Origin of the sequence: Flavobacterium amylolyticum, from assembly GCF_048284335.1 — a bacterium.
Taxonomy (GTDB): Bacteria; Bacteroidota; Bacteroidia; order Flavobacteriales; family Flavobacteriaceae; genus Flavobacterium.
This window is the reverse complement of record NZ_JBLVPG010000002.1, coordinates 173014-288356: the sequence shown is the minus strand read 5'-3', so window position 1 is coordinate 288356 and position 115343 is coordinate 173014. Positions and strand designations below refer to the sequence as shown.

The 115343-nt window shown below is 32.5% G+C and carries 103 protein-coding genes and 1 pseudogene (2 of these 104 only partly in view); 55 read left to right on the top strand and 49 right to left on the bottom strand.

The genetic code is table 11. The annotated features are described in order from the left end of the window. The 5 genes from ACNQF9_RS07465 to ACNQF9_RS07445 form a co-directional block, all read right to left on the bottom strand. Window positions 1-895: the 5' portion of an AAA family ATPase gene (locus ACNQF9_RS07465; protein WP_417960422.1), read on the bottom strand. 569 nt of this gene lie to the left of the window's left edge; only the first 895 of its 1464 coding nucleotides appear in the window; its start codon is at window positions 893-895; the stop codon falls past the left edge of the window. A gap of 72 nt (window positions 896-967) precedes the next feature. After that, window positions 968-2086, bottom strand: coding sequence for a vWA domain-containing protein (locus tag ACNQF9_RS07460; protein ID WP_417960155.1), 1119 nt, complete (start codon window positions 2084-2086; stop codon window positions 968-970). Between the two features lie 106 nt (window positions 2087-2192). Beyond that, the gene (locus tag ACNQF9_RS07455; protein ID WP_417960156.1) at window positions 2193-2576 is read right to left on the bottom strand and encodes a YchJ family protein; all 384 of its coding nucleotides are present in this window, start codon (window positions 2574-2576) and stop codon (window positions 2193-2195) included. Between the two features lie 19 nt (window positions 2577-2595). Then, the gene (locus tag ACNQF9_RS07450) at window positions 2596-2838 is read right to left on the bottom strand and encodes a hypothetical protein (RefSeq protein ID WP_417960157.1); all 243 of its coding nucleotides are present in this window, start codon (window positions 2836-2838) and stop codon (window positions 2596-2598) included. Between the two features lie 16 nt (window positions 2839-2854). Continuing rightward, window positions 2855-3004: a hypothetical protein gene (locus tag ACNQF9_RS07445; protein WP_417960158.1), complete on the bottom strand. Its 150-nt coding sequence runs from the start codon at window positions 3002-3004 to the stop codon at window positions 2855-2857. A 360-nt stretch (window positions 3005-3364) separates the two neighbouring features. Between ACNQF9_RS07445 and ACNQF9_RS07440 the strand changes: the two genes are divergently transcribed. Continuing rightward, window positions 3365-6208 carry a PAS domain S-box protein gene (locus ACNQF9_RS07440; protein WP_417960159.1) on the top strand — a complete coding sequence of 948 codons (2844 nt, stop codon included), beginning with the start codon at window positions 3365-3367 and terminating at the stop codon, window positions 6206-6208. Continuing rightward, a complete protein-coding gene (locus ACNQF9_RS07435; protein WP_417989953.1) occupies window positions 6205-6588 on the top strand; it encodes a response regulator in 384 nt (127 codons plus the stop codon). Before ACNQF9_RS07440 ends, ACNQF9_RS07435 begins: the two co-directional genes overlap by 4 nt. 30 nt (window positions 6589-6618) lie before the next feature. Here ACNQF9_RS07435 and ACNQF9_RS07430 read toward each other — a convergent pair whose 3' ends face one another. Beyond that, a complete protein-coding gene (locus ACNQF9_RS07430; RefSeq protein ID WP_417960161.1) occupies window positions 6619-7164 on the bottom strand; it encodes a hypothetical protein in 546 nt (181 codons plus the stop codon). 91 nt (window positions 7165-7255) lie between these two features. Between ACNQF9_RS07430 and ACNQF9_RS07425 the strand changes: the two genes are divergently transcribed. From ACNQF9_RS07425 to ACNQF9_RS07355, 15 genes are all read left to right on the top strand, one after another. Beyond that, window positions 7256-7501, top strand: a complete 246-nt coding sequence (locus ACNQF9_RS07425) for a hypothetical protein (RefSeq protein ID WP_417960162.1) — start codon at window positions 7256-7258, stop codon at window positions 7499-7501. A gap of 172 nt (window positions 7502-7673) precedes the next feature. Then, window positions 7674-8114, top strand: a complete 441-nt coding sequence (locus ACNQF9_RS07420) for a KTSC domain-containing protein (protein WP_417960163.1) — start codon at window positions 7674-7676, stop codon at window positions 8112-8114. A 575-nt stretch (window positions 8115-8689) separates the two neighbouring features. After that, window positions 8690-8875 (top strand): CsbD family protein, encoded by a 186-nt coding sequence (locus ACNQF9_RS07415; protein WP_417960164.1) that lies wholly within the window; start codon window positions 8690-8692, stop codon window positions 8873-8875. Between the two features lie 145 nt (window positions 8876-9020). Further along, window positions 9021-9482, top strand: coding sequence for a sll1863 family stress response protein (locus ACNQF9_RS07410; RefSeq protein WP_417989952.1), 462 nt, complete (start codon window positions 9021-9023; stop codon window positions 9480-9482). A 197-nt stretch (window positions 9483-9679) separates the two neighbouring features. Further along, on the top strand, window positions 9680-10315 hold the full coding sequence (locus ACNQF9_RS07405) for a porin family protein (RefSeq protein ID WP_417989951.1): 636 nt from the start codon (window positions 9680-9682) through the stop codon (window positions 10313-10315). A 112-nt stretch (window positions 10316-10427) separates the two neighbouring features. Then, entirely contained in the window at window positions 10428-10580 is a 153-nt protein-coding gene (locus ACNQF9_RS07400; RefSeq protein WP_417960167.1) for a lmo0937 family membrane protein, read from the top strand. Between the two features lie 60 nt (window positions 10581-10640). After that, window positions 10641-10793: a lmo0937 family membrane protein gene (locus ACNQF9_RS07395; RefSeq protein WP_113633709.1), complete on the top strand. Its 153-nt coding sequence runs from the start codon at window positions 10641-10643 to the stop codon at window positions 10791-10793. 52 nt (window positions 10794-10845) lie between these two features. Further along, window positions 10846-11178 (top strand): YtxH domain-containing protein, encoded by a 333-nt coding sequence (locus ACNQF9_RS07390; protein ID WP_417960168.1) that lies wholly within the window; start codon window positions 10846-10848, stop codon window positions 11176-11178. A gap of 47 nt (window positions 11179-11225) precedes the next feature. Continuing rightward, on the top strand, window positions 11226-11573 hold the full coding sequence (locus ACNQF9_RS07385; protein ID WP_417960169.1) for a hypothetical protein: 348 nt from the start codon (window positions 11226-11228) through the stop codon (window positions 11571-11573). Between the two features lies 1 nt (window position 11574). Beyond that, entirely contained in the window at window positions 11575-11931 is a 357-nt protein-coding gene (locus ACNQF9_RS07380; protein WP_417989950.1) for a hypothetical protein, read from the top strand. Window positions 11932-12064: 133 nt separating this feature from the next. Then, window positions 12065-12835: a histidine kinase gene (locus tag ACNQF9_RS07375; RefSeq protein ID WP_417989949.1), complete on the top strand. Its 771-nt coding sequence runs from the start codon at window positions 12065-12067 to the stop codon at window positions 12833-12835. 370 nt (window positions 12836-13205) lie between these two features. After that, complete coding sequence (locus ACNQF9_RS07370; RefSeq protein WP_417989948.1) at window positions 13206-14666, top strand: ice-binding family protein; 1461 nt, start codon at window positions 13206-13208, stop codon at window positions 14664-14666. A gap of 83 nt (window positions 14667-14749) precedes the next feature. Then, window positions 14750-16783, top strand: coding sequence for an OmpA family protein (locus tag ACNQF9_RS07365; protein ID WP_417960173.1), 2034 nt, complete (start codon window positions 14750-14752; stop codon window positions 16781-16783). Window positions 16784-17021: 238 nt separating this feature from the next. Next, window positions 17022-17522 carry a nuclear transport factor 2 family protein gene (locus ACNQF9_RS07360; protein ID WP_417960174.1) on the top strand — a complete coding sequence of 167 codons (501 nt, stop codon included), beginning with the start codon at window positions 17022-17024 and terminating at the stop codon, window positions 17520-17522. Window positions 17523-17996: 474 nt separating this feature from the next. Continuing rightward, on the top strand, window positions 17997-19082 hold the full coding sequence (locus tag ACNQF9_RS07355) for an AI-2E family transporter (protein WP_417960175.1): 1086 nt from the start codon (window positions 17997-17999) through the stop codon (window positions 19080-19082). A 6-nt stretch (window positions 19083-19088) separates the two neighbouring features. Here ACNQF9_RS07355 and ACNQF9_RS07350 read toward each other — a convergent pair whose 3' ends face one another. The 15 genes from ACNQF9_RS07350 to lon all read right to left on the bottom strand — a co-directional run bounded on the left by ACNQF9_RS07350 (window position 19089) and on the right by lon (window position 36785). After that, window positions 19089-20132, bottom strand: a complete 1044-nt coding sequence (locus tag ACNQF9_RS07350; protein WP_417990213.1) for an o-succinylbenzoate synthase — start codon at window positions 20130-20132, stop codon at window positions 19089-19091. 41 nt (window positions 20133-20173) lie between these two features. Continuing rightward, complete coding sequence (locus tag ACNQF9_RS07345; protein ID WP_417960176.1) at window positions 20174-20530, bottom strand: helix-turn-helix domain-containing protein; 357 nt, start codon at window positions 20528-20530, stop codon at window positions 20174-20176. A 5-nt stretch (window positions 20531-20535) separates the two neighbouring features. Next, window positions 20536-20829 carry a type II toxin-antitoxin system HigB family toxin gene (locus ACNQF9_RS07340; protein WP_417960177.1) on the bottom strand — a complete coding sequence of 98 codons (294 nt, stop codon included), beginning with the start codon at window positions 20827-20829 and terminating at the stop codon, window positions 20536-20538. Between the two features lie 152 nt (window positions 20830-20981). Then, window positions 20982-22190: a tetratricopeptide repeat protein gene (locus ACNQF9_RS07335; protein ID WP_417960178.1), complete on the bottom strand. Its 1209-nt coding sequence runs from the start codon at window positions 22188-22190 to the stop codon at window positions 20982-20984. Between the two features lie 132 nt (window positions 22191-22322). Continuing rightward, the gene (locus ACNQF9_RS07330) at window positions 22323-23000 is read right to left on the bottom strand and encodes a metal-dependent hydrolase (RefSeq protein WP_417960179.1); all 678 of its coding nucleotides are present in this window, start codon (window positions 22998-23000) and stop codon (window positions 22323-22325) included. A 70-nt stretch (window positions 23001-23070) separates the two neighbouring features. Continuing rightward, entirely contained in the window at window positions 23071-24021 is a 951-nt protein-coding gene (gene menA / locus ACNQF9_RS07325; protein WP_417989947.1) for a 1,4-dihydroxy-2-naphthoate octaprenyltransferase, read from the bottom strand. An 84-nt stretch (window positions 24022-24105) separates the two neighbouring features. Continuing rightward, window positions 24106-25620: a PH domain-containing protein gene (locus ACNQF9_RS07320; RefSeq protein WP_417989946.1), complete on the bottom strand. Its 1515-nt coding sequence runs from the start codon at window positions 25618-25620 to the stop codon at window positions 24106-24108. Continuing rightward, window positions 25620-26141, bottom strand: a complete 522-nt coding sequence (locus tag ACNQF9_RS07315; RefSeq protein ID WP_417989945.1) for a PH domain-containing protein — start codon at window positions 26139-26141, stop codon at window positions 25620-25622. Before ACNQF9_RS07315 ends, ACNQF9_RS07320 begins: the two co-directional genes overlap by 1 nt. 85 nt (window positions 26142-26226) lie before the next feature. Then, window positions 26227-27057: a 1,4-dihydroxy-2-naphthoyl-CoA synthase gene (locus ACNQF9_RS07310; RefSeq protein ID WP_417989944.1), complete on the bottom strand. Its 831-nt coding sequence runs from the start codon at window positions 27055-27057 to the stop codon at window positions 26227-26229. 729 nt (window positions 27058-27786) lie between these two features. Next, window positions 27787-28641 (bottom strand): CvfB family protein, encoded by an 855-nt coding sequence (locus tag ACNQF9_RS07305; protein ID WP_417960183.1) that lies wholly within the window; start codon window positions 28639-28641, stop codon window positions 27787-27789. Between the two features lie 289 nt (window positions 28642-28930). Next, window positions 28931-30709: a 30S ribosomal protein S1 gene (gene rpsA / locus ACNQF9_RS07300; protein ID WP_417960184.1), complete on the bottom strand. Its 1779-nt coding sequence runs from the start codon at window positions 30707-30709 to the stop codon at window positions 28931-28933. A 376-nt stretch (window positions 30710-31085) separates the two neighbouring features. Further along, complete coding sequence (locus ACNQF9_RS07295; RefSeq protein ID WP_417960185.1) at window positions 31086-32342, bottom strand: nucleoside permease; 1257 nt, start codon at window positions 32340-32342, stop codon at window positions 31086-31088. 72 nt (window positions 32343-32414) lie between these two features. Beyond that, window positions 32415-33110 (bottom strand): (d)CMP kinase, encoded by a 696-nt coding sequence (gene cmk / locus ACNQF9_RS07290; RefSeq protein ID WP_417960186.1) that lies wholly within the window; start codon window positions 33108-33110, stop codon window positions 32415-32417. A 37-nt stretch (window positions 33111-33147) separates the two neighbouring features. Further along, window positions 33148-34167 carry a type IX secretion system protein PorQ gene (gene porQ / locus ACNQF9_RS07285; protein WP_417960187.1) on the bottom strand — a complete coding sequence of 340 codons (1020 nt, stop codon included), beginning with the start codon at window positions 34165-34167 and terminating at the stop codon, window positions 33148-33150. A gap of 167 nt (window positions 34168-34334) precedes the next feature. Continuing rightward, entirely contained in the window at window positions 34335-36785 is a 2451-nt protein-coding gene (gene lon, locus ACNQF9_RS07280) for an endopeptidase La (RefSeq protein WP_417960188.1), read from the bottom strand. A 309-nt stretch (window positions 36786-37094) separates the two neighbouring features. On the opposite strand from lon, the gene ACNQF9_RS07275 reads away from it, so the two are divergent. From ACNQF9_RS07275 to ACNQF9_RS07260, 4 genes are read left to right on the top strand one after another with little or no spacing between them, the layout of a single operon-like run. Further along, window positions 37095-37649, top strand: coding sequence for an RNA polymerase sigma factor (locus tag ACNQF9_RS07275; protein ID WP_417960189.1), 555 nt, complete (start codon window positions 37095-37097; stop codon window positions 37647-37649). Beyond that, the gene (locus ACNQF9_RS07270) at window positions 37646-38182 is read left to right on the top strand and encodes an anti-sigma factor (protein ID WP_417960190.1); all 537 of its coding nucleotides are present in this window, start codon (window positions 37646-37648) and stop codon (window positions 38180-38182) included. Before ACNQF9_RS07275 ends, ACNQF9_RS07270 begins: the two co-directional genes overlap by 4 nt. After that, entirely contained in the window at window positions 38166-39230 is a 1065-nt protein-coding gene (locus tag ACNQF9_RS07265; protein WP_417960191.1) for a hypothetical protein, read from the top strand. The genes ACNQF9_RS07270 and ACNQF9_RS07265 overlap by 17 nt, the downstream gene beginning before the upstream one ends. Window positions 39231-39246: 16 nt before the next feature. Further along, window positions 39247-39981 (top strand): head GIN domain-containing protein, encoded by a 735-nt coding sequence (locus ACNQF9_RS07260; RefSeq protein ID WP_417960192.1) that lies wholly within the window; start codon window positions 39247-39249, stop codon window positions 39979-39981. A 30-nt stretch (window positions 39982-40011) separates the two neighbouring features. Here ACNQF9_RS07260 and ACNQF9_RS07255 read toward each other — a convergent pair whose 3' ends face one another. The 6 genes from ACNQF9_RS07255 to ACNQF9_RS07230 form a co-directional block, all read right to left on the bottom strand. Continuing rightward, entirely contained in the window at window positions 40012-41340 is a 1329-nt protein-coding gene (locus ACNQF9_RS07255; RefSeq protein ID WP_417960193.1) for an MFS transporter, read from the bottom strand. A gap of 193 nt (window positions 41341-41533) precedes the next feature. Then, entirely contained in the window at window positions 41534-42349 is an 816-nt protein-coding gene (locus ACNQF9_RS07250; protein WP_417960194.1) for a M48 family metallopeptidase, read from the bottom strand. Between the two features lie 88 nt (window positions 42350-42437). After that, a complete protein-coding gene (locus ACNQF9_RS07245; RefSeq protein WP_417989943.1) occupies window positions 42438-44837 on the bottom strand; it encodes a glycoside hydrolase family 31 protein in 2400 nt (799 codons plus the stop codon). Between the two features lie 172 nt (window positions 44838-45009). Continuing rightward, window positions 45010-46917, bottom strand: a complete 1908-nt coding sequence (gene glgB / locus ACNQF9_RS07240) for a 1,4-alpha-glucan branching protein GlgB (RefSeq protein WP_417989942.1) — start codon at window positions 46915-46917, stop codon at window positions 45010-45012. A gap of 70 nt (window positions 46918-46987) precedes the next feature. After that, window positions 46988-48268, bottom strand: coding sequence for a glucose-1-phosphate adenylyltransferase (locus ACNQF9_RS07235; protein ID WP_417989941.1), 1281 nt, complete (start codon window positions 48266-48268; stop codon window positions 46988-46990). Then, the gene (locus tag ACNQF9_RS07230; RefSeq protein ID WP_417989940.1) at window positions 48265-49686 is read right to left on the bottom strand and encodes a glycogen synthase; all 1422 of its coding nucleotides are present in this window, start codon (window positions 49684-49686) and stop codon (window positions 48265-48267) included. The genes ACNQF9_RS07235 and ACNQF9_RS07230 overlap by 4 nt, the downstream gene beginning before the upstream one ends. Before the next feature lie 165 nt (window positions 49687-49851). On the opposite strand from ACNQF9_RS07230, the gene ACNQF9_RS07225 reads away from it, so the two are divergent. Genes ACNQF9_RS07225 through ACNQF9_RS07215 form a run of 3 tightly spaced genes read left to right on the top strand, consistent with a single transcriptional unit; the run spans window position 49852 to window position 51710 of the window. Further along, the gene (locus ACNQF9_RS07225) at window positions 49852-50718 is read left to right on the top strand and encodes an alpha/beta fold hydrolase (RefSeq protein ID WP_417960199.1); all 867 of its coding nucleotides are present in this window, start codon (window positions 49852-49854) and stop codon (window positions 50716-50718) included. Window positions 50719-50758: 40 nt separating this feature from the next. Next, a complete protein-coding gene (gene msrB / locus ACNQF9_RS07220) occupies window positions 50759-51148 on the top strand; it encodes a peptide-methionine (R)-S-oxide reductase MsrB (protein ID WP_417960200.1) in 390 nt (129 codons plus the stop codon). Between the two features lie 4 nt (window positions 51149-51152). After that, the gene (locus ACNQF9_RS07215) at window positions 51153-51710 is read left to right on the top strand and encodes an endonuclease III domain-containing protein (RefSeq protein WP_417989939.1); all 558 of its coding nucleotides are present in this window, start codon (window positions 51153-51155) and stop codon (window positions 51708-51710) included. A gap of 130 nt (window positions 51711-51840) precedes the next feature. On the opposite strand, the gene ACNQF9_RS07210 is transcribed toward ACNQF9_RS07215, so the two are convergent. Beyond that, window positions 51841-53466, bottom strand: coding sequence for an amidase (locus ACNQF9_RS07210; RefSeq protein ID WP_417960202.1), 1626 nt, complete (start codon window positions 53464-53466; stop codon window positions 51841-51843). Window positions 53467-54315: 849 nt separating this feature from the next. Here ACNQF9_RS07210 and ACNQF9_RS07205 point away from each other — a divergent pair. From ACNQF9_RS07205 to ACNQF9_RS07180, 6 genes are all read left to right on the top strand, one after another. Further along, complete coding sequence (locus tag ACNQF9_RS07205; RefSeq protein ID WP_417960203.1) at window positions 54316-55077, top strand: LytR/AlgR family response regulator transcription factor; 762 nt, start codon at window positions 54316-54318, stop codon at window positions 55075-55077. A gap of 83 nt (window positions 55078-55160) precedes the next feature. Then, the gene (locus ACNQF9_RS07200; RefSeq protein WP_417960204.1) at window positions 55161-55571 is read left to right on the top strand and encodes a response regulator; all 411 of its coding nucleotides are present in this window, start codon (window positions 55161-55163) and stop codon (window positions 55569-55571) included. A 410-nt stretch (window positions 55572-55981) separates the two neighbouring features. Continuing rightward, window positions 55982-56515: a DUF4402 domain-containing protein gene (locus ACNQF9_RS07195; RefSeq protein ID WP_417960205.1), complete on the top strand. Its 534-nt coding sequence runs from the start codon at window positions 55982-55984 to the stop codon at window positions 56513-56515. Window positions 56516-56618: 103 nt separating this feature from the next. Continuing rightward, a complete protein-coding gene (locus tag ACNQF9_RS07190; protein ID WP_417960206.1) occupies window positions 56619-57482 on the top strand; it encodes a fimbrial biogenesis chaperone in 864 nt (287 codons plus the stop codon). 380 nt (window positions 57483-57862) lie between these two features. After that, a complete protein-coding gene (locus ACNQF9_RS07185) occupies window positions 57863-58447 on the top strand; it encodes a hypothetical protein (protein WP_417989938.1) in 585 nt (194 codons plus the stop codon). Window positions 58448-58653: 206 nt separating this feature from the next. Beyond that, a complete protein-coding gene (locus tag ACNQF9_RS07180) occupies window positions 58654-61197 on the top strand; it encodes a hypothetical protein (RefSeq protein ID WP_417960208.1) in 2544 nt (847 codons plus the stop codon). A gap of 18 nt (window positions 61198-61215) precedes the next feature. On the opposite strand, the gene ygiD is transcribed toward ACNQF9_RS07180, so the two are convergent. Together ygiD and ACNQF9_RS07170 are read right to left on the bottom strand one after the other, a co-directional pair. After that, the gene (gene ygiD, locus ACNQF9_RS07175; protein WP_417960209.1) at window positions 61216-62046 is read right to left on the bottom strand and encodes a 4,5-DOPA-extradiol-dioxygenase; all 831 of its coding nucleotides are present in this window, start codon (window positions 62044-62046) and stop codon (window positions 61216-61218) included. 17 nt (window positions 62047-62063) lie between these two features. Beyond that, window positions 62064-63485 carry an ATP-dependent DNA helicase gene (locus ACNQF9_RS07170; protein WP_417989937.1) on the bottom strand — a complete coding sequence of 474 codons (1422 nt, stop codon included), beginning with the start codon at window positions 63483-63485 and terminating at the stop codon, window positions 62064-62066. Between the two features lie 158 nt (window positions 63486-63643). Here ACNQF9_RS07170 and ACNQF9_RS07165 point away from each other — a divergent pair, with 158 nt between their 5' ends. After that, window positions 63644-64450 (top strand): DUF3822 family protein, encoded by an 807-nt coding sequence (locus ACNQF9_RS07165; RefSeq protein ID WP_417960211.1) that lies wholly within the window; start codon window positions 63644-63646, stop codon window positions 64448-64450. Next, a complete protein-coding gene (locus tag ACNQF9_RS07160; protein WP_417960212.1) occupies window positions 64447-65046 on the top strand; it encodes an RsmD family RNA methyltransferase in 600 nt (199 codons plus the stop codon). Before ACNQF9_RS07165 ends, ACNQF9_RS07160 begins: the two co-directional genes overlap by 4 nt. A gap of 13 nt (window positions 65047-65059) precedes the next feature. Here ACNQF9_RS07160 and ACNQF9_RS07155 read toward each other — a convergent pair whose 3' ends face one another. Further along, entirely contained in the window at window positions 65060-65980 is a 921-nt protein-coding gene (locus ACNQF9_RS07155) for a ketopantoate reductase family protein (RefSeq protein WP_417960213.1), read from the bottom strand. A gap of 143 nt (window positions 65981-66123) precedes the next feature. Here ACNQF9_RS07155 and uvrA point away from each other — a divergent pair, with 143 nt between their 5' ends. The 3 genes from uvrA to ACNQF9_RS07140 all read left to right on the top strand — a co-directional run bounded on the left by uvrA (window position 66124) and on the right by ACNQF9_RS07140 (window position 70196). Next, window positions 66124-68955: an excinuclease ABC subunit UvrA gene (uvrA, locus tag ACNQF9_RS07150; protein WP_417960214.1), complete on the top strand. Its 2832-nt coding sequence runs from the start codon at window positions 66124-66126 to the stop codon at window positions 68953-68955. Window positions 68956-68991: 36 nt separating this feature from the next. After that, window positions 68992-69351, top strand: coding sequence for a cupin domain-containing protein (locus ACNQF9_RS07145; RefSeq protein WP_417960215.1), 360 nt, complete (start codon window positions 68992-68994; stop codon window positions 69349-69351). Between the two features lie 116 nt (window positions 69352-69467). Next, window positions 69468-70196 (top strand): LOG family protein, encoded by a 729-nt coding sequence (locus ACNQF9_RS07140; protein ID WP_417960216.1) that lies wholly within the window; start codon window positions 69468-69470, stop codon window positions 70194-70196. Between the two features lie 602 nt (window positions 70197-70798). Here ACNQF9_RS07140 and ACNQF9_RS07130 read toward each other — a convergent pair. After that, window positions 70799-71749, bottom strand: a complete 951-nt coding sequence (locus tag ACNQF9_RS07130) for a PhoH family protein (RefSeq protein ID WP_417960217.1) — start codon at window positions 71747-71749, stop codon at window positions 70799-70801. A gap of 182 nt (window positions 71750-71931) precedes the next feature. On the opposite strand from ACNQF9_RS07130, the gene ACNQF9_RS07125 reads away from it, so the two are divergent. The 5 genes from ACNQF9_RS07125 to dnaN all read left to right on the top strand — a co-directional run bounded on the left by ACNQF9_RS07125 (window position 71932) and on the right by dnaN (window position 76805). After that, window positions 71932-72759, top strand: coding sequence for an SAM hydrolase/SAM-dependent halogenase family protein (locus ACNQF9_RS07125; protein ID WP_417960218.1), 828 nt, complete (start codon window positions 71932-71934; stop codon window positions 72757-72759). A 64-nt stretch (window positions 72760-72823) separates the two neighbouring features. Beyond that, window positions 72824-73120 carry a putative quinol monooxygenase gene (locus tag ACNQF9_RS07120; RefSeq protein ID WP_417960219.1) on the top strand — a complete coding sequence of 99 codons (297 nt, stop codon included), beginning with the start codon at window positions 72824-72826 and terminating at the stop codon, window positions 73118-73120. 52 nt (window positions 73121-73172) lie between these two features. After that, on the top strand, window positions 73173-73898 hold the full coding sequence (gldF, locus tag ACNQF9_RS07115) for a gliding motility-associated ABC transporter permease subunit GldF (RefSeq protein ID WP_417960220.1): 726 nt from the start codon (window positions 73173-73175) through the stop codon (window positions 73896-73898). Then, on the top strand, window positions 73898-75583 hold the full coding sequence (gene gldG / locus ACNQF9_RS07110; RefSeq protein WP_417960221.1) for a gliding motility-associated ABC transporter substrate-binding protein GldG: 1686 nt from the start codon (window positions 73898-73900) through the stop codon (window positions 75581-75583). The genes gldF and gldG overlap by 1 nt, the downstream gene beginning before the upstream one ends. A 103-nt stretch (window positions 75584-75686) precedes the next feature. Further along, window positions 75687-76805, top strand: a complete 1119-nt coding sequence (gene dnaN / locus ACNQF9_RS07105; RefSeq protein ID WP_417960222.1) for a DNA polymerase III subunit beta — start codon at window positions 75687-75689, stop codon at window positions 76803-76805. Between the two features lie 79 nt (window positions 76806-76884). Here dnaN and ACNQF9_RS07100 read toward each other — a convergent pair whose 3' ends face one another. From ACNQF9_RS07100 to ACNQF9_RS07085, 4 genes are all read right to left on the bottom strand, one after another. Continuing rightward, entirely contained in the window at window positions 76885-77775 is an 891-nt protein-coding gene (locus ACNQF9_RS07100) for a hypothetical protein (RefSeq protein WP_417989936.1), read from the bottom strand. A gap of 89 nt (window positions 77776-77864) precedes the next feature. Further along, a complete protein-coding gene (locus tag ACNQF9_RS07095) occupies window positions 77865-79637 on the bottom strand; it encodes a MutS-related protein (protein ID WP_417960224.1) in 1773 nt (590 codons plus the stop codon). A 107-nt stretch (window positions 79638-79744) separates the two neighbouring features. After that, window positions 79745-80578, bottom strand: coding sequence for a universal stress protein (locus ACNQF9_RS07090; protein WP_417960225.1), 834 nt, complete (start codon window positions 80576-80578; stop codon window positions 79745-79747). A 50-nt stretch (window positions 80579-80628) separates the two neighbouring features. Beyond that, window positions 80629-81459 carry a universal stress protein gene (locus ACNQF9_RS07085; RefSeq protein ID WP_417960226.1) on the bottom strand — a complete coding sequence of 277 codons (831 nt, stop codon included), beginning with the start codon at window positions 81457-81459 and terminating at the stop codon, window positions 80629-80631. A gap of 178 nt (window positions 81460-81637) precedes the next feature. On the opposite strand from ACNQF9_RS07085, the gene mnmE reads away from it, so the two are divergent. The 8 genes from mnmE (at window position 81638) to ACNQF9_RS07045 (ending at window position 89198) form a co-directional block, all read left to right on the top strand. Then, entirely contained in the window at window positions 81638-83026 is a 1389-nt protein-coding gene (gene mnmE / locus ACNQF9_RS07080) for a tRNA uridine-5-carboxymethylaminomethyl(34) synthesis GTPase MnmE (RefSeq protein WP_417960227.1), read from the top strand. A 357-nt stretch (window positions 83027-83383) separates the two neighbouring features. After that, window positions 83384-83842 carry a helix-turn-helix domain-containing protein gene (locus ACNQF9_RS07075; RefSeq protein ID WP_417989935.1) on the top strand — a complete coding sequence of 153 codons (459 nt, stop codon included), beginning with the start codon at window positions 83384-83386 and terminating at the stop codon, window positions 83840-83842. An 11-nt stretch (window positions 83843-83853) separates the two neighbouring features. Continuing rightward, a complete protein-coding gene (locus tag ACNQF9_RS07070) occupies window positions 83854-84990 on the top strand; it encodes a site-specific integrase (RefSeq protein WP_417989934.1) in 1137 nt (378 codons plus the stop codon). Next, window positions 84980-85885 carry a hypothetical protein gene (locus ACNQF9_RS07065; RefSeq protein ID WP_417989933.1) on the top strand — a complete coding sequence of 302 codons (906 nt, stop codon included), beginning with the start codon at window positions 84980-84982 and terminating at the stop codon, window positions 85883-85885. The genes ACNQF9_RS07070 and ACNQF9_RS07065 overlap by 11 nt, the downstream gene beginning before the upstream one ends. Window positions 85886-86087: 202 nt before the next feature. Beyond that, the gene (locus ACNQF9_RS07060; RefSeq protein WP_417989932.1) at window positions 86088-86423 is read left to right on the top strand and encodes a helix-turn-helix domain-containing protein; all 336 of its coding nucleotides are present in this window, start codon (window positions 86088-86090) and stop codon (window positions 86421-86423) included. 29 nt (window positions 86424-86452) lie between these two features. Further along, window positions 86453-86857: a SprT family zinc-dependent metalloprotease gene (locus ACNQF9_RS07055; RefSeq protein WP_417989931.1), complete on the top strand. Its 405-nt coding sequence runs from the start codon at window positions 86453-86455 to the stop codon at window positions 86855-86857. 10 nt (window positions 86858-86867) lie between these two features. Further along, window positions 86868-88202 (top strand): DUF3987 domain-containing protein, encoded by a 1335-nt coding sequence (locus tag ACNQF9_RS07050; protein ID WP_417989930.1) that lies wholly within the window; start codon window positions 86868-86870, stop codon window positions 88200-88202. Between the two features lie 54 nt (window positions 88203-88256). Then, the gene (locus tag ACNQF9_RS07045) at window positions 88257-89198 is read left to right on the top strand and encodes a DUF6371 domain-containing protein (protein ID WP_417989929.1); all 942 of its coding nucleotides are present in this window, start codon (window positions 88257-88259) and stop codon (window positions 89196-89198) included. A 122-nt stretch (window positions 89199-89320) separates the two neighbouring features. Here the strand turns inward: ACNQF9_RS07045 and ACNQF9_RS07040 are convergent, their stop codons facing one another. Beyond that, the gene (locus ACNQF9_RS07040) at window positions 89321-89572 is read right to left on the bottom strand and encodes a helix-turn-helix domain-containing protein (protein ID WP_417989928.1); all 252 of its coding nucleotides are present in this window, start codon (window positions 89570-89572) and stop codon (window positions 89321-89323) included. Window positions 89573-89982: 410 nt separating this feature from the next. On the opposite strand from ACNQF9_RS07040, the gene ACNQF9_RS07035 reads away from it, so the two are divergent. The 5 genes from ACNQF9_RS07035 (at window position 89983) to ACNQF9_RS07015 (ending at window position 98822) form a co-directional block, all read left to right on the top strand. Further along, a complete protein-coding gene (locus tag ACNQF9_RS07035; RefSeq protein WP_417989927.1) occupies window positions 89983-94860 on the top strand; it encodes a DEAD/DEAH box helicase in 4878 nt (1625 codons plus the stop codon). Window positions 94861-94909: 49 nt separating this feature from the next. Continuing rightward, window positions 94910-95293, top strand: a complete 384-nt coding sequence (locus ACNQF9_RS07030) for a hypothetical protein (protein ID WP_417989926.1) — start codon at window positions 94910-94912, stop codon at window positions 95291-95293. A 202-nt stretch (window positions 95294-95495) separates the two neighbouring features. Next, a complete protein-coding gene (locus ACNQF9_RS07025; protein WP_417989925.1) occupies window positions 95496-96305 on the top strand; it encodes a hypothetical protein in 810 nt (269 codons plus the stop codon). Between the two features lie 301 nt (window positions 96306-96606). After that, window positions 96607-98112, top strand: coding sequence for an HNH endonuclease domain-containing protein (locus ACNQF9_RS07020; RefSeq protein WP_417989924.1), 1506 nt, complete (start codon window positions 96607-96609; stop codon window positions 98110-98112). A 173-nt stretch (window positions 98113-98285) separates the two neighbouring features. After that, window positions 98286-98822: a hypothetical protein gene (locus ACNQF9_RS07015; protein ID WP_417989923.1), complete on the top strand. Its 537-nt coding sequence runs from the start codon at window positions 98286-98288 to the stop codon at window positions 98820-98822. Window positions 98823-99049: 227 nt separating this feature from the next. On the opposite strand, the gene ACNQF9_RS07010 is transcribed toward ACNQF9_RS07015, so the two are convergent. From ACNQF9_RS07010 to ACNQF9_RS06975, 8 genes are all read right to left on the bottom strand, one after another. Further along, window positions 99050-99298, bottom strand: a complete 249-nt coding sequence (locus ACNQF9_RS07010; RefSeq protein ID WP_417989922.1) for a hypothetical protein — start codon at window positions 99296-99298, stop codon at window positions 99050-99052. Window positions 99299-99458: 160 nt separating this feature from the next. After that, a complete protein-coding gene (locus ACNQF9_RS07005; protein WP_417989921.1) occupies window positions 99459-100334 on the bottom strand; it encodes a YDG/SRA domain-containing protein in 876 nt (291 codons plus the stop codon). A 3-nt stretch (window positions 100335-100337) separates the two neighbouring features. Next, window positions 100338-102167, bottom strand: a complete 1830-nt coding sequence (locus ACNQF9_RS07000; protein ID WP_417989920.1) for a DNA/RNA helicase domain-containing protein — start codon at window positions 102165-102167, stop codon at window positions 100338-100340. Beyond that, entirely contained in the window at window positions 102157-102555 is a 399-nt protein-coding gene (gene mutT, locus ACNQF9_RS06995; RefSeq protein WP_417989919.1) for an 8-oxo-dGTP diphosphatase MutT, read from the bottom strand. The genes ACNQF9_RS07000 and mutT overlap by 11 nt, the downstream gene beginning before the upstream one ends. Before the next feature lie 138 nt (window positions 102556-102693). Next, complete coding sequence (locus tag ACNQF9_RS06990; RefSeq protein WP_417989918.1) at window positions 102694-105783, bottom strand: P-loop NTPase; 3090 nt, start codon at window positions 105781-105783, stop codon at window positions 102694-102696. 1284 nt (window positions 105784-107067) lie between these two features. Next, window positions 107068-107238, bottom strand: a complete 171-nt coding sequence (locus ACNQF9_RS06985; RefSeq protein WP_417960228.1) for an IS3 family transposase — start codon at window positions 107236-107238, stop codon at window positions 107068-107070. Window positions 107239-107360: 122 nt separating this feature from the next. Beyond that, window positions 107361-107819: an IS3 family transposase gene (locus tag ACNQF9_RS06980; RefSeq protein WP_417989917.1), complete on the bottom strand. Its 459-nt coding sequence runs from the start codon at window positions 107817-107819 to the stop codon at window positions 107361-107363. A gap of 65 nt (window positions 107820-107884) precedes the next feature. Then, window positions 107885-108169 carry a transposase gene (locus ACNQF9_RS06975; protein WP_417989916.1) on the bottom strand — a complete coding sequence of 95 codons (285 nt, stop codon included), beginning with the start codon at window positions 108167-108169 and terminating at the stop codon, window positions 107885-107887. A 79-nt stretch (window positions 108170-108248) separates the two neighbouring features. Here ACNQF9_RS06975 and ACNQF9_RS06970 point away from each other — a divergent pair. After that, window positions 108249-108503: pseudogene (locus ACNQF9_RS06970) on the top strand (HAD family hydrolase); the annotation flags it as partial. A 33-nt stretch (window positions 108504-108536) separates the two neighbouring features. Here the strand turns inward: ACNQF9_RS06970 and ACNQF9_RS06965 are convergent. Beyond that, window positions 108537-109004, bottom strand: a complete 468-nt coding sequence (locus tag ACNQF9_RS06965) for an OsmC family protein (protein ID WP_417989915.1) — start codon at window positions 109002-109004, stop codon at window positions 108537-108539. 199 nt (window positions 109005-109203) lie between these two features. Between ACNQF9_RS06965 and ACNQF9_RS06960 the strand changes: the two genes are divergently transcribed. Continuing rightward, entirely contained in the window at window positions 109204-110073 is an 870-nt protein-coding gene (locus ACNQF9_RS06960; RefSeq protein WP_417989914.1) for a DUF808 domain-containing protein, read from the top strand. 1356 nt (window positions 110074-111429) lie between these two features. On the opposite strand, the gene ACNQF9_RS06955 is transcribed toward ACNQF9_RS06960, so the two are convergent. The 3 genes in view from ACNQF9_RS06955 to ACNQF9_RS06945 are tightly spaced (at most 56 nt apart) and all read right to left on the bottom strand, a layout consistent with a single transcriptional unit that may run on beyond the window. Then, window positions 111430-113508, bottom strand: coding sequence for a glycoside hydrolase domain-containing protein (locus ACNQF9_RS06955; protein WP_417989913.1), 2079 nt, complete (start codon window positions 113506-113508; stop codon window positions 111430-111432). A 9-nt stretch (window positions 113509-113517) separates the two neighbouring features. Further along, window positions 113518-114780 (bottom strand): YdcF family protein, encoded by a 1263-nt coding sequence (locus ACNQF9_RS06950; RefSeq protein WP_417989912.1) that lies wholly within the window; start codon window positions 114778-114780, stop codon window positions 113518-113520. 56 nt (window positions 114781-114836) lie between these two features. Further along, window positions 114837-115343, bottom strand: the final stretch of a protein-coding gene (locus ACNQF9_RS06945; RefSeq protein WP_417960425.1) for a RagB/SusD family nutrient uptake outer membrane protein. It continues 1158 nt past the right edge of the window; only the last 507 of its 1665 coding nucleotides appear in the window; the start codon falls outside the window, past its right edge — the gene reads right to left on this strand; the stop codon is at window positions 114837-114839.

The following is a 115343-nucleotide window of genomic DNA, read 5'->3' as shown; positions in this document are numbered from 1 at the left end:
ATTCACTTTCCCTTGCTTCAAAACTAATTTGTTCTAACAAATCCCTAGCTAATGAAGGCACATAAACCATCTCATTTTGCGTTGCATCCAGTTTTGCTTCTTGTTCAGTAATGGTTCTTGCAATTTTAATACTTTCAGGATAATGCGTCAAGATTTGAGAACCAATTCTATCCTTTAAGGGTGTCACAATACTTCCACGATTCGTATAATCCTCCGGGTTTGCCGTAAAAACAAACTGCATATCGAGTGGCATACGCAACTTAAAACCCCGAATTTGAATATCACCTTCTTGTAGAATATTAAACAATGCTACTTGGATTCTTGCCTGTAAATCGGGCAATTCATTAATGACAAAAATACAGCGGTTTGCTCGCGGAATCATACCAAAATGGATCACACGGTCATCTGCATAGGACAATTTTAAATTAGCGGCTTTTATCGGATCCACATCCCCAATTAAATCTGCAACAGTTACATCTGGAGTAGCTAATTTCTCAAAAAAACGATCGCTTCGGTGCAACCATGAGATAGGAGTTTCATCTCCTTTGGCTTCTATTATGTCTTTAGCAAAACGAGAAATAGGCTGCAAAGGATCATCATTAATTTCTGACCCTGTCACAAACGGAATGTATTCGTCTAGTAATTCAATCATTTTACGAGCCAATCGTGTTTTCGCTTGACCTCGAAGTCCTAATAAATTAATATTATGTCGCGATAAAATGGCTCTTTCCAATTCTGGAATTACAGTATTTTCAAAACCATGAACGCCTTCAAAAGTCGGTTTTCCAGATTTTATTTTTTCTCTTAAGTTGAAACGCAACTCCTCTTTGATGCTTTTGCTTTCGTAACCTGATTTTTTTAATTCTCCGAGTGTATTTATATTTTCTATTTTCATATTATTTTTGAAAGTGTTCATGTTATTACTTTTCCATTTGTTCTTGACTGCGCTCTAACTGACAATTGACGACTACTTTATTCTCTTTTTGCGATTGGTTTCATAATCTTCAAAAATCATTTCACCAAGTCCTTTTAAACCAGTGTAAAAAGCTTTCCCTTGATTGGCTTCGGTGAAACGATTGACAAATTGCTGTAAATAAGGATCATTCGCAATCATAAAAGTAGTTATCGGAATATGTAATTTTCGAGCTTGTTGTGCCTGATTGTAACATTTGTCAACAATATATTCATCGAGTCCATTGCTGTTCATATAATAAGAACCGTCTTTTTCGCGAACACAACTAGGTTTTCCATCGGTAATCATGAAAATTTGCTTATTGGTATTTCGTTTTCTACGGAGTAAATCCATAGCAAGTTGTAAACCCGCCACCGTATTGGTGTGAAACGGCCCGACTTTTAAATAAGGTAGATCACGGATTGCAATCGTCCAGGCATCATTCCCAAAAACAAGAATGTCTAAGGTGTCTTTTGGATAACGAGTCGTAATTAACTCAGCAAGAGCCATCGCAACTTTTTTGGCGGGCGTAATTCTATCTTCACCATACAAAATCATGCTGTGACTGATATCAATCATCAGAACCGTACTCATCTGTGATTTGTACTGTGTTTCTTCAACAACCAGATCATTTTCGGTCAACATAAAATCTGCTACACCATTATTTATTTGGGCATTGCGCAAACTCTCGGTCAAAGAAATGCGCTCCAATCCATCACCAAAATGAAATTCTCGAAATTCACCAGTGTGTTCGTCTCCGTTTCCGGAATGTTTCGTTTTATGATTTCCGCTTCCTGAACGCTTTAAGTTACCAAAAATATTGTCTAAAGCCTGTTGTCGGATGGCACGTTCTGTTTTTGCAGTAATCCCAATTCCTGAAGTCCCATCTTCTTTGAGTTCATCTCTAATGTAGCCTTTTTTCTTTAAATCTTCAATAAAATCATCGATGCTGTAGTGTTCATCGGTGAGTTTATATTCTTTGTCCAATTCCCGTAACCAATCGATAGCCTCATCAAAATCTCCAGAAGTGTGTGTGATTAATTCTTTGAAAATACCAAAGAGCTTATCAAACGGAGACTGAAATGGCGCTTCATATTGCTTGAAATAAAAACCTTTTTTAATGTTATTTTTCATAGACTTTAAAATTACATCAATTTAAAATGTACTCTGGACAAACGTTTATTAATTTTTAGTTAAAAACACTCCTCAATAAATCAAGTCCTATTATTAACCTTAAAAACTAATTAAAGAATTTTCCATTAACATAAAACCAACTACCATTTTCAAATTTAAAAGTAGAAAGTTCATGATGAATATGTTTTTGAAGATTAGTGTCTAAAAAATAAGCTTTAAACTCTACTGTATTTTCTGTAGTATTTATAATTTCTAATTGCAACCAATGGTTATTTATTGCCCAATTTAAAATTTCTTCTTGAGTATATTTTTCCCTTTCTGTAATATGAGTTGTAGCCCATAAATAAACTGCTTTATGACTTACATAAGCTGAATATCTGGAACGCATTAAAGTTTCAGCAGTTGATGCATTTGCATCGCCTTTAATAAAAGGTTCACAACAATTGGAGAAAGTTATATCAGAACCACAATAGCATTTATTTTCAGTCATTTGAATATTGAAGAAACTTTTAAACTGAACTTGATGCCTGACCGTTGAGCCCAACTATTTTTTGCTGTAATTGATTCAGCAATACTTGATAACGACTTATTTCCATGAGGTCTTCATCTTCCTCAGCAAAATCTAATAATTCATCTAGATCAGCACTGACCGCTACTAGTTTATTATTAGCTGCATTAGCATTTTTAATCGCTATAAAGTCTATTATTTCCTGAACTGCATTTTTTAATTCAATAAATTTATCGTTTTCCATTTGTCAATATTGTAAACTATTTTTGTAAAGCCTGATCTTCGTTAAATTTTTTAGCTATTTGCTTAAGTTTTTCTTTACGAAGAATTCCAGCCTGTTTCACTTTGTCCTGAGCTTTGTGTAATTTATCGTTATGTTTCTTAATATTCCTTTCGTTATTTCTACTCATCTGTTTTCTTTAAATACCAATTAGTTATTTGATTGAAAATATACTGCAAAGTTCGGCTTAATTATTGAAATTAAAATTGTTTTAGTTTCAAATAATTTATTTCATAGGATAAAATCACGTACACAATTGGATAACAACATTCCATAATTAGATTAAAATTTCAGAAGTATAATTTTCCCATTTGATAATTGCTTTTTTTTAGTAGGTACAAAACGCTAATAAGTCTAATCTCTTCTAGCCATATGTTTATAAAAAAAATAGAGAGAACTATAATCCAAAAAATTAGTGTGCACATCTATTATTTTTTTATATATTTATTTTTTTGAACTATATTGCCCAAAAACCTACTTATTACAATACATGAAGCCTCAAAAAAAGAATACTAAATTCATTAAATGGTTCTTGGACAGACCGAAAACAACTGGTTTATTAACATTTCTCTTTTTAAGTTACATTGCTGGTTTTATTGTTTCTCAACAATACAAACTAATAAAAGAAGACGAACAACGGGAAATGAATAGTATCCTTAATGTTGTCAATCAAAACATTGAACAATCACTAAAGAATTGTTACACCACCACATTAACCCTAGCCCTAACTATTAATGATAAAGGTATTCCTGAAAATTTTGATTACGTTAGTCAAAAACTAATAGAATCAAATACCAATATTAGCGCTGTGCAATTGGTTCCTCAAGGGATAATTAAGTATATATATCCATTGGCGGGTAATGAAGCAGCTTTAAATTTAAATATTCTAACAACGCCTAGTCTTAAAAAAGAAGCCTTAAAATCAATTACTAACCAGAAAATGTATTTCGCAGGACCCTTGAAGTTAAAACAAGGCGGGGTAGGAATTGTAGGTAGGTTTCCTATTTTTAGAAATAATCGTTTTTGGGGATTTTCTGCTGTAATTATTAAATTAGATGCTTTTTTAAAAGCTTCGGGAATAGAAAACGTAGATGATTCAAAATATTATTTTCAGTTTTCAAAATACAATATTGAGGACCAAAAAGAAATTTTTTATTTACCAAATAAAAGAGATTTTTCAAAAAACTACAATATCTCTACCACTATTCCAGATGGAGACTGGAAATTATACCTGATATCAAAACATCAAAATTATCTTTATTTACAAATTTTAATTCCTGGAATTATTGGAATTATTCTGGCTGCACTTTTTGGCGTTTTAATATTTACACTACTAAAAATACCCAAGGAATTACAATCATTAGTTAATATCCAAGCCACTAAACTATTAAATTCAGAAATAAAATTTGAAGCTATTTTTGATCAGGCAGCAGTAGGAATTGCTCATATCGATTCATTTACTGGTAATTTTATTGAAATTAACAACCAATATTGCCAGTTACTGGGGTACACACAACAAGAAATGAAAGAGAGAAATTTTCAGTCCGTAACGCACCCGGAAGATTTGAAAAAAGATCTATTGAATCTTGAAAAACTCAGAGATGGAAAAATCAGAGAGTATTCTATAGAGAAACGATGCTATACTAAATCAGGAGATATTGTTTGGGTAAATCTAACGGTCTCGCCCTTATTAAAAAAGGACAAAAAAGTCACTACACACATCTCAATTGTTGAAGATATATCTGCTAAAAAAGCAGCAGAGAAATTAATTAAAAAAAGTGAAATTCGATTTAAAAGTTTATTTGAAGATTCTCCGATACCTTTGTGGGAAGAAGATTTCTCTAAAGTAAAAAGTTATCTTCAAAAATTAAATCTTCTTAATGAAAGTCCCGAAACAGTTTCGCTTTATTTAAAAATGCATCCTGATGTCATTCATAAATGTGTTTCTTTAGTAAAAATTATTAATGTAAATAAGATGTGTTTAAACCTACATAAGGTTAAAACAAAAAAAGAATTAATTCTAGGGCTTTCACAAATCATCGATAATGATTCAATTTCTGATTTTACCAAACAATTGATTGCTATAACACAAGGAGAAAAACAATTAATTATTGACACTAAAATAAAAAATACTGCAAGTGAATATCGTAATGTAAACTTAAGATGGAATGTAATTCGTGGTTATGAGAAAACATTAGAACGAATCATAGTCTCTACCGAAGATATTACAGATAGAAAATCATCAGAAAAAACAATTCTTAATTCGCAAAGAAGAATTGAATCATTAATAAATACAATTGATGGAATTGTTTGGGAATGTGATGCATCCAGTTTTTCTTTTAATTTTATTAGCCAAAAAGTAGAAAACATATTAGGGTATACTCCAGAGGAATGGTTAGGAAACTCTTCTTTCTGGCGTGACCACATTTATTCAGAAGACAAGGAATGGGTTCAGAATTATTGTAAAGTAAAAACAAATGAAAGTTTAGACCATGATTTTGAATATAGAATGGTGGCTAAAAATGGGTCCATTGTTTGGTTAAGAGATATTGTAAATGTAGTTTTGGAAAATGGTAAAGTCACGAGTTTACGTGGTATTATGATTGATATTACTAAAGCAAAAGAAGCCGAAAAAGATTTAAATACATCCTTTAATCTCGTTACTGAACAAAATAAAAGACTGCTGAATTTTTCCTATATCGTTTCACATAATTTAAGATCACATACGAGCAATATTGCTTCTATTGTTGCTTTGATTGAATCCTCTGAATCTGAAGAAGAAAGAGAACAAATGATGGAACTTTTAAAAACTGTTTCTAGTTCGCTAAACGAAACGATGCTTCATTTGAACGAAGTCATTAACATACGAACAAACATCGGCTTGGTATCAGAGCCTTTGAACTTAGAACGATATATTACAACCGTTAAAAATGTCCTTACGGAACAAATTGTATCCCATGAAGTTACAATTTTTACAGAAATACCTGATGAAACAATGATTAATTATAATCCTGCTTACCTCGAAAGTATCCTTTATAATATTATTTCAAATTCTATTCGCTACAGGCATCCTGCTCGAAAACCTATTATAAAAATTAATTTGGCTATAGAAAACGAGATGAAAGTCCTTCAAATTTCTGATAATGGTATAGGAATTGATCTGGTTAGAAATGCTGACAAAATTTTCGGAATGTACAAGACATTTACAAATAATTCTGACTCAAAAGGAATAGGATTATTTATTACAAAAAATCAAATTGATGCAATGGGAGGTACTATTACCGTGGAAAGCGAACCCAATATAGGAACTACTTTTAAAATCTATATTCAATGATAAAAAAAGCAATCTGGATAGTAGACGATGATGCTATTTACCAAATAATCGTAAATAAAATAATTCATAAATCCGAAATGTTCTCTGCTATTTCCTCTTTCAAGAATGGAAAAGAGGCACTTGATGCCTTAGAAAACAACACAACCCTTCCCGATATAATATTATTAGATATTAACATGCCCGTTATGGACGGTTGGGAATTTATGGAAGCAATGGGATTGTTAAAACCTCAATTTGATAAAGAAATTATTGTATATATTGTTAGTTCATCAATTGCCATTGAAGATAAAAACAGATCCAAATCTTATGAAAATATTTTAGGCTATTTATCAAAACCAGTTACAGTAAACGATTTATTATTAATTGCTTCAAATGATTAAAAGAGTTTAAAAATTATTGCTTGAGTAATATTAAATGATTTCTTTTTTTATTTCTTCTAAAGTTTTATTGGTATAAATAAGTGCATTGATGATTTTTCGTCTCAGAAGCTCAATATCGTCACTCTCAAAATATTTAGCCCATGACGTCAAGTTTAATATGTTTCGAGCTTGCTTAATCCTTTTTGTAGTTTCGCTACTCGTTCTTAATAGTGCTTTTTTATCATACCTTGGAGTATCTCTATGTTGATAATTGATTGTGTTGTTTAGGAAATTAACTTCTAAATAATACAGTTCCTCCAAAGCATTATCCGGGTAGAAACTATCCCAAGAGGCAAAACCCAATTTAATTTTAGACCTCGTTTCAGGTTCTAAAGGCTCTAAACGCCATTTGCTATTGGCTAAGCGGCCCCAATGATTCGACAAACGAAACATTCCTATTTTAGTATAATAATATTTACTACCCGATTTACTGTCATATTGTATTTTTAATTTATTTATGGCTTCAATAGATACCTCATTAAATACACAGAAAGTGTTTTTAAAGGAATTTGGGTTTGGTCGAAAAATATTTTCCATAACACAAAGGTAATCAGAAAGCCCAAATCGTAGCAAGAGAAATTATATTTGATTAACTTTGCACGGTAGAATTATTTTAAATAAATTGATTATGACTAAAGCTTCCGAAGAAAGAATGTTACAAAAAGGTGTTTTCACCGGAGTTATGGAAAAAGACGAAAACAACAACTTTTTCTGTGGCGAATATCTTTTAGATTATAAAATGGCTCAAAAACATAATGTTGGAGATTGGATAACTATAAAATCAATCATAGAAAATCCCAGTGATATAAGCTATAATAAATACCAAAAAAAGTCAAAAAACTTTGATAAAGCAAATAACAAACCGCAGCAATAAAACTATTTAATGTTTTATATTTTAAAGAATTCTTTATAAAAATACTTTTTTCTTAAAATTTTTGGGTCATAATCCAAAAAAATAAAAAAAAGTGTACCTTTGCAAAAAATTTGTCGATTTTGAAATCAAATTATATCGATTCTATAATAAAAGACAAGTAGTTACCATATTTATGAAAAAAATAGTTGAATACCGCAAACTGCTAAATGTAGATAAAACTGCAGAGCTGAAAGATTTAAAAACGATTTATCGTAATGCTATGAAAGAAGCGCATCCTGACAAATTTCAGGGAGATGAAGATGGATTAAAGGCTGCAGAAGAAAACAGTAAAAAAATTATTGAAGCATATCATTTTTTGGTCAGCATCAATCCTGAAACTTTAAAACAAAACTTACCAGAATATACTGAAACAATTGCAACAGCTACAATTTCAGATTACAAATTTGTGGAAGGCAGATTAATTATCAATTTTTCAAATGGTAGCGTTTACGAATACATTAGTGTTCCTAAAGCAACATATGTAAAAATGGTCAACGCTGATTCTCCTGGAAGATTTGCTAAAAGACACATTCTCAATTCATTTACTTGGAGAAAAACGATCAATCAAGATTAATTTCTTATCATTAAATATACTCAAGCATCCCTTACACGGATGCTTTTTTTATTTCAACCCATTCATATAAGAATTCAAATAATGAAATTGATTTTAGGAAAATATATTATTAACAAATTCAAACAAAACCTACAATCCAATATAATTCTTTACTGTATTCCTAGATAGCCATAATTAAGTCCTTATAAGTAACTTACTTTTTACAGTACAATAGAATTTAAATACTTTTCTACTTTTTACTCATGTCCGTTATTATGTCTGTCATACTTCGTATTGGCTCTAACACTATGTAAAAACTAGTAGTTCAAATAATCAATTTATCTCTAAAATGGTGCTAAATTTGAATTGGAAATTGGTAGGCAGTTTACTCCAGAACTGGTGATCAATTAACACTAGAAAGTGGAGATCCGTTTGACCGGTTATTTCACTACGCTATTATTTTTTAAGTCCTAAATATAATTCAATATTTAAATCAGTGAATAAGACAACTAATCCCAAAAGTTATATAACTGATTGCATACATAATAGAGCCAACTTTGTAAAGTGAAAACTATTTCGCATACAATACAAAAAAGATGGATTCGTTACCGCTAGAAGGAAATTGGGAAGAACAGAAAAGCAAATTAAAAGAAAAATTTGTTGCTTTAACTAATAATAAGTCTCTTTTTTCAAAAGAGAAAAAAGAAGAAATGTTAAACAAATATCAAGATAAATTAGGAAAAACAAGAGCCGAATTGCTTAAAATTTTTGAAAGCCTTTAAATAAATTAAAACTTTCAACTGATAATTTTAAACCCCTACAATACTTTAAAAATATTGTGTACTCAAAATAATTTAAGTATCTTTAATTACACTAACCAACTAGTAATAAAACAATTAAATAATATATTTTTTAAAACTATATAAAATGAAAAAAACAATTTTATCCCTTACTATAATGACATTTATAGCAGGAAGTGTACTATTAGGATGTCAGAATTCCTCAAAAAAAGAAGAAGCTGCCAAAGATAATGTGGAAGAGGCAAGAGATAATCTTGATGATGCCAAAGAAGAATTATCTGATGCTAGAGCGGCCGCAACAGAAGAGGAGTGGAAAGCATTTAAGGAAAGTACAAAGGCTACTATAACACAAAATGAAATTCGAATTGCAGAGATGAAATCCAAAATGAAAAAAACTGGCAAATCAATTGATGAGATGTATGCTAAAAAAATTGAAGAGTTAGAGCAAAGAAATAAAGACATTAAATTAAAGGTTGAAACATACAAAAATGAAACCAATAGTGATTGGCAATCTTTTAAAGAAGAATACAATCGAGACATGAATGAATTAGGTGATGCAATCAAAAACTTGACTGTAGATAACAAATAGCAAATCAAAAGGCGAGTTTTTTAACTCGCCTTTTTTTATATAATTATTTAATTATCAAATACTTAAATACGCTAATTAACCATTAAAAAAAATTACAAAGTGTGAATATTATAAATTTAACTAAAAGTATTGTAACAATCCCTTTGTGTAAGATGCAGATATTTGTAGTATAATAATTTAATAAAAAAATAAATAAAATGAAAAATTCAAAAAAAATATTATTTGCTTCTTTGGCAATAGGTTTGATGGCTTTTACACAAGTTCAAGCTCAAGACACCAGTACTAAATTTGGTATAAAAGGAGGCGTTAACTTTTCTAATTTATATACTGACGATGTGGATGATAATAATGTGTTAACAGGATTTAATATTGGTTTTTTTGCAAAATTACCTTTGGCAACAAATATTGCTATACAACCTGAAATATCCTATACAGGTAAAGGAGCTGAATTGGTATACAACAACGCTTTGGTTAGCGGAACAGCACAATTTAAATTAGATTACATAGAGGTCCCACTTTTATTAGTAGTAAATGTTTCAAAAAACTTCAATATTCATGCTGGTCCTTATGCCGCATACTTGGTTAGCGGTAAAACGACAAACAAATCCGATAGCGGTAGCTACAATTTTGAAGACAACATTAATGTTGATGATTTCAACAGGTTTGATGCTGGCCTTGCTGGGGGTATCGGTTTAGATTTAGAACCGGTTAGTTTTGGAGTACGTTATAATTATGGATTAACTAAAATAGGAAAAAATGATTCATCAAATAACTTTACTTCTCCTGATGCTAAAAATAGTGTTTTGAGTGTTTATGCTGCTTTTGGATTTTAATTTTCTTTGTTACAAGTAAAAAATAATTCCATTATTAGTATGAACATATTGCAAACCTATTTATGTTTTAAAAAAAATAGAATAAATAAAACTAATCATAAAAACTAAAATCATGAGCAATCTTCTTTACACCATCGCAGTTATCCTAGTAATTTTCTGGGCAATTGGATTCTTTGCCTATAGTGCAGGATCAATAATTCACATTCTACTTGTCATTGCTGTCATTGCAATTATATTTAGACTTATTCAAGGTAGAAAAATCTAAACAATTGATATCAAAAAAATACATTTAAATTAAATTATTAATTCATTAAAAATTAAAAACATGGGCAATCTTCTTTATACAATAGCGGTAATTTTAGTCATTTTTTGGGCAATTGGATTTTTTGCATTCAGCCTAGGATCAATTATTCATGTTCTTCTTGTCATAGCTGTAATAGCAATACTATTCAGACTGATACAAGGACGAGGTATCTAATCAAAATTTAAATAAATAAACAAATAAATAAATAATACTAAAATAAACAATTATGAAAGCAGATAAAATAATATTAGGAGTTGTAGGCGGAGTTGCTGTAGGGGCATTATTAGGAGTATTGTTTGCACCTGAAAAAGGAGACAAAACAAGAAGAAAAATTATGGATAAGAGCAATGATTACGCTGATGAATTAAAAGGTAAATTAGATACTTTATTGGGAACCATCACTCAAAAATATGAGAAAATTTGGAACGAAGGCGAAACTTTAATGGCAGATGGTAAATCAAAGTTTTATGAAACAAAAAAAGAAGGCGAAACTTTAATTGCTGAAGGAAAATCAAAGTTTTATGATGCAAAAAACGAAATTAAAAATACAAATATCTAATACGATATTAATTATTACATTTCAATAAGCCATTTATAAATTATATCATGGAAAACAACGCAACAACAATAGAAATGCTTTTTGAAAAAGCAGAAGATTACACTAGAACTACAGTAGAATTAGCGAAGTTAAATGTAGTTGATACAACTGCAGATGTAATGTCTTCTCTACTCTCTCGATTAACCGTTTCTATTGTTTTTGTAATGTTTGCCTTTCTGGCAAACATAGGCCTTTCATTATGGATTGGTGAATTGGTCGGAAAAGTATACTATGGCTTTTTTATAGTGTCTAGCTTTTATTTAATTGTAGCAATCATTCTTTATATTTTTAAAGATGAATGGATTAAGATGCCCGTCAGTAATTTCATTATTGTAAAAATGCTTAAAAAAAGTTAATATGAAAAAGATCAACCAGACACAAGTATTAAAAGAGGCTATCCAATTACTAAAATTAAAACAAGCTAATGAACTGTCCCAACTCAAAGATCAGTATCATGATACTTATGAAAGCTTAAAACCTCTAAATATAATCAAAAAGGCATTTGGGCAAATGGCAACCACCTCAGAATTTAAAGGCAATATCCTTAGTAATGTAATCGGAATATCTACAGGTTATTTGACAAAAAAAGTTTTATTAGGATCAACTCATAATCCTATAAAAAGAATACTTGGTACACTTTTGCAATTTGTAATAACAAATGTAGTTACCAAACATTCTGAAAAATTAAAAGAAAACGATTTAGAAAATAACTAATCGTATATTGATTTTTTAAATAAAAGTCGCTCAACCTTTTTTATCTTTAAACAATTTCTTTATTACCATGCAAAAAAAAGCTTGATTAATAATATGAAAGAATCTTTTAATCTAAAATTTAATTTGAAAACTAATGTTTAGAAATATAAAAAAAGAGGATTTAATAAGTACAAATAATCAACTTGTTTTTCAAAATAATGAAAAAGAAAAGCGTGCCGTCGAATTAATTCTTGCTAATAAAAAACTTGTATTTGAGATCCAAGAAAAACAAAGACATGCCTCTGAATTAATTATTGCCAATAAAGAACTTGCTTTTCAAAACTTAGAAAAAGAAAAACGTGCTGCCGAATTAATTATTGCCAATAAAGAACTTGCTTTTCAAAACATAGAAAAAGAAAAACGTGCTGCTGAATTAATTATTGCCAATAAAGAACTTGCTTTTCAAAACTTAGAAAAAGAAAAACGAGCTGCTGAATTAATTATTGCCAATAAAGAACTTGCTTTTCAAAACTTAGAAAAAGAAAAACGAGCCGCCGAATTAATTATTGCCAATAAGGAACTTGCTTTTCAAAACTTAGAAAAAGAAAAGAGAACGGTAGCGTTAATCAAAGCTAATGCTGAACTCTACATCGCTGAAAAGTATCATAAAGAATACATTAATGGTCTCAAAAAAATCATGTTTATAACCTCCCATAGAGTTCGACAACCTCTTACAAATATTCTAGGCTTATCCCTCCAACTTGACCACTGTTCCAATTCTCCAGAAGAAGTGCGACAAACAATAGATTATATAAAAGAATCGATATTAACGCTTGATACTTTCACAAAAGAACTAACCGTTTTTATTTCTGATCTTAAAGAGAAAGGTGAAAATTTAAATATAAACGATTTAAGTGAATTCTAATGGATTAAATAAAACATTCCTTATTTCAAATATTTTTCTTCCATTTTTTTGTAAATAGTACATCAATCCTTTCGATCATAAATTATTCTTGCATTAGAGTACTATTTTTTACTCAGACTTTTTTTAAATAACAGTTGCTTAACTTACTTTCTATCAATATTTCGTATTTGTTTGTTTCTAAAAACATAAATACAAACACTATTTTAACATTTTAAACAATCTAAAATGCTGATTTATAGTGATTTAATTTAAATTTTAACAATTAAAATAAGTGAATTTTACAACTTATAATTTAAATTGTGTAATACTTTTATTAGATAACAAGCTCACCTTTGGTAAACAAAATTCTTAATCCCCTAAATTAAAAAAAATGAAAGCTAAAAATTTACTATTAACATTTGTGATATTATTTATTGCATTGATTTCCAGCTGTGCAACAGATGATTTTCAAGAAACTATAGGTGTTTGTCCTGTTGTACAATCTACAAGTCCTGTGAATGGAGCGACGGGAGTTTCATTCAATCCTATAATTACAGTTACTTTTAATGAAGAGATGGATGCTGCAACTATCAATCAATCCTCTTTTACTATTATAGGAACTGGACCAGTAGCAGGTACCGTATCATATAGTGGTACTACAGCGTCATTTACACCTACGACTGCTTTATCTCCAAACACAACTTACACTGGAAGAGTTTCAACTGCCAGTAAAGATTTGATGGGAAATGCTTTACAAGAAGATTATGTATGGACATTTAAAACTGGTGTTGCACCTACTGTAACGGCAACTGATCCAATAGACGGTGCCATAGGAGTTAATTTAAATAAGATTATCACTGCTAACTTTAGTATAGCAATGGATCCCTTAACTATTAATGCTACTACTTTTACATTGAGACAAGGTACTGTGGTAATTCCAGGTATCGTTGCCTACTCTGGCACAACTGCCTCATTTACTCCAAGTATTCCAATAATTTCAGGAACTACCTACACTGCTACTATTACAACTGGTGCAAGAAACACCGCTGGTATAGCATTAGCTAATAATTTTATATGGAATTTTACTACAGTAAGTCCTGCAATTATTACAACTGCCCCAACAGCTGCAACAGGTTTGTTTTTTGGAGTTTTTGGAGGAAATGCCGGAATAACAAATCAAGGTTTGAATACGGTGATTAATGGAAGTATCGGAACAACCGCTGCATCTACATTAGTAACTGGATTTCATGATGGAAGTACTGGGGATGTTTACACAGAAACACCTTTAAATAAAGGGCTAGTAACTGGCAGAATACATACTGCACCACCAACTCCTGGTTCAGCAGCTTCTGAAGCAATAGCAACTCAAGGATTAGCTGATGCAAATGCAGCATATATTAGTATTTCCCCAGCACAAAAACCGGGAGGAACAGATCCTGGCGCAGGTGAATTAGGAAATTTAGTATTACCTCCAGGAATTTATAAATCAGCAGGTGCAACTTTTAAAATCTCATTAGGAGATTTAACTTTGGATGCCAAAGGTGATCCTAATGCAGTTTGGATTTTTCAAACAGCAGCTGGTTTAACAGTAGGAATTGCTGGACCAACAGGTGCTAAAAGTGTTAATTTAGTTAATGGAGCTCAAGCTAAAAATGTTTTTTGGTACGTAGGTAGTGCGGCTGTAATTAATGGAGCTGGTGGTGGTGTTATGACAGGAACTATCATTGCCTCTGCTGGGGTTACATTTTCAACACCAGGAAATGCAGTTCAAACCGTATTAAATGGTAGAGCAATCTCACTTGTAGCATCCGTAACTATGGTTAATACCACTATTAATGTACCTGCTAACTAAGAATTAGGTATAAGCCGGTTTCAACTAAACAATTTTATCCCGTCTATGGGCGGGATATATTTCAAATCAAACAAAATAAAAACATGGACAATATAAATAATTTAAAAAAGGAATTACGTCAATCTTGGACTCCTAATAATTTACCCATCAAAAGTCTTTTATTAGTATCATTGACGTGGCTAAGTGTTCAAACATCCCTAAAGGCACAAGAAACACTGGAAGTTAAATATGCGAAACCCTCTTGGTATTTTGGAGTTGCTGGTGGAGCTAACTTTAATTTTTACCGTGGCTCAACAAATCAGCTTAATGCTGGTTTTACACCTCCCGCCACATTTCATGATGGTGATGGTACAGGGCTTTTCGTAGCTCCACTTTTAGAATACCGCCCTGCAGATTCTAGATGGGGAGTTATGCTACAAGCGGGTTATGATAGCCGTAAAGGTACTTTTGACCAGGTAAAAACTGCTTGTGACTGTCCTGCTGATTTATCTACTGATCTTAGTTACATTACCGTGGAACCAAGTGTGCGTTTTGCTCCATTCAAATCAAATTTTTATTTATATGGTGGTCCACGCTTGGCTTTCAACCTGGACAAATCATTTACGTATCAATTAGGTATTAATCCTGCGTTTCCCAATCAAGCCCCGACTCCAGCAGTAACAGGTGAGTTTAGTGATATTGAAGAAACTATTTTATCAATGCAAATTGGTGCAGGGTATGATATTCCCCTTTCTTCAGACAGCAACAAAACACAATTTGTCTTGTCTCCTTTTGTATCTTTTCAGCCATATTTTGGTCAAAATCCACGTGCAACAGAAACTTGGAATATTACGACCATCAGAGCAGGTGTTGCCCTTAAATTTGGACAAGGACAAAATATTCAACAGGCTACAGATATGGTTAAAGACCGTGAGGTTGATTTCTCAGTAAATTCTCCTAGTAATGTTCCTGAGAAAAGCAGATTGACTGAAATTTTCCCACTTAGAAACTATATCTTCTTTAATGAAGGATCAACTGAAATACCAAACCGCTACGTTTTATTGAATAAAGATCAAGTAAAAGACTTCAAAGAAGATCAATTAGAGATAGATCCAAATAAAAATTTATCTGACCGTTCTAAACGTCAAATGACTGTGTATTATAATGTATTGAACATCCTTGGAGACCGTATGCAAAAAAATCCAGCTTCTTCAATCACTTTAGTGGGTTCATCAGAAAAAGGAAATACTGATGGCCTTGCAATGGCAGCTTCAGTTAAAACGTATTTAGTAAATGTATTTGCCATAGATCCTTCAAGAATTACTACTAAAGGTCAAACCAAACCAAACATCCCATCAGAACAACCTGGTGGAACGTTAGAGTTAGTATTGTTGCGCGAAGGTGATCGTAGAGTTTCTATTGAAAGTAATTCTCCGGATTTATTAATGGAATTTCAAAGTGGTCCTAACGCTCCATTAAAACCCGTGCAAATCATGGCTTCGCAAGAAGCACCAACTTCAAGTTATATTACCTTTAACAATAAAGGAGCAGGTGAGGCATTATCCTCTTGGTCATTGCAAATAGCGGATGAGCAAGGTAAAATTCAATCTTTTGGCCCTTACACACAAGATGAAGTTAGCATTCCAGGGAAATCCATTTTAGGCAGTCGTCCAGAAGGCGATTACACTGTAAAAATGATTGGACAAACTAAAAGTGGTAAAATTGTAGAAAAAGAAACTCCTGTTCACATGGTACTTTGGACTCCTGCAAAAATGGATGAAGGTATGAGATACAGTATAATCTATGAATTTAATACCTCTAAAGCAATTAGCATGTATGAAAAATACCTCACCGAAGTAGTAACGGCTAAAATTCCGGTTGGAGCAACGGTTATTATCAAAGGTCATACTGATATTATTGGTGAAGAAATTTACAATCAAGGTTTATCCCTTGCTCGTGCTAACAATGCAAAAAGTATTATTGAGAACGCATTAGCTAAAACTGGCAGAAAGGATGTAACATTTGATGTTTCTGGTTATGGTGAAAATGAAAACAATTCTCCTTTTGAAAATAAAACCCCAGAAGAACGTTTTTACAATCGTACCGTGATTATTGATATCATTCCAGCTAGTAAATAAAATGAACTGAAAAGCATATTGTTTATAAATGCATTAAAGGATAGAAACTTAAAAGTCTATCCTTTTTTTTTGTTCATAGATTTAAAGTATAAAATGTATTACAATTATTTAAATACATTTTATAGTACTGATTATTATAAAATAGAATCGTTATCTACTTTGTACTTTTCTATTTACATTCCAAATATTAATTTTTTGGAAAAAATTTAGTATTTTTACTAATCGCTTTAATTAAAATATGACTTCAAACGAGAACACACTAATCCAGTTTTATACCGCTTTTGCAAATGGAGATGCAACAACAATGTGTGCCTGTTATCATCCAATTATTCAGTTTCGTGATCCTGCTTTTGGATTATTAGAAGGAAATGACGTGAACCAAATGTGGAAAATGCTACTAAAAAAAAGTAAAGGGAACATCAAAATTGAATTCTCAAATATCAAAGCCGACGAATATATCGGTTCAGCTCGATGGGTAGCTACTTATAACTTTAGTAAGACTAATAGAAAAGTTATAAATATAATTCAGTCACAATTTCATTTTAAAGATGGACTAATTATTAAACATACGGATGATTTTGATATTTGGAAATGGTCCAAGCAGGCATTAGGAATGACTGGTTTTTTATTTGGATGGACTGGTTATTTTCAACATAAAATACAGCAACAAGCAATACTGTCTTTGAATGCGTTTAAAGAAACTAAACATGCTGATTTAAACATTAAAAATACACTTTAAGAGGGATTTAAATATCCTTAAATCCGAAATTGAATTATATGAAAATGAAATTGATCAATCCAAAATACAAAAAAAAATAACAAATTCAGCAAGGAATCGTTGTTTACATTTAATAGCAAATACAGATTCGTAACCTAGAACAAGGCTAAGAAATACAGGTTATAATCGAAACAGACTCCTGACTTTTTAGCGAAAATATTTCCAGAACTGAACTAACATCAAAAATTAACGAAACGATTTTTTAAAATTGAGAAGGCACTTGACACATATCGGTAGAGCAACTAAAAATAGGATTTCAAATTTTTATTAAAAAATAAAATTTCGTCCGAATTTCTGCTCGTATATTTAACTATCCTCCTTCCTTATCAAATAGGTCAAACCAATTATCACTGGCGATTGTTATAAAATTAAAACCGTTGCAATACATATTTAAAAAAAAAGAAATAAGACACAACCGTTTCAATACACTATTGTATGATACAATCTTCTAAAACATCGGTCCGGTTTCAACCCAACAGAAAATATTCTGTTTTAGAAATACTTCAATTTATTGTATTGACGTCAATAATTCTTTACTTTGGTAAAACACTATTTATTCCGTTAAGTTTTTCGTTACTCATTAGTTTTATCCTCTATCCGATTTGTAAGTGGATGGAAAAAAAAAGAATACATAAAGGAATTGCTATTTTAATTTCCATTTTAGGTGTAACACTCTTGATTGGATCCATAATTTATTTATTATTTCTACAGTTTTCTGAATTTCTTCAAGAATGGTATTTTTTAAGGGAAAAACTAACCGAAACAATAAATGAATTAAGTGTTTTTGTCTCTGAACGCTTTGATATTAGTATGAAAAAGCAAACAGATTTCATTAACAACTCACTCAATAATTCCGGTTCACAAGCTTTTTCAATATTAAAGAACACGGCCTCTTCATTATCTCAATCTGTTTTTTTTCTATTAATGATTCCTGTTTTCTCAACATTAATACTTTTCCATCGCCAAATGTTATCAAATGCCTTATATGAACTTTTCCCACCTGAAAGAAAAAATACAATTCACGAAATCCTTGTTGAAACCATCCATGCCTATTATGATTTTATCAAGGGAATGTTAGTAGTTTATTTAATAGTAGGACTTCTAAATAGTATCGGGCTATTGATTATTGGTGTACCGCATCCATTTCTATTTGGCTTTATCGCCTCAATACTTACTTTCATTCCTTATGTAGGCATCATGATATCCTCGCTGTTGCCCATTGCGGTTTCGTGGATCACGTACAATTCTATTTGGTATCCTTTCGCCGTCATTGTAGTTTTTTCTATTGTTCAGGCACTCGAAGCGTATATTATATTTCCTTATGCCGTAGGAACCCGCTTAAAAATAAATACGCTTGTTATTATTATAGTAGTAATCGTTGGAGGGATTTTATGGGGTGCTGCAGGAATGATTCTCTTTATACCGTTTGTCAGCATCGTAAAACTAATTGCGGATCGTACTCCAAGTTTAAAAACAGTATCGTTGTTATTAGGTGATGGTGAACATAAGAAATGTTCGTGACACTTATTATAAAAAAGCAAAATCAAACGTCCAATCCAACTCTTTTTTATACCATAATTGACCTTGTGAAACTTCCAGCGGACAATCAAAATTATTCGTATAAAGCGCTCCGGTTCCTAATCCTTGTGGCATAGAATTGTGTTGCAAAAAAGTCCATTGTGCAATGGCATTCAATCCAATATTACTCTCTAAAGCAGAGGTAATCCACCACCCTATTTTATACTTTTCAGCCAATGAAATCCATTCTTGTGTACCTCGAAAACCACCGATAAAACTAGGCTTTAAAATGATGTATTGTGGCTTGATTTTCTCTAATAATTGTTCCTTTTCTATCAAAGTAAACACACCAATCAATTCCTCATCCAAAGCAATTGGAAAAGGTGTGGTTTTACACAGCTCTGCCATACTGTCAGTATGATTTTTTGATATCGGCTGTTCGATACTATGTAATTTAAATTCAGATAGTTGTATTAATTTATATAAAGCTAGATTTTCATTAAAACAACCGTTAGCATCAACCCGAATTTCAACTTGTTCCGGCGTAAAATGTTCCCGAATAAACCGTAATAACTGGAGTTCTTTATCGAAATCTATCGCTCCGATTTTCAATTTAATACATCGAAAACCTTCCGCTAATTTTTCCTCGATTTGCTGTTTCATAAACGCCTCCTCACCCATCCAAACCAAGCCGTTTATCAGTATAGATTTTGTGCCATTTGTAAAGTCCGAAGGAAACAATAAAAAAGGGCTTTCACTCTCCAAAGATTGGAACGCCATTTCCACTCCAAATTGTATCGAAGGAAACTCTAATAACGCTTCCCAAAGTTGGTCTTTTCCAAGGTGAATATTATTGCAGGTCCATTGCAATTTTTCTTCATAATCAGGCCGGTCATCAATACTCAATCCGCGAAGAATTCCGCACTCTCCTATTCCTTTTTTATCCTCTTTTTCCAAGACAATAAACCAAGTTTCTTTTTCGGTCATGACGCCGCGGGAAGTTCCTGATGGGCGTTTGAAGTCGAGAATGTATTTGTGGTACGTTGCTTTCAATAAATTATGAATTATGAATTGATATAAACTCAATTACCAATTTAATACGCTTGAATTAAAACGTCTGTAGGAATGTTTAATCGCTCATGCAGTTGACGGATCATTTCCAAGGAAAGTTTTCGTTTGCGATTTAGAATTTCACTTGCTCGGCTTTTTAAACCAACAATATTGGCCAGATCATTTTGATTATACCCCATTTGTTCCATTCTGAATTTTATAGCCTCAATTGGGTCAGGCATACCAATAGGAAAATGGTCATTCTCATATTGGTCAATTAAAATTCCTAGCACTTCCAATTCGTCACCTTCAGGCGAACCATTTTTAGCATCAAAAATAAATTCAAGTCTTTCAAGAGCTTGATTATAATCATTTTGTGTTTTTATAGGTTTAATTTCCATTGTAATTAAATTTCGTTGGCATCAATTTTATCATACTCTGCATGTGTTCCAATAAACCGGATCCAAACCATTTGATAATCAAAATTTATTTTAACTATTAATCGGTAATTATTTCCTTTGATATTGAACACAAATCGATTGTCATTTAAAATACTTGCACTTGGGTATTCCTTTTTTATATCGCTGGGATTTTTCCATTCGGATTTGCTTGTTTCCTGAAACCAAGACTTTAATTGCTGTTCGCAATCAGCATGAGCTACCCAAAAATCTCTCAATATTTTTTTTGCAATTACTCTCAAAGCTTATTTATTTTACAAAGATACTAAAAAGTTCCCGTTTTGGGAAATTATTTTTTAATTGAGACTTAAATGCCCTTATATTTCTTGTATTGTAAAAAAAAATTAAAACCCTATTAGACAATTAAGTAAATTTAAGATTTTAAAATTTCAAGCTATTTATCCATCAACTTCAAAACTCTATCAAAATCATCGGAAGCTATTCCCGCTTTTTTAAAAGCCTCAAAATCAAATTTTATTTTTTGAGTCCAACTTAAACTATCGGTAACGTTTTGTGATTGGTATTCCTTGTAAATAGCTTTGGCCGAGGAATAGTTATCATTTAATAAATAGGCGTGTGCCAAATTCAGCTTTATCAACAACTCCGAATCATCGAGCTTCTCGCCTTCTTTTAAGAATTTAATCGCTTTACCGTATTGCTTAGTCAACACATAACTATTTCCTATAGCATTGTAATCCAATGCAACTGCTTTTCCATCATTGATAATTGTTGTCAGTTTCAGAATTGCTTCACCTTGTTTGCCTTGTTTTGCTGATACAGCAGCTTGTTTGCGCAAATCATCATAAACACTTTTTGAAAGACTGGTTTCCCCAAAACAACTGTTGCCAAAATCCTTAAACGCTTTAGCACGCTCTACAGCTAATAATTTTTGGAATTCCTTGAACTTGTATTTGGATTGTATTTTATCGAGAATACAAACGCAAAAATCATCTGAATTAGTCATTTTTTGCGCCATATTCGAGGTTTTGCATTGATCGATGATCGCTTTTCTATTTTCAAGAGTCCAGCCACGACTCAGTTTATTATCGACCCATGGCACGACTTCGAGTATAATCATTTGATTCATGATCCAGTTTTTACTTTCGAAACCAAACCATAAATTTCCCGAATTGGATTTCATACAATCCGATTTCTCTGTAGAAAGTCTTTTGGCATCTTTACTGACCGGCGTATCCTGAACCAGACAAGCGTCATCAGTTTTTCCGTTTTCTTTGTATTTTGTAGCCAAGTCAGTACTCGAGAAAACGGCATACTTGCATTTGTCATCTCCTGAGATTTTAGACAAGATAAAAACAGCTCCTGCAGAACCTTGACTAATTCCTGTTGGGTCTGGAATGGCTTTTAAAACCGAAACCAAACTACCCGCCATTTGCTGATTTTTATCCAAAAGTGTTATTCTATACACTATTTCCGTGGTGCCTTCAGGGAGATCTTGGGTTTTTATAATGATTCTGTCTCTGGCGGAAACCGTAATTTCTTCGGTTGTAGCACGAGCTTTATCCCAATAACCGTCTTTTTGAGAAAAAACAGATTGAAATGAAATAATTGTTAATACTATAAAAGCTATTTTTTGAATGTTCATTTTCTTGATTAACGTTTTTTAGCCCAGATTGAAATGGCATCCTTTCCTTATCTCGTTTTTTTAAACGAGATAAGGAAAGATACAGTGGAAAGCTGGATTAGCTCCTAATTCTTCTTTTTACAGTAATGAAATTTACAATTCGATGAAACTTCCTATTTCCAGTAGCATCAAATCTTTTCCTTTATCAAAGAATTTACGAATGGCAGCTTCATGATCGATTTCGATATAACCAAAAGTGTCGTAATGATACCCCAGAATTTTATCGCAATCCAAGAAATCAGAAGCAACAATAGCATCTTCGACATCCATAGTGAAATTATCGCCGATGGGCAAAATCGCCAGGTCAAGTTTGGTGCGCATAGGGATGAGTTTCATATCCATGGTAAGGGCCGTATCGCCAGCAATGTAGATGTTTTTATGTTCGCCCTCGATAACAAAACCGCCCGGATTCCCTCCATAGCTGCCGTCAGGAAAAGAACTCGAATGGATTGCATTTACATATTTCAGTTTCCCAAAATCGAAATTCCAGCTACCGCCGTGATTCATCGGATGCGTCTGAAAGCCTTTGGCGCCATAATAACCAGCAATTTCAGCATTAGAAACAATTACTGCATTCGTTCTTTTGGCAATTGCCTCGACATCCAGAATATGATCTCCATGTGCATGCGTTATCAAAATATAATCAGCTTTTAAGGTCTCAATATCAATATGAGCTGCTTTTGGATTCGCAGAAATATAAGGATCTACAATGATGTGTTTGCCGCCAACTTCTATACCCAATGAGGCGTGACCGTAAAATGTTATTTTCATTTTTTTTAATTTAAAGATTGAAATGATTTAAAGTTTTAAATTGATTTTGAAATTGCCAATGATTTTTTTTTCAATAATTATTCACGATCAAATCCGAAAAGAAGAAAATCATACACAACGCCAGCAACACCGAAAGGGCAAAAGTACTGAGCGCCAGTTTTTTTAATTCAGGATCTAATTCCTTAGGGTTCTGATTCTTATAAACGGTAATTAAATGTTTAGTTAAAGGAATATACGCCAATAAAAACAAGTATTGATCAAAGTGAAAATCATCTATAATTGCGAAAATCAACACCAAAATCATCGCCGTTATAATCAGAATATAATGGTATATTTTAGCTTTGGCTCCGCCAATTTTTACAACAATCGTATTTTTATTTGATTTCCTATCCGATGCTTCGTCACGCATATTGTTCAGATTTAAAACGCCGACGCTCAATAATCCAATCGCTATAGCAGGTAAAACCAATTCGAAATCCAGTTGTTTGGAGTATAAAAAATTCACTCCCAATGTACTCACCAATCCGAAAAAAACAAAGACAAAAACATCGCCAAATCCTCGGTAACCATACGCTGTATTTCCAACCGTATACCGAATTGCTGATACTATTGAAAGAATTCCCAACATCAAATAAAACAAGGAAAACCATAAATTTGTATCCCTAAACGCATAATAAATCAATAGCATCGCCGAAAGTAACGTCAATGCAGAAGTGATTATAATAGCGCGTTTCATGGCCTCCGGAGTAATTACACCGCTTTGTATCGCGCGTTTTGGCCCTACTCGATCTTCATTATCCGTTCCTTTCATCCCGTCACCGTAATCATTGGCAAAATTAGAGAGTATCTGCAATCCAAGTGTTGTCAATATGGCAAAGCCAAATAATCGCCAGTTAAAGACTTCTGTTGGCGTTAATATATTATCTGTTGGGTGCGCCAAAGCATACATACTTCCAACTATTATTCCCGATACAGATAAGGGCAAGGTGCGTAAACGTGCGGCTTCAATCCAATGCTTCATATTTTTTTATTTAAAAGTTTGAAGTTTAAAACTTAAGATTTATTGTATAGAAAACTTTAAACCTTAGACTTTAAACCATTTTGTTTACATCCAATTACTATCGGAAGTTTCTATTTCGTACAACCAAAGGTTGACTTGTTGTTTTACTATTGAATAATTCCCTAACTGAAAAATGATATTTCCTCCTGCAGTATGCAATATTATGGAACCAATATCCAACTTTTTATGCCAGAAAAGCTGCGAAGTTGTAATCGCTTGTATTTTACTGGGCTCAATAATATCATTACTGATATCCCAAGCGCCACTTTGTTTTATTATAAAATGCTCATGGATGAATAATCGATTATTTTTAAATTTAAAATATTGGATTAATCCAATAATAACTACATACACCGGCACTACATAACTGTATTCAAAAAATACTGGTTCAAGCCAATACCCAATCGCCAAAAATCCCAACAAAGGTACTCCTATTGAAAGAAAAACAGAAAAAACAAGTTTACGAAAATTAGGCTGAAGCATTAATCCTTTTTCAGGAATTTTATGAAACAATAATTTCAATATCGAATCTCTCTCAGTCTCATTGCATCCTGGAATTTCTATTACTGATTTTCGTTCTTCCTTTTCTCCACCGGTTGCTTGTTTGATTTTTAGTTCCAGAATTCCCATTTTCTTCTGGAAATAATTTCTGGTAACGGTTGTAATCTGAACTTTTTCAGGTTTGATGATGGTGCTTTTCGAATTCAACAACCCAAAAGACAACAACAAAGACCCTTTTTGTCGGGTTATTTTATAATCATAATATTTGAAAACGATTCGTATTATATTTACAACTAATACAATTCCAAACAATAACAGTATCGACATTAAAATAGTTTGCAACACTAGGTTTTTATCGATGTAAGACCCTACTTTTTCTTTGTAAACATTACTTTCGTCTCCAAAATTTTGAAAATTCTCGTAAATCGTACTAAAGAAAATCACCAATAAAGCAATACTTCTACCATAATTAGAAGTTACTCCTACTTTCAGCAAACTCAAAAAACTTATTTTTATGAATGGATGCGCTGCTTCAAATAGTTTTTGCTCGGTTTCCTCCAATGAAGTTTCTTCAGTTCCAATTGTATGCTGCGTTTCTTCATTTTCCAACAAACGGAATTTCAGTTCTAAAGCCAATTCATGCGAAATCGCTTTGATAGCGCCTTCTTTTTTATTGCTACCGGCAGTGTCTACATCCAATTCATAAACACCAATTAACTTTTGAATAAAAGACTGATTGATATTTACCTGTTGGATTTTACGCAGCTGAATCGCAGTTTTGGTTTTATTGAAAACGCCATCCGTAATAATGAATTCTTCATTTTCGGCATCCAAAAAGAAAGTAAAATTCAGGTATTTTAAATAGGAAACAACTCCAATACTTACAAAGACAGTTGTCATCCCAAGGAAAAAATACAATTTATTAACCTCGTCAAACTTGAAAATCCAAATCACAATCATAGGCCACAAGGCTCTTGCATATTGCTGAAGCGTATAAAAAAACATCACTAAAATCCCTATTACAGATTGCCTTTGAGGCTGGCTAAAATCAGCTATCATTACAGTTGCTTTTGTATTTTCCTCATCAACAATTGTTTGATATTTTCGGCTTGTTCTTTCTTGATTCCGGGGATTTCAATATCACTGGAACTTCCGCCGGCAGTAAAAACTTCAATTTTGGCCAGACCAAAATAACGTGAAATTAATCCTTCATGCAACGCTACATGTTGCACTCTATTATAAGGAATTATGATGGTGTTTGTAGCAATAATTCCGTGTCTAAAAAGCACATCGTGTTCCCTAAATGCAAATCCTTTTTTTTGGAATCCAATATAAGAAAATACAATAATCAAAAGTGAAAGTATCGGAATTACGATTCCTAAAATCAACCAGACTCTTCCTGAAAACAGCTCTGGCTTAAAAATAGAAATTAATACCGGAACAAGAATAAGTATTCCTATAATTATGGCAATATTCAGTAAAACCACTCTTAAATATTTAGGATGCAAATTCGTAAAAATGACTTCCTCAAATTTAGGAAGTTGACGCATATCAATCGTTTCGTTTGTGAAATTTTCCATTTGTAAATTTTAGTTTAAAGTTTAAGGATTAAAAAGTTTAAAGTTCTTGATCGAAACAACTTTAAACCTTAAACCTTAAGCTTTTTTATGGCAACCATTTTTTCTCAAAATTCGGCTTTCTTTTCTCGAGGAATGCATTTCGACCTTCTTTGGCTTCTTCAGTCATATATGCAAGTCTTGTGGCTTCACCAGCAAAAACCTGTTGTCCCACCATTCCGTCATCCGTAAGATTCATGGCAAATTTTAGCATTTTAATAGCCATTGGTGATTTATGCAAAATTTCCTGTGCCCATTCATAAGCTGTATCTTCTAATTCTGCATGCGGAATCACAGCATTTACCATTCCCATATCCATAGCATCCTGAGCCGAATAATTACGCCCCAAAAAGAAAATTTCGCGTGCTTTTTTCTGACCAACCATTTTGGCTAAATAAGCCGAACCATAACCACCGTCAAAACTCGTTACATCAGCATCCGTTTGTTTGAAAATGGCGTGTTCTTTACTTGCCAAAGTCAAATCGCACACCACATGCAAACTGTGTCCGCCACCTACAGCCCAACCGGGAACCACAGCAATAACAACTTTTGGCATGAATCGAATTAAACGTTGTACTTCTAAGATGTTCAAACGGTGCTGCCCGTCATCACCCACGTAGCCTTGATGTCCACGTGCGTTTTGATCGCCACCACTGCAAAAAGAATACACGCCATCTTTAGAAGAAGGCCCTTCAGCAGAAAGTAAAACTACTCCTATTGATGTGTCTTCCTGTGCATCATAAAAGGCATTATACAATTCGGCAGTTGTTTTTGGACGAAACGCATTGCGCACATCTGGTCTGTTGAACGCAATTCTGGCAACGCCATTGCATTTCTTATAAGTGATATCTTCGTATTCTTTAGCAGTGATCCAATCCATTACAATTGATTTAAATTATTTTAGTGTAAAAATAAATCATTTTTTACATTTTATCTATTCTATTTAGCCAAGCTTATGGTAATCCTTCTCTGATTAAAGGCTTCAAAACGTTAAAAAATAATTAAAAAACAGCATTTTAACAGTAGCCAATTCAAATTATTTTTAATTTTAGATCAAGCTAATCAGATTAATACAATATTATTTATCTTGATTAATTATTGATTCTTCACTGATTTATTAACCTAAAAAAAGAATGTATTGAATACCATTAAAAATGTTGTCGCTCCTTTTTCTACGGTAATAACTTATAAAAATATTTTCAAAGCCCCGATTAACGAGTTAATGCAACAACCATTTGCCCCAGCAGTAAAAAATAAAAAGTAACACCTACGGTTAACTAAAGAGCTATTTTTCTTGTTCTTGCAAAAGCGAGACATTAATAAACGATTGTTTTAGAAAATTATCTTCCAATATATACAAAACCAACGGCCTTATCGTGAAATTATTTCTTAACTCGTAAGCAAGTGATTGTACATTTAAAGACATACTATACTTTAAAGTACTTTACGCTTAAGTCAATATTTTTAAAATAGTATAGAACATACTATTGTTCTTAAAGGCGGATAAAGCTACTTTAACTTCAAATTTATTTTAGTGCTGCTCGAATTTAATATTCTAAAACAGCATTAAAAAGAGAAAGACTAACCGTTACGATTAGTCTTTCTTTTTTTATTCCTTAATCAAGTAAATTCCGTCCTCCTTGATTTCGATTAATTTCTCTCGATACAAAGCACCAATCGCTTTCTTAAAAGTTTTCTTACTCATTTTCAAAACCGTTTTAATGTCTTCCGGATGCGAATTATCAGTCAAACGCAAGAAACCTCTACTGGCTCTCAACTCATCAAGAATTTTCTCTGCATTCGGTTCGATACTTTGATATCCTTGTACCTGCAATGCCACATCAATTTTATTATCAGGTCGAATCGTTTTGATGTATCCTCGCATGCGGTCTCCCGTACGAATCGCATCATCATAGACTTCATCTTTGTACATCAAGCCTTTGTACTTTTCGTTGATGATCACGTTAATTCCCAATTCAGTAATATGAGAAACGATTAAATCTACCTCTTCGCCTTTTTCAACCGTAAGGTGATCATTTTTTAAAAACTGATTCAATTTACTGGAAGCCACCAAACGATTGGTTTTCTCGTCCATATAAAGGTACACTAAGTAGCGTTTCCCTTTTTCCATAGGACGCGCCTGCTCTTTAAATGGAACCAAAATATCTTTTTCCATTCCCCAATCCATAAAAGCACCAATTTGATTGGTATAATTCACACGCAAAAGTGCAAATTCATTCAATAAAATATAAGGTTCTAATGTCGTGGCAACGGGTCTTTCTTCATGGTCCAAGTACACAAAAACAATCAACTCCTCCCCTATTTCAAATTCGTTTGGCACGTATTTGTTAGGCAACAGAATATCATGTATTCCTTCTGGATCTTGTTCTGGATTTCCCAGAAACAAACCCACTTTGGTATCGCGTAATATGGTAAGCGTATTGTATTTTCCTATTTCAATCATTTTCTTTCAATTTCTAAAACGCAAAGGTACGAAGTTTGAAAATAGTAAATTAAGAAACTGTCCACAAAAAACAAAGCTCAAATGCAATGGGAATTTTCTTTTTTAGGAGCCTGATTTTGCGTTGTTTCATCATATAGATATGTTAATTTAGCCAGCGCAGAAACTTAGCATTTCTATTATGTACTAAAATGATTTTTAAAAACTTAATATTTTACAACTCAATTGTTTTAAACAAACAAAAAAGCTCCGCAATTTGCGGAGCTTTCTATATTCAAAAAATTTGAAGAAATTATTTTTTCTCTGATTTTTCCATTTTAGCTTTCAATGCAGCTAACATATCATTGTTATCTCCTAAAGTTGCAGCTGGTGCATTATTAGATGAGTTCGATGAAGTGTTTTCAGAAACTGCTTTCACATTTTTCTCTTCTTCTTCACGGAAGATAGCAGTGTGAGATGCAACTACTCTTTTGAATTCTTTGTTGAATTCGATTACTTTGAAATCAGCTGAATCACCTTTTTTCAATTTCTTTCCGTCTTCTTTTTCAAGGTGACGAGTAGGAATGAAAGCAACGATATCATCTCCGAATTCTACAGTAGCTCCTTTGTCAACAATTTCAGAAATTTCACCGTTGTGGATCGTTCCTACAGCGAAAGAATCTTCATATTGATCCCAAGGATTAGCAGTAGTTTGTTTGTGACCTAAAGATAATTTACGACCATCAACATCTAATTCTAATACAACTACATCAAGTTTTTCACCAACATTTACAAATTCTGATGGATGCTTGATTTTCTTAGTCCAAGATAAGTCAGAGATGTAAATTAATCCATCAATTCCTTCTTCTAATTCTACGAAAATTCCAAAGTTTGTAAAGTTTCTAACAATACCTGAATGCTTAGAAGCTACAGGGTATTTAGAAGTGATATCAGTCCAAGGATCTTGAGACAATTGTTTGATACCTAATGACATTTTACGATCATCTCTATCTAATGTTAAGATAACAGCTTCAACAACATCACCTACTTTTACGAAATCTTGAGCAGAACGTAAATGAGTAGACCAAGACATTTCAGAAACGTGAATTAAACCTTCAACACCTTCAGCAACTTCGATGAAAGCACCGTAATCAGCGATTACAACTACTTTTCCTTTTACTTTGTCTCCAATTGCTAATTTAGCATCAAGAGCATCCCAAGGGTGTGCGTTTAATTGTTTCAATCCTAATTGTATTCTTGTTTTTTCGTCATCGAAATCAAGGATCACAACATTTAATTTTTGGTCTAATTCTAATACTTCAGATGGGTGGTTGATTCTTGACCAAGAAAGGTCAGTAATGTGAATCAATCCATCAACTCCACCTAAATCAATAAAGACACCATAAGAAGTAATGTTTTTAACAACACCTTCTAATACTTGTCCTTTTTGTAATTGACCGATGATTTCTTTTTTCTGGATTTCAATATCTGCTTCAATAAGCGCTTTATGAGATACAACAACATTTTTGAATTCGTGGTTGATTTTCACTACTTTGAATTCCATCATTTTGTTCACATATACATCATAATCTCTAATTGGCTTAACGTCAATTTGAGATCCTGGTAAGAAAGCTTCAATTCCGAAAACATCAACAATCATACCCCCTTTAGTTCTGCATTTTACAAAACCATTAACGATTTCTCCTGTTTCGTTAGCCGAAATAACTCTATCCCATGATTTGATAGTACGTGCTTTTCTATGAGATAATACTAATTGACCTGTTTTATCCTCACGGATGTCAATCAATACTTCTACAGTATCACCTACTTTTAAGTTTGGGTTGTAACGGAATTCATTCAATGAGATAACACCTTCCGATTTTGCGTTGATATCAACGATAACGTCTCTATCAGTAATTCTAACAACTGTTCCATCAACTACTTCTTCTTGATCTGTAGCGATAAATGTTTTTGAAACTAGTTCTTCGAATTCTTTTAAGTTTTTTTGATCAACTGCATCAATACCTTCTTCGAAATTGTGCCAGTTAAAATTTGCTAAAAACTCTTCTTGTGATTTTACTTGTTCAGACATGCTGATTAAAATTTGTATTCTGTATTCTCTCGAGTTTCTTACTGTGATAGAAAACAACAGAAGTTGTTTGTATAATTAATTGAACCCTGAAGGAAACTCCTATTCACCAAAAGGTCTGCAAAGATACTATATCTTTATTTACTTGTCAAGCTTTTTAAACAAGAAAACAAATAATTAAGAAACAATAAACAATTGAATTCCAGCAACAAAGCTTTACATCACTTTTATAGTATCGCTATCCCTTATGTAATAATCTCCTCACACTACTATGATCACATCTAATTTAAAGGTATTATTCAAATTTTACAATAATTTTTAGCTAAAAAACCCGATAGCTTGGGATTGGTATCGGGTAAGAATTATTTAAAAAAAATGTTTAGTGATTTAATTTTTCAACTATTTTTGGATCGTGTTTGTATTTAAAAACAAAAGGAAAAACTAAAGCCAGCACCAATGCATATCCAGCAAATGTTAGCCATATACTCTGCCATTCTTTACTTCCATCTGCTAAAGTAAAATATTTCTGTATAATATATCCGCTGGCAAAACTGCCTATCAAGGCACCAAAACCATTCACCATCATCATAAATAACCCTTGCGCACTGCCTCTAATTTTCGAATCGGTTTGTGTTTCTACAAATAAAGATCCAGAAATATTAAAGAAATCAAAAGCCATTCCGTAAACAATGCAAGACATTATAATCATCCACAATCCATCTGAAGGGTTCCCAAAAGCAAAGAGTCCAAAACGCAACACCCAAGCCAACATACTGAACAACATCACATATTTAATACCAAATTTTCTAAGAAAAAATGGAATCGCTAATATAAATAAGGTTTCTGAAACTTGTGAAATCGACATGATTATAGCAGGATACTTAACTGCAATAGTATTTTTATACGCATCAACAGTAGCAAAGTCATGAATATAAGTATCTCCATAGGCGTTTGTCAATTGTAAAGCAGCTCCTAATAACATCGAAAAGATAAAGAAAATAGCAAATTTTTGTTGTTTAAACAGTTCAAAAGCATTCAATCCTAAAGCATTTACAAATGATGTTGTTTTCTCCCCTTTGCACATCGGCGGACATTTAGGCAGTGTAAAAGCATAAATTCCTAATAAAAATGAAACTATTCCAGCAATATAAAATTGATTCGCTGAAGTCTCATTGTGGGTCAAACTAACTACCCAAAGTGCAACAATAAAACCTATTGTTCCCCAAATCCGAATTGGTGGATAATCTTTCACCACATCCCTGTCTTTAGCAATTAAGGCATTGTAAGCAACTGTAATAGATAAAGAAATCGTTGGCATATAGAAAAACATATTGACTAACATTACCCAAAAAAAGGTAGTAGGATTATCAACTTGCGGCAAGTAAAACAAAGCACATGCGCCTAGAAAATGAAGCAAACCATACAATTTTTCAGCATTTATAAATCGATCTGAAATAATTCCTGTTAGTGCAGGCATAAAAACAGATGAAATTCCCATAGTTGAAAAAATGATTCCAAACTCAGTTCCTGACCAGTTTTTATTATTAAACCAATAAGCTCCAATAGTGAGTAACCATGATCCCCAAATAAAAAATTGAAGGAAGTTCATTATTATCAATCTATTCTTAATTCCCATGAGATGAATTGTTTTATTTTTTAAAAATTAACAGGGCGTAAATCTACTATTAAAAATGAGATTGGCAACTAATTATATCGTTTTAGTAATTCCGTTTACTAATTCTAAAACGAGCTCAAATTGTTGCTCACGCGACAAATGTGAATTATCTATTTCTACCGCATCTTCTGCCTTTACTAAAGGCGAATCTTCTCGATGGGTATCAATGTAATCACGCTCTACTACATTAGTCAATATTTCTTCAAAAGTGACACAATCTCCTTTTTTTACCAACTCATCATAACGCCTTCTTGCTCTTGTAGTTGCACTAGCCGTCATGAATATTTTAAGTTCCGCCTCGGGAAAAACTACAGTGCCAATATCTCTTCCGTCCATTACAATTCCCTTGTCTTTCCCCATTTGTTTTTGTTGTTCCACCAGTTTGGCTCTAACTTCAGAGACTTCGGCTACTTTACTAACAAAATTAGAAACTTCTATCGTTCTGATTTCAGCTTCAACATTTGTATCATTCAAATACATTTCGGCACAACCCAAATCCATATTGAATTTGAATTGCACTTTTATATTTGAAAGAGTACTAACTAAGGCTTGTTTATCAAAGAATTCAGTACTGATGTATCCGTTTTGCATTGCAAAAAATGTTACGGCACGATACATCGCTCCGGTATCTACAAAGACGTATCCTAAATGATTTGCTAGTTGTTTGGCTAAAGTACTTTTTCCTGTGGATGAAAAACCGTCAATGGCGATAGTAATTTTTTTATTCAAAATATAAAATTTAAAGTTCTGTGTTATATCAAAATCATTATTGAAAATTAACCGTTAATCCAAATAGGCTTGTATTTCCAGCTAATGTATATCTGGAATACGAATAATTGAATTTTAATTTATTTAATTTAAGACCAAATCCCAATGAAACGCCTGAAAAATTGCGTTGTTCCAGTAATCGTAGTTCCTCGGCTCGTCGAAAATTATATCCCACTCGCAAGTTAAATGCTTTTTTAGGAAAGAGTTCTACCCCAACAATTACATGTCGCAACGCATTATTTACAAATGAAACGTTCTCCTCAGTTGATTCTCCATTAAAGGACGATTCTGATCTGGCAGGATTCGAAAAAGCAATATTCCATTCTTGCAAATTCTCTACCGTAAGATGCCAGCGAATGGGTACATTCTCTAATTCCTGAGATACTCCAGCAATAATTTCTAGCGGCAGTTTTTCATTGGTACCATTGTAAGTAGAAAATTGAGTTCCAATATTTCGAATGGCTAATGCCCAGTTTACATCATTTTTTTCATCTATAAATAAAGCTCCTATATCTAAAGCTCCTCCAAATGAATGATAGGTTTCTAAGCTGGAAGATATCAATTTTGCACTGGCACCAATATGAATGTCGGTGTAAGGAATGTTGTAGGCATACCCAACAGAAAGCGCTATTTCGCTCCCGGTAAATGATGCTGTAGGCTGTCCATTTTCATCATATCCTTCAAAATTACCATAGTTAACATAATTTACTCCCGCCTGAAAGGTTTGTAAATGACGATCGTATGTGTAAGCATAGGAGGCGGTACCATATGTGACTTCTTTATAATAACTTCCATAATTTAAAGCCAAATGATTGTCCATTTCTGCATTTATGGTTGCTGGATTAAAATGGGCTTGATTAACGTCATCGTCATAAATCGTAATCACTTTTCCACCCAATGCTGCTTGTCTTGGCGAAGTCACCAAGTTCAAAAACTGATAGGCATACTTCCCTCCTATTTGGCTGTAAGACGCAGCAAAGACTAAAAGAAACGAATATAATAAAAGTTTTTTGAGCATGCTTTGTAGTGCAGTTTACGAATGGTAAAACGCAAAGGCGAAGATAAAATTATAAATAAAATAAATTGCAACTTTGAAACTTATAATTACAAATAAAAAAATCCAAATCCCTTTTCTTGAATATCAAGTTTTGGAAGTTGGATTTTTCAATTCAGAACTTGTTTCTATTACAAATCCTTAGCATTTTTGACTTTCTGATCAGTCAAAGCAAATTTCAAGACTTCACTCATTTCTTTCACATAATGAAAGGAAAGCCCCTCAAGGTATTCTGGTTTTATTTCATCAATATCACTTTTATTCTCCTGACACAGAATAATTTCCTTAATATTAGCTCTTTTAGCTGCCAGAATTTTTTCTTTGATTCCGCCTACTGGCAACACTTTCCCACGCAAGGTGATTTCTCCTGTCATGGCAAGGTTTTTCTTCACTCGTTTTTGTGTAAACAATGATACTAATGAAGTTAACATTGCAATTCCCGCACTTGGCCCGTCTTTAGGAGTAGCTCCTTCTGGAACGTGTAAGTGAATGTTATATTTTGATAATATCTCTGAATCCAACCCTAAAAATTTAGCATTTGCTTTGATATATTCTAAAGCAATAGTTGCAGATTCTTTCATAACCGTACCTAAATTTCCAGTTATGGTCATGGTCCCTTTTCCTGGCGAAAGCAACGATTCTATAAACAGAATGTCACCTCCAACAGAGGTCCAAGCCAAACCAGTTACTACTCCGGCAACATCATTATTCTCGTATTTATCTCTCTCTAACCTTGGGACACCCAATGTTTTTATTATGTCTGCGTCTGTTACTTTTTTGTTATATTCTTCTTCCATCGCAACAGATTTAGCCGCATTACGAATCACTTGAGCAATCTTAGCTTCTAAACCTCGTACCCCAGATTCACGCGTGTATCCTTCAACAATTTTTTCTAGTTGTTTTTTTCCAATAGTCAAATCTTTTGTAGTCATACCATGTTCTTTCAATTGTCTTGGAAACAAATGCTGACGCGCAATTTCTACTTTTTCTTCAATTGTATACCCTGACATTTTGATGATTTCCATTCTGTCTTTCAACGCAGGTTGAATGGCAGCCATATTATTAGACGTAGCAATAAACATCACTTTTGACAAATCATACCCCATTTCAAGGAAATTATCATAAAAAGAATTATTCTGTTCCGGATCTAAAACTTCCAGTAATGCTGATGATGGATCGCCTTGATTACTATTTGATAGTTTATCGATTTCATCCAAAACAAAAACTGGGTTTGAGGTTCCCGCTTTTTTCAAACTTTGAATGATTCGACCCGGCATAGCACCAATGTATGTTTTTCTGTGTCCGCGAATCTCCGCTTCGTCCCGCAAACCACCAAGGGAAATTCTAACATATTTTCGACCCAATGCTTCTGCGATAGATCGACCAATGGAGGTTTTTCCTACTCCCGGAGGTCCTGTCAAACAAATAATGGGAGACTTCATATCATTTCGCAATTTTAAAACCGCTAAATGTTCTATCATTCTTTTCTTAACATCTTCAAGACCAAAATGATCTCTGTCCAGAATTTTTTGTGCTCTCTTTAAATCAAAATTATCTTTGGAGTACTCGTCCCAAGGCAGTTCTAAAAACAACTCTAAATAGTTTCTTTGAATCCCAAAATCAGGTGCTTGTGGATTCATGCGACGCATTTTAGACAGTTCTTTGTCAAAATGTTTCTTGGTTTTCTCGTCCCATTTTTTGGTTAAAGATTTTTGCAACATTTCATCCATTTCCTCTTCCTGAGAAACGCCACCCAATTCTTCCTGGATAGTTTTCATTTGTTGATGAAGGAAATATTCGCGTTGTTGCTGGTCTAAATCGAATCGAACTTTAGATTGAATATCGTTTTTTAATTCGAGCTTTTGCAGCTCAATATTCATATATCGAAGCGTCTCTAGAGCCCTTTCTTTCAACTCATTAATTGCTAATAAGTCTTGTTTTTCTTTAACAGACAAATTCATATTTGATGTCACAAAATTGACCAGAAACGATTGACTTTCAATATTTTTTATTGCAAAAGTTGCTTCGCTAGGAATATTTGGGCTCTCTTTAATAATTTGAATCGCTAATTCTTTAATTGAGTCAAGGATGGCAACAAATTCAGTATCGTTTTTCTTAGGTCTTTTTTCAGGGACTTCCTTAATTTTAGCAGTGATATAAGGTGTTTCTCCAATAACAGAATCAATCTCAAACCGTTTTTTTCCTTGAAGAATTACGGTTACATTTCCATCAGGCATTTTAAGCACACGCAAAATACGGGCTACAGTACCTATTTTATGAATATCATCTTTAGTTGGATCTTCATCTTCCTCATTTATTTGAGCAACAACACCAATAATTTTGCCAGCGGCATTAGCATCATTGATTAATTTGATTGATTTATCCCTTCCTGCAGTAATGGGTATCACAACTCCGGGAAATAAAACCATATTTCGAAGTGGTAAAATAGCTAATAATTCCGGTAATGCTTCATTGTTCATTTCCTCCTCGTCTTCAGGAGTCAAAAGGGGAATTAAATCTGCTTCCGAATCAAATTCTTGAAGTGACAGATTGTCAATAGTAAGTATTTTATGATTTGACATATAATTATTTGAGTCTTTTTGTCATTAAAAATTTCATTATTTAAGCAAATATATGATTTCAAAGTAGTCTTTTTATATAAAATCTATCTTTAATCCTCAATATTTGAATAACCATAAATAAGTCAATCTCTGTGCCAAAATATAATATTTTCATCCTATTTCCCTTTAGAAAGTGATATTTAAGAAACAACAAACAATAGCCTAATAAAACAGTTCAGAACACATCAAAAGAAAAAATATAGTTTAATTTTATAAAAGTGTAACAAACGTAAAAACATAGAGTCTTTGTAATAAACTAAAATCAGCTGTTTGAGTTTAACCAACTATAATATCGAAGAATTAATCTTGCTTTGCAGGCAAAAAAATCAAAAAGCACAGTGTGAAGTTTACAATCGCTATGCAAAAGCGATGTATAATGTGTCCTTTAGGATTGTCAAAGATGTTCATTTTGCTGAAGATGTAATGCAGGAAGGTTTTTTAAAAGCATTCACTAAGATTAATGACTATAAACAAGAAGTTGCTTTTGGGGCTTGGTTAAAAAGAATAGTGGTGAACTGTAGTATCGATTTTTACAAAAAAAACAATCAATTCAAACCAGAAGACTTTAATACTATACTTTATAATATTGAAGAAAAGGAATGCGCTTTAACTGAAATTATAAATTTCAATGAGCTAAAAGTAAAACAAATTTTAGAGGTCATAAACTCGCTAAAATACAATTACAGAATGGTACTGACTCTTTTTTTTATCGAAGGTTATGATCAGGAAGAAATCAGCGAAATACTTAATATCAGTTATGTTAATTGCAGAACTACACTGAGCAGAGCCAGGGATTGTTTAAGAAAAAAACTAGAGGAAATATGAAAAAGGAAAATAAAAAACTAGACAAATTATTTGACAAATTTGAGAATCAATGGGATATCGAGACTCTTGAAAGCAATCATGAGGAACGATTTGTAAAAAAATTAAAATCCGAAAAATCGCATTGGAAAAGTTTCGTTTCTATTGGAATCGCTGCATCTATTGTAGTTATGTTAGGACTTTCAATCTTTAATACTACTCCTGAGAAAACAGAAGAATTGCAATTTGCGTCGAAAGAAACCAAACAAACAGATTCTATTTTTACCGTTTTAATTGAAAATGAATTAGAGAAAATAAGAGCGAAAAAATCTCCTGAAAATGAAAAAATAATTTCAGATGCGCTCATACAAATGAGAAAATTAGATAGTGATTATGAAAAAATAATTAAGGAATTAGAAACAAATGGAGAAAGTAAACAAATTATTTATGCGATGATCAGCAATCTTCAAACACGAATTTCTTTTTTACAAAATGTATTGTTACACATTGAAAACAATGAAAAATTAAAAAACATATTTGATGAAAAAACAGTTTAAACTACTCCTGTTATTAGTTTTAATTCCATTTGTAGGATTTTCAAATGATCCGGATTACATCCATACCCAACAAAAAACCATTAAAAAAACCTATTTCGTAAATTCGGATGCGGGTCTTTATATCGATAACTCATACGGTACTATTTCAGTAACAACTTGGGATGAAGATAAAACCGAATTGGATATTATCATAAAAGTGAGTGGTGACAACGAAAACTGGGTCAACCAACGCATCAACGATATTGATGTTGCTATAATTCCGCTGAAAGGGATGATTACTGCAAAAACTATTTTAGGAAACTCCAGTTATAAGAGTAATGGTAAAAACAATAGTTTTCAGATCAATTACACGCTCAAAATACCAAAAAATGGAAGTGTAAAACTCCATAATAAATATGGAAATATCACTACATCGGATTTGTTCGCTGAAGCAGAAATTAAATGTAAATATGGTAAAATAGCTCTAGGCAGATTAACTGGAAACTCCAGTAACATCCTAGTAGAATATTGTTCTAACTCAAGTATTTCATTTTTAAAAAATGCAACTATTACGGCAAAGTATTCGAATTTAAAAATTGGAGAAGTAACAAAACTCGATTTGGCTTCTGATTATACGGATGTAGACATTCAAGAAAGTGATATTATTAAATACATCAGTAAATATGGAAATATTAAAATTCAGAATGTAAAATCATTAGACGCAACCGGAAATTATCTAACACTCAAAATAGGTGAATTATCCAATACTTTAAAACTGTCCACAAAATATAGCAATGTTACTATTGGAACTATAAATGCAAAAGCCAATACTGTAACTATTGCGGCGGGGTACACCGGATTGAACATTGGATTTGATGCTAATTATGCTTTTGACTTTTATGTGACCGTAAAATATGCCAATTTTAAATATGACAATGATTTAGAATTAAATTCTAAAGAAGACTCAAATAACTTAAAAAAATACAGTGGTTTTTATAAGAAAAAAGGAGTCAATAATGTATCTATACTTTCAGAATACGGAAATGTAATACTACTGAAAAAACAATAATCTTAAATCTTAACTTATGAAAATTTCAATCAAATTATTTGTTAGTTGTTCACTATTACTAACGACAATGACTTATGCGCAAGGGCCGTCTAATCAAAAAATAAAAGGAAATGGTAAAGTAATTTCTGAAAAAAGAACAACGGCTTCTTATGATGGAATTTCAATAATAGGTTTTTTTGATGTCGAATTAGTTTCTGGAAAAGAAGGAAACATTACTATAAAAGGAGAAGATAATTTATTGCCTTACATTAAAGTTGAAGTTGTTGATGAAGTATTAAAAATCTCTACAGAAAAGAACAAATATATCAGTACCAGCAAAGGAAGCCAAATTATCATAACTGTCCCTTTCGAAAACATTAATCAAGTTTCTTTGATTGGCTCAGGTGATGTCATAACTAAAAACAGTATTAAATCGAAATCATTTTCAGCTAAATTAACCGGTTCAGGTGATATGAAATTAGATGTTGAAACTAATGACTTTAATGTTAATTTAAGTGGTTCAGGAGATATTGTTCTAACCGGGAAAACGGAAAATTTCAATAGTGATTTAAATGGTTCTGGTGACATTGATGCAAGTGATTTGAAAGCTAAAAACGCAAAGATTACAGTTTATGGTTCGGGAGACAGTAAAGTTTTCTGCAGCGAAAGCCTACACGCCAGAGTCTCTGGTTCAGGAGATATTGAATACACTGGAGATCCAAAGAAAAAAGACACCAAAGTGAATGGCTCAGGTGCTATATCAAGAACTTAATTCTCCAAAAAGTAAATTATATAAGGTGTTTTATAAATTTAAAACACCTTTTTTTGGAACTCTTCTTAATAATAAAACTGCCAAAACAAAGAATGTACCAAGGAATACAATTGCTAATCTTGGACTTCCGGTGATTTGATCTATTACTCCATAAATAATCATTCCAATAACAATTCCGATTTTTTCAGCAACATCATAAAAACTAAAAAAAGAAGCTGTGTCTTGGGTCTCTGGCAATAATTTTGAATACGTTGAACGCGATAAAGCTTGAATTCCTCCCATTACAAGCCCCGCCATCCCAGCCATAACATAAAAATGTATTGGTAAGGTTATAAAAAATGCAAGGGCACAAAATACCACCCAAATACAATTAATTACAATTAAAGTTGGAATATTTCCAAATTTCTTAGAAGCATTTGAAGTTAGCACCGCACCAACAACAGCTATTAATTGTATAATTAAAATGCAAATAATTAAACCTGTGGTACTTTCAGCTTTTGAAGACCAAGTGATTTCTTGTGCGCCAAAATAAGTGGCAACAAGCATCACCGTTTGTACGGCCATACTGGAAACAAAAAAACTTCCTAAATACCGTCTTAACGGTACATTGTCTTTCAATAAAATCCAAACTTTTTTTAACTCTTTAAAACCATTAAACACAATATGGTGTGTTACTTTACTATTAGCATTCTTATTCCCTTTTGGCAAAAAATAATAGGTATACTGACTGAATAATATCCACCAAACTCCTACCATAATAAATGAATATCGCATGGCTTTCATGGCAGCTTCCCCATCTGTTCCTGTAATTGCAAAAAGTTTTGGTTTCATAATCATCGCTAAATTGATAATCAATAAAAGAACACTTCCGATATAACCGAATGAATATCCTTTGGCACTAATTTTATCTTGTTGAGCTACGTAAGCAATGTCTGGCAAATAGGAATTATAAAAAACCAAACTTCCCCAATACCCAATTAAACCAAGAAAGTAAAATGCTAAACCAAGGTATATATTTTCAAGGTTGAACCAATACAATCCCATGCACGACAATGCTCCCAAATAGCAAAAGAATTTCATGAATGATTTTTTATCGCCAACATAATCAGCGATTCCGGATAATAAAGGCGAAATAAAAGCGACCAATAAAAATGCAAAAGCGGTAACAAAACTGATTAAAGCTGAATTTTTAAGATCTAAACCAAAAACATCAATATAATGATCTCGTTCCGAAAATAAAGCTTCGTAAAAAATTGGAAATACAGCAGAAGCGATGGTCAGCGTGTAAACTGAATTTGCCCAGTCATAAAAAGCCCAAGCGTTTAATAATTTTTTACTTCCTTTAGGTAAATCAGCCATGTTTATTTTATTTATGTTGCGAATTTATTTAATTTTTATTGATAAAATCCAAAAAACAACTTTATTTGATATTAACAATTCGTCATAATTGTAATGTATTTAGAAGTCGCAAAATAGTATAACAAAAAAGGCTACTCTCACTTGAGAATAGCCTTTTTAAATGTTCGAAAAAGAACACTATATTTTCAAATTCTTATTTGTAAATGATACCAACTTTAGCTGCTAAAGCTTTAGCTTCAGGAATTAATGCTTTTAAATTAGCAATTCTTGTGGCATCAGATGGGTGCGTACTCATAAATTCTGGTGGTGCTTGACCTGAAGATTTTGCAGCCATTCTAGACCAGAAAGTAATAGATTCCTCCGGATTATAACCTGCAATTGCCATTAAAGTCAAACCAATTTTATCTGCTTCCGTTTCATGATTTCTACTAAAAGGAAGCATTACACCAAACTGAGATCCTAATCCATATGCTTGACCCCATATTTGTTGTGTTTGTTCACTTTTACCTCCAGTCGCTACTGCAACACCTACCGCTCCTAATTGTTGCAATTGAGAAGCACTCATACGTTGAGCACCATGATTAGCTAATGCGTGAGATACTTCATGTCCCATTACGGTAGCCAAACCAGAATCATTCAATGTTACTGGCAAAATCCCTGAATAAACAACAATTTTCCCTCCCGGCATACACCAAGCATTAACTTCTTTATTGTCAATTAATTTATATTCCCAACGGTAATCCTGCAGATATTGTGTTTGGCCTAAATAGGTTAAATATTTTTCTGCTGCCGCTTTAATTCGCATCCCAACTGCTTCCACTTTTCTAGCCTCTGCAGTTCCAGTAATTACTTTATTTTCCTTTAAAAAAGTACCATATTGTTGAAAAGATGTTGGAAACAGTTCGCTATTAGAAACAAAATTTAGACTTTTCTTCCCTGTAAGAGGATTTGTAGCACACGAATAGATTAATCCTACTGCAAACACTCCTATTAATAAATGCTTTTTCATAATTTTAGATTTTAAATATTACACAAAAATACAAGTATTATATACTTTTATATTTATATAATTAAATATAAAAGTATCAACATTATTGTTATTTACCAATAATATGTAAAGCTGTAAACTCTTTATCAACAATTAAATAGCCGTCCTTTTCTAAAGTACTGCTATCAAATGAAACTTCTACATTGTCAATTTCGATTGTACTAACTTTAAACGGTAATCCGATAAAATTTATTTTATACTTAGAATAAGTAGTGTCAAATTTTCCTTCTTTATGAAGCTGTATAATTAGTTCTTTTTCTTTACCCGTGGCTTGAAAGGATAAAAAACTATACCGCCCTTTTTTATAATCATACCCATCCTGAGCATCTTCATAAACCACTGACTTCTCTTTCCCTTCTTTATAATAAATATCTAAAGTTAATTCATCAAATTCTAATTCCCCAACATACTGTTGAACAGGATATTTAGGAATGATTGCACCTGCTTTTACAAAAATTGGAATTTGATCAAACTTAGTATCAACCCAAATTTCTTTTCCGCCTTTTACTACTTCATTGGTCCAATAATTATACCATTGTCCTCTTGGAATATACATTCTTCTTCCTAACGAATTTGGCTCTAAAATGGGGCAAACTAATATTTGATTTCCAAAAACAAATTCATCATTTCTATAATGTGTTTGAATATCTTCCTGATCATAATACACCAAAGGCTTCAACATTGGAATTCCTTCTTCTATATATTGCCAGAACATGGTATATAAATAAGGCAATAATTGGTACCTTAAATTTACAAATTTTCTAGTAATATCTATCACTTCTTCATCAAAAGCCCAAGGTTCCTGATCTCCGTGATCTCCTGACGAATGCGTTCTGCAAAAAGGATGAAAAACACCTAATTGAATCCAACGGGCGTACAACTCACCCGAAGGTTGTTCTGCAAATCCTCCGATGTCAGAACCAGTGAAACCCATGCCCGAAATAGACATACGTTGTACCTGAATATTGGCAATCCATAAATGTTCCCAAGTGGCAACATTATCACCAGTCCAAGAAGACGTGTAGCGTTGTGCTCCAGCGTATGCGGATCTTGTGATTACAAAAGGTCTTTTTGGATAAGCAAATCGTTTCACACCGTGATAGGTAGCTCTAGCCATTTGGGTACCATAAATATTATGTGCCTTCCTATGACTGCAAGGGTTCCCATCGTAATCGTGACGCACATCCATAGGAAATGTTTTATTAGGAACCTCCATTACTGCGGGTTCATTCATATCATTCCACACTCCTTTTACACCAATTTCCGAAATTAATTCTTTAAACAAACCAGCCCACCATTCTCGTACTGCAGGATTTGTATAATCCGGAAAATTACATTCTCCTGGCCAAACTTTCCCTTTCATGTAAGGACCATCAGCTCTCTTACAGAAATAATCATTTTTCAAGGCTTCTTTATATATAGCGTATTCTTTGTCAATTTTTATTCCCGGATCAATAATTACTACTGTTTTGAAACCATCTTCGGCTAATTCAGCTACCATTCTTTTGGGATCGGGAAAATATTCTTTATTCCAAGTAAAACATCGAAAACCTTCCATATAATCAATATCCAAATACAGGGCATCGCATGGAATTTTCAATTCTCTGAATTTAGCAGCCACTTCTTTTAGATTACTTTCAGGATAATAACTCCATTTGCATTGGTGGTATCCAAGTGCCCAAAGTGGGGGTAATTCCGGTTTACCGGTTAAATGAGTGTATGTAGTGACAACATCCTGCATTTCTGGTCCGTAAATGAAATAATAATTCATTTCTCCCCCTTCGGCCCAGTAACTGGTAACGTTTCTTCGTTCGTGACAAAAATCAAAATAAGTTCTGAAGGTGTTGTCAAAGAAAATTCCGTAGGATTGTTTATTTTGTAGACCAATATAGAATGGAACTACTTTGTATAAGGGCTCTTGATCTTTTTGAAATGCATATTGATCTGTAGCAAAATTTTCCAGTCTTTTTCCTTTCAAATTGAGCTGGGTGGCTTTATCGCCTAATCCGTAAAAGCATTCGCCATCTTTAGAAGCTTTACTCATTTTTACGATGTTCCCACCATATTCATAGCTTTCTTCCCAATGAAAGCCCAATTCATCCTCTAAAATGATGTTTTCCTCCAAATCATAAATAGATACTCTCATATCGATTTTTTGAATTCTACAATTCACTTTACTGGTTTTTATTTGGTAATAATCTTCTACTTCAGAGACTTCCAGAAAATTATATCCATGAGAATGATTTTGATCTACAGCATAAGAAAAATCATTACTAAAATACCCTTTTGTAGTAAACCTAAAGCGAATTAAACTATCTCTTAATACCGTAACTTTTAATATGACACTATTATCGGTGTGAAAAGATATAGAGTCAACTTCATGTTCATAAGAAACTATTTTTGTAGGGTATAAATCACCTTTATATTCTAATTCTGTATTTGTAATCATTTTTTATGTAATTAATTAAAATCTGCTTTTGGAACTCAAACTTACAAAAATACTTTTTAAGGAGTTATCTATCTGCGTTTTATTCGCGAAAACGTTATAGTTATAATGTCATAAGATCAGTAGCAATTTTCTTTTTTTAATACCAAAGACTGGAATTTATATTTTTTGTAAATTATATAATTCTAAAAACAATCACACTTAAAGGTGGTAAAAGTAATTCTATAGAGTAATCTCTGCCATCATAAGGCATGGATTCAATTGTGATTTTTTTAGAATTAGAGACTCCGCTTCCTCCATAAAGTGCAGCATCGCTATTAAAAATTTCCATTAGTTTTCCCTTTTTAGGTAAACCTATTCGATAATTAGGGCGAACAACTTGAGTAAAATTACAAATTACAATCACATCTTGTTTAGTGTCATTTCCTTTTCGGATGAAAGACATTACCGCATTTTGATGATCCGAGTAATTAATCCATTCAAAACCTTCCGGACTAAATTGTTTTTCATGCAACGCAGGTTGGGTTTTATACAATGTGTTCAAATCAGTAATCAATTTTTTGACGCCTGCATGAAGGGGATATTGTAACAAATGCCAATCTAAACTTCCTTCAAAATTCCATTCGTTGCTTTGTCCAAATTCACTTCCCATAAACAATAATTTGGTTCCGGGATGCATAAACATGTAGCCATACAATAATCTTAAATTGGCGAATTTTTGCCATTCATCACCTGGCATTCTTCCTGAAATAGATTTTTTTCCATAAACTACTTCATCGTGGGAAAGTGGCAACATAAAATTCTCAGAGAAAGTGTAAGTCATTGAAAATGTCAAATTGTTTTGATGGTACTTTCTATACACTGTATCTTTTTGAAAATATTCTAAAGTATCGTGCATCCAGCCCATCATCCATTTCATTCCAAAACCTAAACCACCAACAGATGTGGGCCTGGAAACCATAGGAAAAGAAGTACTTTCCTCTGCTATGGTTTGTACTCCTTCAAAATTAGAGTACACTGCTTCATTAAATTCCTTGAGAAAACTAATTGTATCTAGATTTTCTCTGCCACCATAAATATTTGGTTCCCATTCACCTTCCTTTCTAGAATAATCTAAGTATAGCATGGAAGCAACGGCATCCACACGCAACGCATCGGCATGATAATGATGCAACCAAAATAAAGCATTACTGATTAAGAAGGAACGCACTTCATTCCGTCCATAATTAAATACTAAACTTTTCCAATCCGGATGATACCCTTTTCTACGATCAGGATGCTCAAAAAGATTTGAACCATCAAAAAAACCTAAACCATGTGCGTCATCTGGAAAATGCGATGGAACCCAGTCCAGAATAACTCCAATTCCCGCTTCATGTAATTTATCAACCAGATGCATGAATTCTTGCGGATTTCCAAAACGGGAAGTTGGCGCAAAATATCCCACCAACTGGTACCCCCAAGAAGGATCGTACGGATACTCCATTATAGGCATAAATTCTACATGAGTAAAGCCTGTTTCTTTTACATAGTTTACTAAGTCTTCGGCAAATTCTAAATAGGTCAAAAATCGATTTTCTTCGGTATGTCGCTTCCAAGATCCTAAATGTATTTCATATACGGAATAGGGTTTGTCCAAACCATTATGATTTTGACGTGTTTCCATCCAGTTATTGTCTTTCCATTTATAATTCAAATCCCAAACTACAGAAGCAGTATGTGGCGGTTTTTCACAGTAAAAAGCAAATGGATCTGCTTTCTCCGTGACAATTCCATTATTATTGGATTCAATTTTATATTTATAGGTTGTTCCTTTTTGAACATTAGGAATAAACCCTTCCCAAATACCGGAAGAATCCCAACGAACTGCTAACGGATGTTCTCCTTGAGTCCAGAAATTGAAATCCCCAACAACTGAAACTGTATGAGCTGTGGGAGCCCAAACCGCAAAGTAAACACCCTCTACCCCATCAACTGAAATGAGATGTGCTCCCAATTTTTCGTAGAGCCGAAAATGTTTGCCTGCTTTAAATAAATCGATATCAAAATCTGTAAAAAGAGAATGCGAAATAACTTTGCTCATATAACAATTATATAATTCTATTTTTCTAAAAAGAATAGAATATTAGTTTAAGAAAAAACAGTTTGTAAATTTACTTTATGATGTAATTATCCGGTATAACTGCTCCTTTTTTAATGACAACAATTCCATCTTTGATAGCGTACAATTCATTAGAAAAATCTTCTAAATGACTGCCTCCATTGATGTAAACATCATTACCAATGCGGCAATTTTTGTCCACAAGGGCATTGTTTATAAAACATCTTTCGCCAATACCTATTAACTGTTTGTTGTTTTTGAGATCCTCATTCATATCACAAATATTCTGATAGAAATCATTTCCCATTACATAACAATTTTGAATTATAGTTCCCTCACCTATTCTGGATCTAATACCAATCACGGAATGATTGATTTCTTTAGCATTCAATATACAACCTTCAGAAATTAATGATTTATCAACCATTGTTTTTTGGAATTTAGAAGGGGGCAATAATCTAGGTCTTGTATAAATTTTGTTGTCGTTATCGAATAAATTAAATTTAGGCAAGTCTTCTGTTAATCCTATATTAGCTTCAAAAAAGGAATCAATATTACCAATATCAGTCCAATATCCTTCGTATTGATAGCTTAATATTTTTTTATGCCCTACAGCTTGCGGGATAATTTCTTTACCAAAATCTTTGGTCTCTTTATTTGACATGATGTCTACCAATAGTTTTTTGTTGAAGATATAGATTCCCATCGAGGCTAAATAATGCTTGCCTTCGTTTTTCATTTGTTCACTCACATCGGATTCCCAATTCGGCAAAAGCTCTTTAGCTGGTTTTTCAATAAAAGACTCAATACAATTTTCAGAATTTGTCTTTAATATTCCAAATTCAGGCGCATCTTTAGCATTCACCGGTAAAGTAGCAATTGTGATATCAGCTTCTCTTTTGATATGTTCTTCTAACATTGCATCAAAATCCATCTGATACAATTGATCTCCGGAAAGTATCAAAGCGTAATCAAAATCATGATTCAAAAAATGTGGCATACATTGTCTAACAGCATCCGCAGTACCTTGAAACCACGTTGGATTATCAGGAGTTTGTTCCGCCGCTAGAATATCAACAAAAGCATGGCTAAAAATACTAAAATTATAGGTATTTTTAATGTGTGCATTTAGAGAAGCTGAGTTAAATTGTGTCAATACAAACATTCTATAAATATCTGAATTCATACAATTTGAAATAGGAATATCAACCAATCTATATTTACCTCCTATTGGTACTGCAGGTTTAGATCTTGTTTCTGTCAATGGATATAATCTGGATCCTTGTCCTCCGCCTAAAATAATTGCAATAACATTTTTCTTTTTAGCTTTCATTTCTTGTTAATTATTAGATTGTACATTTCTATATATTCCAGACAAACACGCTCCCAAGAATGGTCTGTTTTCATTCCTATTTTTCTAATTTTATTGAGATTTGCCTTGTCATCGTAAACGTTTATAGCTCTTTGGATTGAATAACAAATATCTCCAACAGTAGCCTGATCGTGACAAATCCCATTTCCATCATCACCAAAATCGACTACAGTATCTTTCAACCCTCCCGTTCGTCGCACAATAGGGATAGTTCCATAACGAAGAGAATACATTTGGTTCAACCCGCAAGGTTCTACTCTGGAAGGCATTAATAGAAAATCAGAACCCGCATAAATCAAGTGTGCTAATTCTTCATTATAGCCAATAAACGTATTATAATTCCCTTTGTAATCTTGCAACAAACGATTCAATTGATTTTCAATCAAAGTATTTCCGGAACCTAAAATCAAAATATTAATTTGCTGATAGTTCTCTGATAATGAAAGAGCTGCAGCCTGTGGCAATAAATCGCCTCCCTTTTCTTCTAATAATCTTCCAATAAAACTAAAAAGTGGTTTAGTTGGATCTAAATTAAAGAGATTACACAATTTTTCTTTGTTTTCCTGTTTGCCGTTTTCGAAATTTTTAATTGAATAATTTTTTTCCAACATTGCATCTTGCTCAGGATCCCAAACTTCGATATCAATTCCGTTCAAAATTCCTTTGGATTTGTAACGTACCAGATTAAATAATGATTCTAATCCATTGGCTGAATAGTTAATTTCATTTAGATAATTTGGTGAGACTGTCGTAACCGCCCAAGCACATTTGATGGCTACAGCCAATGAATTAATGCACTTATCCCATTCTAAGACTTTCATATGGGACAAATCAAATTCCGGTATATAATGCAATTTATCAAACCCAAACTGTCCTTGATACAAACCATTATGAATGGTAATCATCGAAGGCGTGTTGCGTAGTTTTTTATATTTATGTGAATACAACATCATAAAAGGAATTAATCCGGAATGATGATCATGACAATTGATAACATCCGGAACTTCATTTCTACCTGATATCCAATCTAATGCGGCAATTTGAAAAGATAAAAAACGCTCTATATCATCTTCGTAACCATAAACATCTTTTCGGTCAAATAATTCCGGGATTTCAACCAAATACAACTCAAATCCAAGTATATCAGTTTTTTCTTTAAGAATATTAAAAGGAAAATTAAAGTCTCCCAATTTTACATAACCCCAATGTACACATTCAAAATCATGGTCTTTCTTGAATTTTGTATCATGGCAAGGCACGATTACTCGCACTGAATGTCCCGCATTATTTTGATATTTTGGTAATGCTCCCACCACATCTGCTAAACCACCTACTTTTGCTACAGGATAACACTCTGCACTGATATGAAATATTTCCATATGTGAAATTTTGTTGTTTTCAGTTAATTTGAATACCGTAAAGTATCTATTATTTTCGCCTTTTATGTTAATACCAATAAAAACTTTATAAAAAATACTACTTTTATGTTTTCTAAATTTAGTAAAAAAAAATTAACAATATTACTCGCATGAAAATTTATTGAAATGACAAAAAAAACTTCTATTCATACGCAATCATTGAAAATTCCTAAGATTATCTTATTAACCAGTAAATTAATCTCTTTTATTTCGCCAAAACTAATAACCCTATTTGCTGCCAAATTATTTACTACACCTATAAAACACAAAATTCCAAAAAGAGAATTAGAAATGGAGCTAAATAGTATCCAAAAACTAATTAAGATTCCTACAATTAATAAAGAAATTATCTTATATGAGTATGGGAAAAGTGAAAAGAAAATTTTACTGGTTCATGGTTGGTCTGGCCGAGGCACACAACTATTCAAAATAGCGGATGAATTACTTAAAATGGGATATTCAACTATTAGTTTTGATGCACCAGCACATGGTAAATCACCTGGAAAAACCACTATTATGGTCGACTTTATTGCTTCAATTTTAGAAATAGACAAACAATTTGGACCATTTGAAGCTGCGATTGGCCATTCATTGGGAGGAATGTCTGTTTTGAATGCTATAAAACAAGGGTTAAAAGTAGAGCATGCTGTACTTATTGGCAGTGGCGATATTGTGGAAGATATTATGGATGATTTTGTGGCTAAATTAGAATTGAAACCAAATATAAGTACTCTTCTGCGTTTGCATTTTGAAAAAAAATATGGCGAAAAAATGAACAGCTATTCTGCTTTTCTGGCTGCAAAGGAAATTACAATTCCTGTATTGGTTATCCATGATAATGATGACACGGAAGTTCCGGTAAAAGCAGGAATACACATTCATAAATATTTGAAAAACGGCGCTTTACTGCTCACTAACGGATTAGGACATCGAAAAATTCTGGGTAACACTAATGTAATTAAAAGAACAGTTCAATTTATCCAAAACAAATAACTGTTAAGCAACGTTATATAATATAAAAAAACTTAAAATTATGAAATACCCTTTAGAAAAAACAGAACAAGAATGGAAACAGCAATTGGGAGAGGAACGCTACAAAATTCTTCGACAAAAAGGAACTGAATATCCACATACCGGAACATACAATTTGCACTATGAAAAGGGAACCTATTGCTGTGGAGCTTGCGGTGAGCCTTTGTTTGAAAGCAACTCCAAGTTTGATGCACATTGCGGTTGGCCTTCCTTTGATGAATCTATTCCTGGAAAAGTTGAATATATTTCAGATGTAACACACGGAATGAAACGTACTGAAATCTTGTGTGCCAATTGTGGTAGTCACCTCGGACATGTGTTTGATGACGGACCAACCAAAACCGGACAGCGCTATTGTGTAAATTCTTTATCTGTGGATTTTAAAGAATAATACCATGGACCTATTTGGAAATACTATTGACTGGGCTGAAAAATTAAAACCTATTCTAACAAAATATCAAGGGAGAAAACACCCGTTAGAATACCATAATTTATACCAACTTTTAGTGATGGTGGTTTTATCTGCACAAGATTCTGATGCCCATATCAATAAAATTGCTCCCGCTTTATTTGAAGCATACCCAAATATGAACAGTTTTTCTGTTTCTAATCTTGACGCATTAATCCCCTATATTTCCAGTGTTAGAAACTTTGGTACCAAATCCAACTGGCTATTGGAAATCGCACAAACGATCCAAAAAAACGAAAATATTCCGCTTACTATGGAAGGCTTAACCGCTCTAAAAGGTATCGGAAGAAAATCAGCCAATGTCATCATGCGCGAAGCAAAAGTTCCTGCAACAGGAATAATTGCCGATTTACATGTCATTCGAGTAGCGCCCAGAATTGGATTAATCACAGAAACCAAAGATGGAATTAAAGCTGAAAACAACTCATGCACGTATTACCTAGGGAAATTTGGGATGAAATTGGAATGGCTATTTCATTCTTAGGAAGAGAAATTTGTAGACCACAACCTAAATGTCAAGAATGTTGTATTACTGAAATATGTGCCTACTATAAAAAAATAAAAGGGTAAAAGCGATTCGCTTTTGCCCTTTTATTACTTTTAAAATTATTATTTTATAAAAAAGAAGCTTTTAATGTGGCTGTAACTCGCTTTTTAGATGCTTGTTCATATGCGTAACCCAATCCTATTAATTTTCCCTCCGTATAGGAAGTTCCAAAAAATGATAAACCAACAGGTAAATCATAAACCATTCCACAAGGAACCGTAATATGTGGATAACCACTCGCAGCAGCGGGAGAAGTCAAAGAATATCCTCCCCAACGATCACCATAAATCATATCAATACTACAAGCTGGCCCCATCGTAATCCCACATATAGCATCTAACTTATTTTCTTCAAAAACAGCATTTAAAACTCCTTTGGTTCCTTCAAAACTTACTGTTAAAGCCTCCTTATATGTTTTATCTTCTAATCCTTTTTTGGCATTAGAACTCTCCAATGTTTCTTGTTTAAAATAAGGCATTACCTTGTCTTCATTAGCGTTATTAAAATCAATTACCTCTTTTAATGTTTTTACTTTTGCATTGGCTGTAGCTAAATATTTATTCAATCCGTCTTTAAATTCGTACTGCAAAACTTCAAATTCAGCTTGACCCAATGCATTAATTTTATCCAAATAGTCGATTTCGATAATAGTCGCTCCCTTCGTTATTAATAGCTCTTTAGCGTCATCTAAAAGTTGATTCATGTATTTATTATTTCCTTGCGGTTTTTTCTCAATTCCGATGCGTTTGCCTTTTAAAGCATTTACATCTAAAAACGTTGTGTAATCCTTTTGAGTTTTTCCTTTGCTTTCTAGCGTTACTGAATCTTCAGTATCGATAGCAGCCATAACGCCTAGTAAAATCGCGGCATCCGTTACAGTTCTTGCCATTGGACCTGCCGTATCTTGCGTTTTTGAAATAGGAATAATTCCAGATCTGCTAACTAAACCTACTGTAGGTTTGATCCCTACAACACCATTTACAGATGCAGGACAAACAATTGAACCATCAGTTTCAGTGCCAACAGCAACTACACAAAGACTCGCTGACACCGCAGCTCCTGAACCCGCACTAGATCCGCAGGGATTATGATCCAAAATATAGGCATTCTTTGTTTGACCGCCTCTGCTACTCCATCCAGAGCACGATTGAGTAGAACGAAAATTTGCCCATTCGCTTAAATTTGTTTTTCCTATAATTACAGCTCCAGCAGCTCTGAGTTGTTTAACTACAAAAGCATCTTTTGAAGCAATGTTCCCCTCCATGGCCAAAGATCCTGCAGTTGTTTGCATTTTATCTCCGGTATCAATGTTGTCTTTTATCAAAACTGGGATACCATGTAAAGGGCCTCTAGACTTACCCGCTTTCATTTCTTTATCCATTTCTACAGCAATGGAAACAGCATCGGGATTGACTTCAATAACCGAATTCAACTGAGGCCCATTTTTATCAATCGTTTCAATACGCTTTAGATACAACTGGACTAATTGTTCCGAAGTGTATTTTCCCGAAGCTAATTTTTCTCTTAAACTGCCTATTGTTTCTTCATCCAGTTCAAAGGCTACATTTGTGTTTCCAACAGTTACTGATTCTTCATCATTTTTTTTTGTGCTCGAAGTACAGCCTGTAATCAAAAGCGTGGTTAGTCCTGCGGAAGCAAGTGTAGCTGTAGTTAAAAAAGATCTTCTTTTCATTGACTGAATTATTTAGTTGAGAATATTTTATTGAAATTAATTTTTCTAAAGTAGTTTTTTTTTAACAAATACAAGGAATTATTATCTAGAACATCAATTAAAACAAATAACTTTAAACATTTGAATTTCTTTTTAATTTGTATTGTTGTTAATTTTTTTGAAAATCTGTTAAAAATCATTATCAGATAATTTTAAAGGTGCGCTCTTCCGAAAATTAGGAACACTTACGTAACCGAAAACCAAGATTTTGAAAGCATTCTTACATTAAAGACTCATTTTAATATATTTCTAACGATTGTATAATTATGATTTGAATTGGTCGTTACTTTGAATTTCTTAACTTTCTAAGATTACTAGTTAGCATCCCCAATAATAAACTGACAATCAGTTATGAGGATGCAAAATAAAAAACATACTTTCAAAAACAGTTCTTTTTATCAAGAATCATTACTACCTTGCTTAAATCATTAAAATGAATTAATTCTAAAATTTCTTTCAAACAGATCAAAAGTCTAGTATTTAATTATGAATTCTTAATGCTTTTACGAGCACAAATAAAGAAAAATAAATTCCATTGTGTTAATAGAAACACCAAAATTAAATTAAAAAAAACATTACTGTTTTAGCAAAACAACCTTTTTAACAACACTTAATACAGGAAACATAACGATTATTACTTTTATTTTTTTTAAAAGAACTACTTCATAATATTGCTGTTTATTGTTTTATTTTCGAAACACAAAATTATCTTTTTATCTTTTCCCTACTAAACTAAAAATGAATACTCTACATTAAAAATTAATGATATTCGTCGGTTTTAAAGATAAATTATCCCTTAAGTACACCCCTATGATCCCCATTAATGCCGTAATTATTACGAAAGAGAAAGACACTTTACAAATCATTAAAAAATTTGAAAAAGAAAACTCTATGATTCTTAAAATAATAAACGAAACTACCTCTATAATTGAAGGAATCAATAGCATACAGTTGCAAAAACCAGATCTTGTATTGTTAGATATTTCCTTTAAAGACGATACTTTTTTTAATATGCTCAATGAATTAGAACTAAGTATTCCTAAACTAGTATTCATTTCTGCCAATAAACAAGATGCTGTAAAAGCATTTAAGCAAAACGCAATTGATTTTATTTTAAAACCAGTCGATTTTAATTCTCTAATTTTAGCTTTATACAAAGTAATTAAAAGAATTAAAATGGAGCGATCTTATCAAAATCAGAAAATTAAGGCCATTGAGCTGTTAAACTCTTTAAACCAGCCAAACGATTATGTAGCTGTATCCTCTTTAGATAAAATTGAACTAATTACTAAGTCAGAAATTATTTACTGCCAGGCCGAAGGAAGATACACTACTTTTTTTCTCCAGAATGGGAAGAAGATTATGTCCAGTAAAAACTTAGGGGAATACAGTGCGATTCTAGATCCTAACTATTTTTTTAGAATTCATCACTCTTATATTATTAATTTGCGGCATATCGTGAAAATTTCTAAAAAAGAAGGCTATTTTTGCGAATTTCCTAATGGAGTGCTTTTAGCCGTAGCCAAAAGACGACAAGAAGATTTTAATAAATTTATTAAACTAAAAGAATAACAATTTTATACTAAAATAATGGAGTTATTTTCGTTTTAAAACGAAGTATATTCTCTTTATGCTTGCACTTATAAACAAAAACCATGAAAGAGGAGTTAAAACCAAAATTCGAAAAAGTAATAATTGTTGATGATAATCCCATCGAACGCTACTGTTCTTCTCGAATGATTCTCAATAATAATTTTGGAAAAAAAGTCATCGAGTTTTCACTTGCAAGTGAAGCATTAGCTTATTTAGAAGAAAATCAGGAAAACACGAACCAGATACCTCAGGTAATTTTTATAGATTTATACATGCCCCATTTTTCGGGTTTTGAATTCCTAGAAGCTTATGACAAACTGCCGTCGACTGTGAAAAATAAGTCCAAAGTATTTATTGTTTCAAACACAATTGACAATCAAGATATTGCTCGGGTTTGTGGAACTCCAAATGTGGTTTCTTTCCATCAAAAACCCATTACAAAAGAATTTTTAGATCGAATTATACCCAATTAATATTCTTTTTCTAATTTTAAAAATGAAAGTAAATTCAATTTAAACTTTTTTAAAACAGAAAATTAAAAAAGTCATAAAAAACACTTTTTTATAAAAACTTTAAATTATTGAATATTCAAATAATTTTAGTTAAATTTAACTTTTTAACGTTTTTTTAGCATTAAAAAACAAGTAATCCAAAAAAAAAAAAGCTTTTCTTATTATATATTTAAAGTCTTTTTCTTTCTTATTTTTCACTTATACCTTAGTAGAGATCACTTGTTACTTCTCATTTTACAGATATCAACTGACTAAATACATTTGCACAGTAGTTGATACTTTTGTCAATACAAAACAAATTATTTAAACTGATTAAGGATGATGACAAAACCTGTATTTGCTTCTTAATCTTAACCCCAAAATCTTTTACCATGAAAAAAATTACATTACTTGTATCTATTATGGCTTTGTCTGCTGTGTTTAGTTCAAACGTTTTGGCACAAAGTGCGCCTGCTTCTGTAAATTCAATTAATACCACTACAACTATTGTAGCTCCAATTGCAATTAGTACTACAACCCCATTAAATTTTGGGTCATTTGCAACTTTATCTACTGGAGGTACACTTGCTTTGAGTCCTCTTGGTGTTAGAACAGCAACTGGCGGAGTTAAATTAACGACAGCTACTGGATCTCCTACTGCTGCTGCATTTAAAGTTTCAGGTGAAGGAGCTTATGCTTATACAATTACATTACCTACTGCTCTTACTCTTACAACTGCAGCTTTAGGTACAGGAACAAAAACAATGTCAGTTGGTACTTTCGAAAGTTCAATTGGAACTGCTGGAACTTTAGTGAGCGGATCACAAGACTTTACTGTTGGAGCTTTATTAACCGTTGGTTCTGAACAAGTTGTTGGCACATATTTAAATGCTACTGGATTTACTGTTACCGTAAATTACAACTAAATTATATAAAAGGGTGCTTAGAAATAAGTACCCTTTTTTATGTTATTTAAGGTTGCTTATTCTATTGAATAGAAAAGCAAAACACTATAAATAAAATACTCTCATGACTACAAAAAGGGTTATTATTCTTCTATTGTTAAATTTTTCGTTTCCATTACTGGCACAAGGCGATTTAATGGTATTCCCTAAACGCATTGTCTTTGACGGAGTTCAAAGCCGGGTGCAAAATGTTAATTTATCCAATACCGGGAAGGATACTACAACGTATAAATTATCCTATAATCAGATTCAAATGGATGAAGATGGTAAATTCAATACGATTGAAGAACCTGAAGAAAATCAAAATTTCGCTTCACCATTTCTTCGTTATTATCCACGCACCATAACTTTGGCGCCTAATGAATCGCAGATAGTAAAAATTCAACTCATCAAAACCAGCGAATTAAAAGAAGGCGAATACCGCTCCCATCTTTATTTCCGAGCGGTTCCTAAAATAAAGCTTTTAGAAATCGAAACAACCGCAACAGATACGCTCAAACCAAAAGGTTTAGATATTCAACTAACGCCTGTTTATGGGATTTCAATTGCAAATATTATTACGATAGGACCTGCAAATACGGTAGTGACCTTATCGAATTTAGCATTGCTTGCCTCGCAAGATTTGTACTTGGATATTAACCGCACAGGCAATCAGTCGGCATATGGGGAACTCGATGTCAATTATATTTCTCCAAAGGGAATCAGCACTAATGTGGGACTAATAAAAGGCTTTGCAATATATGCTCCAGGAAATTTACGCAGAACCAAAATTAAACTCAATACTATTCCAAATATTGATTTTTCCAAGGGAAAACTACAAGTGCTTTATTTCACTTTAAATCAAGCGGCTGTATATGCCGAGTCTTTTTTGGATTTGTCAGCTAGAAAAGATTATGCACTTGATACTGTTATTAATGGCACCAAATAAAAAAAAATTTATATAATAATTTTCTTTTAATTTTTATAAAATAATAGTTAGTATTAGCTATTTAAAATCCGTTTAGTCTAATTAGTTGTGGATGCTATTTATGTGAGTTAGAGTGAATTTTAGAGAAAATCACATCGAGAACTAGAAAATTATTAATAAAAAGGGTTCTCGATACATTTTTTGTATCATTTTACCCATAAAAAATACTTGAACAGACGTTTTTAATAAGTGTACCCGACAAGAAAAAATAATAAAACTACTTTTTTCTAAAACGGACTTAAAAGACTACTCCTTTACATTTCATAAAATATAGCAAGCCAAAGAGTGAGGTTGCAAGTGAAAAAGATTGCAAAATTTACAACCTTTAAATTAATAGACTGTTGAATAATAATAAAAAATCAAGAATAATAAAATTAATTATTATAAGTTTAATTTTACTAATATTCACAATAGAATTAATAATTCCTTTAGGTGTAGCAATTGCAGTTTTGTATATAATTCCTTTAGTTATTTCCTATACACTAAGCAAAAATAAAATAATTACATTTACTATAGTATCTACTTCTTTAACAATAATTGATACAGCTATTTATTATAATACCAAAGTACATTATAATGTTTTTGCTAACAGAGCCTTGTCAATTCTTACGATCTGGATATCTTACTTTATTATTCTTCAATACAAAGACATAAGGATACAAAAAGATACCGAAAAAGAAAAACATCAAAATTCCATTTCGGAGGTGCTCTTTAAAGTACCCCATCAAGTTCGAAGTCCTATATGTAGAATTCAAGGTTTGATTAATCATGTAGATTCTCAAAATATATCAAAAGAAGAGTTAGAAAGCATAAGCATTTATTTAAAAGATTCAGTCACTGAACTTGACACCTTCACAAGAACTTTGAGTGATTTTTTAGTTAAAATTAGAATTGAAAATTCTTATGTACAAGCAGATTCTAATTAATAATGTTTACGCTAGAACTAAATACGGACAATTATTTACAAGCAGGCAGATAAAAAGCCCTAATACCTGAAATCTGTTTAGCAAAAGTGGCGGCTAAGTACTTTGTATCAAGATTTTTGGTTAAAATTTGCCAATTTGCCAAAACTGCAACCTGTTTTTAAAATTATTTTCCTTTAGCAGAAGGACTTCCTTTCTCTTCGCTCTTTATGACTAAATTGCTTTCCATCCTGTACCTTTTATTGTTCTGTACGATACCCTTTTTTGGTGTGGCACAAGAGGAAGAGTGTGACGAAGTTTTAGTGCTCCTCAAAGTCAAATATAGTGGAGATACCGAAATTTCTTCTATAATATGCAGATCCGAAGTCTATCTTTCGATACCCGAAATCTTCGATTTTATAAAAATAAAAAACACACCCAATTCTAATTTTAGTGTTATTGACGGTTTTTTTATCAATCAAAAGCATCCCTTCAAAATTGACCAAAGCACCAACACAATTACCTACAAGGAACAGATTTTTAGTCTAAAATCAGATGATTTAATTTGTACCAGCACCAATTTATTCTTGAAAGCGTCATATTTTACTAAAGTATTTAATCTCGAAAACAGTTTTAGCTTTAGAAGCTTATCGGTTAACATGTCTTCAAAACTCGAACTTCCAGCTATAAGGGAAGCCCGTTTGCAAGGTATGCGGGATAATTTAAACAAAATGAAACTAGAATTTATAGCGGATACGACAGTAGTACGAGACAAACCATTACTTCATTTGGGAACAGCAAATTGGACCTTTAATTCAATCCAGCAATCAGGAGGAAGCCATTCAGAAAGAATGCTCCTCAATTTAGGCGGAATTATAGCTGGTGGCGAACTGACCACGTCCCTAAATTATACTAGCAACCAGAACATTGTAGCTAAAAACCAGTTTTATCGATGGCGGTATGTCAATAATGAAAACAAATATATTAAGCAGCTTACCTTAGGGAAAATTTCAGCTCCTTCTAAAGCAACAATTTTATTTCCCATTATCGGAGCACAGATATCCAATGCCTCTACTCGAATCCGAAAATCGTTTGGCACCTATATTTTGAGCAATCATACCCAAGCCAATTGGACAGTTGAACTCTATATCAACAATGTGTTAATCGATTATCTTCAGGCAGATGCAAACGGTTTTTTTTCATTTAACGTTCCCCTTATGTACGGACGAACCGAAGTTACACTAAGGTATTATGGACCTTGGGGCGAAGAGCAGTTTTTTAGCAATCAACTTGTAGTTCCAGCTCTTTTCCTTCCGAAAAAAGAAATCGAATACACTATTAGTTCCGGGATTATTGAGGATGGAAAAGGGAGTGTCTTTAGTAATACTATAGTAAACTATGGTCTTTCTAATCATGTTACTTTGGGCGCAGGAGCGGAATATGTTTCCTCTATTCAATCTAATAAAATTATTCCGTTTTTGAATTCTTCCATTAGATTGGCTTCCCAATTGTTTCTTACGGGGAGTTATTATGCTAAAGTGCTTTATGAGCTAAATTTGAACTATACCACTCCCAAAAACCTTCGATTTGACTTTGATTATAGCAAATACGACAGGAAACAACAAGCCTTTCGATTCAATTATTCCGAAATTCGGAAAGCAAGTATTTCAATGCCGATTCGCAATTCTTTTTTTTCAGGAAATTCCCGATTTACCATTCAACAAAACCTATTTAGCACAACTAAATTCACCACTTCCGAACTTTTACTCTCGGGAAATTCATTTGGGCTTAATTTTAATTTTACGACCAATGCCTTTTTCACAACAAACCATAAAACATTGGCATTCAGTGCCATTTCAACATCGTTCCAACTTCCTAAAAGATTCGTCCTTGTTCCACAGTTGCGGTATGGATACGATGCTGATGCCATGGCAACATTACAAACACAATTGAGAAAACCAATTTTTAAAAAAGGCTATATTCAGGCCTCATTAGATTATAATTTTAAAAATCAAAATAGTAGTTTTCAAATTAGTTTCACGCATAATTTTGATCATATCAATACCGGATTTTCCAGTATTTTTTATAAAAATAGTGCTTCTTTTTCGCAATCTGCCAGCGGAAGCTTAATCTTCGAACCCCAATCTGATTTTGTACGTTTTAATAACCGAATAAGTGTGGGAAGAGCAAGTGTGAAATTTATTCCGTTTTTAGACATCAATGGAAATGGAAAAAGAGATACTAAAGAACCTTTGGTAAAAGGAGTAAATATTGTATTTATGGGCGGGGACCGTCAGCTTGTCAATCCCGATGGAACCACCATTATAACTGGATTAGAACCCTATATTAAAAATTATATGGAGCTTAATACCAACCAAGTTAATTCTATTGCTTGGCGCATAAAAAACAAAACTTTAAATTGTACCCTAAATCCCAACCAATTAAGAATAATTGAAATTCCGGTTTTCGTTATGGGAGAAGTCTCCGGAATGGTGTATCAAAAAGAAAAGAAGCAACTCCTGGGAACTGGAGGTTTAAAAGTCTCTATTTATGATCTGCACGATACATTAATCACCAGTATTCTTTCGGAACCAGATGGTTATTTTAGTTTCTTGGGTTTAAAATCTGGGCAATATGTTGCAAAAATAGATGCATTGCAATTAGAAAATTTACAGATGATGGCAGATTCCTCCTACCAGACTTTTGAGATCGATAATGGTGTTGATGGAGCTTTTGTAGATACGCTTAAATTTGTTCTACAAAAAACCAAATAAATAAATAAATAAATAAATCTACATAATCTTAACTGAAGTCATGCTCAACGAACCCGCCAATAACTTATCATTAAACAAACTCAGTTCTTCCGATTTGCTTTTTAATCCCAAGGTATATAGTAAAGGTAAATAATGTTCCGGCGTAGGAATCGCTAATTGAAACGCTTTACTTTGTTTCTCAAAATCAATCAGCGGTTGAAAATTCCCTTCCAATAAATAATTATTTATCGTTTCCCTTGCTTCAATTGCCCAATCGTACCCGTAATTGTCTTTATCAAAATTGTGATAATCGACCAATCTCAAATTATGCACAATATTGCCGCTACCTACAATCAGGATTCCTTTGGTTCGCAAGGCACTTAGTTTCTGAGCCAACTCAAAATGGTATTGCCCAGATTTTGTGTAATCAATACTCAACTGGATCACGGGAACATTCGCTTCGGGATATAAATGTTTAATAACACTCCAAGCACCGTGATCCAAACCCCAATGTTCGTCCAGTTCTACTTCTAATGGTATCAATAATTTTTTTGTTTCCAATGCTAATTCCGGACTTCCTTTCGCTGGATATTGCACCTCAAATAATTCTTGTGGAAAACCTCCAAAGTCGTGAATCGTTCGTGGCATTTCCATTGCGGTAACCTTTGTCCCTTTGGTAAACCAATGCGCCGAAACACACAAAATGGCATTAGGTTGTGGTAAGGTTTTAGCCAAGTTTCTAAAACCAGTCACAAACTGATTTTCTTCAATCGCGTTCATCGGACTTCCATGTCCTAAAAAAAGCACCGGCATTTTTTCGGTATTTGAGAAAGAACTTGAAATTTTATGTAAGTGGTTTAATGTGTTCATTTCTATTTTTAAAAAAATTATTCCACAAAATTCTCATCTTTAAAACCTATCAAATATAATTTATTTTTGGCTCTGGTCATTGCGGTGTACAACCAGCGAATGTAATCTCTATTGATACCATCCGGTAAATAAGGTTGTTCTATAAAAACGGTATTCCATTGCCCTCCTTGTGATTTATGACAGGTAATCGCATACGAGAATTTCACCTGCAAACCATTGAAATATTCGTTAGCTTTTACTTTTTGGAATTGCTTGAATTTGGTTTCGCCTTCGTAATCTTTCAACACTTCCTGATACAATCGGTTAGATTCTTCGTAGGTCAACGATGGCGATTCACTTTTTATAGTGTCCATCAGTAAAACCGTTTCAAACGGAATCTGATTGGGGTAATCAATCATTCTGATTTTTACTTTGGCAAACTTAAAACCATATAATTCTTTGATATTAAAAATTTCTAATATTTCGATAATATCACCATTGGCAATAAAACCGGCTTCATCAGAATCTTTCAACCAAAAATAATTGTTCTTCACCACCATCAAAAAGTCACCTGTGGAAAGTTCACTTTCTTTATCGAGGATTTTAGTTCTGATTTGCTCATTATATTGATTCGCCCTTTTATTGGAACGAACAATAAAAGCAGTATCCTCTATACTATAATTACTGTAGGCAGAATTGATGGCATCCTGAATATCGTACCCATCGGTCAAACGAACAATATCTTTGAATTTCTTGACATCAAATTTGAATTCGTCAATAAAGGAATCTTTCAATAATTCCCGAAGTTCAGTTGCATTATGCAAAATCCCGGAATTTTCTTCCTGACGCATGACTTCGTCTAGCTCGATATGTTCCACTTCTTTATCATAATTCATACCCAAAGTACGAATGTCCAAAGCCGGACTGATATCCAAATTCACCGGAGGCAACTGAGCGGTATCTCCCAATAATATCATCTTACAATTAGTTCCCGAATATACATACGAAATCAAATCATCAAGCAAAGAACCGGTTTCATATAACTTAGAATCAGAATTGGTATCCGAAATCATCGAAGCTTCATCGACTATAAAAATCGTATTCTTATGTTTATTTTGTTGCAACATAAACGAAACGCCACCACCGGAAGATTTCTTCGGAAAGTAGATTTTTTTATGAATCGTAAAAGCTGGTTTATTCGAATAATTAGCAATTACTTTGGCCGCACGACCTGTTGGCGCCAGCAAGACATATTTTTTATTAATGTCCAATAAACTATTTACAATCGTAGAAATAACGGTCGTTTTTCCCGTTCCAGCATATCCTTTTAATACGAAGATGGTTTTATTATCCGTTTCGGTTAAAAAAATTGCTATTTTTTGAAAAAAAATATCCTGTTTATAGGTAGGTTGAAAAGGAAATTTTTTCTGCAAAAGACTGTAAAATAAGGAGGAATTCATTTCGTATTATTTGACTGCAAAGTAAAGAATGTTTTTTCAATTTCAATGGCAATAGCAATTTCAATTTTCAATTACGACTATTGATTTTGCCATTACTATTGCCATTGAAATTGATTTTTAAATTTGTAAGTTTGCGTTGTTGAAAAATCAATAGTATTATGAACATAGCCGAAAAAAAATATAAAAAACTTTCCATTCAAGTTTCCTTGACTGGGCTTTCTTTTTGTTGTTTTGACACGCTAAACAATACGGTGACTTCATTTAAAGAAGTGCATTTTGAGACCTTTCACAAAGCCACAAAAATTGAAGATTTGTTTGCTGATGCTTTTAGAGAACATCCAGAATTAAAGGATATGTATGATGAAGTATTGGTTATTCATAATAATAACCTTTCCACTTTTGTTCCCACAGCGCTTTTTGACGAGAACTTTTTAGGCAGTTATTTACAATACAATACCAAGGTTTTTGAAACCGATTTTTTCGATTTCGATGAAATTCCAAACTATCAAATTAATGCGGTTTACATTCCGTATGTGAATATCAATAATTTTTTTATTGACCAATTTGGTACTTTCGAGTACAAACATGCCAATAGTATTTTGGTTGCCAAACTTCTGGTTGCCTCCAAAAATAAGGATGATAAAAAAATGTTTGTACATATTAACACCGACCATTTTGAAATCATTGTGGTTCAAAACCAAAAATTACTCCTTTTCAATTCATTTGATTACAATACGCCCGAAGATTTCTTGTATTACATATTATTCACGGCTGAACAATTGAATTTAAACCCCGAAAACTTCCCATTGGAACTAATCGGAAATATTGATATTGAAAGTGATTATTTTAAAATCGCTTACAAATACATTCGCAACGTGTCCCTTATTGATGTGGAAGATTTACGATGGAACAATTATTTTTCTGATGCCGAAAACAGAAATCATTTTATACTTTTTAACTCATGAGAATCATTTCAGGAAAATACAAAGGAAGACGCATTTTCCCACCAAAAGGATTGCCCGTTCGCCCCACAACCGATATGTCTAAAGAAGCATTATTCAATGTTTTAAATAACCATTTCAGTTTTGAAGGACTTAAAATATTAGACTTATTCGCAGGAACCGGAAATATCAGTTACGAATTTGCCTCAAGGGGAAGCACGCCAATTACATCTGTTGATGGTGATTTTGGTTGTGTAAAATTCATCAAGCAAGTCGCAGCCGAATATGATTTTAATATTGCTGCCACGAAAAGCGATGTGTTTACGTACTTAGAAAGATGTAAAACTTCGTACGATATTATTTTTGCAGATCCACCGTATGCTTTGGATCAAAAAACTTTCGAAAAAATCATCTTATTAGTTTTCGAAAAAGAATTACTTAATGAAGACGGAATGATGGTTATTGAACATTCGAAATATACCAAACTGGATCACATGATTCACTTTTCATTCCAGAAAAGTTACGGAGGTTCTATCTTTAGTTTTTTCGAAATAAGCTCCAGTAATGAAGTGGAAAATTCTGAAAATGAATCAGAACAGAACGATAATGAAGAAGAATAATCTGAATTTAATGTTATTTTGATAATTTTTCTAATATCCTCTGATAGGCAGGAGTTGTAACACCATATTTTAGACCTTCATTTACCACATATTCTGTTAGAGAATTTACTTCTGTTTTATGTCCAGCAAGTAAATCTCTGTGCATAGACGACGTATTGTCTTGTGGTGATTTCTCTAATTTAGCAATAGTTAGAGCAACAATGTCAGCTGGTAGAACTAACCCTTTTGCGAAAGCAACAGCAGTAATCTCGTTTAGCAATGAGATATAAACTGCTTTATTTTCAGGATGGTTTAGAATTCCACCAATGTTTTGATTCAAATAGGAAGTTGCTGAAGCCAAAGCGGAAATAAAAATGAACTTTTCCCAAACCGTTTCTTCAATATTTGCTACGAGATAACTTTCGACAGCAGCTTTTTCGAAAATGGATTGTAGCTCATTTAATTTTGAAATTGGTGCCGTTTTAGAACCAAAAAACAATTTTTCATAAGGACCAATTTTCTTTATTATTCCCGGAGAAACAATCATTGCAACAATATACACACAACCTTGTAAAATAGTGTTTTTAGGAAATAAAGTCTGAATACGTTCCGTGGCATCAACACCATTATATAAAGGGAGGATTATCGTTTTGTTGTTAATACAATTTTTTATAGATTCAAAACTAGATTCGATATCATAGGTTTTAGTCGCGCAAATTAGGTAATCGAGATTCCCGATTTCATCTGGATTATTCGAAACCAAACTAGGAAATACAATTGCTTCATTCGTATCAGAAATAATTTTTAGTCCATTTTGAGCTATTGCATTTTGGGTTTCACCACGAGCAATAAATATAATTTCTATTGCTTTAGAATCAAAATAAGCTTTAGCCAATAATCCTCCAAAATAACCACCTACTCCACCCAATCCTAAAATCCCTATTCTTGTTTTCATAAAATAAATTTAATACTGCATTTTAGTTATTCTAAATCGTACGCATATTTTCATCAAAAGTACCAAAATCTTTAACACAATCTTCTAAACTGTTGTATCGAAAGAATAAATCAAAATGGTAACTTTGCTTTTTTGCAAAAATTATGTTAGACAAAGACAATACCATTGAAGTTCAGGGCGCTCGCGTTCACAACTTAAAAAACATAGATATTTCTATTCCTCGAGAAAAACTGGTCGTAATTACCGGTCTTTCAGGTTCAGGAAAATCCTCGTTAGCTTTTGATACGATTTATGCCGAAGGACAACGCCGTTATGTGGAAACATTTTCTGCTTATGCGAGACAGTTTCTCGGTGGCTTAGAACGGCCAGACGTGGATAAAATTGACGGACTTTCTCCTGTAATTGCCATTGAACAAAAAACGACCAGTAAAAGTCCGCGTTCTACCGTAGGAACAATTACGGAGATTTATGATTTCCTACGTTTGCTTTACGCCCGTGGTGCCGATGCGTACAGCTACAATACCGGCGAAAAAATGGTGAGTTACAATGATGAGCAAATCAAAGATTTGATTATTCAGGATTTTACCGGAAAACGAATTAATATTTTAGCTCCGGTTATTCGGGCTAGAAAAGGGCATTATGCCGAGCTTTTTCAACAAATAGCCAAACAAGGATTCCTTAAAGTTAGAGTGAATGGTGATATCTTGGACATTACTCTAGGAATGAAATTAGACCGTTACAAAACCCATGATATAGAAATCGTTGTGGACCGAATGGTGATAGATGACACTTCTGAAAATGAAAAACGGTTAACCGAGAGCATTAATACAGCAATGCATCACGGAGAGAATGTGTTAATGGTTTTAGATCAAGATTCTAATGAAGTACGTTTTTTTAGCAGGAATTTGATGTGTCCAAGTACTGGAATTTCTTATCAAAATCCCGAACCGAATTTATTCTCTTTCAACTCCCCAAAAGGCGCTTGTGATCATTGCAATGGTTTAGGAACGGTAAACGAAATCAACACTAAAAAAATTATTCCAAATCCGAAATTATCCATAAAAAATGGTGGTTTTGCTCCTTTGGGTGAATATAAATCATCCTGGATTTTTAAGCAATTGGAAATCATAGGCGAAAAATATGGTTTTAAATTGACGGATGGCATAGACACCATTCCGCAGGAAGCCATGGAAATGATTTTGAATGGCGGAAAAGAAAAATTCACTATTAACTCCAAAGACTTAGGGGTTGCAAGAGAATATAAAATTGATTTTGAAGGGATTTCACATTTCATCAAAAATCAACATGACGAAAGTGGTTCTACAACTATCAAGCGTTGGGCAAAGGAATTCATGGACGAAATAAAATGTCCTGTTTGTGACGGTTCCCGTTTGAAAAAAGAAGCACTATTCTTTAAAATCAATAAAAAAAATATTGCTGAATTGTGCGATATGGATATTTCTGATTTGACCGCTTGGTTTAATGATCTTGACAATCATTTATCAGATAAACAAAAACGTATCGCTACCGAAGTCATTAAAGAGATAAAAGATCGATTGAACTTCTTAATGAATGTAGGTTTGGATTATTTGGCTTTAAGCCGAAGTTCAAAATCACTTTCGGGTGGTGAAGCACAACGCATTCGATTGGCCACTCAAATTGGTTCTCAACTGGTTGGTGTTTTATATATTCTGGATGAACCCAGTATTGGTTTACACCAAAGAGACAATGACAAATTGATTCATTCTTTGGAACAATTACGCGATATTGGGAATTCGGTAATTGTGGTGGAACATGATAAAGACATGATAGAACGTGCCGATTATGTGATTGATATTGGTCCAAAAGCAGGAAAATATGGCGGTGAAATCATCAGTAAAGGCACACCAGCCGAAATCTTGAAACATCATACCATAACGGCGATGTACATGAATGGGGAGATGAAAATTGAGGTTCCAGCAAAACGTCGCGAAGGAAATGGAAAATTCCTAAAACTAACCGGAGCTACAGGAAATAACTTGAAAAACGTTTCGATAGAATTGCCTTTGGGCAAAATGATTTGCGTGACTGGAGTTTCCGGAAGTGGAAAATCGACACTGATTAATGAAACGCTTTACCCTATTTTGAACGCCTATTATTTCAATGGTGTCAAAAAACCAAAACCATATAAAAAAATTGAAGGATTAGAACATATTGATAAAGTGATTGATATTGACCAAAGCCCGATTGGTAGAACGCCACGCTCGAATCCTGCAACTTATACCGAAGTTTTCACAGAAATTAGAAATCTGTTTACAATGACTTCTGAAAGTATGATTCGGGGATATAAAGCGGGACGATTTAGTTTTAATGTAAAAGGCGGACGCTGCGAAACCTGCGAAGGTTCCGGTGTGCGAACGATTGAAATGAACTTCCTGCCTGATGTGTATGTAGAATGTGAAACCTGTCAAGGAAAGCGTTTTAACAGAGAAACATTAGAAATTAGATACAAAGGAAAATCCATTTCGGATGTGTTGAATATGACCGTAGACGAAGCGGTTCCGTTCTTTGAAATGATTCCGAAGATCTATAGAAAAGTAAAAACTATTCAGGATGTTGGATTGGGCTATATTACCCTTGGACAGCAAAGTACCACACTCTCCGGCGGTGAAGCACAACGCATTAAACTGGCGGGAGAATTATCCAAGAAAGATACTGGAAACACATTTTATATACTAGATGAACCTACAACTGGTTTGCATTTTGAAGACATAAGAGTATTGATGGAAGTCATTAATAAACTCGTTGATAAAGGAAATACGATTTTGATTATCGAACATAATATGGATGTAATTAAACTGGCCGATTATATTATAGACATTGGTCCCGAAGGCGGAAAAGGTGGCGGACAACTGATTGCCAAAGGAACGCCTGAAGAAGTTATAAAAAATAAGAAAAGCTATACGGCCCAGTTTTTGAAAAAAGAATTACTTTAGTACCAATAAAAAATAAAAAAATAATTTGTGAAAATTATGAATTTAAAAGAAGCCTTCAGTAGTATTGAAAACTACTTTTCACCTAAAATAATTGGCGAAGTTAATGATCAATTTATCAAAGTGGCTAAAATTAAAGGCCAAGATCTACCATGGCATAATCATGAAAATGAAGATGAATTGTTTTACATTGTAGAAGGAGAACTTTTAATGGAAATTGAAAACGAGCCCAAATTCTTTATGAAAAAAGGAGATTTATTTGTAGTAAAAAAAGGTATAAACCATAGAGTTTCGTCAACCGACGAATGTTTAATACTGCTTATCGAATCAAAAACTACTGAACACACTGGTAAAGTTATATCCAAAATAACAAAATCAATTGAAGAACAAACATATTAGATATACGTAGCCCTTATAGTAATGAAAATCCGTTATTGTTTTCTTTAGAATAAAGATTGAAAAGGATAGCAGGAAATAGCTCCGAAAAAAAAAGCAATTAAATTATATTTTTGATTATGAGATTAGAAGATTTTGATAATGACGAAGATAAAGTAATACAAGATCGTCTAAAAAGAAAAACCTGGAACGAAATAAGAACTAATGATAGTTGGGCGATTTTTAAAATTATGGCCGAATTTGTTAATGGTTACGAAAGTATGGGACGCATAGGTCCGTGTGTAACCATTTTTGGTTCTGCCAGAACAAAGCCTGAAGATGCTTATTATTTACTTGCCGAAAAAATTGCATATAAAATCAGTAAAGCTGGTTATGGGGTGATTACTGGTGGTGGTCCAGGAATTATGGAGGCAGGAAACAAAGGCGCACATCTGGGCGGTGGAACCTCAGTGGGATTGAATATTGAACTGCCTTTTGAGCAACATTTCAACCCATATATTGATAGTGATAAAAACCTTAATTTTGATTATTTCTTTGTTCGAAAAGTGATGTTTGTCAAATATTCTCAAGGTTTTGTAGTGATGCCGGGCGGTTTTGGAACGATGGATGAATTGTTTGAAGCGATGACTTTAATACAAACTAAAAAAATTGCTAGATTCCCAATTATACTTGTTGGTTCTAGCTTTTGGGCAGGATTAATTGAGTGGATAAAAACTGTTTTAGTTGAAAAAGAAGGTACTGTCCATGCCGAAGATTTGAATTTATTTAAAATTGTAGACACCGAAGATGAAGTAGTTGAAGTACTAAATGCCTTTTATAAGAAATACGATTTGTCTCCAAATTTTTAAACAAAAAGGAAGCGGCCGCAAAACGAAGCCATCGAAAAAGTTCGTTTTTTTTATTACAATCGTTTTTTAGACAAAATAAACGCTTTTAACAGTATTTAACAATTCCTTTATAAGCGTTATTTTGATATAATTTTTTTATCATACTTCCATATAATTTAAAAATAAATCATATTAGAATATTTAAAAGAGTCAGTTTTATTAAAAAAAAAATTATCGGTAAATAAAAGTTTAACATAAAACAAGGATATAAATAGTTATTAAAACCGTTGGATGTAATTAAATTATTTGTGTTTTAATAATATTAATTTGCCTGTCAAAAATAAATTTATTGATAAGTTGTACCAAAGTTAAAGCTGTTATTTCATAAAAGTTAGCCTAGCATTTTATTAATTTTCTTGAAAAATTTATGTTTCCAAACGATCAAATAATATAACGCGTAATAAATTAAATTTTTATTTCTGAACTAATCATTTAAAGATTCTGAGATTCTAATTAAATACACTAAAAAAGGAGCAGAATATTTTAATTTCTACCCCTTCGTATTAACAATTTATTTTAAAAAATATTTTTTCAGTGTCCTATTTAACGCAGTATCTTTTTATTTAATCGTTATTCTCAATTTGTTTATAGGCATCAATCACTTTTTTGACTAATCGGTGGCGTACAATATCTTTGTCATCCAAATAAACAATACCAATTCCTTCCACGTCTTTTAGAACCAATATTGCTTCTTTAAGTCCCGAAATAGTTCTTCTGGGTAAATCGACCTGACCTGGATCTCCTGTGATCATAAACTTAGCACTTTTCCCCATACGGGTAAGAAACATTTTCATTTGAGAATGTGTAGTGTTTTGTGCTTCATCCAAAATTACAAAAGCATCATCTAAAGTCCTTCCGCGCATAAATGCTAGTGGAGCAATCTGGATAATTCCCTTCAAAATATAATCTTCTAATTTCTCATTAGGCAACATATCGCGTAGCGCGTCATAAAGAGGTTGCATGTAGGGATCCAATTTTTCTTTCATGTCTCCTGGAAGAAACCCTAGATTTTCTCCTGCTTCTACTGCTGGTCTTGTAAGAATTATTTTTTTTACCTTTTTCTCTTTTAATGCCTTAACAGCCATTGCAACACCGGTATACGTTTTTCCTGTTCCAGCAGGCCCAACAGCAAAAAGCATATCGTTTTTTTCCATCGTATCCACCAACAATTGTTGATTTGGAGTCATGGCCTTAATGATCTTGCCACCCACTCCATGTACCAAAATCTTGTCTAAACCTTGAAATTTTCTTTCTTCCTGAATATCTCCCAGTATGACGCGCTCGATTACATTATTATCAATATTATTATACCTATTAAAATGGAGCATCAACCGTTGAAAACGTTTTTCAAACTCGTCTAAAACCTCTTTTTCTCCAAAAGCTTTTAATGTTGTTCCCCGAGCGACAATTTTCAATTTCGGATAGTACTTTTTAATTGTTTCAAGATGAGTGTCTTGAGCGCCCCAAAAGTCTTTTGGAGCGATGTCTATGAGCTCGATTATTCTTTCGTTCAAATGAGGTAGTTTTAAATTAGAATTAATTTTTTTATAAATCAATTGGTTGTCGGGTATATTTATAGTTTTTAAATAGAATTTGTTTTTTGTTTCTCGGTTTTTGAGATTACTATTATTAGCTTTGCACTTCTCAAATTTAATAAAATTAGGTTTACATAACACCAATAGTTATAAACAAATTTATGTCAATAATTACCCTTACTACCGATTATGGCTTGAAAGACCACTTTGTGGGTGCGTTGAAAGGTAAAATTTTATCAGAGTATTCAGAGGCTAAAATTATTGATATTTCTCATGATATCGACCCATTCAACACTTTAGAAGCAAGTTACATAATTAGCGCATCTTATGCAAGCTTCCCTAAAGGAACTGTACATCTTATTGGAGTCGATATGGAATCCAATAAAGAGAATCAACATATTGTTATGCAATGGAACGATCACTATTTTATTGCCTCAGATAATGGTATTTTAAGCATGCTTTCGCAAAAAATTGTTCCGCAAAAAGTAGTCATGATTACTATACATGACCGTTTGCCAAGTGACGCTGCTGATCTTGATGTGTTTGTAAAAGTGGCGTGCCATATAGCTAAAGGTGGTTTGATGAACGTAATAGGTAAAGAAATTAACACTATCAAAGAAATAACTGACTTGAATCCAATAATGACTGTTGATGGAAATACATTAGTAGGTCATGTAATATACATTGATCATTTTGGGAATGTAGTAACTAATATTTCTAAAAAATATTTTATAGAAGTGTCCAAAGGAAGACCTTATGAAATTGTATTGAAAACCAAAAATATAAAAACAATTTTACCTAATTATTCTGCGATTGCCAGTTCTAGTAAATACCCAATCAAATCGTACGAAGGCGAAAAATTAGCTATTTTCAACGAAGCTGGCTTTCTTGAAATTGCCATTTTTAGAAGCAATCCTTCCAAAGTCGGATCTGCTACTAGTTTATTGGGATTGAATTATAGGGATGTTATTAATGTAGTGTTTAGTTAATTGTATTTAGTAATTAGTTAAAAATCTGAAATGATAAATCGTTAATCTTAAATCATAAATTTAAATGTTTGTACGAATTGTAAAATTGAGTTTTCACGAGGAGCATATTCCTGCTTTTTTAGAGAACTTTGAGTTAATGAAAGATAAAATACGAAATGCACCTGGAAATCGTTTCTTAGAATTGTATCAAGACAAAAATAACAAAAGCATTTTCTTTACATACAGCTATTGGGAAACCGAAGCAGATTTAGAAAATTACAGGAATTCTGAACTTTTTTATGATGTTTGGACATTCACCAAGAAATTATTCAATGACAAACCGGAAGCGTGGAGCGTTGATAAGTTAGTTACTTTGGTTTAAAGATGAGCAACTTTGAACTAAAAAACGTTAAACGTATAAACAAATAAAAAACATGAAATCAATAGTACTACGAGAGATAAAATCCTTTTTCGGTTCGCCCATAGGCTACTTAGTCATTGCCATTTTTCTAATTATTAATGGATTATTTCTTTGGGTTTTCGAAGGAGATTATAATATTTTGAATACTGGTTTTGCCGATTTGACTCCGTTTTTCACCTTGGCTCCTTGGATTTTAATATTCTTGATTCCCGCGGTAACCATGCGAAGTTTTTCAGATGAAAAAAAACAAGGAACAATAGAATTATTGCTGACGAAGCCGTTGAGTATTTGGCAAATTGTAAATGGAAAATTTCTTGGAGCGTTACTGTTGATTGTAATGGCGATTATCCCAACATTCATCTATGTAGCTGTTATTTCCAGTTTAGGAATGCCGGAGGGAAATATCGATATGGGAAGTACAATTGGTTCTTATTTTGGCTTATTATTCCTGATTGCTGGATATACGGCTATTGGAATATTCACTTCAACGTTGTCCGATAATCAAATTGTAGCCTTTATTGTAGCCGTATTTTTAAGTTTCTTCTTCTATTTTGGATTTGAAGGTTTAGCTGGTGTTGTTCCAAATGTATCAGCTGCAATTGCGTCATTAGGAATGCAAGAGCATTTCAAAAGTATGAGCCGGGGCGTATTAGACACAAGGGATATCCTTTATTTTACAAGCATAACCGTTGCCTTTCTTTCATTTACTGTTTACAATCTAAAATCGTTCCAATCGTAATGACAACTTCTAAGAAAAATAACCTTAAATCAGTTTTGATTATCCTTGCATTTCTAGTGCTTCTGAATGTAATTGGAAGTTTCTTTTTCCATCGTTTTGATTTAACAAAAGACAACAGGTACACCCTTTCCTCTACTTCTTTAAAGATCATTACCCAGGTAAAAAATCCGCTGTTCATAAAGGTGTATATGCAAGGGGATTTACCGGCTGAATTCAAACGTTTACAACAAGAAACAAAACAATTATTAGAAGAATTTCAGGCGTATAACACCAATATTATTTTTGAATTCGTAGACCCATTGGAGAACGAAGAGGCCAGCATGGATAATATTAAAGACTTGTATCGAAAAGGACTTACGCCAATAAACATAACCGTTGACGACAAAGGAAAGCAATCCCAAGCGATAGTTTTCCCTTGGGCAATTGCCATTTATGACAATAAGGAAGTTAATATTCCATTATTAAAAAATATTATGGGTGCTTCAACAACCCAAAAAGTGATTGGTTCTGTTCAGCATCTTGAATATTCTATTGCCGAAGGGTTAAATAAAATTACCAAAGCCAAACAAAAGAAAATTGCTGTTATCAAGGGAAATGGAGAACTACAAGATATTTTGATGGCAAAATTTCTGCTACAAGTACGGGAGAGCTACCATATCGGCCCTTTTACTTTAGATTCAGTTGCCAAAGATCAGATTGGAAGTCTGGAAGCATTAGAGAAATATGACTTGGCAGTTATTGCAAAACCTACCGAAACATTTACTGAGGCGGAGAAACAAGTTTTGGATCAATTTATCATCAACGGTGGAAAAACATTGTGGCTGATTGACCAAGTTTCTGCTGAAATGGACAGTTTATATAATGCTTCAGGTTCCACTTTGGCGTATCCAAGAGATTTAAATTTGAATGATATGCTCTTCAAATACGGCATCCGAATCAATCCTGATGTAGTAAAAGACGAACAAGGAAGTCCCATAAAATTAGCTACTGGAGAACAAGGAAGTGCTACCCAATTTCAAGAATTCAACTGGAAATTTGCGCCTCAGGTGTATCCAAATAGTTTACATCCAATTGTTAAAAATTTAGGCGGAATCAAATTTGATTTTGCGAATCCTATTGATACCTTGAAAAACGGAATAAAAAAAACTATTTTGTTGCAATCGTCTCCCTATTCGAAAAAAATAGGAACTCCAACAGAGATAAATTTAAACATTGTTGCCGAAGAAACTTCGCCAAATGATTACTTGAATAAAGGAAATATTCCATTAGCGGTTCTATTAGAAGGCTCGTTTCATTCTATGTTCGAAAATAGGGTGCTGCCTTTTGATCAAAAAACATTTCAAGCTACAGGAAAAAATAATAAAATGATTGTGATTGCTGATGGAGATATAATTAAAAATCAATTGGATAAAAACTTCCAACCGGTAGAATTGGGTTACGACCAAAGGTCTGGAAATTTGTATGATAATAAAGATTTTCTAATAAATTGTGTCAATTACTTATTGGATGATACTGGACTTATTAACATTCGAAGCAAAGATCTTGATTTACCTTTATTGGATAAAGAAAAAGTTTATCAAAACTACACCCGAACACAAATCCTAACTATCGGGCTACCAATTCTTATTTTAGTGCTTTTTGGTGTCGTATTTACTTTCCTTCGAAAAAGAAAATATAGCAAATAGATGTTAATAAAAAAGTTTCCAAACTAGAATAGTTTACGATATATTTGTAAAATGTATCGTATTTCGGATTTAAAGAAATACTTTAAAAAATAAAACAAGACAGATGAAATTTATAGTATCAAGTTCATACTTATTAAAGCAATTACAAGTTTTAGGGAACGTAATCAACAGCAGTAATACTTTACCTATTTTAGATAATTTTTTATTTGATTTAGACCATAATGTTCTTACGGTTTCTGCTTCTGATTTAGAGACCACAATGTCTGCAACTTTAGGAATTGATTCTGAAAGTAAAGGAAGCGTTGCTGTCCCTGCAAAATTGCTTTTGGAAATCCTTAAAACATTTCCAGAGCAGCCCTTAACCTTCACAGTTGAAGAAAACAGTACGATTGAAATCAGTTCTAATTCTGGTAAATATGCTTTGGCTTATGCCCCTGGGGATGAATTCCCTAAATCAGTAAATTTAGACGATCCATCCGTAACACTTGTTCCTTCTGATGTGTTGGCAACTGCTATCAGCAAAACTATTTTTGCTGCTGGAAACGATGATTTGCGTCCGGTAATGTCTGGTGTATTTTTTCAGTTTTCACCACAGGGTTTGACATTTGTGGCAACTGATGCACACAAATTAGTAAAATATGCCCGAACTGACGTAGTAGCTTCTCAAGTGGCTGATTTTATTATGCCAAAGAAACCTTTGAACATCTTAAAAAATATTCTTGGAACTTCAGATGCTGAAGTAAAAATTGAATACAACGATTCGAATGCTACTTTTTCTTTTGACAATTATGTTTTGATGTGTCGCTTAATTGATGGAAAATACCCAAATTACGAAGCTGTAATTCCAAAAGAAAACCCAAATAAATTAATGATTGACCGTTCTCAATTTTTGAGTTCTGTACGTCGTGTTGCCATCTTTTCGAATAAAACGACACACCAAATCCGTTTGAAAATTGCTGGTGCTGAATTAAATGTTTCTGCCGAAGATATTGACTATTCAAACAAAGCTGAAGAAAGATTGACCTGTGATTATCAAGGCGACGATATGCAAATAGGGTACAATTCTCGTTTCTTAACTGAAATGTTGACCAACTTGCAATCGGATATGATTATGCTTGAAATGTCACTGCCCAACAGAGCCGGTATCCTTACTCCTGTTGATGGATTAGAAGAAGGCGAAACGGTTACAATGCTTGTAATGCCAGTAATGCTGAACAGCTAGTTCGGTTTAAAAATACGCTATTAACCAAACCATTTTTATATTTAAAAAACCGTCCCTATAAATCGGGACGGTTTTTTGTTTATTCACTATGACTAAAATAAAACTTTGTATTTCCTTTTTTTATTGATTCTTTGGCATCTTTATGATTCTTTTCAAATGTTTCTAAATTAGTTCCTTTGCAAATTCCATAGGAATAATGATATTTTAAAATTTCAAGATCTTTCTTTCCGAATTCTTTTTTATCTGATTTACAAAATGAAAAATAGCTATTGCAATCTGAATAATCAACTTCTTGATAAAAATAACCCAACGATCGTATAAAATTAACCTTCAAATTAGTTAATATCTGTTCTTCATTTAAATTATTTTTCGCATTAATTTTTAGTGAGCAACTATAAATATTTTGTTTGTTGTTCCATAAAAGATAATAACCGTTATTCCCTCGTATTCTTGTATCTAAATTTACATCATTCCTATCGTCTATGGAATAAATAAAATAGTTTGACTTATCTTTATCTTTTACGACAGTAATATGTAATGAATCAATTTCTTTATCGAGATAATTAATAAATTCACTAAGCTTTTTACTATTATATTTGTTGACGGATTTGTCAAAATAAATTTTCACTTCCTCTTTCCAAATTTTCATTCTCGGTTTTAATCGCTCTTCTTTTTTTTGATATTTTTTATTGAAAACCAATTGTTTATATCGCTCTAAAAATATAGAATCTTTTTCTTCATACAGAACTTTTACCCCTTTTTCCTCGTATCCACTAATAATTACTAAAGTATCACTCTTGATAATATTAAAACCAATTGAATCTATAACTTTATTACCACTTTTTTTTAATGCTTTATAATTTTTGTATTCCATGTAAATAACTTTACTATGCAATTTCAATTGATTATGTTGAGAAAAAATTGCCGAGGTAAAAGCAAATAACAAAAACACGAATATTTTTTTTTTCATAAATTTTATTTTTCTTTTGAATTATGAAAGTAATTATTTAAACTAATGAATTTTGTTTTTTTTAAGATTTTTTTTTATAAAGTGAATTACTAAATCACTCCCATTTTTTTCATCAAGAAAGTAGCGCTTCTATTTTTACAAATTCCGTCACGCAGTTTGTAATCAAAATGCAGCTCATTATTAATAATTTCCACTTCAAAGCATTTATTAGTTAGCACGCTTGGGTACTCATTGGTTGTCAGACAAACTTCGATATCATGAGTTGCTATGGCACCAATAGCATTTTGACCAATTACTTTTTTAACCACTTCAATAGTTCCGTTTCGCTTATCATCAGAATTGGTTCCACGTAATATTTCGTCCAATAAAACAAAAGCAGGTCTGTTTACTAGTTCGTCCATAATTTGCTTTAAGCGCTTAATTTCTGCAAAAAAGTACGACTCACTATCTGATAATGAATCTGATAATCGCATGGAAACCAATACAGGCAACGGATGTATATTTGCCTGACTGGCACAAACTGGAGAGCCCATTCCTGACAAAACCATATTGATTCCCAAACTTCTTAAAAATGTACTTTTTCCAGACATATTAGAACCAGTCAAAATCATAAACGATTCGGGATGAAAACTTACGGTATTCCCTACTCTTGTTTTTTTATTCAATAAAGGATGGCTTAAATCTGTGAAATCAATTTGGAAATTTGTATTTAATGTAGGGAAAACGAATTCTGGATTATTATACGATAAATTGGCTAAACTGTTTAGCACCTCGAATTCTCCTATAACTTCTAACCAATTTTCTAAGGCTTCGGAATGATCCTTTTTCCATTGAATTAATGAATTTAAAACATGCAAATTAAAAAGAAACGTTCCATTGAATACAATAGCGGTAACGAAATTACTAATGCTGTCCATTTTCGAAAACAAACCCGCTAACTGTTTCAAATGAATGCTGGCATTTTCTTTTTTAAACATTAGTTTTTGCTGCAGATCGATTAACTTTTTAGACTGAAAAGATTCTTCTTCAATTTTTTGCAATAACAAACTATACTGATGAATGGTTTTATCAATGTTAGTAGAATTAGCAATTTCAATTTGAATTCGTTTTATAAAACGACCTAAAATGATTAAATTGACAACAAATAAATATGATAAAATAGTTGCATAAATAGTATTTGAAGTCCCTAAATAGGCGATCAAAACTCCCAGAAAAAGAAATGGTAAAAAATAAGAAATAAAAACACTCAGTTTGGACAAAGGTGTACTATTAAACGTACACCATTTAAGCAAAGTCTCATAATTCAATTGATTGTCATCGCTTATTTTGGCGTTGGCCAAAAATTCCTGACGCCAATCTAATTTTTCTGATAATTCTATTATCGCTTGATGATTTCTGGTAATCTCATCATTTGGCAGTATTTTTAGCAGTTGGTTTGCGAATGTTTTTTTACCAATATAAGTTGCCGTCCTATTCAAGTTTTGAAACAAGGAATGCTCCCCAAAGATATCTAAATCATACGCATACGGATGATGAAAATCATTAAATTCCTGTCCGTTTTCGAAAGGCACTTTGTTTCTTTCCAGATAAGAAATTTCATTTTCATTAATATCGAATAAGGCTTGATTGACTTGTTTCTGGAAAACTAGTTTAGAATGAATGCGCATCAATACTACAAATACTCCAAAAATAAAAATGGATACGGCAATCAAGATGATCGCACTAGTTTTGATATAATAATAAACAGAAACTAAAAAAAGTACAATAGTAAAAAGTCTTAGAATACTTATACTATTGTACTTTTTATTGATTGCATGTAAAGCGTTTGAAAAGCGTATTTTTTTTGCTTTGTATATTTCCATAATTTAATTAGTGAAATGCAAATATAACAAAATAGATTGCGCTAAGAAGTCTAAATTAAAAGGCAATGGCAATGCCGTACTAAATAGAATTCAAAATTCAAACTGTATCAATCAATGGGAATGGCTAAAATTGGAATATCAAATTTACTAGCTATTTTTTTGGTTAAACTAGGGTTAAATATTCCTTCAAAAAAGCCTCTTTTATAAGTAAGCATTGTCAAAATATCAATCTCTTTGTACCTAATAAAATCAATAATTGTATCTTTCACCTCATTACTATTGATAACAAAGAACTCAATAGGTTCCAGAGAATACTCTTCTTCCCAATTCGCAATAGTTTCTTTGGTTACATCTGATTCATTTGTTTTTACATAAAGGCACTTTACTTTTGCATTTGTTTTTTTCGCAATTTTTAAAACCATTTTCAGCGCTATTTTATCTTTTTCGCGGAAGCGGGTTGTAAAGCCTATGACTTCAATTTTTTTAAATTTAGCCTCCACTGGGACACATAACATAGGAACTTCAATTCCTGAAATAACAGATCCTGTATTAGTACCTATAAAAAACGCTTCCCAACCACTGGCTCCCGATGTACCCATTATCACAAAATCTATTGCGTCTTCTTTTATAGATTTCTTAATATTATAAAGTAAATCACCATCCATAAGCCTATGAGAAATCTTAATTTTATCCAGATTATGTGATTGAGCTATAGCGCGAAGTTTTGGAATTTCATCCTTAAACATATTAAAGTTAGCCAACTGCAAAGAATCATAGATGACGGTATAATTTTCTGGAAAAAACTGATTGTCATATATTGGCAATTCAAAGGTGTGTAATAAAATGAGTTCACCATGAACTATTTTTGCAAATTCTAAAGCGTGGACAAAAGCATTTGTCGCCACTTCGGAAAAATCTGTAGGAAATAGAATTTTTTTCATTTTATTAAGTGTTAAAATCGTTTGGTAAACAAAATCACATTCGAATTTTTTTATCCGTGGACAGCAAGAATGGGTACATTAATATGGAAAGTCAATTTTTTTGAAAGACTTATTTCGAATAGTTTTTCAAAAAAATTTCGATGATACACATGCATCGCAATCAAATTAATTTCATGTAGATCTATAAATTTTAAAATAGTTCCTTCCACATCTTCTTCTATAATCGAGTGAAATAATACTTCTTGATTATCAATCAATCCATTCCATTCTTCCATACAGTCATTTTTTACTTCATGATGCGGCGACTCTATACGCAAACAATCTATGTGAGCTTGAAAGATCCTGGCTAAAGACATGACCCGTAAAAAGGATTCAGTATCTTCTGGTCTATACTGCGTAATAAAAAGTATTTTTTTGATTGTATGGTATTGACAGTGTTCCGGTATTGCTAAAACTAATGTTTTAATATCATTCATCACTTTTGTGGCTGTTGTGCCAAAAAAAGTTTCTTTAACACTAGTAGCTCCTTTTGTGCCCATAACCACAAAATCATAATTTTCATTCTCAGTGATTTTTTTTATTTCAGCAACGAGATTCCCTAAGATTAAAACATGACTAATCTTGATATGATTCAAATTATTCTCATCAGCAATATTTCTTAAAATAGGAACCTCATCTTTATAATTTTCAAAATTACTAAGTTCCGTGACATCATATATTTCATGTAAATATTCTGAAACATTAATATAATTGGTTTGAGGCAATTGGTAAACATGCATTGTAACTATTTCAGCATTGATGGATTCTGCCAATTTCAATGCGTATATAAAAGCATTTTTGGACACCATAGAAAAGTCGGTAGGAAAAAGAATTTTTTTCATAGCATAGTTCATTAGTTGCAAATCAATTCGTACTATAAATTTACAAAACAAAAAACAAAGTAGTATGATATTTATAAGTTTTACTGATTTTTAACAAAAGTAAAGGCAATGCTTTATTATCCAAGTCTTGTCCCATTGTCAATTTTACTTACTTTTGCATAAAATTGACTACATATATATGATACCTCACGATTCCATTGTGGCTCTTGCAACTCCTTCCGGAGCTGGAGCAATAGCAGTAATTCGAATTTCCGGCGAAGATGCCATTACTATTGGGAATACGGTTTTTAAATCTATCAAAAACAAAGATTTAAGAACACAAAGAACGCATACTTTGCATTTAGGGCACATTAAGGATGACTTGAAAACTTTGGATGAAGTACTAGTATCGATCTTCAAAGGTCCAAACTCGTACACCGGAGAAAATACGATTGAAATTTCCTGTCACGGTTCAACTTATATTCAACAACAGATTATTCAGTTATTGCTAAGAAAAGGCTGTCGAATAGCTAATCCTGGTGAATTTACATTACGAGCTTTCTTAAACGGAAAACTAGACTTATCCCAAGCAGAAGCTGTTGCTGATCTAATTTCATCAGATAATGAAGCATCACATCAAATTGCCATGCAGCAAATGCGTGGGGGTTTCTCTAATGAAATTGCCAAACTTAGAGAAGAATTGTTAAATTTTGCTTCATTGATCGAACTTGAACTCGACTTTGCTGAGGAAGATGTAGCATTTGCAGATAGAACGCAGTTTTATGAATTATTAAATAGAATCGAATTTGTACTTAAACGTTTAATCGATTCCTTTGCAGTAGGAAATGTAATTAAAAACGGAATTCCTGTAGCCATTGTGGGAGAACCAAATGTGGGGAAATCAACGCTATTGAATGCATTATTAAATGAAGAGCGTGCCATTGTTTCAGAAATTGCGGGAACAACAAGAGATACGATTGAAGATGAATTGGTCATTGGTGGCATCGGATTTAGATTTATAGACACTGCTGGGATTCGCGAAACTGAAGATGTGGTGGAAAGCATTGGAATTCGAAAAACATTCGAAAAAATTGAACAGGCACAGGTAGTTGTTTTTCTTTTTGATAGCTCCGAATTTAAAGTTTCCGGTTTAAAGTTGAAAGTGGAATTAGAAAAAATTAAGAATCAGTTTCCATTGAAGCCGTTAGTAATTATTGGTAACAAAGCTGATAAATTAGAAGAAAATGAAATCTTAAATTTAAAATCTGAAATACCCGAAATTTTACTTATTTCTGCTAAAGAAAAACTAGGCGTTGAAGATTTAAAAGATCAGTTACTTTCATTTGTTAATACTGGCGCATTACGAAATAATGAAACAATCGTTACTAATACAAGACATTACGATTCTTTACTGAAAGCACTATACGAAATACAAAAAGTAAAATACGGTCTGGAAACCAACCTATCAAGCGACTTGATGGCTTTGGATATCAAGGAAGCGCTGTACCAATTTGGGATGATCACCGGTCAGGTTACGAATGATGAATTGTTAGGCAATATTTTTGCTAATTTTTGCATCGGAAAATAGATAGCCAAAAATTAAGAAAATATCACAAAATAAAACACACTAAAACCCTTGTAAATCAAGGGTTTTTTATTTAAATAGATTTTTATTTTTTTGTATGGCTTTGCTTTTTTTTGTATTTTTTGTACCGATATTGTACCTCATTAAAATTAATTATTATATTTGAATGGAAATAGGGCAGATTATGTCCCTTATTTACCCTTAATTCTATGTAAGTCGAATAATCACTATTTATTTAAGTAATTAATGAGCTCCAATTTAAGTATAAATCGTATTTGTGAATACTGCAAAAATTCGTTTGTTGCGAAGACTACTCGTACCAGATTTTGCTCAAGTATTTGCAATGGTAGAAATAACAAAATGCTGATTCGAAATTTGAAAATTAAGGATAGCAATTCGGAAACCTTATCCAAAGCAAATGAAAAATCTGCAGAAAAAATAGAGGAAATAAAAAACAAAGATTTTTTAACCGTAAAAGATGCTTCTCAATTATTGAATATTTCCACAAAAACGATTTACAGATTGATAGAAAGAAAAGAAATCAACTCTTTTAGTTTTTCAACTAGAAAAACACTGATCAGGAGAAAAGATATTGATACTTATTTTGACGATAATTTAAAAGAAATTAAAAAAAGCATAGAAAGTCCAGAAATCATTATTAATCTTGACAACTCTTACACTATTCAAGAAGCTCAGGAGAAATACAATATCTCTAGTGGAGCATTATATAATCTTATTATTAGGTTCAAAATACCAAAGAAGAAACAAGGTAAATACACCCTTGTACGAAAAGAAGATATCGATTCCATTTTCAATTAATTAAAAAAAATATGGCAAATGTTACCCTCAGAAAAAAAGCATTAGCAAATAACAAGTCAAGTTTGTTCTTGGACTACTTTCCTCCTATTATTAATCCTAAAACTGGAAAAGAATCCAGAAGAGAGTTTTTGGGTCTTCAAATTTTTGACAAACCTAAAGATGAGATTGAAAAAACACATAATAAATCTACATTGGAATTTGCCGATTTGGTACGTGCCAAAAGACTTACACAAATTAGAGACAAAGAATATGGCTTTAAAGAAAACATTACTTATAATGTTGATTTTATCGAATTTTACGCTTCTATAGTTGATGATTACTACAACAATGGGACAAAATCAAATCATTCCGGTTGGAATGCATCATTAAACTATTTTAAGGCTTTTGCAGGTGACAAATTGCAATCTCATTTTTTAAATGAAAAGCATGTTAAAAAGTACAGGACTTTTTTACTTGAAACAAGAAATTTAAGAACCAACGCAAAAAAATTATCTGTTAACACAGCTTCTTCTTATTACAAAAATTTCATAATGGTTCTTAAAAAGGCTTATAAGAATAAAATTATAGAACACAATCTTGCAGAAGAAACCGAATATATAAAAGAAGAAGAAACGTACCGAGAGTATTTATCAGAAAAAGAATTGGAAATTTTATGGAATACCGATTGTAGTTTTCCAAAATTAAAACATTTGGCAATATTTTCAGCCTTAACAGGATTACGCTTTATCGATATTAAAACCCTACCCTATTGTAATGTTTATTCTGACATTCATCAAGGGGATTACATCAAAGTAAGAGAACAGAAAACGGGTAATTTATATAATCATCCAATATCTGAAAGTGTATTGAGTATTATAAACTTACAAACCAAAGAGAATGAACTTGTTTTTGGGGAGGTGAAATATTCCGAAATTACACGACCGTTAAAAAAATGGTTGAGTGATTCGGGAATAAAAAAGAAAATTTCATTTCATAATTTTAGACATACTTATGCAACATTACAATTAGCGAATGGAACCGATATTTACACCGTTTCAAAACTTTTAGGTCATAAAAATGTTTCAACCACACAGATTTACACTAAAATCATGGACAAAAATAAAATAATTGCAGCTAACCGTATAAACTTGAAACTAGATGGAATATAAAAAATACTATGAATATTTCTATAATAAAACCTATGTTATTGGGGAAAGAAAAATTAAACAAACATTAATAAAATCAAAGGCTAAATCATTAGTATTTTATCTGAATTTAAATATTATTCTTGATACTCAAAATTTATTAATTTCAAAAAAAAGTAACATCCTATTATTTGATTCATTAAATGAGTTAGACACAATATTTGTAAATTCAATTTATGATTACACTGAGAACAACGAAGAATTAACCCTAAAAAACAATGTCTATCCAGAATATTTAAAAATAAAGAATGATCAATTACCCTCTAATTATTCGTTTAATAAATTTTTAAGTGATTTTGGGGCTTTAAAAGGTTTAATTGACGTTGTTAAAAAATTTCAAGAAAATTCGAATCAATATCAAAAAATGTATGAAGAAAATAATTTTAGTAATTTTAAAATACCAAAACGCAATATAATAATCCAGAACACACCTATAAACTTAACACCTCCTGAACCAAAATTAAAGTCCCAAATAAATGGTGATTACAATAATTTGAAAGAAGACCAAAAAGCTTTTTTATTTCATATAATGTGTGTTGCTTTAAGTGAAAAAAAAGAAGTGAAAAAAGAAGAGAAAGAGGAAAGTGTTTTATTCAATTTACCATATACTGAACTAATTCGATTAAATTCACTTATTGATTTTATAGACAAATATTGTTTCGAGAAAAATTTCAGAGATTCTAATAATTACAAAATTTTGACAAAAGGTTTAAATCATTTTGAAAAAACAGAAAGAATTATTTTTCTTTTAACTTTAGTAGATAATATAAAAATTTACCAACTCCCTAAAACAACAAAATATATCAAAACAATCCTCAACAATGAGCATAATAAAAGTGAAAAAATGAAAATGAAGTAAAAACAACACAAAAATCAACAACCTTTTTTCCACATAAAAGTTTAGACAAACCTAATTGATGTTTTAAGAAAACATCAATTAGGTTTTATTTTTTCAACAAAAACACTCTGCACAAGCCTATTTTATTGAGGTTTTTAAAATAAATAAAACCACATATAAAACAACACAAAAACCCACTCAATATATTTTGGAATATTGATTCATGGAAACAAATCAAATTTACATGATCACAGAAGCAGGAATAAAAGTACTGACTGATCAAATTACAGAAAACATTTTAAAGGCAATTAATCCCTCAAAAACTTCTGACGAGGATGCCTTCTTGAGTATTGATGAAACAGCTAAAATAATCAACTTAAGCAAAGCAACTATTTATGGATTGACCCATCAAAAAGAAATCCCTTTTCACAAAAGAGGAAAGCGTCTTTACTTTCTAAAATCTGAAATTTTACAATGGATTAAAAATGGAAAGCGAGAATCTAAATCTGAATTAGAAAAAAGAGCCGAAGAGTATTTATCTAAAAACCGATTGTTTTAATCGTCAATCTAACGTAAAACTAACGAACAATGGAAACATATTTATATACATGCCAATATTGTGGCAATGAATACAAGCCTAATAGAAGGCAACAACAAAAGTATTGCAGTAACAGCTGTAGAACCAGAGCTTTTGTAATTAGAAAGATTCAAGGATTAAACTTACCATCTACAGAAAATAAAAATAAAGAGGAAAAAAAATCTGAAACCATGAGTTGGGCCGGAGTCGGAAATGCTGCCGCTGGAACTATTGCAGTAAATCTTGCTGCTAGTATTTTTACAAAAGAAGAAAACAAGCCGGCCACTAAAAAGGATATTAAGGAAATTAAAAATCTTTTAATGACTCGATATCATTCGATAAAAAATGCTCCAATTAGATCTGATGGTGCTAGACCTCATTTCGATATGAAAACCAATAACGTAGTTTACCTATAAAACCCTAATCATGAAAATAAATAACCTCAGCGATATTAAAAACAATATCGATAACATAATATTGTCTAAGAGAGAAATTTCTATAAAACTATTAAATGAAATAATAGATCTACTTCCTAGTCAAATTAAGAATTTAATTGAACAAAATTTTGAGTTTAAACGAATTCCGAAAGAATATTTATTTAGTTCTATTCTCTTTGCTTTTAGTAACGCTAGTGGTCTCGCTTTCTCTATGAACAGCATGAATTATACTAATTATACCAATATGTTTTTTGTAATTATCGGAAGCCGTGGAGACACTAAATCAGCTCCTATGGATATTGCAACAAATCCACTAAATTATCACGATAATGAAAAAAACAAAGAATACAATGCAGCATGTGAACAAGACCAAAATAATAAACCTGTCAGAAAGCGATTATTGATACAAAATGCTTCCATTGAATCAATGAAATATGAACATAGTAAAAATCCCTATTCAATTGGAATTTACTATGACGAATTTATGTATGTCTTTGAAAAAATGGCAAATAGCAAAAGTCCAGATGGTGCTGATTTACGATCATTTCTACTTTCCGGTTTTAATAATGGGTTTATTGATATTTCGAGAAGAACCACAGATAATTTCAGAATGGAACAGACCTTTATAACTTTATTAGGATCGGTACAAACTCAATTTACAACAAAACTATTTGCAAATGGCAATCTTGAAAGTGGTTTGATAGATCGTATCCTATTTACGCCAAAATTGACTTCTAATTCAAAATTAAGCAAAGTTAAAATAAACAAAAGCGTTATTGATTCATATAACACACTTATAAATAATCTACTCTCAAGCCGAAAAGAAACCGAAAACTGTTCAGAAGTAAAAAGTGTAGAAATACGATTAGATGCCGAAGCCGAACAAAAAATATATGACTACACCCAAAAACTAATTAATTTACAAGAGAAATCAGATGAAATAATCAAAGCCTATATCGCAAAACTGATGATTTATATACATAAATTAACTTTACTTGTCCACTTAATTAATAACTCTCAAAATTCAAATTTTGAAACCCCTATTGAACCAAAAAGTGTCGATATAGCAATACTAATTTGTGAATTTTATTTTAACAATTTTCAAATCATTTTGGAAGAAAATTGTAAATCTGAGGAGAAAGAAATAAAAGTCAATGATATTGTTAAAATGGCAATAAAAAACAATGCTCAACAAAAAGATGTAGTTGCTATTACAGGTTTTAATAAATCAACAATTTCAAGAAAATGGTGTGAGAATTTAAGCAACCAGCAACTTGCAACAAACGCCAAAAGCATTAACAAACTTAGTAAAAACAATACTTAACAGTATTTTCAGACGCAATTGCAAGTTGCAAGTTGCATTTAAAATTGATCAATTATGATACAAAAGATAGAACAAACATTAAAATTTAATCCCAAAAGGAATCTAAATCTGGCTACTCCTTGTTGCAACAGGAGCAACAAAGATGGTAAATTCACAACCTATGTTAACTTACCCGAAATTTATGGATATTGTCATTCTTGTGGTAAAACAACCCGACCTCCAACTATATTCAAAGATGAGAAAGGTCTTGAATATATTTGGAATGAAAATCAAAATAAATATGAATCCATCGCAATTCCTTTACAAAGCCTTTGCAAAGGAATTGCAAAAGAGGAACAAAATTTTGCAAAGGATATAAAATACATTCCAGAAAGTACCATTTGGCAGTACTTCCATACAATTTCGGAAAACAATCTTTTACAATACCTTTGCAAAACTTATGGCAAAGAAAAAGTTGAAGACGCAAAAGAAACCTATATCATAGGAACCAGTAAAGATGGAGGAACTGTTTTTTGGAATATAAATTCTGACTTAAAAGTTCAGAAAGCCAAAATTTCTTATTACAATGAAATTGGCAGAAGAACAAATCTTTTTAAAGTCCCCTATAAAAATGAAGACGGTTATTATGCTTGTCTTTTTGGAGAACACCTTATCTATGATGAATTAAAAGGAAGAAAAACTATTATACTCGTTGAAAGCGAGAAAACGGCCATTGTAGGATACATTCATTTTCCCGAATATATTTGGATTGCCTATGGGGGAATCAATGGGCTTACTGAAAATAAACTAAAACCCTTAACTGACCATACCGTTTTAATTATCCCTGACATGAGCGAAAGTGCCGTGAATATAATTTATGACAAAATTCCACTTCTAATTTCAATGGGAATTAATGTAAAATTCTGGGATATGACTGAAGGTAAAACAGATGAACAATTGAAAATCGAAGGGATTTATAATGATGATTTGGAAGATGTATTTAGAGGTTTAGCATGACATTTATCCTACCAAGGCTGCAAAAGGAATCAACTTTAATAAAAGTTAAACCCTATTTTTTTTTAAAATTTTATACTTTGTAAAATAGTGTCAAGCATTAAAAGCAAATCATTTCAAGGCAATTATTTATTAAATTTCACTAAGCTATTTAAGACTTCCCCTTTCTTATAATAAACCCTATTACCAATACCATAGCTGGTCAGCTTTCCGTTTTTTGTCCATTTCCAAAGCGTAGTTCTTTTGATATTGAGCAGCTCACAAGTTTCAATTGGTGATAATAACGCATCATGATTATTTGTCGATTCATTTAGCTTTTCTATTGCTTTCTCTATAATATCCAATTTTGCTAAAATAATCTCAAAAGGGTTTTCCATTTTTATTGCAAAAATAAAAACTTTATAGAGCAATTATTAGAATTTAACAGAAGCTCGAATTTTTGGATCTGTCTTCTAATAACGGAAGGCTGTCTTTACATTACTGTTTCATATTATAACTCATTTTATGTCTTAGAATCTCCATACGAAATTGAATCATTTTTTTAATTTTTACGCTCGAGTTTTAAAATGTCTAAAACTTTTCTTTTTTGAAGTTGTTATAAAGTTCATCTAATTGTGGTGCTAAGAAATTAAAAATAGTTTAAAACATAATTAAATAAGTTTAAAATTGATGTTTTTATAATGTTAAATACTTTTTAATATTTATTTCTTGTTAAAACGTTTGTCTCAATCTGATTCCCTATTTTAGCCTAGCTTTAAAGGCATCAATCAAAAGAAGAATAACTAATATGAGCTTTAATAAAATACTGGAAAAATACCGTAAAATTTCATTTTCCGAACGTGACAAAGGAGCTCGTTTTGAAAGATTAATGCAAGCCTATCTTTTAACCGATCCACAATATGCTTACAGATTCAAAAAAGTTTGGTTATGGGATGAATTCCCGGGGAAAAAAGATTTAGGCAGTGGCGACACCGGTATAGATTTGGTTGCCCTCACTATTGATGGAGATTATTGGGCTATTCAATGTAAATGCTATCAACAAACATCACTAATTGACAAACCGGCTGTAGATTCATTTCTGTCAACTTCCAGCCGTACATTTAAAAACGAAGATTTAAAAACCGTTGGTTTTTCTCACCGTCTTTGGATTTCTACAACAAATAAATGGGGACCTAATGCAACCCAAGCAATAAAAAACCAACACCCTCCCGTATCGAGAATTCATCTTCATGATTTACAAGAAGCTCCTGTAGATTGGGAAAAAATGGAATCGGGTGTACATGGAGAAATTGCACGTTTTACAGGACGTGATTTAAGAGACCATCAAAAAGAAGCTTTAGACAAAACACATCTAACTTTTACAAGTGCAGACCGTGGAAAATTAATTATGGCATGCGGTACTGGTAAAACTTTTACTTCGCTACGCATCGCTGAAAATGAAACCACAGTAAATGGAATGGTTTTATTTTTAGTTCCTTCTATTGCTTTACTAGGTCAAACTTTGCGAGAATGGTCAACTTTTGCAAAAGAACCAATCAACGCAATTTGTATTTGTTCTGATCCTGATATTTCAAAAAAGAAAACAAAAGACGAAGACACCGATTCTTTTAGTACAGTTGATTTGGCTTTGCCTGCATCAACCGACCCCATAGAGATTTTGAAACAATTAAACTCTTTTAAAAAGAATTCTAAACCTGGGATGACTGTTGTTTTTTCTACTTATCAATCTATTGAAGTAATTGCGAAAGCACAAAAAGTAATTCTTGAAAATGGTTTTCCTGAATTTGATTTAATTATCTGCGATGAAGCGCACAGAACCACAGGAATAAAAATTGCAGGTTTTGACGAATCGGCTTTTACAAAAGTACACGACAATAATTTCATAAAAGCTAAAAAAAGGCTTTACATGACCGCTACACCTCGTTTATACAACGACGAAGTTAAAAGCAAAGCAGCACAGGCAGAAGCCGTTTTGTGTTCAATGGATGATGTCAATTTGTATGGTGAAGAAATCTATAGAATAGGTTTTGGCGAAGCCGTAGAAAAAGGTTTATTGACAGATTATAAAGTTTTAATTCTTACGTTAAATGATCACGATATTCCGCCCGCAATTCAAAAGATGATTGCAGACGAAAACAGCGAAATATCAACAGATGACGCATCCAAATTAATTGGCTGCATCAATGCGCTTTCAAAACAAGTTTTAGGTGACGAAGGAATTATAAAAGATTCCGACCCTAACCCAATGAAAAGGGCTGTCGCCTTTTGTTCTAATATAAAAGTGTCTAAAAAAATTACAGAAACCTATAATTCGGCTTCTGATTCATACATAGATTCCTTACCAAAGGAAAAAAGAGAAACGATGGTTTCAATCGCTTCCAAACATATTGACGGCTCCATGTCAGCTCCGCAACGTGATGAATTATTAGCTTGGATAAAATCGGATGTTGAAGATGGAGATTGCAGAATTTTGACAAATGTTCGTTGTTTAAGCGAAGGCGTTGACGTGCCTTCCCTTGATGCTGTTTTGTTTCTTTCAGCTCGAAACTCTCAGGTTGATGTGGTTCAATCTGTGGGACGTGTCATGCGTAAATCCCCAGGAAAAAAATACGGTTATATCATTATTCCTGTTGTAGTGCCTTCCAATGTATCTGCCGAAAAAGGGCTAGACGATAACGAACGTTTTAAAGTAGTTTGGACAGTTCTAAACGCACTTCGCGCGCATGATGACCGTTTCAATGCAACAGTCAACAAACTCGAATTAAACAACAAACGCCCTACTAATGTTTTAGTAGGCGGTTCGCCTTGGGGTTTTGATGATGATGGTAATCCCGTGCGAAAAGACGGTTCAGAAGAAACCACAAAAAACAATGATCTAAATGACCAAATGACTTTGCATTTTGAAGAATTACAAAGTGCCATTTTTGCGCGTATGGTTAAAAAAGTAGGTGACAAAAACTATTGGGAAGTTTGGGCAAAAGACGTGGCGCAAATTGCGGAACGTTATATGGAACGCATTACCAAATTAGTAAAAACAGACGGCCAACACAGTATTGCATTTGCTAATTTTTTAGAAGGCTTACAAAAAAATATAAATCCGAGTATAACCGAAAATCAGGCCATAGAAATGTTGGCGCAACACATCATCACCAAGCCAGTTTTCGAAGCCTTGTTTGAAGGATATTCATTTGTTAAAAACAATGCAGTCTCCATAGCTATGCAAAACATGACTAGTATTTTGGAGGAACAAGCTTTGGAAAAAGATGTTGATGTACTCCACAAATTTTACGAATCTGTAAAAATGCGAGCTGCAGGAATAGACAACGCAGAAGGAAAACAGCGCATCATAATTGAGCTTTACGATAAATTTTTCAAGACTGCTTTCCCAAAAATGGTGGAGCAATTGGGTATCGTTTATACACCTGTAGAATGTGTTGACTTTATTATCCATTCCGTAAATGACATTTTACAAAAAGAATTCGGTAGAAGCTTGACAGATGAAAACGTTCACATCCTGGATCCATTTACCGGAACAGGAACTTTTATCACGCGACTGCTCCAAAGTGGATTAATCAAAGAAGAAGATTTAGAACGTAAATACAAACACGAAATCCACGCCAACGAAATTGTATTACTCGCCTACTATATCGCAGCGGTAAACATCGAAAACGCTTTCCACGATGCTACCCTAGACCCTGATGATAATATTGGCAAAGAAAAATACATTCCTTATGATGGCATTTGCTTAACTGACAGTTTCCAATTAGGAGAATCGGACAACAGCGAAAAAATGTTCTCCGAAATGTTCCCACAAAATTCCGATCGTGTACAACGACAAAAGAAAGCACCGCTTCGCGTGATTATTGGAAATCCACCATATTCTGTTGGTCAAAAATCTGGAAATGACAATGCACAAAATCAGAAATATGAAAAACTAGACAGTAGAATAGAATCAACTTATGCTAAAGGAAGTAATGCTACCTCTGTAAAAGCATTATACGATTCATACATAAAAGCCTTTCGTTGGAGTTCCGACCGTTTAGACAAAAACGGCGGTATCATTGCTTTTATATCCAATGGAGCTTGGCTTGATAGTAATGGTATGGACGGTTTTCGTAAATCTTTAGAAAACGAATTTAGCTCTATTTATGTGTTTAATTTGAGGGGTAATCAACGTACAAGCGGAGAACTATCAAGAAAAGAAGGTGGTAAAATATTCGGTTCAGGTTCTCGTACCCCAATTTCAATCACTTTTCTAATAAAAAATCCTGCTGCTAAACAAGAAAAAGCAACCGTACATTATCACGATATTGGGGACTATTTAACCCAACAGGATAAACTCAAAATCGTTACACAATTTAGCTCTATTTCCAATGAAAAAATGTCTTGGAAAACATTAGAACCAAATGAATATGGCGACTGGATAAGTCAAAGAAATGATGTCTTTAGCACTTTTATTTCATTGGATACAGAAAAAAAATATGATTTATCTTCATCCACCTTTTTTGTAACTTATTCTTTAGGTTTAGCATCTGGCAGGGATGCTTGGGTTTATAATTTTTCTAAACCATTACTAGAAAACAATGTGTCTAAGTCTCTAAAATTCTACAATGAGCAAGTAAAAGATTTTAAATATGCAAAAATTGATAATAACAAAATAGATGTCGATTCATTTATAGAAACCAATCCTTTGAAAATTAGTTGGAATAGAAATTTGAAGGAAGATTTGGCAAAATATAAAACTCATTCTTTTAATGAAAAAGCATTTATAACAAGTCAATATCGTCCATATTGTAAACAAAAATTGTACTATGATAAAGATTATAATGCGATGCTTTATCAAAACAAAAGATTATTTCCGAATTCAAATTTTGATAACATAGTTATCGCAGTTGCTGGAATTGGCGCACAGAAAGATTTTTCAGTCTTAATATCAAACACAATTACAGATTTACAAGTTGTTGATAAAGCACAATGTTTCCCACTTTATTACTACGAAGAAAACAACCACGCCCAAAAAGGATTGTTCGATACAGGCGACAAAAGCGATTACATTCGCCGTGATGGTGTGAGCGATTTTATATTAGAAAGAGCTAAAAAACAATATGGCAAAAACGTAAGTAAAGAAGATATTTTCTATTATGTATATGGCTTTTTACATTGCCCGGAATACCGTGAAATGTTCGCCAATGACTTAAAGAAAATGTTACCCCATTTGCCATTGGTCGAGAATGTAAAAGATTTCTGGAAATTCAGCAAAGCAGGTCGAGAACTAGCTGAATTACACATAAATTATGAAACAGTTCCTGCTTATGATAGCGTTGTAGTAAAAGGAGCAGAAAGCGAATTCTATACTGTAGAAAAAATGCGTTTCCCTAAGAAAGACCAAAAAGACAGCATTATTTATAATAGCCGTATTTCTATTTCAAATATTCCTGCAGAAGCTTACGAATATGTGGTAAACGGTAAATCCGCCATCGAATGGATTATGGAACGTTACGCCGTAACCACACACAAAGACAGCGGCATCAAAAACGATCCAAACGACTGGGCCACCGAAGTTGGAAACCCAAAATATATTTTGGATTTGGTTTTGAGTATTATCAATGTAAGCGTGCAAACTGTGGAGATTGTGAAGGGTTTGCCTAAGGTACAATTTGAGTAAATGTGAATAGAATAAATATTTAATAAACTAACTTAAAAATAAAATTAAAATGGATGATTTTGCATTACGCTATGAATATTTGATTAGAAGTGCCTTTCAATGTGGTAGATATGGCGTACCCGGTGCTAACGCAGACACTTTTAGAGCTTTAGAAAGAAGTTTTGTACTTTCCAGAGATAATACGGACGCTGCTAGAAAAGAAGATTTATTATTTAATTACGCTTTTGATTGTGGTGAAGTCGCAACATATATTATAACAGCAATTGAAAAATTCGCAAAAGATTTTGATCAACAACTAAACCCTGCACAAAATCAAGAGATAGAAGATATTACAATGCTTTTAGATAATTCCGATATAATTAAAATTGAAGAAGCGATTGAAAGATCTGAAGCTTTGATGGTTGCTTTTGGAAGATATCCAACACATTCATAAACTACTTAAATTAAAAAAGCCCTAGACTAACGTCCAGGGCTTTTCAATTTATTCCTCTCTATTTTTTTTGTAAATATTTTACTATATTTGAAAAAAAGAAACAAACTTTTGCCTATCCAATTAAATCAAGTATGCTTTGCAAAGGTTTATCTCTCATATATACAAGTTGTGCAAATTTTCTAACCAAACTAATTCAACAAAAATGTTTAAAAATTACTTTCTCTCTCCTGACGACCGAGGATTATTCTCGCCTGTCAATAGTACTGACCATTTTAAAAACAACCTCAAAGGGAAGGTGAAAACAGTTATAAATACAAAAAACAAGTTTTCAAACTTACCCTTTGCGCCTACGCAAAAACAAATGTTTGAAATCTCAGAATTTGATGAAAGAGGTGAATTGACGTCTTATAGAGAGACAGATCAAAGAGACCAACTTTATCTTAAGAAAGAGTATTTATATGAAAATGGGCTATTAAAAAGTGAACTTGTATTCGACGAAGACGATATGGTTGTCGAAGCTGTCTATTTTAAGCACAATAGTCAAAACTTAATGATTGAAGAGTTCAGAAAAGATTATGATGTACTATTGACTGGAATTTATGATGATTCTGGCTATCTAAAAGTAGTAAAACAGTTCTCTGAATTACAAGGCGACGATAGAGAGTTTAAAATATTTCGTGATTCAAATACTAAAACAAACATCACTGAAATTGAAATTTATGATAAAAATAATCTTTCAAGAAAATCTAATTATAAATATAATAGCAGAAACAATGTGGCTTCTACAGAAAGCTTTAGTCCAAATGGAGACACATTTTCAACAGAGGAAATTCAATATGATGATAATGACAACATTCTCAAATTAGTCCATAAAGACAAACGAAGAACTACGGAATATTCGTATCGGTATGATTACGACAAATTAGGTAATTGGATAAAATTTGAATTTGCCGTTAATGGAGAAGTAAAATCGGAAAGTAAAAGAGAAATAAGATACTATCAATTCTCATAAACAAAAAACTTTGCAAAACAGCTAGAATTTCGCAAGATTTAGGCAATTGGCTTAATGGAAAACTGTTTTTATATTAGGGCTAATATGGCAAATCAGCAATAGGGCTTCATTTAGTCCCATACCGCCAAGCCGCGGAACATCAAACTGTCTAACTACCTCGCTTTTAAATTTTTGTTCTCGGACTCCTATCTTTTAAAAATCTCAGATATGGAATACTCAGAGACTTGTTTTAGGTTTTTAGACAAACAGACGTTAGTAGCCATTGTATAGAAACCGCAATAAATACGACATTTAATAAAATATGAAAAGACAAATATCAGACGTAGAAAAACAACAGGTTAGAATTCAACAACAAGACAAAGACGGTTCTTTAAAATGTTTTATTTCGGGAGAAATAATTGGTGCAGACGATGAAATTGAATACGACCATATTTTACCTTTTTCAAAACAAGGCGATAGCGATATTACAAATATCAGAATTGTTTTAAAAGAATACAACAGAAGAAAATCTGACCAATCGTTATACGATTTTAGAGATAATTACAAACTTGAAAAACTTTTTAACGACAAAAAGAATAATATCAAACTACAAGATATTTTTTCATTAAAAGATATTTCTGCCAAATCTTTTCATTTTACAACTGAAACAGAAAGCATAAAAATAAATGACGGAATAGACGAAAGAACTTTTACTCTTTTGTTTGACAAAATACTTAACGTACAATATTTTTACGGTAGAATTCCAATTAAATGGCTTGAAAATGACGACCAAGAAGGTTTGCAACCAAGAGTAATTGATTACAAAAGATTAATTAGTTTGCGTGACCATTTAAAAGACCATCCACAACTTGCTCCTTCAATTGCTCGACTAATCGACAATAGAATTAAACTTTTTGACGGGCAACATAAACTTGCAGGTCAAGTTCTAAATAATTCAGTCGAAGTTGATATAAAAGCATATTTGTCACCATTAGAAGTTCTTAAATCAAAAAAACTTTTTGACGATTTGATGATTACAAATCTTGATGCGCATTCAAAACATAAACAAATTCCATTTTATACTTCTACTTTACTTGATAGACTTTCGGTAATTTACAAAGAAATGTTAGGCGAATTCACATCAACTAAACCAGTTGAAAAACATTCTGAAGAAAACTTTGTAAACTATCTTGTTGCAGAGAAAAACCATACTAGAGCAGAAGCAAAACAAATGCTTAAAAGTACGATTATAACTAATGCAATAGAATTAACAGCAATAAATGAATTTACTGCTGTTGCATCAAGAGATAATAGTTTTGCATTATCGATCGACTTGCTGAAAATTGCAATTTTTCCAAATACTTTGTACTTAGAACCATCAACTGCAAATTTCAAATCTATTGGAGATTATCGAGATGAAGAATTGGAAAATTTCAAAGAATTATCTACAATATTGGTTGAATATGGAAAACTAAATAATTGGGTACAAAACTCCAGAGGAAAATCATTAACAAACATTGAACTAAAAGCGAGAAGAATTTGGCATAAAGGAGCAGTTTTGACTTGGGCACCATATCTTAAAAGTATTTTAGTAATGTCATTTAACTTAATGACAAATGAAGACAGAGAAAAACTTTTATACAGAAGCGTAATGAATGCAAGTGAAAAAGACAGAATTGCAAGTTGTCTAAATAGACTTTTTAATCACAATCTTTGGGACGAACCAGAAGGAGAAATTGATAGTTTGTTAATTTCGGCAAGAAAGCAAGACGATTTATTTACCAGAAAAGGATTGACTGAAAAGTATGTATTAACAGGAATGATATAAAAAAACGTCTACTAAAAGCTACTACAACGGATTAGGCAATTGGCTAAATAGAAAGTTTTTTTTATAATTGGGATATTTTTTCAAATCCGAAAATAGCTTAATTTATTACCAAACCCGCTGTAGTAACAGAACGTTAGCAGCAAATTTATAATGTTGATTTAAACCTAACTACTATGAGACAAATATCTGTCAGCAAAGAAAAATACAGTGAGTTAATGAACGATGTTAAAATTCTTCGGTCAACTGTTGTCGAATTTGCAATCACAATTGAGCAAATAATTTCTGAAATATTAATTGATTACATTGGAACTCAATCAACAAAGAATATTCTTGAAAAGCACCTTTTTTCAGATGTATTGGACTTTGACAAAAAAATATCATTATTTAATGCACTAAATAAAAATTCATTGCTTCCAAAAGTTGAAGACGGATATAAAGTAGCAGACAAATTGCTATACATAAAAATGCTTAGAAACTATATGGCGCATTGTAGTATTCATAATTCAGTAGATTTTATTGATAACTATAATAGAGAATGTATAGAATTTGGTTCTTTTACTCAAAGAGATGAGCACGTAATAATAAAGGTCTATTTAGGTAAAAATATTGAAGATTTGAAATCAAAAATCTACAGTGCAGAACTTTATTATGAAACTTGCAAATCTGTTATTAACCATCTTTTATTAATTCATAAGCAATTAGAAGAATAACTAAAAACTCTGCTGCTAACATGGGTTTTTATTCAAGTTCAGTGCTTATTGACCGTATAGTTCTCTTAGTCCCTGAACATCGCCAAGCGACCAAACATTAAATTCTTAAAAAACAAGAATATTGATTTTGAGGAAAAGAAGTGTTTCTTAGAGAATTTCTTAATATAATTTGTAACAACTATCACGTCAAAATAAAAAAGCTGCCTTAATCTACAGCTTTTTTTTGTTTATTCAAACTCCCCAACCTCATTGATCTGGTCAAGTATATTCGTTTGATTTGGTGAAATATAGTTTTTGCACTCCTGATTATTTTCTTTCCTAAAAAGCAAATCTAGTGAAGTATACAGTTTCAATAATACATCTCGATCTTCTTTCTCCATTTCTACAGCTTTATTAAAATCAAATACATAATTATTCGTGTTACGAACCTCGATTTTAATCGTTTTAGGTGTGATTTTAAATCTAACTATATCCATAGCTTTTACTTTTTAAGTGACTTTTTATTCTTCCTCTTGTTCATCCTACCAAACAAAATAATCTTCTAAAAACTGCCAAGCTTTTTTAGAACCTGGTCCGCATCTTGATCCGTTGCTGCTGATTTAGAAATTAAATATTAATTTGAATATAAGTTAAGCCTTAATCATTGATAAAAATATGTTCTTTGTGATATTCTAAGTTCTCTTTATCAAGTTGATGATCATTATGAATTGTTAAAACTCCTTCTATACCATTTACAGTAAGATCATTTTCTATTGCAAAGACTCCTTTATCAAGCATCACATGGTGATTTGGGCACAAACAAATTATATTACCTGGTTGATCTTTCCCATTATGTGGTTTCCCTAATGGCTTTATATGAGCCGCTTCTACATATTTAACTCCGCGAACAGAAATTTCAATACCACAAATTTGACAAGAATAATTATAAAGATCTTTTACCTCTAAAGAAAGTTTAGTATCCCTAACGATTCTTAGAGTTGTAGTCGGAATTCGTTTTGATTCTTCAGAACCACTTGATAATGTCTTTTTGACTTGGCTTACAACTAAATTTAATGGATTAACTTTTTCTAATCTAAATCTACAAATAACAAAGCCATCTTTTCCTTTTTCTTCAAAATGATCTGTAACGGTATACAAACCCCCATATTGATAACCGATAGTCGGACTATAAGCTGTTTTATGTTTACAACCTCGTGATACTCTTACAGGCAGTCCATGCATTTCACTAACAATAAGAGCTTTGTTTCCAGTTGCGTCCCAACTTTGATCTTTTGTGTGTTTTTTTGAACCCCCTTCTCTGCCACCTTCACCAGTATAAATAATTTCATTTCCAAGATCATAGTCATCCACATAACCCCCATTTAAAACAATTGATGAAGCACCTACGTAAGGATTTCCGTCTATACCATTAACTGGTTTCAAATGTATTTCAGCATCTCTAAGTTCTTGTCTATCCTTGAAAGTAGCTCCTTCTTTAATTCCTTCAATATCTCCGAACAGGTAATTTGGCATAATTTATAATGTTTTACATCCTGCATCAAGCAGAACTTGGTATGTGTTATCCAGTGAACTTTCGTTTGGAACGAATATGACTAAGCCATCTCTACCTCTGGTCAACAATACTCGGTAACTATTTTTTCTTAATTTTTTTGAATCTTTTGCGTTCTTATTTGGAACCATATCTTTCCAGCCACTGTTATAAATCCAATCTGCATCCCAAGCTAATATTGGCATATCCAACTCCAAACCTTGACAGGCAAATTCAGTAACAACGCTATTCAGATTTCTACAGTAGGAAGTATTTGCTTGATCAACGTAATATTGAGAAACTATAAAAGATTTTGTGGAATTATAATCATTTCCTATTCCGTATTTAGGCAAAATTTTACTTTTTGAACTAGCTATAAAACCAAATGTTTTATTGGGTTCGTCAGAGTACTTATTTCTAACATGAGATTTGGCAAGTTCAAGTTCTCTTGTCACATAGACTGGGTAACCCTCATGTAATAAATTCTCCATCATTCCCTTTGAGCCGGTAATTTTGTCTTCCAATAAGCATTCAACCCATTGTTGAAGTTTTAATGCTTGATGCGTTCTTAATGAAGTTGTTAAATTAAACTCATCAACAACTTCAAGCTCTTGTTGAAAAAAGTTGTTTTTAAGTTTTTCAGGACAATGTACAGTCCATTTTATGGTAGATTGATCTAGTGCTTTGGACCACAGTTCCATTCCGCTTTCCTCACCTAAATGTATTTCTTGTCCTTCTCCAATCAAACCAATCAATAAACAATATGATTTCTTATTTGCAATATTGATAAAATCTGTTGGTTCAGCGTTTGTACTTTCTCTATGAGAATTAGTTACTTTATCGGCATCCCATGCGCGTTGTGCTTCATCATAAATAATCACATTCTCAGATGGAATTTGTTTTGAATGAGCATATTGCTTTAAGAACCCATGTACAGATTGAACAAAATTATAATTACTTAAACTAAACTGTAAAACCTGGACCAAAGGCCCATTACCCGATAAAAAGACTGCTTTTTGTTTTTCATTTTGTAGATGTGTTTCAAATACAAATTGTAAACCTACGAGAGTTTTACCCGCTCCAGGAACTCCGGTTATCAGTGCTAAATGATGCGAATTTTCAAATTCAGATTGTTTTGCGATTTGTTCTAATTTGGCCACGGTTGATGGAATACCTGCGCTAATTGCTTTTTTTATTTGAGGAAAATGTTTTTCTTTAAACAACAATTGTGCGGATTGAATTAGTGATGGTAACGGTGCATATTCACTTTCAAACCAATTATCAATATTCATAAATCGATCTTTAACGAGATCAAGTAATAATAAATGAAGATTATCTCCTGAAAGTATTTTAACATCATCTACATTATGCGGAATTTTATTCCCAGCAGCTAAAACTACAACGGGTACAACATTCAAATGATGAGATTGCTCATGATAGTTTCTTAAATCTCTTGCGTAATGTTTTGCCTGATCAATTTGAGCTTGATTTTCGTTGGAATATCCTTTAAATTCTAATACAACTAAGTTGTTTCCGCTAAGAACTAATACATCTGGTCTACGTCCTCTTTCTCTAGGTAATTCATATTCGAATACTACAAATATATTTCTAGCAAGATCTTCTGGCAACATTAATAATGTAAGCTCTCGTTTCAAAATAGTAAAACAATCAAACCAGGCTTTTCTTTGAGAATAACTGGCTGGTTCTTGCATACAACTGAAATGATGCTCCATCAAAAGGGTGCCCCAAATAGCCACTTCGATCTCAAGAAATGATTGAATTGAATAAACAGTGCTTGTAACCTTATTATTCTCCATTTAATGCTTTTATAAATGGAATATCAGCCGGAGCAAATTTAAAGTTTACAAATTCAGACTTTTCCACCCATTCTATTTGATCGTGATCGTTAAGCTCTATATTTCCAGAAATATGTTCACAATCATATGCTTTCAGCAAAATAATTTTGTCGTCATAATGATGCTCATTTTGCATGAAAAATTTACCAACTCTCACAATAATTCCAAGTTCCTCTTCTAACTCTCTCTTTAAACATTCCTGCGCTGTTTCTCCTTCTTCAATTTTACCTCCTGGAAATTCCCAAAAACCGCCAAGATGTTTGCTTAGCGCACGCCTTGCAATTAAGATCTTTGATCCTTTTCGTATTATAGCTGCAGTTACTTGATACGTTTTTTTCAATAGTTTCATTAATTTAATATTTTGTATTAATGCTAGTAAAAAAAATCCGTTCTCATAAACTCAGCGTTTTGAATGAAATAGGCTATTTATTTTCCCGCAAACGAATATAAGAAAAAGAAGTTTTCTAAACCAGTACAATCAGACTTACTAAATTATTTCAGCAATTGGTCCATTATAATTAAATGCTATATTAAATTTCACTCTCGAATTATACCTTATACTATCAGTCATATGCCTGCTAAAATATAATGAGTCGCCAGTAAAATCTTTCTTAATAAATCCAAAAGAGTTTTCAATCTTCGTTACTGTGCCCTCATATACCTTATTTTTACCATCATCGGTTATATATCCATGTAATTTTCTTTTTATTCTTACATCTAATGCAACTTCTTTTAAATGATTAAAATATTCCATAGCAGGGTCTTTTTCACCTAAGAGGTATAAACATCGAGCGTACCAAAATTGCTGATCGTATCTTTTATCTCCTTTTGTAAATGATTTTCTTAAATAATGTTTTAGGTCTATATTCTTTTCAGGCGACTTTTCGGCTAACAGCTTAGCATATTTATAATTTAAATCCTTATCATTTTCATTTTCGGCAATCGAAATGTCCAAAACTGATAAAGCATCGTCAATTTGCCCTTCATCAACGTAATAATTGCACAGTCTGGTAGCCAAATAGGGACTACGGGTATTAGCAATAAATGCAGCTTTTAAACTTTCTAACGCTCGTGGTGTATTATTAATAAGTTTATTAAAGCTAGCTTCGGCGTCATGAAAAAAACTTTCTTGGGGATAAATTAATTTTGCTTTATTTAATGTTTTTTCAAATTGTTGAATTTTTATTTCAATAGTTTCACTAAGATCATTTATTGAGTTCTTTAATTCTAATAAACATATTTTTAATAATGTGTGATACGCATGTACTATATTTTTACTTCGTCGGTTTGAAATTATATCATTGCAAATTTCTTTTGCGCTTAATAGTAAATTATTAATTACTAATTGTTGATTAGATTTCTCAGCTTTTTTATAAAGAAATTCGGCTTTAGAATGAGCGATAAATCCATTGTGGGGATCAATTTCGTGGGCTCGATCTAGCAATGATGAAGCTTTTTCTAAATTTCCACCTTCTGCATTCATTTCAAAGATGGATTCCTGTTGCATAACTGAAGCAATTTCTCCAACATTTCTATAAGCAGTTTTATATATTGATCGGATCATTAATACATCTTTAAATATACTTAGTAAACTTCTAGCATTTATTAAAGCAGTAAATACCTGTCTGTCACTATCATAATCGATATCTAATTTTGAGATAATATTTATGTACTTGTCATGACGTGCATCTAAATCAACGAGTACTTGCTCAAAAACCAGTTCAGCTATATATTGATGGCGACTGCAAAATACAAAATCATTGATTTCGTATTTTCTTTTATGGTAAACAACAGATTCCAAAGGTTTGAAAAGATGCTCTTTAAAATAAGTAAAATTAATACCATGAAGTCTAGAAATTATTCCTGCACGTGCATATGATCCAATTCGATGAAAAATACAAATTGATAAATACAAGTTTTTTGCTTCTTCATTAGGTATAGAATTATATTCATCCATCACAATGTCGGCAAAAGGCTTACCTGCAGTAGCCTCGTATAAAGCTACTAGTAATTCTCTTCCTGCTTTTTCAGACAGTGCCTCTTTTTGTTGATCAATAGTTTTTCCTTGCAAATATCCAAGCGATTTGTATTTAGTTAATAAATCAATTAGTTTTTCAATTTCTTTATCCCGTAAATATTGTAAGGTGTAATCTCTTGTTAGATAACTGCTCAGTCGTTCACCATTAACATTCCAAATATTTACTCGTTCAGCTGAAATAATAGTAAGTAAAACGTTATCTTTTTTTGCTCTGGTTAATATGTACTCTAAATCATCAGTCCTTTCAGTAATATTATCTATAAACAAATAGATTCTCTCCCTTGATAATAAAAATAATTCCGAAAGCCTATCATATTCAATTTTATTATCTGTTTTATAGTATATACATAATCTCTCATATGTCACTGCAGCGTCCCATGCCAATCTATGCAATAGAACTGTCTTCCCTGAACCAGCGTTACCTTTTATTAAATATAATTCTTGTTGGGAAATTCTTTGGTTTTCTTCAATTAAAAAAACTTCAGATAAAATTGAGTCTTTAATACTTCGTTCGACGTCATAATTTTTGATAATTGCATCCCATCCATCAAAATATCCTTTATAAAACTCTTGTGGATCTGTATTTTTTTCCGGCAAATCAGCATGTATATAAATCACATCATTATCTAAAAACTTAATCAATCGCTCACTAGGGCTTGCCGAACCTGATAAAAATCTGCTCATTATTAAATGAGTAGGTTTTTCTATCAAGATCGTACTTAAAATCCTTTCATTTTCGGAGATATTAGATTTTATTTCTTGCATAAAATCTTTAAAGGATAATTTTATAGTAGAGATTTTTTTTAGGTCCCAGAGTCTTTGTTCAGCGTCAGTAATGTTTGGACCTACCATATAAGATCGTGGACGAATATTACCTATTTTTTCTAAATGTTTTAGTGTAAATCTAATATCTGCATCAGCAAAACTAAAACCAACGAACACAATGGGTTGCTCATATGAAGATTCCTCTAATCTATGAAAAAGTCGATCTCTATTTTCACGATGCTCAATGTACTGATCAGGAGTTAAAATTAAAGGCAATTCTTTATCATCAATGTCAGTAATAGATCCATGTAATTTATTATACATTAATGAATTAGGAAATATCATTTTATCATTAATTCGTTCGCCATTTTTGACGAATGTAGCTAGTTCTTGTTGTTTTTTATGATTTCTAGCGTAAGATTCTTCAATAATAAGATCATAGTTTGTAGTATAAATTGAGTGCCATTTATACATGGGAATTAATTTATGGTGTTCTCCTGGCTTAAATTCCATAAAGATGTCTGCGACAAATTTTTGCACACTAAATAAATCTGTTTCACTAATTGCAAGTTCTGATATATATTGCAAGTCTTTACCTAAATAATCTTCACCTAAAAACTTTTTTGCAATTAAATCTGCCAATTGATTTCCAGTTGGAGGTCTTTTTCCGTCTTTATGGATAGAGTCAAAAGCTGCACCAGCACCTAAAAAAAGTATAATATTACCGTCCTTAATTCCATCTAATAATGCTTTAGGTAATTTTGAATCACTCATAACTATTTTTTTTGTAATTTTTTTATATTTATAATTGAATTAAAATCGAAAAATAATAAATAATGTATTTAAAAATCAACAGTTTACCGGATTTCAAAGATATGTCTCAGCAGCTGTTTCACTGATTTGCAATCCGTTTCTACAAAGAAAAGAATTAAATGCAATAATCCATTATCCATCTAATCCCGTAAAAATCAAACATTTTTCATCACTCTCTTTACGACTTTCCGTAACAGCTTGATTTTTTTTTAAACCGTCCTTCAATTCCTATACCAAACCCAGCAAAGAACCAAATTACTTTAAACCATATTTCTAATTTCAGGTCACTAAATATAAATCATCCAACTCAATAAAAATTATATTTAAATGTCTAGTTTAAAGTGAAACCAATGGAAACCAAAATAAAAGAAACGATATTGTTCTTTTTAGCGGCAAGAACGTAATAAATTACGAAATATGAAAATATTAGTGAGAATTGTCGGATAGAAATTAAAGATCGCTGTTGTAATGCTTAGATTTACCTCTCCACTTATCTAACTAGTAAATGAGAATACTGTCACGATACTACAGGATAATGAAAAAGATGGAAGAAGTACTTCTTAAACTATTATCTTTAAAAAAAACATGCCTTAAATAATTAAATATTTAAAAATCAATCAAGAACTTTTCTAGGGATAATTTTACAGAAATTAGCAGCAAATTTTGACCAAAAATAGTACAGTTTTTCTCTTAAAAAAAACTACAAAAATCATTAAAAAGAAGACCGTATTTATTTAATATCTTTGTAAAGTGGTTAATTTATTGATTATAATTAGGAATGATTAAAGGGCAGACAACAAACTATATTTTTTTCACTCTAAAATTGCTAATTTCCGTTAAAAAATAAAAAAAATTATTCCCATACTGTACCTCATAAGCTTTTAAGCCTTATAAAATATAGAATAATAATTTCTGCATCGGGAAGTAGCAGAACAAAGTATAACAAAACAAATAAACGAGTTAAAATATTGATAAACAATATTTTAACTCGTTTATTTGTATTATCTTTTTGATATTATGTGTTATTTTGATTAGATTCGTACCTTATTTGTACCTCAAATTCTTAGGTACAAAAAATATTTTTTTTTTGGCCAATTTATGGCACACAGAGACACACCTAGTCACAGTGGGACACCTAAAGTAACATTACTATGAGTACTGGATATGCAAATAAAAACTACACATTAGGTTAAGCTACATTTTTGTAATTAATTTGATTATTAAATTCTTCAATAGTTGCATAATTCAAAGCTGAATGTTTTCTTTTCTGTTGTACCAAACTTCAATGTATTCAAAGATTTCCAGTTTCATTTGTTCTTTAGAAATTAGTTTGTTCCCATAAATCAATTCCGTTTTCAAGGATTTAAAGAAGCTTTCTGCTAAAGCATTATCCCAACAATTCCCTCCACTACTCATACTTCAGGTTATTTTTTTATTGGAATCAAGAACATTTACAAACTTTTTGCTAGCATATTGAATACCTCTATTAGAATGAAAATCAAACCTTCTTCAATATTTCGGTTTTTAACTGCTATTTTCTAAGCTTTAAGCGTGGTTTCATCTATACTCATTCCATCACTTAAACTCCAGCCTATAATTTTTCTATCGTATAAATCCATAATAGTCGTCAGAAACACAAATCCTCCTTTGGTTTGGATATAAGTAATATCCGAAACCCATACTTTTAAAGGTATATTTGCAATAAAGGCTCTGTTTAATACATTTTCGACGACTAAATAATTATGATTCGAGTTGGTTATTACTTTGAACTTCTTGCTTAATTTACTTCGTAGGCCTAACTGTTTCATATATTTTGCTACAGTAATTCTTGAAATTTTATAGCCTAAACTATGAAGTTCTAATGTTATTCTAGGACTTCCATAGCTTTGTTTGGATTCAAAATAAATCGATGTTATTTGTTCTTTTATGGCAATTTTCAGTTCTTGTCTTGCGGTGATTATTTGTTTTTTCAATTGGTAATAACTTCCGTTGCTCACTTATAAAACATTACACATTTTTTCAATCGGAAATAGTTGTTCATTGTTTTTAATGAAACAATAAATCATCGACCGCTCATGGAAAAAATGCCGATTGCTTTTTTTAATATAACACGCTCCAACTCGGAATCTTTAAGTCTTTTCTCCAGTTCATGAATCTTTTCTTGCTCGGGTGTTAGTTTTAGATTTCCTTTTCCGGGAAAACTTCCTGCACCAAACACCTGAAACTCTTTGCGCCATTTATACAACTTTGTGGCTGTTACTCCTAACTCTCTGGCGAGTTCTGATATGTTTGCTAGCTCATAACTCAACTGGACTGCTTTGTCATACATTTTGCGCACTTGTTTCATAAGTTAAAATTAAGATTTATTTCTTAACTTTCTATGACGGCTAAGTTAGCATGTCCACCTATTTCCTGATTATTTTAATCCAATACTGGGTTTGACCACAGAATCACTAAAAAAACTAAATCCGTTTAAAACAGTAGAAATAAGTAAGCACTTTGGACTAAAAGCCGAAGAAATTATTTTCATAGGCGATTCCGGTATTGATATGCAAACGGCAACGAATGCCAAGATGCATGCCGTAGGGGTTTCATGGGGCTATAGACCCGAAGCAGAATTACTTTCAAATGAAGCAAAACATGTATTAAACCAACCGGCTGATTTAATTGCTATTTTATAATTATTCTCCAAAAAAGTAAAATGCGTAATCCCTTTAGTTTATAGCTGCAATTTCACAAGTTGGAACGTGAATAATTGGAAAATTACACGAATTGGCTATAAAACAGAGTTGGTTTGCTTTTTTATGCAAGCTAAGCGCCTCAACAATTTTTTCGTTGTTGCTGATACGCACTTTAGGATTTAGTTTAATTGCAATAAAACGGCCGCTACCATCTGCCAAAACCTCCAGAGTTGCCTCCGCTTCATCTGTATAGGATACCACGTCGATACCATTTTGTTTACAAACATATAAATACGACATCATGTGACAGGAAACTACACTACTCAATAAAAGGTCTTCAGGATTGTACAAAGCAGGATCCCCTTTGAAAGCTTTAGCAGCCGAAACATTTAAAACGGCCTTACCGTCAATCGTTATGGTATGACTTTTAGTATACGTCGCTGCTTCCTTTTTAGAAAAAAGCCAATCTAATTTAGCTTTAAATACATGTTTGAATCCCATATTATTTTTTTTCAAAAGTAATTAAAAACAGTACTGCTATTACCGAAAGGTTTTGGGTAAAAAGTAACTAAAAATTCACTCGTTTTATAAATAGAGTAAATCAAAAAGTAGTAGCTTCGCAACAATAAACAAACAAAACGCGTTAATCAAATTTTGGCAAAGCAATTCCAAAAGCAACGCAGTTTCTAAAACAATCAAAATGGCATCAGGTTTTTTCGCACTATTAGATGATATCGCAGCAATTATGGATGATGTTGCAGTAATGAGTAAAATTGCAGCCAAAAAAACGGCTGGTATTTTAGGCGATGATTTAGCCGTAAATGCCGAGAAAGCTTCTGGATTTATCTCTTCAAGAGAGCTCCCCGTATTATGGGCTATTGCAAAAGGTTCTTTTATTAACAAGGTAATCATTTTACCCATCGCCTTTCTGCTGAGTTCTTTTTTTCCAGTGGCAGTTATCGTAATCTTAGTGCTTGGCGGGCTTTATTTAGCTTACGAAGGTGCCGAAAAAATATACGAGTACTTCTTTCCGCATGAACATGCAAAGCACGAAATATCGTTGGAACCGATGACCGAAGAACAAATTTTAACTTTCGAAAAACAGAAAATAAAATCAGCCATCGTCACTGATTTTATTTTATCCGTAGAGATCGTAATTATTGCGCTAGGTACCGTTATTGGAAAACCCATTACATCACAAATACTTGTTGTTTCTATTATTGCAATAATCGCAACAGTTGGTGTTTACGGCATTGTAGCTTTAATCGTCCGAATGGATGAAGCAGGTTTAAAACTGATTCAACTGAGTTCCAAAGAGCATAGTTTTACAAAAACGATCGGTACTATTCTAGTGCAAGCACTGCCAAAGGTCATCAAAAGTTTATCCGTAATAGGAACTATCGCTTTATTATTAGTGGCTGGTGGAATATTCGTTCATGAAATTCCGTTCCTACACGATATACTACCACAAATACCATCCATTATAACTGAATTTATAATCGGCCTTGTATTCGGGGGAATTGTTTTGGGAATTGTAACCCTGTTCAAAAAGATCATTGGCAAAAAATAAGCCGTAATTGAATACCCTTTAGCTGTATAATTTAAAAACTAGGAGAACATCAGTCGAAAGACTGGTGTTTTTTTATGACTTTTTTAGGAGCAGAACATTTATAATTTTTCAAGACGAGTTGTCCCGCTGTCCGCAGTATCTTTTTATAAGGGCAACCCTGTCGGGTTACATTTATAAAAAAGGATACTTCCTCCCATCAGGGCTATTTGACAAAGAGTTTTTTCCAGAATAAAGTTTTCAAAAAAAGTGCTTTGATAAAGAATTAAATCTTTAATCAATCATTTCTAAATGAAAAACTATTTTAAAAATTTGTAGTATATTGACTATATACTAGCTAAACTACAAAAAAGGCTATTATGGCACAACACCAACTTTATCTGAGCGGACTGAAACCATTTTATAGTTGTATATAAAAGTTAAATGCAAATACTAAATACCTCAAAAGTGATAATCAAGAAAACATAGTACATATTAGGAAATGGAATTACTTTCAAGGGTAATGAAATTGAAATATTGTCATATTTAAAAATTAGAAAGGTTAACAAATTGTCCGTTTTTGACCTAGCAGGTTTGGGGGCGAAAGGTTTTAATCAGTGTTCACTAATTGAACCATTTTATCATCTAAAAAACAATTTTTACATTGTAAGTTCTGATAACGAATCAAGTTTTGGGTATGATATTTTAAATTGACTTAGCTATTAAATACATTATTAGTTCTAAGAAAAAAAACTAGCATCAACTCTATTACTCTTCTCGACCAATCTTGGAACAAATTAAAAAACGTTGATGATGTAAAAGCTACCATGTTAAAATGTAAAAAATTGAAAGTCTGAATGAATTAAATGTTGACAAAGAAGATATCAAATGGATAAAAGACTAGTATGAAAATGCAAATACTTTAGCTTTTGAATTTGAAAAATTCAGGTATGTACTTGAAGTAATCAACTATTGGAGATACTGTGTAGATGTCAAAAGTGCAATAGCAATCTTATGGGCAGCTATTGAAAGTATTGTTGATCTATCTATAGAAATTAATTATCGGTTATCCTTAAGTATTTCATCACTCTTATGTGAAAGAGGAGTTTAGAAAATTAAAAAAATCAAGGAGATTAAAAAATCATATGGATTACGCTCTAAGGTTGTTCATCGTTCAAATTTAAAAGATTCTGATATGGAGACAGTTATAGTTAAATCTTTCAAATTACTTACTGAATTGATAGTATATATGATAGAAAGGAACAAAATATTAAACGATGATTACTTTCAAACCGCATTATTTAAATAAAAAAAATTATGCCAAAAGCAGCAGCAACAAATACTAGAAAATAAGATTTAGCAGAGGATTAGGGTAATTTATTAATCAATTATATTACCTGTTTTTGAAATCCACTGATTCTCAATTCCCCAGTTTTTATTAGGGAATTTCCCAGTTTCAATGATTAGGGTACCACCATAACTAATCTCTTCCTGTGTCAACCAATTTCTAAATAAAGACTGACCGTTTAAACGAGCCGATTGAATATAAAAGTGATCTTTATCATAATTACGAACTTTAATATGAAATGATTTTCCGTTTTCCCAATTCAATTTTACAGACTCAAAGATTGGAGTCGTTAAATAGTAAATGGGGCTTCCAATATTTGCAGGAGAGAGCCCTATACTTCGCATCACATACCAGGAGGACATTGTACCAGCATCATCATCCATGGTGCGCAAATAGGCTTTTGGTTCATTCTTATAAATTCTTCCAATATAAGAATCAATCCCTTTACTATTATCATTAAAATAAGCTTGAACGACCGTATCCAACAGAATATTCCGAAACAGTTTTTGTGATTTCCAAGGTTGGGAACTCGCATTATAGAGTCCCGGAACTTGCAAGTCCGGTTGATTTGCATGATTGTAATTGTCCTCTGCAAAAAATTGATCCAATTGCCTTAAAAAAGGAGTTTCGCCTCCTATTAATTTTTTTAGACCCAACACATCAAAAGGAACAAACCACCGATACTGCCATACAGTGCCCTGATACATTCCGCGAGCGGGCATTTTATCAATATCTTTCTGGGATAAATCAGCGAAATCTTTTTCCCAATAGTGTTTGTATTCTAACGCTTTATTCAAATACTTGGCACTCAACAAAGGGTCTTTGGTGATTTTCAGGATTTCAGAAAGCGCCCAACTATCATAAGAAGATTCCAAAGCCTTATCTGGCGTATTGTATTCTAATCGATCCACTTCTGCAATTAAGGAATCTTTAATGGCATTAAAATCGATTGGATATCCTTTTTTATACCCATCCAATAAAACAACAATTGCATGTTCTGTGCGGACTGTTGGTGAGGATTCGTGCTTTGTTGCCCAATTATTTTTCCCATACGGATACAAATTAGCAATAGAGCGCACAATGGGGCCAAAACGTTCCGGATAAGCCAGCGAAAGCATAGGCAATTGCTCTCGATAATTATCCCAAATGGCCCAACCGTTGTATATAGGACTACTGGATTTTTGAATGGAACCGTCAATAGCTTTATAGGTACCATCAGTTTCCGAAACTAAAAACGGGGCTTGTATTCCTCGGTATAAAAGCGAATAGAATAAATTTTCCCGATCTTTTTCGCCACCAACTACAATTCGGTTTAAATGATGATTCCATACTGCAGTTGTTTGCGCAACCAAATCTTCCAGAGGCATAACTTCTATTTTAGCTTTGGCGAAAGCCGTACTCACAGAAGAAAAGCCAACACGAACTTCCATTTCGGTAGCGTCTGCAAGAGCAGCAATACGATACTGATGGTCGGCGGTTTTTGTTATCATTCCCAAATTAGAGAATTCCAACACATAATAAATACGATATATTCCCTTATCACAAGTGGTTTGGGTGTCTATCCAGCCACTGATGCTATTATTTCCTATTTCATGCTCTTCAGCAACAAATCGATTGACAAAAGCGTGCGATAAATCAATATGAAGTCCTGCTCCCTTTCTCGGAAATTCATAATGATGAATTCCAAAATTATGTTTAACACTCATTTGGGCCTGAATTCCATTTTCGAATGCTACCTGATAAAAACCCGGAGAAGCTGATTCTTGTTTTTTTAGTAATAAAGTTCCGATATCGCCATCCAAAATAGGTTTGATAAGCAAATTCCCCCCACTTCCCAAACAACCCACTCCTTCCATACGGCTATGGGTAAAGCCCAAAAATTCTTTTGCCAAATACTCATAACCAGAATGAATATGAGGATAAGTTTGTGGTCCAATGCTCATCATATTGAAGGGAGAAGAAGCAGATGGAGACATTTGTCCATGATCTCCCGAGGTGCCCAAAAAAACATTTACTTTTTCTACTGCCGATCTTTCATTAGCAACATTATTTTTCAAAGGCTGGCAGGCTACTGTTAAGATTGCAAGTCCTAAAATAAGTATTTTTTTCATGGTATACATTTACGGATCTAAGGGATCAATTGGATTTTGATGCAGCGATTCTATTTTTGGAACAAATTCTATCGCAGTCGAATTTAGTCTTTTTAAAATAATGGCGGGCAAATAACCCAATTCCTCCATACAACGGGCATTAAAATTTGGATTTCCTACATAAGCGCTATGATTAGCATTCGTTACTACAATACTTTTCTTTTCAAGAGGCATTTTATACCCAATCATCAACCTAGTGGCATTGCGCAAATTAGTGGTGGTGTGCCGGGCAAAAGGATCAATAAGGATATTTTCTTCAGGAATGTGATGCACGTTCATCAATTCTTTTTTCATTTCGATTGCTTCACAATAAGCCGCTCTAAATGGATGGGCATGACCTCCGGAAACAATAATTAAAGGGGCTTTCTTAGCTTCATATTCTAGTACTCCCAGTTGCAAATTTAATTTTCCAATAGCGGACAATCGGTCTTGATAATTTTCTGGTCCGTTACCCAAAATTAAAACAGAAGCGTAATCAAAAGCATCAAAATCAATTTTTTTTATGTGGGCAATTGCCTTTTTATTCTCCTTTTCCTCCAAAGGTTCATAGCGAGCCACTTCATCTCGATGATTCATGTATAAAAGCGATAAACTAAAATCCAGACTTTCTTGAAAAAACAGTCTATTCCCTATCCGTTTTTTATTGTGATGAAAATCAGCCCACATAAAAACAGATCCTTTATAAAATTCAGAATGTACGTCATAAGAAACAGAATCCATTTTAGCATATTGAGGGTCTTCGCCAAGACCATAAACCTTCATCATGCGGTTCATTCCCTTAGCACAAACTTGCCATGCTTTTAGTAATAATTCAGTATCCGTACTATTTTTAAAATTCTCATATTTCCCAGAGGGGCGCAAATTATTTTTTACAAAATCTTGCAGTTCCGTTTTGTTTTTCATCAAAAGCCGAAGTTCCTCTTCAATACTCTCGAGTACTTTTTCTTTGAATTGATAGCCCTTAATCAAGCAGGACAGACTGTCTTTACAAGAATTTAGTTTAGAACTGAGCTCTTGTTGCTGCTTATTAAAAATCATTTTGAAAACACTATTATTTTCTAGCAGTTGACTAACAACTTTATCGTTTTGAATGGCAGTCAACAAATAAAAATTCTTATCCTGAATCATGGATTCCGATTTAGACGGAGAATACCCTAATTCGAATCCTTTTTCTTTTTGGCAGTAACCTGAAATAGAAACAAGCGCAATTAGTATGTAAATTATTTTTTTCATCTTTTTCTAATAAAAAATTGGGCACTCTTTTCGATTGCCCAATTTAGTTTAATTTTTTAAAAGCCACTGTTTTGGGTTACCGTACCTGTTGGCAAGGCATCAATATAGCGTTGTGGTATAGGGAAATATTCATTTTTACCTTTTGTAAATACGGCATTGACCAAATGTGTTCTTCTCGTTTTTTCGACTGATAAATAAGCATTAAGAACAGTATCAGCTTCTCCCCATCGAACTAAATTAAAGAAACGGTGACCTTCCATTGCCAATTCTAAACGGGTTTCCAAATGTACTGCTGCTCTAGCAGTAATTTTATCTGTCCAAATGGCGTTATAAGGTTTAATATTGTAGTTTGCGGCGTTTGCACTTCCATCTAAAGTCTTTACATAAGTTGAGGTAGCAGCACGATTCCGAATTTGATTCACTAGAATTCGCGCCTCATCTATTTTTCCAATTTCTATAGCGGCCTCTGCTCGCCATAAAACAACCTCAGCATATCGAATTATATAATAATTCAAAGCATTTACATAAGGCCAAACGGTTACATGAAAAGCAGATTTAGCTGA

Coding starts and splice junctions, on each gene's coding strand:
- ACNQF9_RS07055 (WP_417989931.1), top strand. CDS start 86,453: ATGGAAACATATTTATATACATGCCAATATTGTGGCAATGAATACAAG.
- ACNQF9_RS07060 (WP_417989932.1), top strand. CDS start 86,088: ATGGAAACAAATCAAATTTACATGATCACAGAAGCAGGAATAAAAGTA.
- ACNQF9_RS07125 (WP_417960218.1), top strand. CDS start 71,932: ATGTCAATAATTACCCTTACTACCGATTATGGCTTGAAAGACCACTTT.
- porQ (WP_417960187.1), bottom strand. CDS start 34,167: ATGCTCAAAAAACTTTTATTATATTCGTTTCTTTTAGTCTTTGCTGCG.
- ACNQF9_RS07305 (WP_417960183.1), bottom strand. CDS start 28,641: ATGATTGAAATAGGAAAATACAATACGCTTACCATATTACGCGATACC.
- ACNQF9_RS06965 (WP_417989915.1), bottom strand. CDS start 109,004: ATGGGATTCAAACATGTATTTAAAGCTAAATTAGATTGGCTTTTTTCT.
- ACNQF9_RS07345 (WP_417960176.1), bottom strand. CDS start 20,530: ATGGAAATTAAACCTATAAAAACACAAAATGATTATAATCAAGCTCTT.
- ACNQF9_RS07365 (WP_417960173.1), top strand. CDS start 14,750: ATGGACAATATAAATAATTTAAAAAAGGAATTACGTCAATCTTGGACT.
- ACNQF9_RS07085 (WP_417960226.1), bottom strand. CDS start 81,459: ATGAAAAAAATTCTTTTTCCTACCGACTTTTCTATGGTGTCCAAAAAT.
- mnmE (WP_417960227.1), top strand. CDS start 81,638: ATGATACCTCACGATTCCATTGTGGCTCTTGCAACTCCTTCCGGAGCT.
- glgB (WP_417989942.1), bottom strand. CDS start 46,917: ATGAGCAAAGTTATTTCGCATTCTCTTTTTACAGATTTTGATATCGAT.
- ACNQF9_RS07095 (WP_417960224.1), bottom strand. CDS start 79,637: ATGGAAATATACAAAGCAAAAAAAATACGCTTTTCAAACGCTTTACAT.
- ACNQF9_RS07145 (WP_417960215.1), top strand. CDS start 68,992: ATGAATTTAAAAGAAGCCTTCAGTAGTATTGAAAACTACTTTTCACCT.
- mutT (WP_417989919.1), bottom strand. CDS start 102,555: ATGAAACTATTGAAAAAAACGTATCAAGTAACTGCAGCTATAATACGA.
- ACNQF9_RS07450 (WP_417960157.1), bottom strand. CDS start 2,838: ATGGAAAACGATAAATTTATTGAATTAAAAAATGCAGTTCAGGAAATA.
- ACNQF9_RS07050 (WP_417989930.1), top strand. CDS start 86,868: ATGAAAATAAATAACCTCAGCGATATTAAAAACAATATCGATAACATA.
- ACNQF9_RS07320 (WP_417989946.1), bottom strand. CDS start 25,620: ATGATAGCTGATTTTAGCCAGCCTCAAAGGCAATCTGTAATAGGGATT.
- ACNQF9_RS07205 (WP_417960203.1), top strand. CDS start 54,316: ATGATCCCCATTAATGCCGTAATTATTACGAAAGAGAAAGACACTTTA.
- ACNQF9_RS07010 (WP_417989922.1), bottom strand. CDS start 99,298: ATGGATATAGTTAGATTTAAAATCACACCTAAAACGATTAAAATCGAG.
- ACNQF9_RS07075 (WP_417989935.1), top strand. CDS start 83,384: ATGCTGATTCGAAATTTGAAAATTAAGGATAGCAATTCGGAAACCTTA.
- ACNQF9_RS06955 (WP_417989913.1), bottom strand. CDS start 113,508: ATGAAAAAAATACTTATTTTAGGACTTGCAATCTTAACAGTAGCCTGC.
- ACNQF9_RS07195 (WP_417960205.1), top strand. CDS start 55,982: ATGAAAAAAATTACATTACTTGTATCTATTATGGCTTTGTCTGCTGTG.
- ACNQF9_RS07225 (WP_417960199.1), top strand. CDS start 49,852: ATGACAAAAAAAACTTCTATTCATACGCAATCATTGAAAATTCCTAAG.
- ACNQF9_RS06950 (WP_417989912.1), bottom strand. CDS start 114,780: ATGAAAAAAATAATTTACATACTAATTGCGCTTGTTTCTATTTCAGGT.
- ACNQF9_RS07155 (WP_417960213.1), bottom strand. CDS start 65,980: ATGAAAACAAGAATAGGGATTTTAGGATTGGGTGGAGTAGGTGGTTAT.
- ACNQF9_RS07100 (WP_417989936.1), bottom strand. CDS start 77,775: ATGAAAAAAAAAATATTCGTGTTTTTGTTATTTGCTTTTACCTCGGCA.
- ACNQF9_RS06985 (WP_417960228.1), bottom strand. CDS start 107,238: ATGAGTAGTGGAGGGAATTGTTGGGATAATGCTTTAGCAGAAAGCTTC.
- ACNQF9_RS07370 (WP_417989948.1), top strand. CDS start 13,206: ATGAAAGCTAAAAATTTACTATTAACATTTGTGATATTATTTATTGCA.
- ACNQF9_RS07235 (WP_417989941.1), bottom strand. CDS start 48,268: ATGAAAGCTAAAAAGAAAAATGTTATTGCAATTATTTTAGGCGGAGGA.
- ACNQF9_RS06975 (WP_417989916.1), bottom strand. CDS start 108,169: ATGAAACAAGTGCGCAAAATGTATGACAAAGCAGTCCAGTTGAGTTAT.
- ACNQF9_RS06960 (WP_417989914.1), top strand. CDS start 109,204: ATGGCATCAGGTTTTTTCGCACTATTAGATGATATCGCAGCAATTATG.
- ACNQF9_RS07140 (WP_417960216.1), top strand. CDS start 69,468: ATGAGATTAGAAGATTTTGATAATGACGAAGATAAAGTAATACAAGAT.
- ACNQF9_RS07420 (WP_417960163.1), top strand. CDS start 7,674: ATGAAAAAAATAGTTGAATACCGCAAACTGCTAAATGTAGATAAAACT.
- ACNQF9_RS07230 (WP_417989940.1), bottom strand. CDS start 49,686: ATGGAAATATTTCATATCAGTGCAGAGTGTTATCCTGTAGCAAAAGTA.
- ACNQF9_RS07200 (WP_417960204.1), top strand. CDS start 55,161: ATGAAAGAGGAGTTAAAACCAAAATTCGAAAAAGTAATAATTGTTGAT.
- ACNQF9_RS07025 (WP_417989925.1), top strand. CDS start 95,496: ATGTTTAAAAATTACTTTCTCTCTCCTGACGACCGAGGATTATTCTCG.
- ACNQF9_RS07215 (WP_417989939.1), top strand. CDS start 51,153: ATGGACCTATTTGGAAATACTATTGACTGGGCTGAAAAATTAAAACCT.
- ACNQF9_RS07330 (WP_417960179.1), bottom strand. CDS start 23,000: ATGAAAATAACATTTTACGGTCACGCCTCATTGGGTATAGAAGTTGGC.
- ACNQF9_RS07165 (WP_417960211.1), top strand. CDS start 63,644: ATGAACATAGCCGAAAAAAAATATAAAAAACTTTCCATTCAAGTTTCC.
- ACNQF9_RS07255 (WP_417960193.1), bottom strand. CDS start 41,340: ATGGCTGATTTACCTAAAGGAAGTAAAAAATTATTAAACGCTTGGGCT.
- rpsA (WP_417960184.1), bottom strand. CDS start 30,709: ATGTCTGAACAAGTAAAATCACAAGAAGAGTTTTTAGCAAATTTTAAC.
- ACNQF9_RS07435 (WP_417989953.1), top strand. CDS start 6,205: ATGATAAAAAAAGCAATCTGGATAGTAGACGATGATGCTATTTACCAA.
- ACNQF9_RS07455 (WP_417960156.1), bottom strand. CDS start 2,576: ATGACTGAAAATAAATGCTATTGTGGTTCTGATATAACTTTCTCCAAT.
- ACNQF9_RS07065 (WP_417989933.1), top strand. CDS start 84,980: ATGGAATATAAAAAATACTATGAATATTTCTATAATAAAACCTATGTT.
- ACNQF9_RS07380 (WP_417989950.1), top strand. CDS start 11,575: ATGAAAAAGATCAACCAGACACAAGTATTAAAAGAGGCTATCCAATTA.
- ACNQF9_RS07445 (WP_417960158.1), bottom strand. CDS start 3,004: ATGAGTAGAAATAACGAAAGGAATATTAAGAAACATAACGATAAATTA.
- ACNQF9_RS07360 (WP_417960174.1), top strand. CDS start 17,022: ATGACTTCAAACGAGAACACACTAATCCAGTTTTATACCGCTTTTGCA.
- ACNQF9_RS07390 (WP_417960168.1), top strand. CDS start 10,846: ATGAAAGCAGATAAAATAATATTAGGAGTTGTAGGCGGAGTTGCTGTA.
- ACNQF9_RS07045 (WP_417989929.1), top strand. CDS start 88,257: ATGATACAAAAGATAGAACAAACATTAAAATTTAATCCCAAAAGGAAT.
- lon (WP_417960188.1), bottom strand. CDS start 36,785: ATGTCAAATCATAAAATACTTACTATTGACAATCTGTCACTTCAAGAA.
- ACNQF9_RS07035 (WP_417989927.1), top strand. CDS start 89,983: ATGAGCTTTAATAAAATACTGGAAAAATACCGTAAAATTTCATTTTCC.
- ACNQF9_RS07265 (WP_417960191.1), top strand. CDS start 38,166: ATGAAAAAACAGTTTAAACTACTCCTGTTATTAGTTTTAATTCCATTT.
- ACNQF9_RS07440 (WP_417960159.1), top strand. CDS start 3,365: ATGAAGCCTCAAAAAAAGAATACTAAATTCATTAAATGGTTCTTGGAC.
- ygiD (WP_417960209.1), bottom strand. CDS start 62,046: ATGAACACATTAAACCACTTACATAAAATTTCAAGTTCTTTCTCAAAT.
- ACNQF9_RS07375 (WP_417989949.1), top strand. CDS start 12,065: ATGTTTAGAAATATAAAAAAAGAGGATTTAATAAGTACAAATAATCAA.
- ACNQF9_RS07210 (WP_417960202.1), bottom strand. CDS start 53,466: ATGAAAAGAAGATCTTTTTTAACTACAGCTACACTTGCTTCCGCAGGA.
- ACNQF9_RS07335 (WP_417960178.1), bottom strand. CDS start 22,190: ATGAACATTCAAAAAATAGCTTTTATAGTATTAACAATTATTTCATTT.
- gldG (WP_417960221.1), top strand. CDS start 73,898: ATGACAACTTCTAAGAAAAATAACCTTAAATCAGTTTTGATTATCCTT.
- ACNQF9_RS07460 (WP_417960155.1), bottom strand. CDS start 2,086: ATGAAAAATAACATTAAAAAAGGTTTTTATTTCAAGCAATATGAAGCG.
- ACNQF9_RS07245 (WP_417989943.1), bottom strand. CDS start 44,837: ATGATTACAAATACAGAATTAGAATATAAAGGTGATTTATACCCTACA.
- ACNQF9_RS07120 (WP_417960219.1), top strand. CDS start 72,824: ATGTTTGTACGAATTGTAAAATTGAGTTTTCACGAGGAGCATATTCCT.
- ACNQF9_RS07005 (WP_417989921.1), bottom strand. CDS start 100,334: ATGCCAAATTACCTGTTCGGAGATATTGAAGGAATTAAAGAAGGAGCT.
- ACNQF9_RS07405 (WP_417989951.1), top strand. CDS start 9,680: ATGAAAAATTCAAAAAAAATATTATTTGCTTCTTTGGCAATAGGTTTG.
- gldF (WP_417960220.1), top strand. CDS start 73,173: ATGAAATCAATAGTACTACGAGAGATAAAATCCTTTTTCGGTTCGCCC.
- ACNQF9_RS07355 (WP_417960175.1), top strand. CDS start 17,997: ATGATACAATCTTCTAAAACATCGGTCCGGTTTCAACCCAACAGAAAA.
- ACNQF9_RS07190 (WP_417960206.1), top strand. CDS start 56,619: ATGACTACAAAAAGGGTTATTATTCTTCTATTGTTAAATTTTTCGTTT.
- ACNQF9_RS07020 (WP_417989924.1), top strand. CDS start 96,607: ATGAAAAGACAAATATCAGACGTAGAAAAACAACAGGTTAGAATTCAA.
- ACNQF9_RS07315 (WP_417989945.1), bottom strand. CDS start 26,141: ATGGAAAATTTCACAAACGAAACGATTGATATGCGTCAACTTCCTAAA.
- ACNQF9_RS07295 (WP_417960185.1), bottom strand. CDS start 32,342: ATGGGAATTAAGAATAGATTGATAATAATGAACTTCCTTCAATTTTTT.
- ACNQF9_RS07040 (WP_417989928.1), bottom strand. CDS start 89,572: ATGGAAAACCCTTTTGAGATTATTTTAGCAAAATTGGATATTATAGAG.
- ACNQF9_RS07170 (WP_417989937.1), bottom strand. CDS start 63,485: ATGAATTCCTCCTTATTTTACAGTCTTTTGCAGAAAAAATTTCCTTTT.
- ACNQF9_RS07260 (WP_417960192.1), top strand. CDS start 39,247: ATGAAAATTTCAATCAAATTATTTGTTAGTTGTTCACTATTACTAACG.
- ACNQF9_RS07270 (WP_417960190.1), top strand. CDS start 37,646: ATGAAAAAGGAAAATAAAAAACTAGACAAATTATTTGACAAATTTGAG.
- ACNQF9_RS07015 (WP_417989923.1), top strand. CDS start 98,286: ATGAGACAAATATCTGTCAGCAAAGAAAAATACAGTGAGTTAATGAAC.
- ACNQF9_RS07160 (WP_417960212.1), top strand. CDS start 64,447: ATGAGAATCATTTCAGGAAAATACAAAGGAAGACGCATTTTCCCACCA.
- ACNQF9_RS07250 (WP_417960194.1), bottom strand. CDS start 42,349: ATGAAAAAGCATTTATTAATAGGAGTGTTTGCAGTAGGATTAATCTAT.
- ACNQF9_RS06990 (WP_417989918.1), bottom strand. CDS start 105,783: ATGAGTGATTCAAAATTACCTAAAGCATTATTAGATGGAATTAAGGAC.
- ACNQF9_RS07400 (WP_417960167.1), top strand. CDS start 10,428: ATGAGCAATCTTCTTTACACCATCGCAGTTATCCTAGTAATTTTCTGG.
- ACNQF9_RS07415 (WP_417960164.1), top strand. CDS start 8,690: ATGGATTCGTTACCGCTAGAAGGAAATTGGGAAGAACAGAAAAGCAAA.
- ACNQF9_RS07385 (WP_417960169.1), top strand. CDS start 11,226: ATGGAAAACAACGCAACAACAATAGAAATGCTTTTTGAAAAAGCAGAA.
- ACNQF9_RS07425 (WP_417960162.1), top strand. CDS start 7,256: ATGACTAAAGCTTCCGAAGAAAGAATGTTACAAAAAGGTGTTTTCACC.
- ACNQF9_RS07395 (WP_113633709.1), top strand. CDS start 10,641: ATGGGCAATCTTCTTTATACAATAGCGGTAATTTTAGTCATTTTTTGG.
- ACNQF9_RS07000 (WP_417989920.1), bottom strand. CDS start 102,167: ATGGAGAATAATAAGGTTACAAGCACTGTTTATTCAATTCAATCATTT.
- ACNQF9_RS07090 (WP_417960225.1), bottom strand. CDS start 80,578: ATGAAAAAAATTCTATTTCCTACAGATTTTTCCGAAGTGGCGACAAAT.
- ACNQF9_RS07030 (WP_417989926.1), top strand. CDS start 94,910: ATGGATGATTTTGCATTACGCTATGAATATTTGATTAGAAGTGCCTTT.
- ACNQF9_RS07310 (WP_417989944.1), bottom strand. CDS start 27,057: ATGGATTGGATCACTGCTAAAGAATACGAAGATATCACTTATAAGAAA.
- uvrA (WP_417960214.1), top strand. CDS start 66,124: ATGTTAGACAAAGACAATACCATTGAAGTTCAGGGCGCTCGCGTTCAC.
- ACNQF9_RS07430 (WP_417960161.1), bottom strand. CDS start 7,164: ATGGAAAATATTTTTCGACCAAACCCAAATTCCTTTAAAAACACTTTC.
- ACNQF9_RS07180 (WP_417960208.1), top strand. CDS start 58,654: ATGACTAAATTGCTTTCCATCCTGTACCTTTTATTGTTCTGTACGATA.
- menA (WP_417989947.1), bottom strand. CDS start 24,021: ATGAAGCATTGGATTGAAGCCGCACGTTTACGCACCTTGCCCTTATCT.
- msrB (WP_417960200.1), top strand. CDS start 50,759: ATGAAATACCCTTTAGAAAAAACAGAACAAGAATGGAAACAGCAATTG.
- ACNQF9_RS07070 (WP_417989934.1), top strand. CDS start 83,854: ATGGCAAATGTTACCCTCAGAAAAAAAGCATTAGCAAATAACAAGTCA.
- ACNQF9_RS07410 (WP_417989952.1), top strand. CDS start 9,021: ATGAAAAAAACAATTTTATCCCTTACTATAATGACATTTATAGCAGGA.
- dnaN (WP_417960222.1), top strand. CDS start 75,687: ATGAAATTTATAGTATCAAGTTCATACTTATTAAAGCAATTACAAGTT.